At 68.5% G+C, this 111592-nt stretch carries 110 protein-coding genes and 1 tRNA gene (2 of these 111 cut by a window edge); 59 read left to right on the top strand and 52 right to left on the bottom strand.

All coding sequences use genetic code 11. The features are described from left to right. Positions 1-28, bottom strand: the 5' portion of a protein-coding gene (locus tag ACXIZN_RS34490) for a VanZ family protein (RefSeq protein WP_457959122.1). The gene continues 620 nt to the left of window position 1, outside the view; only the first 28 of its 648 coding nucleotides appear in the window; the start codon lies at positions 26-28; its stop codon lies beyond the left edge, outside the window. A 150-nt stretch (positions 29-178) separates the two neighbouring features. Between ACXIZN_RS34490 and ACXIZN_RS34495 the strand changes: the two genes are divergently transcribed. From ACXIZN_RS34495 to ACXIZN_RS34505, 3 genes are all read left to right on the top strand, one after another. After that, positions 179-655, top strand: a complete 477-nt coding sequence (locus tag ACXIZN_RS34495; RefSeq protein WP_457959123.1) for a GNAT family N-acetyltransferase — start codon at positions 179-181, stop codon at positions 653-655. 83 nt (positions 656-738) lie between these two features. Beyond that, positions 739-2433 carry a bifunctional metallophosphatase/5'-nucleotidase gene (locus tag ACXIZN_RS34500; RefSeq protein WP_457959124.1) on the top strand — a complete coding sequence of 565 codons (1695 nt, stop codon included), beginning with the start codon at positions 739-741 and terminating at the stop codon, positions 2431-2433. 82 nt (positions 2434-2515) lie between these two features. Further along, entirely contained in the window at positions 2516-2854 is a 339-nt protein-coding gene (locus tag ACXIZN_RS34505) for an MmcQ/YjbR family DNA-binding protein (RefSeq protein WP_034314411.1), read from the top strand. Here ACXIZN_RS34505 and ACXIZN_RS34510 read toward each other — a convergent pair. Both ACXIZN_RS34510 and ACXIZN_RS34515 read right to left on the bottom strand, forming a co-directional pair. After that, a complete protein-coding gene (locus ACXIZN_RS34510; protein ID WP_457959125.1) occupies positions 2851-3378 on the bottom strand; it encodes a GNAT family N-acetyltransferase in 528 nt (175 codons plus the stop codon). The two genes, ACXIZN_RS34505 and ACXIZN_RS34510, sit on opposite strands and share 4 nt — an antisense overlap. 34 nt (positions 3379-3412) lie before the next feature. Further along, positions 3413-3805, bottom strand: coding sequence for a pyridoxamine 5'-phosphate oxidase family protein (locus tag ACXIZN_RS34515; protein ID WP_457959126.1), 393 nt, complete (start codon positions 3803-3805; stop codon positions 3413-3415). A 36-nt stretch (positions 3806-3841) separates the two neighbouring features. On the opposite strand from ACXIZN_RS34515, the gene ACXIZN_RS34520 reads away from it, so the two are divergent. Both ACXIZN_RS34520 and ACXIZN_RS34525 read left to right on the top strand, forming a co-directional pair. Continuing rightward, complete coding sequence (locus tag ACXIZN_RS34520; RefSeq protein WP_126736147.1) at positions 3842-4243, top strand: DUF4279 domain-containing protein; 402 nt, start codon at positions 3842-3844, stop codon at positions 4241-4243. Positions 4244-4304: 61 nt separating this feature from the next. Beyond that, a complete protein-coding gene (locus tag ACXIZN_RS34525) occupies positions 4305-4958 on the top strand; it encodes a hypothetical protein (RefSeq protein ID WP_457959128.1) in 654 nt (217 codons plus the stop codon). Between the two features lies 1 nt (position 4959). Here ACXIZN_RS34525 and ACXIZN_RS34530 read toward each other — a convergent pair whose 3' ends face one another. Further along, entirely contained in the window at positions 4960-5460 is a 501-nt protein-coding gene (locus ACXIZN_RS34530) for an N-acetyltransferase family protein (RefSeq protein WP_457959129.1), read from the bottom strand. A 14-nt stretch (positions 5461-5474) separates the two neighbouring features. Further along, entirely contained in the window at positions 5475-5990 is a 516-nt protein-coding gene (locus ACXIZN_RS34535; protein ID WP_457959130.1) for a hypothetical protein, read from the bottom strand. A gap of 174 nt (positions 5991-6164) precedes the next feature. On the opposite strand from ACXIZN_RS34535, the gene ACXIZN_RS34540 reads away from it, so the two are divergent. Continuing rightward, positions 6165-6380 carry a hypothetical protein gene (locus ACXIZN_RS34540; protein ID WP_457959131.1) on the top strand — a complete coding sequence of 72 codons (216 nt, stop codon included), beginning with the start codon at positions 6165-6167 and terminating at the stop codon, positions 6378-6380. A gap of 93 nt (positions 6381-6473) precedes the next feature. Here the strand turns inward: ACXIZN_RS34540 and ACXIZN_RS34545 are convergent, their stop codons facing one another. Together ACXIZN_RS34545 and ACXIZN_RS34550 are read right to left on the bottom strand one after the other, a co-directional pair. Continuing rightward, positions 6474-7127: a YdcF family protein gene (locus tag ACXIZN_RS34545; protein ID WP_457959132.1), complete on the bottom strand. Its 654-nt coding sequence runs from the start codon at positions 7125-7127 to the stop codon at positions 6474-6476. Positions 7128-7198: 71 nt separating this feature from the next. Further along, positions 7199-7269, bottom strand: a tRNA-Gly gene (locus ACXIZN_RS34550). Between the two features lie 111 nt (positions 7270-7380). On the opposite strand from ACXIZN_RS34550, the gene ACXIZN_RS34555 reads away from it, so the two are divergent. Together ACXIZN_RS34555 and dcd are read left to right on the top strand one after the other, a co-directional pair. Further along, the gene (locus ACXIZN_RS34555; protein ID WP_457959133.1) at positions 7381-8586 is read left to right on the top strand and encodes an oxygenase MpaB family protein; all 1206 of its coding nucleotides are present in this window, start codon (positions 7381-7383) and stop codon (positions 8584-8586) included. A 13-nt stretch (positions 8587-8599) separates the two neighbouring features. Next, positions 8600-9181, top strand: coding sequence for a dCTP deaminase (gene dcd / locus ACXIZN_RS34560; RefSeq protein ID WP_125679521.1), 582 nt, complete (start codon positions 8600-8602; stop codon positions 9179-9181). Here the strand turns inward: dcd and ACXIZN_RS34565 are convergent. After that, positions 9178-10362, bottom strand: coding sequence for an FAD-dependent oxidoreductase (locus tag ACXIZN_RS34565; RefSeq protein ID WP_457959134.1), 1185 nt, complete (start codon positions 10360-10362; stop codon positions 9178-9180). The two genes, dcd and ACXIZN_RS34565, sit on opposite strands and share 4 nt — an antisense overlap. 73 nt (positions 10363-10435) lie before the next feature. Between ACXIZN_RS34565 and ACXIZN_RS34570 the strand changes: the two genes are divergently transcribed. Together ACXIZN_RS34570 and ACXIZN_RS34575 are read left to right on the top strand one after the other, a co-directional pair. Beyond that, positions 10436-10894: a MarR family winged helix-turn-helix transcriptional regulator gene (locus tag ACXIZN_RS34570; RefSeq protein WP_457959135.1), complete on the top strand. Its 459-nt coding sequence runs from the start codon at positions 10436-10438 to the stop codon at positions 10892-10894. Positions 10895-11015: 121 nt separating this feature from the next. Then, on the top strand, positions 11016-11708 hold the full coding sequence (locus tag ACXIZN_RS34575; protein ID WP_457960678.1) for a CAP domain-containing protein: 693 nt from the start codon (positions 11016-11018) through the stop codon (positions 11706-11708). Here the strand turns inward: ACXIZN_RS34575 and ACXIZN_RS34580 are convergent. The 3 genes from ACXIZN_RS34580 to ACXIZN_RS34590 all read right to left on the bottom strand — a co-directional run bounded on the left by ACXIZN_RS34580 (position 11702) and on the right by ACXIZN_RS34590 (position 15677). Further along, complete coding sequence (locus ACXIZN_RS34580; RefSeq protein WP_457959136.1) at positions 11702-12685, bottom strand: cation diffusion facilitator family transporter; 984 nt, start codon at positions 12683-12685, stop codon at positions 11702-11704. The two genes, ACXIZN_RS34575 and ACXIZN_RS34580, sit on opposite strands and share 7 nt — an antisense overlap. A 30-nt stretch (positions 12686-12715) precedes the next feature. Then, positions 12716-13228, bottom strand: a complete 513-nt coding sequence (locus ACXIZN_RS34585) for a DUF742 domain-containing protein (RefSeq protein ID WP_457959137.1) — start codon at positions 13226-13228, stop codon at positions 12716-12718. 154 nt (positions 13229-13382) lie between these two features. Further along, positions 13383-15677: a (Fe-S)-binding protein gene (locus ACXIZN_RS34590; protein ID WP_378343840.1), complete on the bottom strand. Its 2295-nt coding sequence runs from the start codon at positions 15675-15677 to the stop codon at positions 13383-13385. A gap of 153 nt (positions 15678-15830) precedes the next feature. Between ACXIZN_RS34590 and ACXIZN_RS34595 the strand changes: the two genes are divergently transcribed. From ACXIZN_RS34595 to ACXIZN_RS34605, 3 genes are read left to right on the top strand one after another with little or no spacing between them, the layout of a single operon-like run. Further along, on the top strand, positions 15831-16157 hold the full coding sequence (locus ACXIZN_RS34595) for a DMT family transporter (protein WP_126736129.1): 327 nt from the start codon (positions 15831-15833) through the stop codon (positions 16155-16157). Next, entirely contained in the window at positions 16158-16718 is a 561-nt protein-coding gene (locus tag ACXIZN_RS34600; RefSeq protein ID WP_126736128.1) for a TetR/AcrR family transcriptional regulator, read from the top strand. It begins immediately after the preceding gene. A gap of 22 nt (positions 16719-16740) precedes the next feature. After that, positions 16741-17175 (top strand): GNAT family N-acetyltransferase, encoded by a 435-nt coding sequence (locus ACXIZN_RS34605; protein WP_457959138.1) that lies wholly within the window; start codon positions 16741-16743, stop codon positions 17173-17175. A gap of 69 nt (positions 17176-17244) precedes the next feature. Here the strand turns inward: ACXIZN_RS34605 and ACXIZN_RS34610 are convergent, their stop codons facing one another. After that, positions 17245-17784 carry a YbhB/YbcL family Raf kinase inhibitor-like protein gene (locus ACXIZN_RS34610; RefSeq protein WP_457959139.1) on the bottom strand — a complete coding sequence of 180 codons (540 nt, stop codon included), beginning with the start codon at positions 17782-17784 and terminating at the stop codon, positions 17245-17247. 257 nt (positions 17785-18041) lie between these two features. On the opposite strand from ACXIZN_RS34610, the gene ACXIZN_RS34615 reads away from it, so the two are divergent. From ACXIZN_RS34615 to ACXIZN_RS34645, 7 genes are all read left to right on the top strand, one after another. Continuing rightward, positions 18042-18809, top strand: a complete 768-nt coding sequence (locus ACXIZN_RS34615) for a DUF4097 family beta strand repeat-containing protein (protein WP_457959140.1) — start codon at positions 18042-18044, stop codon at positions 18807-18809. Positions 18810-18835: 26 nt separating this feature from the next. Further along, entirely contained in the window at positions 18836-19507 is a 672-nt protein-coding gene (locus tag ACXIZN_RS34620) for a DUF4097 family beta strand repeat-containing protein (RefSeq protein WP_457959141.1), read from the top strand. After that, complete coding sequence (locus ACXIZN_RS34625; protein ID WP_457959142.1) at positions 19504-20910, top strand: alpha/beta fold hydrolase; 1407 nt, start codon at positions 19504-19506, stop codon at positions 20908-20910. Before ACXIZN_RS34620 ends, ACXIZN_RS34625 begins: the two co-directional genes overlap by 4 nt. A 166-nt stretch (positions 20911-21076) precedes the next feature. Next, positions 21077-22948, top strand: coding sequence for a molecular chaperone DnaK (dnaK, locus tag ACXIZN_RS34630; protein ID WP_457959143.1), 1872 nt, complete (start codon positions 21077-21079; stop codon positions 22946-22948). Beyond that, complete coding sequence (gene grpE / locus ACXIZN_RS34635) at positions 22945-23700, top strand: nucleotide exchange factor GrpE (protein ID WP_457959144.1); 756 nt, start codon at positions 22945-22947, stop codon at positions 23698-23700. The genes dnaK and grpE overlap by 4 nt, the downstream gene beginning before the upstream one ends. 33 nt (positions 23701-23733) lie before the next feature. Continuing rightward, complete coding sequence (gene dnaJ, locus ACXIZN_RS34640; protein WP_457959145.1) at positions 23734-24906, top strand: molecular chaperone DnaJ; 1173 nt, start codon at positions 23734-23736, stop codon at positions 24904-24906. A gap of 5 nt (positions 24907-24911) precedes the next feature. After that, positions 24912-25340, top strand: coding sequence for a heat shock protein transcriptional repressor HspR (locus ACXIZN_RS34645; protein ID WP_125679856.1), 429 nt, complete (start codon positions 24912-24914; stop codon positions 25338-25340). 452 nt (positions 25341-25792) lie between these two features. Here ACXIZN_RS34645 and ACXIZN_RS34650 read toward each other — a convergent pair whose 3' ends face one another. The 4 genes from ACXIZN_RS34650 to ACXIZN_RS34665 all read right to left on the bottom strand — a co-directional run bounded on the left by ACXIZN_RS34650 (position 25793) and on the right by ACXIZN_RS34665 (position 30053). Continuing rightward, positions 25793-26389 (bottom strand): DUF305 domain-containing protein, encoded by a 597-nt coding sequence (locus tag ACXIZN_RS34650; RefSeq protein ID WP_457959147.1) that lies wholly within the window; start codon positions 26387-26389, stop codon positions 25793-25795. Beyond that, the gene (locus tag ACXIZN_RS34655) at positions 26386-27138 is read right to left on the bottom strand and encodes a lytic polysaccharide monooxygenase (RefSeq protein ID WP_457959148.1); all 753 of its coding nucleotides are present in this window, start codon (positions 27136-27138) and stop codon (positions 26386-26388) included. The genes ACXIZN_RS34650 and ACXIZN_RS34655 overlap by 4 nt, the downstream gene beginning before the upstream one ends. 160 nt (positions 27139-27298) lie before the next feature. Continuing rightward, complete coding sequence (locus ACXIZN_RS34660; protein WP_457960679.1) at positions 27299-28399, bottom strand: globin domain-containing protein; 1101 nt, start codon at positions 28397-28399, stop codon at positions 27299-27301. Positions 28400-28847: 448 nt separating this feature from the next. Continuing rightward, the gene (locus ACXIZN_RS34665) at positions 28848-30053 is read right to left on the bottom strand and encodes a globin domain-containing protein (protein ID WP_185927302.1); all 1206 of its coding nucleotides are present in this window, start codon (positions 30051-30053) and stop codon (positions 28848-28850) included. Positions 30054-30323: 270 nt separating this feature from the next. Here ACXIZN_RS34665 and ACXIZN_RS34670 point away from each other — a divergent pair, with 270 nt between their 5' ends. The 4 genes from ACXIZN_RS34670 (at position 30324) to ACXIZN_RS34685 (ending at position 35908) form a co-directional block, all read left to right on the top strand. Next, complete coding sequence (locus tag ACXIZN_RS34670; protein WP_457959149.1) at positions 30324-30788, top strand: MarR family winged helix-turn-helix transcriptional regulator; 465 nt, start codon at positions 30324-30326, stop codon at positions 30786-30788. A gap of 75 nt (positions 30789-30863) precedes the next feature. Beyond that, a complete protein-coding gene (locus ACXIZN_RS34675) occupies positions 30864-32048 on the top strand; it encodes an MFS transporter (RefSeq protein WP_126736117.1) in 1185 nt (394 codons plus the stop codon). A gap of 88 nt (positions 32049-32136) precedes the next feature. After that, positions 32137-34734 carry an ATP-dependent chaperone ClpB gene (gene clpB, locus ACXIZN_RS34680; RefSeq protein WP_457959150.1) on the top strand — a complete coding sequence of 866 codons (2598 nt, stop codon included), beginning with the start codon at positions 32137-32139 and terminating at the stop codon, positions 34732-34734. A gap of 463 nt (positions 34735-35197) precedes the next feature. Further along, positions 35198-35908 carry a hypothetical protein gene (locus ACXIZN_RS34685; protein ID WP_457959151.1) on the top strand — a complete coding sequence of 237 codons (711 nt, stop codon included), beginning with the start codon at positions 35198-35200 and terminating at the stop codon, positions 35906-35908. On the opposite strand, the gene ACXIZN_RS34690 is transcribed toward ACXIZN_RS34685, so the two are convergent. Then, a complete protein-coding gene (locus ACXIZN_RS34690) occupies positions 35909-37042 on the bottom strand; it encodes a hypothetical protein (RefSeq protein WP_457959152.1) in 1134 nt (377 codons plus the stop codon). It lies immediately after the preceding gene. 120 nt (positions 37043-37162) lie between these two features. On the opposite strand from ACXIZN_RS34690, the gene ACXIZN_RS34695 reads away from it, so the two are divergent. Then, positions 37163-37930: an SDR family NAD(P)-dependent oxidoreductase gene (locus tag ACXIZN_RS34695; protein WP_457959154.1), complete on the top strand. Its 768-nt coding sequence runs from the start codon at positions 37163-37165 to the stop codon at positions 37928-37930. Here the strand turns inward: ACXIZN_RS34695 and ACXIZN_RS34700 are convergent. Then, entirely contained in the window at positions 37927-38607 is a 681-nt protein-coding gene (locus tag ACXIZN_RS34700; RefSeq protein ID WP_457959155.1) for an MgtC/SapB family protein, read from the bottom strand. The two genes, ACXIZN_RS34695 and ACXIZN_RS34700, sit on opposite strands and share 4 nt — an antisense overlap. A 60-nt stretch (positions 38608-38667) precedes the next feature. On the opposite strand from ACXIZN_RS34700, the gene ACXIZN_RS34705 reads away from it, so the two are divergent. From ACXIZN_RS34705 to ACXIZN_RS34730, 6 genes are all read left to right on the top strand, one after another. Beyond that, positions 38668-39150: a PepSY domain-containing protein gene (locus ACXIZN_RS34705; RefSeq protein ID WP_457959156.1), complete on the top strand. Its 483-nt coding sequence runs from the start codon at positions 38668-38670 to the stop codon at positions 39148-39150. Between the two features lie 71 nt (positions 39151-39221). After that, positions 39222-39980: an ABC transporter ATP-binding protein gene (locus ACXIZN_RS34710; RefSeq protein WP_457959157.1), complete on the top strand. Its 759-nt coding sequence runs from the start codon at positions 39222-39224 to the stop codon at positions 39978-39980. Next, positions 39980-42514, top strand: a complete 2535-nt coding sequence (locus ACXIZN_RS34715) for an FtsX-like permease family protein (RefSeq protein WP_457959158.1) — start codon at positions 39980-39982, stop codon at positions 42512-42514. The genes ACXIZN_RS34710 and ACXIZN_RS34715 overlap by 1 nt, the downstream gene beginning before the upstream one ends. A 46-nt stretch (positions 42515-42560) precedes the next feature. Continuing rightward, positions 42561-43124: an orotate phosphoribosyltransferase gene (gene pyrE / locus ACXIZN_RS34720; RefSeq protein WP_016338130.1), complete on the top strand. Its 564-nt coding sequence runs from the start codon at positions 42561-42563 to the stop codon at positions 43122-43124. 255 nt (positions 43125-43379) lie between these two features. After that, positions 43380-43772 (top strand): DUF2784 domain-containing protein, encoded by a 393-nt coding sequence (locus ACXIZN_RS34725; protein WP_457959159.1) that lies wholly within the window; start codon positions 43380-43382, stop codon positions 43770-43772. A 181-nt stretch (positions 43773-43953) separates the two neighbouring features. Beyond that, complete coding sequence (locus tag ACXIZN_RS34730) at positions 43954-44607, top strand: TrmH family RNA methyltransferase (protein WP_457959160.1); 654 nt, start codon at positions 43954-43956, stop codon at positions 44605-44607. 235 nt (positions 44608-44842) lie between these two features. On the opposite strand, the gene ACXIZN_RS34735 is transcribed toward ACXIZN_RS34730, so the two are convergent. Further along, positions 44843-46978, bottom strand: coding sequence for a molybdopterin-dependent oxidoreductase (locus ACXIZN_RS34735; protein ID WP_457959161.1), 2136 nt, complete (start codon positions 46976-46978; stop codon positions 44843-44845). 73 nt (positions 46979-47051) lie between these two features. Between ACXIZN_RS34735 and ACXIZN_RS34740 the strand changes: the two genes are divergently transcribed. Next, entirely contained in the window at positions 47052-48068 is a 1017-nt protein-coding gene (locus ACXIZN_RS34740; protein WP_457959162.1) for a glycoside hydrolase family 76 protein, read from the top strand. A 199-nt stretch (positions 48069-48267) separates the two neighbouring features. On the opposite strand, the gene ACXIZN_RS34745 is transcribed toward ACXIZN_RS34740, so the two are convergent. The 3 genes from ACXIZN_RS34745 to ACXIZN_RS34755 form a co-directional block, all read right to left on the bottom strand. Next, complete coding sequence (locus tag ACXIZN_RS34745; RefSeq protein WP_457959163.1) at positions 48268-48801, bottom strand: GNAT family N-acetyltransferase; 534 nt, start codon at positions 48799-48801, stop codon at positions 48268-48270. 47 nt (positions 48802-48848) lie between these two features. Then, on the bottom strand, positions 48849-49718 hold the full coding sequence (locus ACXIZN_RS34750; protein WP_034312391.1) for a LacI family DNA-binding transcriptional regulator: 870 nt from the start codon (positions 49716-49718) through the stop codon (positions 48849-48851). Positions 49719-49806: 88 nt separating this feature from the next. Next, a complete protein-coding gene (locus tag ACXIZN_RS34755) occupies positions 49807-50841 on the bottom strand; it encodes a LacI family DNA-binding transcriptional regulator (protein ID WP_192747137.1) in 1035 nt (344 codons plus the stop codon). Positions 50842-50955: 114 nt separating this feature from the next. On the opposite strand from ACXIZN_RS34755, the gene ACXIZN_RS34760 reads away from it, so the two are divergent. From ACXIZN_RS34760 to ACXIZN_RS34790, 7 genes are all read left to right on the top strand, one after another. Continuing rightward, positions 50956-51972 carry a substrate-binding domain-containing protein gene (locus tag ACXIZN_RS34760; protein ID WP_457959165.1) on the top strand — a complete coding sequence of 339 codons (1017 nt, stop codon included), beginning with the start codon at positions 50956-50958 and terminating at the stop codon, positions 51970-51972. Beyond that, entirely contained in the window at positions 51969-52958 is a 990-nt protein-coding gene (locus tag ACXIZN_RS34765) for an ABC transporter permease (protein WP_257483402.1), read from the top strand. The genes ACXIZN_RS34760 and ACXIZN_RS34765 overlap by 4 nt, the downstream gene beginning before the upstream one ends. Further along, positions 52955-53761, top strand: coding sequence for an ATP-binding cassette domain-containing protein (locus tag ACXIZN_RS34770; RefSeq protein WP_126736101.1), 807 nt, complete (start codon positions 52955-52957; stop codon positions 53759-53761). Before ACXIZN_RS34765 ends, ACXIZN_RS34770 begins: the two co-directional genes overlap by 4 nt. Before the next feature lie 5 nt (positions 53762-53766). After that, the gene (locus ACXIZN_RS34775) at positions 53767-54630 is read left to right on the top strand and encodes a PfkB family carbohydrate kinase (protein ID WP_457959166.1); all 864 of its coding nucleotides are present in this window, start codon (positions 53767-53769) and stop codon (positions 54628-54630) included. After that, positions 54627-55274 (top strand): nucleoside/nucleotide kinase family protein, encoded by a 648-nt coding sequence (locus ACXIZN_RS34780; protein WP_126736098.1) that lies wholly within the window; start codon positions 54627-54629, stop codon positions 55272-55274. Before ACXIZN_RS34775 ends, ACXIZN_RS34780 begins: the two co-directional genes overlap by 4 nt. Then, complete coding sequence (locus ACXIZN_RS34785) at positions 55271-56017, top strand: SDR family oxidoreductase (RefSeq protein WP_457959167.1); 747 nt, start codon at positions 55271-55273, stop codon at positions 56015-56017. The genes ACXIZN_RS34780 and ACXIZN_RS34785 overlap by 4 nt, the downstream gene beginning before the upstream one ends. A 184-nt stretch (positions 56018-56201) precedes the next feature. Next, positions 56202-56615, top strand: a complete 414-nt coding sequence (locus ACXIZN_RS34790; RefSeq protein ID WP_192747133.1) for a VOC family protein — start codon at positions 56202-56204, stop codon at positions 56613-56615. Here the strand turns inward: ACXIZN_RS34790 and ACXIZN_RS34795 are convergent. From ACXIZN_RS34795 to ACXIZN_RS34805, 3 genes are all read right to left on the bottom strand, one after another. Continuing rightward, positions 56612-57280 carry a DedA family protein gene (locus tag ACXIZN_RS34795; protein ID WP_034312411.1) on the bottom strand — a complete coding sequence of 223 codons (669 nt, stop codon included), beginning with the start codon at positions 57278-57280 and terminating at the stop codon, positions 56612-56614. The genes ACXIZN_RS34790 and ACXIZN_RS34795 overlap by 4 nt on opposite strands. A gap of 150 nt (positions 57281-57430) precedes the next feature. Continuing rightward, positions 57431-59692 carry an MFS transporter gene (locus ACXIZN_RS34800; protein ID WP_457959168.1) on the bottom strand — a complete coding sequence of 754 codons (2262 nt, stop codon included), beginning with the start codon at positions 59690-59692 and terminating at the stop codon, positions 57431-57433. A gap of 4 nt (positions 59693-59696) precedes the next feature. Further along, positions 59697-60215, bottom strand: coding sequence for a MarR family winged helix-turn-helix transcriptional regulator (locus ACXIZN_RS34805; RefSeq protein WP_192747131.1), 519 nt, complete (start codon positions 60213-60215; stop codon positions 59697-59699). Positions 60216-60408: 193 nt separating this feature from the next. Here ACXIZN_RS34805 and ACXIZN_RS34810 point away from each other — a divergent pair, with 193 nt between their 5' ends. Beyond that, the gene (locus ACXIZN_RS34810; protein ID WP_192747130.1) at positions 60409-60831 is read left to right on the top strand and encodes a PPOX class F420-dependent oxidoreductase; all 423 of its coding nucleotides are present in this window, start codon (positions 60409-60411) and stop codon (positions 60829-60831) included. Positions 60832-60908: 77 nt separating this feature from the next. On the opposite strand, the gene ACXIZN_RS34815 is transcribed toward ACXIZN_RS34810, so the two are convergent. Continuing rightward, entirely contained in the window at positions 60909-61436 is a 528-nt protein-coding gene (locus tag ACXIZN_RS34815; protein WP_457959169.1) for a TetR/AcrR family transcriptional regulator, read from the bottom strand. An 89-nt stretch (positions 61437-61525) separates the two neighbouring features. On the opposite strand from ACXIZN_RS34815, the gene ACXIZN_RS34820 reads away from it, so the two are divergent. Both ACXIZN_RS34820 and ACXIZN_RS34825 read left to right on the top strand, forming a co-directional pair. Then, positions 61526-63010, top strand: a complete 1485-nt coding sequence (locus ACXIZN_RS34820; RefSeq protein ID WP_457959170.1) for an MFS transporter — start codon at positions 61526-61528, stop codon at positions 63008-63010. A gap of 19 nt (positions 63011-63029) precedes the next feature. Continuing rightward, positions 63030-64418: an FAD-binding oxidoreductase gene (locus tag ACXIZN_RS34825; protein WP_126736295.1), complete on the top strand. Its 1389-nt coding sequence runs from the start codon at positions 63030-63032 to the stop codon at positions 64416-64418. 507 nt (positions 64419-64925) lie between these two features. On the opposite strand, the gene ACXIZN_RS34830 is transcribed toward ACXIZN_RS34825, so the two are convergent. The 4 genes from ACXIZN_RS34830 to ACXIZN_RS34845 all read right to left on the bottom strand — a co-directional run bounded on the left by ACXIZN_RS34830 (position 64926) and on the right by ACXIZN_RS34845 (position 67971). After that, on the bottom strand, positions 64926-65648 hold the full coding sequence (locus ACXIZN_RS34830) for a DedA family protein (protein ID WP_457959171.1): 723 nt from the start codon (positions 65646-65648) through the stop codon (positions 64926-64928). 54 nt (positions 65649-65702) lie between these two features. Further along, entirely contained in the window at positions 65703-66083 is a 381-nt protein-coding gene (locus ACXIZN_RS34835; RefSeq protein ID WP_457959172.1) for a hypothetical protein, read from the bottom strand. An 18-nt stretch (positions 66084-66101) separates the two neighbouring features. After that, entirely contained in the window at positions 66102-67304 is a 1203-nt protein-coding gene (gene nagA, locus ACXIZN_RS34840; protein ID WP_126736308.1) for an N-acetylglucosamine-6-phosphate deacetylase, read from the bottom strand. 91 nt (positions 67305-67395) lie between these two features. Beyond that, entirely contained in the window at positions 67396-67971 is a 576-nt protein-coding gene (locus ACXIZN_RS34845) for a SigE family RNA polymerase sigma factor (RefSeq protein WP_007032484.1), read from the bottom strand. 141 nt (positions 67972-68112) lie between these two features. On the opposite strand from ACXIZN_RS34845, the gene ACXIZN_RS34850 reads away from it, so the two are divergent. Beyond that, positions 68113-68397 carry a YciI family protein gene (locus tag ACXIZN_RS34850; RefSeq protein ID WP_126736292.1) on the top strand — a complete coding sequence of 95 codons (285 nt, stop codon included), beginning with the start codon at positions 68113-68115 and terminating at the stop codon, positions 68395-68397. Positions 68398-68401: 4 nt separating this feature from the next. Here the strand turns inward: ACXIZN_RS34850 and ACXIZN_RS34855 are convergent, their stop codons facing one another. The 6 genes from ACXIZN_RS34855 to ACXIZN_RS34880 all read right to left on the bottom strand — a co-directional run bounded on the left by ACXIZN_RS34855 (position 68402) and on the right by ACXIZN_RS34880 (position 74245). Continuing rightward, entirely contained in the window at positions 68402-69406 is a 1005-nt protein-coding gene (locus ACXIZN_RS34855; RefSeq protein WP_457959173.1) for a PDR/VanB family oxidoreductase, read from the bottom strand. Continuing rightward, positions 69403-70269, bottom strand: a complete 867-nt coding sequence (locus ACXIZN_RS34860) for a metal-dependent hydrolase (protein WP_457959174.1) — start codon at positions 70267-70269, stop codon at positions 69403-69405. The genes ACXIZN_RS34855 and ACXIZN_RS34860 overlap by 4 nt, the downstream gene beginning before the upstream one ends. Next, on the bottom strand, positions 70266-71735 hold the full coding sequence (locus ACXIZN_RS34865; protein WP_457959175.1) for a flavin-containing monooxygenase: 1470 nt from the start codon (positions 71733-71735) through the stop codon (positions 70266-70268). Before ACXIZN_RS34865 ends, ACXIZN_RS34860 begins: the two co-directional genes overlap by 4 nt. 81 nt (positions 71736-71816) lie before the next feature. Then, on the bottom strand, positions 71817-72290 hold the full coding sequence (locus ACXIZN_RS34870) for a pyridoxamine 5'-phosphate oxidase family protein (protein ID WP_457959176.1): 474 nt from the start codon (positions 72288-72290) through the stop codon (positions 71817-71819). A gap of 4 nt (positions 72291-72294) precedes the next feature. Next, the gene (locus ACXIZN_RS34875; protein ID WP_126736287.1) at positions 72295-73185 is read right to left on the bottom strand and encodes an SDR family oxidoreductase; all 891 of its coding nucleotides are present in this window, start codon (positions 73183-73185) and stop codon (positions 72295-72297) included. Positions 73186-73333: 148 nt separating this feature from the next. Continuing rightward, positions 73334-74245 (bottom strand): aldo/keto reductase, encoded by a 912-nt coding sequence (locus ACXIZN_RS34880; protein WP_457959177.1) that lies wholly within the window; start codon positions 74243-74245, stop codon positions 73334-73336. 50 nt (positions 74246-74295) lie between these two features. Between ACXIZN_RS34880 and ACXIZN_RS34885 the strand changes: the two genes are divergently transcribed. From ACXIZN_RS34885 to ACXIZN_RS34895, 3 genes are all read left to right on the top strand, one after another. Then, the gene (locus ACXIZN_RS34885; RefSeq protein WP_126736285.1) at positions 74296-75117 is read left to right on the top strand and encodes an LLM class F420-dependent oxidoreductase; all 822 of its coding nucleotides are present in this window, start codon (positions 74296-74298) and stop codon (positions 75115-75117) included. 83 nt (positions 75118-75200) lie between these two features. Beyond that, a complete protein-coding gene (gene fbaA, locus ACXIZN_RS34890; RefSeq protein WP_034312446.1) occupies positions 75201-76229 on the top strand; it encodes a class II fructose-bisphosphate aldolase in 1029 nt (342 codons plus the stop codon). A gap of 287 nt (positions 76230-76516) precedes the next feature. Continuing rightward, positions 76517-77722 carry an ATP-binding protein gene (locus tag ACXIZN_RS34895; RefSeq protein WP_457959178.1) on the top strand — a complete coding sequence of 402 codons (1206 nt, stop codon included), beginning with the start codon at positions 76517-76519 and terminating at the stop codon, positions 77720-77722. Between the two features lie 3 nt (positions 77723-77725). Here the strand turns inward: ACXIZN_RS34895 and ACXIZN_RS34900 are convergent, their stop codons facing one another. Beyond that, positions 77726-78943: a hypothetical protein gene (locus tag ACXIZN_RS34900; RefSeq protein WP_457959179.1), complete on the bottom strand. Its 1218-nt coding sequence runs from the start codon at positions 78941-78943 to the stop codon at positions 77726-77728. Positions 78944-79175: 232 nt separating this feature from the next. Between ACXIZN_RS34900 and ACXIZN_RS34905 the strand changes: the two genes are divergently transcribed. Continuing rightward, the gene (locus ACXIZN_RS34905) at positions 79176-79583 is read left to right on the top strand and encodes a DUF3151 domain-containing protein (RefSeq protein WP_126736282.1); all 408 of its coding nucleotides are present in this window, start codon (positions 79176-79178) and stop codon (positions 79581-79583) included. Positions 79584-80043: 460 nt separating this feature from the next. Here the strand turns inward: ACXIZN_RS34905 and ACXIZN_RS34910 are convergent, their stop codons facing one another. After that, on the bottom strand, positions 80044-81270 hold the full coding sequence (locus tag ACXIZN_RS34910; protein ID WP_457959180.1) for a lipase family protein: 1227 nt from the start codon (positions 81268-81270) through the stop codon (positions 80044-80046). Positions 81271-81404: 134 nt separating this feature from the next. Between ACXIZN_RS34910 and ACXIZN_RS34915 the strand changes: the two genes are divergently transcribed. Next, a complete protein-coding gene (locus ACXIZN_RS34915) occupies positions 81405-81986 on the top strand; it encodes a TetR/AcrR family transcriptional regulator (protein ID WP_340688523.1) in 582 nt (193 codons plus the stop codon). On the opposite strand, the gene ACXIZN_RS34920 is transcribed toward ACXIZN_RS34915, so the two are convergent. The 3 genes from ACXIZN_RS34920 to ACXIZN_RS34930 form a co-directional block, all read right to left on the bottom strand. Beyond that, on the bottom strand, positions 81983-83293 hold the full coding sequence (locus ACXIZN_RS34920; protein ID WP_457959181.1) for a GGDEF domain-containing protein: 1311 nt from the start codon (positions 83291-83293) through the stop codon (positions 81983-81985). The genes ACXIZN_RS34915 and ACXIZN_RS34920 overlap by 4 nt on opposite strands. A 202-nt stretch (positions 83294-83495) precedes the next feature. After that, a complete protein-coding gene (locus ACXIZN_RS34925) occupies positions 83496-84749 on the bottom strand; it encodes an MFS transporter (protein ID WP_457959183.1) in 1254 nt (417 codons plus the stop codon). A gap of 436 nt (positions 84750-85185) precedes the next feature. Then, positions 85186-86307 (bottom strand): LLM class flavin-dependent oxidoreductase, encoded by a 1122-nt coding sequence (locus tag ACXIZN_RS34930; RefSeq protein WP_457959184.1) that lies wholly within the window; start codon positions 86305-86307, stop codon positions 85186-85188. A gap of 122 nt (positions 86308-86429) precedes the next feature. Between ACXIZN_RS34930 and ACXIZN_RS34935 the strand changes: the two genes are divergently transcribed. After that, positions 86430-88328, top strand: coding sequence for an FAD/NAD(P)-binding protein (locus ACXIZN_RS34935; protein WP_457959185.1), 1899 nt, complete (start codon positions 86430-86432; stop codon positions 88326-88328). A 79-nt stretch (positions 88329-88407) separates the two neighbouring features. Here the strand turns inward: ACXIZN_RS34935 and ACXIZN_RS34940 are convergent, their stop codons facing one another. The 7 genes from ACXIZN_RS34940 to ACXIZN_RS34970 all read right to left on the bottom strand — a co-directional run bounded on the left by ACXIZN_RS34940 (position 88408) and on the right by ACXIZN_RS34970 (position 96118). After that, complete coding sequence (locus tag ACXIZN_RS34940; protein ID WP_457959186.1) at positions 88408-89460, bottom strand: LLM class flavin-dependent oxidoreductase; 1053 nt, start codon at positions 89458-89460, stop codon at positions 88408-88410. After that, positions 89457-91034, bottom strand: a complete 1578-nt coding sequence (locus ACXIZN_RS34945; RefSeq protein WP_457959187.1) for a dipeptide ABC transporter ATP-binding protein — start codon at positions 91032-91034, stop codon at positions 89457-89459. The genes ACXIZN_RS34940 and ACXIZN_RS34945 overlap by 4 nt, the downstream gene beginning before the upstream one ends. Beyond that, the gene (locus ACXIZN_RS34950; RefSeq protein ID WP_457959188.1) at positions 91031-91846 is read right to left on the bottom strand and encodes an ABC transporter permease; all 816 of its coding nucleotides are present in this window, start codon (positions 91844-91846) and stop codon (positions 91031-91033) included. The genes ACXIZN_RS34945 and ACXIZN_RS34950 overlap by 4 nt, the downstream gene beginning before the upstream one ends. Then, positions 91839-92789, bottom strand: coding sequence for an ABC transporter permease (locus tag ACXIZN_RS34955; protein ID WP_457959190.1), 951 nt, complete (start codon positions 92787-92789; stop codon positions 91839-91841). Before ACXIZN_RS34955 ends, ACXIZN_RS34950 begins: the two co-directional genes overlap by 8 nt. After that, complete coding sequence (locus ACXIZN_RS34960; protein WP_457959191.1) at positions 92786-94393, bottom strand: ABC transporter substrate-binding protein; 1608 nt, start codon at positions 94391-94393, stop codon at positions 92786-92788. The genes ACXIZN_RS34955 and ACXIZN_RS34960 overlap by 4 nt, the downstream gene beginning before the upstream one ends. 208 nt (positions 94394-94601) lie before the next feature. Beyond that, positions 94602-95240, bottom strand: a complete 639-nt coding sequence (locus ACXIZN_RS34965; protein ID WP_340686219.1) for a GmrSD restriction endonuclease domain-containing protein — start codon at positions 95238-95240, stop codon at positions 94602-94604. A gap of 197 nt (positions 95241-95437) precedes the next feature. After that, entirely contained in the window at positions 95438-96118 is a 681-nt protein-coding gene (locus tag ACXIZN_RS34970) for a hypothetical protein (RefSeq protein ID WP_457959192.1), read from the bottom strand. 54 nt (positions 96119-96172) lie between these two features. On the opposite strand from ACXIZN_RS34970, the gene ACXIZN_RS34975 reads away from it, so the two are divergent. Then, positions 96173-97459 (top strand): adenylosuccinate synthase, encoded by a 1287-nt coding sequence (locus ACXIZN_RS34975; RefSeq protein ID WP_457959193.1) that lies wholly within the window; start codon positions 96173-96175, stop codon positions 97457-97459. 179 nt (positions 97460-97638) lie between these two features. On the opposite strand, the gene ACXIZN_RS34980 is transcribed toward ACXIZN_RS34975, so the two are convergent. Continuing rightward, positions 97639-98133 (bottom strand): OsmC family protein, encoded by a 495-nt coding sequence (locus ACXIZN_RS34980; RefSeq protein ID WP_457959194.1) that lies wholly within the window; start codon positions 98131-98133, stop codon positions 97639-97641. 122 nt (positions 98134-98255) lie between these two features. Between ACXIZN_RS34980 and ACXIZN_RS34985 the strand changes: the two genes are divergently transcribed. Together ACXIZN_RS34985 and ACXIZN_RS34990 are read left to right on the top strand one after the other, a co-directional pair. Further along, the gene (locus ACXIZN_RS34985) at positions 98256-99191 is read left to right on the top strand and encodes an LLM class F420-dependent oxidoreductase (RefSeq protein ID WP_457959195.1); all 936 of its coding nucleotides are present in this window, start codon (positions 98256-98258) and stop codon (positions 99189-99191) included. Positions 99192-99333: 142 nt separating this feature from the next. Next, the gene (locus ACXIZN_RS34990; protein ID WP_457959196.1) at positions 99334-100554 is read left to right on the top strand and encodes an MFS transporter; all 1221 of its coding nucleotides are present in this window, start codon (positions 99334-99336) and stop codon (positions 100552-100554) included. On the opposite strand, the gene ACXIZN_RS34995 is transcribed toward ACXIZN_RS34990, so the two are convergent. Beyond that, positions 100538-102076 (bottom strand): amino acid permease, encoded by a 1539-nt coding sequence (locus ACXIZN_RS34995; protein WP_457959197.1) that lies wholly within the window; start codon positions 102074-102076, stop codon positions 100538-100540. The genes ACXIZN_RS34990 and ACXIZN_RS34995 overlap by 17 nt on opposite strands. Positions 102077-102490: 414 nt before the next feature. Beyond that, on the bottom strand, positions 102491-103609 hold the full coding sequence (locus ACXIZN_RS35000) for a glycerophosphodiester phosphodiesterase (protein WP_457959198.1): 1119 nt from the start codon (positions 103607-103609) through the stop codon (positions 102491-102493). A gap of 176 nt (positions 103610-103785) precedes the next feature. On the opposite strand from ACXIZN_RS35000, the gene purD reads away from it, so the two are divergent. The 7 genes from purD (at position 103786) to ACXIZN_RS35035 (ending at position 110227) form a co-directional block, all read left to right on the top strand. Then, positions 103786-105048: a phosphoribosylamine--glycine ligase gene (gene purD, locus ACXIZN_RS35005; protein ID WP_457959199.1), complete on the top strand. Its 1263-nt coding sequence runs from the start codon at positions 103786-103788 to the stop codon at positions 105046-105048. Positions 105049-105182: 134 nt separating this feature from the next. After that, a complete protein-coding gene (locus tag ACXIZN_RS35010; RefSeq protein WP_126736264.1) occupies positions 105183-105569 on the top strand; it encodes a PE domain-containing protein in 387 nt (128 codons plus the stop codon). Beyond that, complete coding sequence (locus ACXIZN_RS35015) at positions 105520-106161, top strand: DUF3558 domain-containing protein (protein WP_457959200.1); 642 nt, start codon at positions 105520-105522, stop codon at positions 106159-106161. The genes ACXIZN_RS35010 and ACXIZN_RS35015 overlap by 50 nt, the downstream gene beginning before the upstream one ends. 10 nt (positions 106162-106171) lie before the next feature. Next, positions 106172-107830, top strand: coding sequence for a hypothetical protein (locus ACXIZN_RS35020; RefSeq protein WP_457959201.1), 1659 nt, complete (start codon positions 106172-106174; stop codon positions 107828-107830). A 4-nt stretch (positions 107831-107834) separates the two neighbouring features. Then, positions 107835-108605 (top strand): ESX secretion-associated protein EspG, encoded by a 771-nt coding sequence (locus ACXIZN_RS35025; RefSeq protein ID WP_457959202.1) that lies wholly within the window; start codon positions 107835-107837, stop codon positions 108603-108605. A gap of 147 nt (positions 108606-108752) precedes the next feature. Next, positions 108753-109064, top strand: coding sequence for a hypothetical protein (locus ACXIZN_RS35030; RefSeq protein WP_185927309.1), 312 nt, complete (start codon positions 108753-108755; stop codon positions 109062-109064). Positions 109065-109108: 44 nt separating this feature from the next. Then, on the top strand, positions 109109-110227 hold the full coding sequence (locus ACXIZN_RS35035; protein WP_457959203.1) for a transglycosylase SLT domain-containing protein: 1119 nt from the start codon (positions 109109-109111) through the stop codon (positions 110225-110227). Between the two features lie 507 nt (positions 110228-110734). Here the strand turns inward: ACXIZN_RS35035 and ACXIZN_RS35040 are convergent. After that, positions 110735-111592, bottom strand: partial view of an FAD-dependent monooxygenase gene (locus ACXIZN_RS35040; RefSeq protein WP_457959204.1) — the 3' portion only. It continues 327 nt past the right edge of the window; 858 of the gene's 1185 nt are visible here — the last part of the coding sequence; the start codon falls outside the window, past its right edge; the stop codon is at positions 110735-110737.

Raw genomic sequence — 111592 nt, forward strand, 5'->3', positions numbered from 1 at the left:
GCAGGGCGGTGACCTGTGCGTTCGTCATGACCACGACGTTATGGATCAGGCGGGTGCGGCCACTTCGGTCGAAGGGCCGCCGCTGCCGGGGCCGGATCGGCCGAGTGGCCGACCCTGATCTTGGCCGATCGGCGATATTCGTTCCCTGATCCGCCGCCGGACGTGGGATTCTGCCCGGATGGTGCTCGTTCGACGGCTCATCCCCGCGGACCTCGACGTCTTCCGTGAGATCCGGCTGCGTGCCCTGATGGACACGCCCGAGAACTACGGCTCGATCGCCGCGGCCGAACGCGCGCAGTCCGACGAGGAGTGGCTCGCGAAGCTGGCCGGGGACGCCTGGTTCGCCGCCTTCGACGACGGGCGCGCGGTGGGTCTCGTCGCCGGGCGGGCGCGCGACGATGGCTGGATCCTCTACTCGATGTGGGTCGCGCCCGAAGCCCGCCGCCGGGGATTGGGCACCAGGCTGATGGATGAAGTGCGGTCCGCCGCCGAGGAAGACGGCGCGCGCGAGGTGTGGCTGCACGTCGCGGAGGACAACGACCACGCGCGGCGGCTGTACCTGCGGCTCGGATTCATCGCGACGGGGGAACTGGAGCCGATGCCGAACGACGTCACCCGGCGGCGTGAGCGTCTCTATCTGCCTGTCGCCATGTGACGTTTGCCTATCGTCATGCTTTCTCCCCTGGTAAAGGTCAAATCCGCAAGGCAGACTCCTCCGCCGTGCGAATCGGAGGAAGCATGAAACTCTCTACCCGGCTGGCCGTGGTCGCCGGTGCCGCGCTGACCGCGCTGACCGCGCTGGCCGCCGTCGCCGCGCCCGCGTCCGCCACGTCGGCGACCACCGACGTCCGGCTGATCACCTTCAACGACCTGCACGGCAACCTCGAACCGCCGTCCGGTTCGAGCGGCCGTGTCACGCTCCCCGACGGCAAGACCGTCAATGCGGGCGGTGCTGCCTACCTCGCGACGCACCTGAAGAAGCTTCGCGGCGAAGTGCGTAACTCGGTCGTCCTGTCGGCAGGTGACAGCATCGGCGCGTCGCCGGTGATCTCGGCGCTGTTCCACGACGAGCCGACCGTCGAACTGCTGAACCGGCTCGGGGTCGAGGCTTCCGTGGTGGGCAACCACGAATTCGACGAAGGCCTCAAGGAACTCCGCCGGATGCAGCACGGCGGCTGCCATCCGGCCGACGGCTGCCAGTTCCGCGAGTCCTTCAAGGGCGCGAACTTCCCCTTTCTCGGGTCCAATGTGTACTACGAGAACGGCTTCCCGGCGCTGCTGCCGTTCAGCATCGAGTTCTCCGGCGGCGTCCCGATCGGCGTCATCGGCGCGACGCTGAAGGATCTGCCGCAGGTCGTCACCCCGGAGGCGATCAAGGGCCTGAAGTTCGGCGAAGAGGTCCAGGCCATCGATCGCACCGCCAAGCTCCTCGACCTGTTCGGGGTCAAGGCGCAGGTCGTGCTGCTGCACCAGGGCGACAACTCGGAGACCGCCGGCCCGGACGAATGCAAGGTCAAGCCGGGCGCGGCCACCGCCATCGCGCAGCGCGTGACGTCCACAGTGGACGCCATCTTCACCGGGCACAGCCACCAGCAGTACAACTGCGTCATCAACGACCCTGCGGGCGAACCGCGCCCGGTGATCCAGGGCGCGTCGTTCGGTCGTCTGCTGTCGGTCGTCGACCTGAAGATCGACCGCCGCACGCTCGATGTCGTGCGCGGCGAAACCAAGGCGCACAACCAGATCGTCACCCGCGACGTCGATCCGGATCGCGACGTGCAGGACCTGATCGACGAGGCCAAGACGAAGGCCGCGCCGATCGCGAACAAGGCCGTCGGCACCATCACCGCGGATCTGACCGCCAAGGGCGCCCCCTCCGGGGAATCGCCGCTCGGCGACGTCATCGCGGACGCCCAGCTCGAAGCCACGAAGTCGAACGGCGCGCAGATCGCCATGACGAACCCGGGCGGTATCCGCACGGACTTCACCTACGCGTCGTCGCCCGCCGGCGAGGGCGACGGTGTCGTGACCTACGGCGAGGCGTTCGCCGTGCAGCCGTTCGCGAACATCATGCAGACGATCACGCTCACCGGGGCGGATCTGAAGAACGTGCTCGAACAGCAGTGGCAGGCCAACGGGGTCGTGCGGATCCTGCAGATCTCGAAGTCGCTGAAGTACTCGTACTCGGCGTCGGCGGCCCAGGGAGCACGCGTCTCGAACCTGACGCTCGACGGCACACCGATCGACCCGGCGGCGTCGTACCGCGTTTCGGTGAACAACTTCCTCGCCGCCGGTGGGGACGGCTTCACCGAGTTCACGAAGGGGACCAACCTGTCGGGTGGTCCGGTGGACCTGGACGCGCTGATCGCGTACTTCGGGGCGCACCCGGGTATCGCGCCGCCCCCCGCGGACCGGATCACCGTCCTGCCGTAATCGCTCCCGCGAGTGCCGTGAAAGGTCCTTTCGTCACGTTCACGGGGTGGTTTTGTCAGTGACCCAGTGCACAATGTCGGCCATGACGACCTGGCAAGAAGTCGTGGAACTGGCGGGCAGGCTGCCCGAGGTCGAGGAGTCCACTTCGTACCGCACGCCGTCGCTCAAGGTCGCGGGCAAGAGCTTCGCCCGGCTGCGCACCGAGGCCGAGGGCGGGCTGATGCTGCTGTGCGAGCACGCGGAGAAGGAGGCGCTGCTGGCCTCCGGAGACCCCGCGTACTTCACCACGCCGCATTACGACGGTTACGGCGCGATCCTCGTCGACCTGGAGAAGGTCGAGAAGACGCAGCTGCGCGAACTCATCGAGGAGGCCTGGCGGATGAAAGCACCCGCCAGGCTCACGAAAGGACTGAACGACTAGCGGAGTTCCCCTTCGAGCAGGCTCATCAGGTACTCGTCGTGCCACTGGCCGTCCCGGCCGCGGAACGACTGCCGATGCCTGCCGTCCACCTGGAACCCGAGCTTCTTGTAGACGTGGATCGCGGCCTCGTTGCCGCCCACGACCCACAGCGCGATCATGTGCAGCCGCATCACGTCGAAGCCGTAGCGGCAGAGCGTGCGCATGGCGTCGGTGCCGTAGCCGCCGCCCCAGTGGTCCTTCTCGCCGAGATAGATGTCGAGTACAGCGCGGCCGCTCTCCGGCGTGGCGTCCCGCAGGGTGCAGGTGCCGATCAACGTGCCGACGGCGAGGCTCTCGATCGCGAAGTCCACCTGGCTGAAGCTGTTCGGCTTCCGGACGGCGAAGCGTTCGCGGATCTGGGCGAGGGATTCCGGGTGGTCGGCGACCAGCCAGCGGGTGACCTCCGGGTCGTTGTGCCAGCGCCACAGCGTGTCCGCGTCCTCGGGTTCCAGCGGGCGCAAGCGGATCAGTTCACCGGTCAGCATCGTCCATCCCAAGATCGGTATCGGACTTTCCAGACTATTGGGCGACCCCCGCGAGCAGCCACCGCTTAACGGGGACTTCCAGCAGCACTCTGGCGCCGAACGGCTCGATCTCCACGCCCGCCGCCCAGCCGTCGTACTTCGCCGACAGGGCCGCGAGAACGTCTTCGCGCAGGGTTCCGCGATGGACGCGTGCCGAGCCTTCGGCGACAGCGGGCGCGTCGCCGTCTTCCAGCGCGATGCTGACACGCGGATCGTTGCCGACGTTGCGCACCTTCACGTTCCGCTCACCGCTACCGATCCAGAAGACGTCGTCGAGGTACACGAACCACACCGGCGTGACGTGCGGCGATCCGTCCGCCCGGAGCGTGCACAACCAGGCGTTGCGCTCCCGCGCGAGACGTTCGATAAGCGATTGATCACGTTTCACCTGGTCAGCCTGCCCGAAAGCTAGGGTGCCGGGCGTATGAAGGTCCACCAGTACTGCTACTTCGCCTTGAAGAGCGAAACCGTGTCCGCCCGGGAGATCACCGCGCGGCTCGGCATGGAGCCCGACGAGGTACTGGTACTGGGTTCGCGGTCCGCCGAGCACCGGTTGCCGCGGATGCACGCCTGGAAGGTGACGCACCGCGGTTCGGAACCGGTCGACGACCAGATCGAGAGCGTGATCGGCAGGCTCGCCCCGGTCCGCCCGGAGATCCGGAAGCTGGTGGACGAAGGCGCGAGCGCCGTGCTGCAAGTGGTCCGCTACTTCCATCACCGTGACGGTGGCGAGGAGTTCGGCTGGCACCTCTCGCCCGCCGTGCTCGCGTTCCTCACCGAAGCCGCCGCCGCGCTCGACGTCGACGAGTACGACCTCAGCGAATGAGCTTCCGCCGGTCGTGGTGGGATGGTGCCCTGCAGCCGGACAACCCCGTTGGGAGCCCAGCATGTCGAGCGAGAACTGGCCGTTGAGTCAGGATCCCGAGTCGCCGGTGATCATCTCCCGGTCGCTGGTGGAGGATCCGTCGAACCTCGCGTTCGTCGTCCTGGACGACGACGGTGACTGGTTCATCAGCGACGGCAACGAGTTCTCCGAGGACATGGAGATGAACAAGGACGCGTTCGGCGCGCTGCCGCTGCGAGAAGCGGTGGAGCTCATCCCCGAACTCGCCGCGCTCGCCGGCCTCCCCACCGGCATGGCCGCCGACTGGGATCCGGAGCGGCGCTCGTGGCTGCTGAGTTCGGTCGCCGACTCGGACGACGACGAGGAAGACCTCCTGGTGCGAGCCGCGCGCCTCGCCGCGTGGACGCATCCGGGCTCGCCGCTGGAGGAAGTCCACGTGAGCACCGAACTCGCCGAGATCTCCACCGACCCGGCCGCCCCGGCCCGCGCCGTGCGCCAGGTCGTCCGCGAGGCCGACGGCAGCTGGCTGCTCGTCGGCTTCCAGGTGCCGGAGAACGAGGATTTCGAGGTCGAAGCCCTCGAAATGGAGCACGCCGTCACGCTGTACCCGGACGTCGCCCTGGTGCTGAGCGCCGCGCCCGGCCAGGTGTACGACCGGCCGAGCGCCGACGCGCCTTGGGAACTCGTCGAAGGCTGACTCAGCCTTTGCTTCGGCCGAAGTCGCAGTACATGACGTGCAACCCGATGCGCCCCAGCGTCGGGTGCTCGAACGCGCCAGGCACCGTCCCGACGATCTCGAACCCGAGCCGTTCGTAGATCCGGATGCCGGCCACGTTCGATTCGGCGACCGCGTTGAACTGCATCCCCGCGAAACCCTGTTCCCTAGCCCACTCCAGGGCGTTCGCGCACAACGCGCTCCCGACCCCCTTGCCGCGCAAGCCTTTGTCCACCATGAAACTGGCCGTCGCCACATGCGACCCTGGTCCGCCGCGGTTCGGCCCCATCTTGGCCGTTCCGAGCACGCGGCCGTCCTCGACCGCGACCACCGTCCGGCCCGGCGGCGCCTCGACCCACGTCCGGCGGGCGTCGTCCTCGGTGAGGTCCAGGTCGTAGGTGTAGGTGTCCGCGGCCTGCACGACTTCGCGCACGATCGGCCAGACCTGTGCCCAGTCGTCATCGGTGAACTGCCGGATCTCCATACCTGGCACGGTAATCAATAACCCTGCCGGCGGTTCTGGCGCCACCTCCAGACAAAGCCCGACAGCAGGAGCAGGCCGGCACCGGTCAACCCCGTGCCGATCCAGATCATCGTCGAGCCGGATTCCCTTTCGGCCCGCGTTCCCGGGGGCAATCCGGCCGCGATCGCGTCGATCTTGGCCTGGACCGAACGATGGTCGAAGACACTCAGACCGCCGTCTTCCGCCAGCGTCTCCAGCCAGCGGCGAACTTCGTCGTTCTGCCCGTCGGAGAAACCGGGGAACTCGAGCGAGGCATCCCGGAGGACTCCCGGCCCCATACACCTGAGCGGCTCCCCTGTGGACGTTTCGAGGTATTGCCCTTTCGCGCCGCATTCGTCACCCGCCCTGGCGAAAACGACGGTGTACGGCCCTGGTTCGCCGCCCGTCTTCACGCCGACGATGAGGAAGACCACGCCGATGAGCAAGAGCGGGAGGATGAGTGAGCCGGCCAGCACGGTCAGCAAGGCGACCGCAGTACTGTCGCTCGACATTCTTCGCACGGTGCGGAAACTAGCCGCTCGGCGAGGGGACGAGTCCCGAAGACGGCGTGTGACGGTGCCATGGACGCTGGGCTGTGTGGATTTCGGGACATCTGACGTCCCGAAATCCACACAGTCACGATCGTATTCACTGGTCATGCGCGTGATCGCGGCTAACCTGGGCGCATGACCACTGCTGACGGCCCAGACCTGGCTGCTCTCGGCCATGAGGAGACTGGTCGCCACACCGAGGGCCTCAGCCGGCCGGCCGAGGGGTGGCCGGAAACCGAGCCGCCGCGTCGTCGCTTTCGAGCGGTCGGTGTGTTCGACGGCGAGCGTGACCTCGGACGGTGTTCCAAGCGATTGACCCGCCATGAACTCGGCCGTGGATCGACCGCTTGAAGGCTGACCTGGCGACAGGTGATTTCTCCCGCTCACCAAGCCGTGGCAACGCTTAGTACGTTACCGCCCGAGGGAGCGCCCGATCCTCGAATGTCAGAGGATGCGTTCTCTGAAGCCAGCCTGGACCAAACGAGCGTAAGCCTCGGCGACGCGCCTCGGGATGTCCTGCGGGATGGCGAAACCACGCTCTGCATAGACGGTGATCCGTTGCGTATCACCGACAAGCATGTTGATCACCCGGTCCACATCGCCGATGCTTTCGACGTAGTCATCCAGCGGCAACGGCCGGGAGGCGCAGATGATATCGACCGCCGGCCAGAGCTTCTTGCAGGTCGCGTAAGCACGCCGCTGTTGATACGGCCGAGAGATGAGAACGACCGACCCGACCTCGATACCGCGGGATTCCAGCAGCTCCCGGGTGAGCGTGACGTTCTCCCCGGTATTCCGCGCCCTGGGCTCGACCAGGATCGCATCATCCGGGACGCCCAGTTCAAGCGCGTGTTCGCGATAGTGGACGGCTTCGCCGCGTGGGAAGCGGTCAACTGTGGTCGGCGCGTTGGCGCCGGTGAAGACGATGCGCGGGAACATCCCGGCATGGAACAGTTCCGCCGCGCAGGTCGCGACGCCGAGGTCGTGGCTGCCGAGGCCGATCCCGACGTCGGCGGGCCGGAGTTCGTGGCGCATGTCGTGGTAGTCCCAGAGCGCCTGGACGTCGGCGCGAAGATCGTCCGGCAGGGTTGCGGTCATCGGGACTCCGAAGCAAAGCGAAAGCCCCAGGTCTAAAGTGGACATCCACTGACCTGGGGCTTTCGCGTGAGAGCGGATGACGGGAATCGAACCCGCGTATTCAGCTTGGGAAGCTGATGTTCTACCATTGAACTACATCCGCAGTGCGCCGCCAGCATACATGGTCCGGATCTCCCCTTGCCAAGCCCCACCCCATCCTTGACGTCGCCCTCGAAAGTGACAACACTTGTTGTCGACCTCGGAGGTGATCCGGATGGGCGAGCGGCTGCCTGATCCCGAACTGTTCCGTCAAGGCGGCTTCCGCGTCGCGTCGAGGTTGTTCATCGAGGGCGACATCAGGGGCGACGAGCGCCAGGTGGCCCGGTTGCGGCAGTTCGCGCAGCGCGAGGACCCGGCGGCCGACGTGCTGGTGCCGTTGCTGCGGCAGGGGGCGCAACCCAAGTTCGAACAGGCGCTGCGGCAAGGCATCGACAGCGTCGAGAGTCCGCCGGAGGAGCTCGAAGCCTTCTTCCGCGACGTCGAGGCGACGCCGTACTGGGTCGATCGGGATCGGTTGGAGCGTGGAGCGCGGGCGATCACGCGCGCCGGGTTGCTCGGTCTCTTCCCGCTCGGCGACGTCTCGCTGATGGGCGGCTATCTCGCGTCGCGCGCCACGAAGGCGCTCGTCGGCACCGGCGAGATCGAGTACAAGGCGGCGCGGCGGCTCGTCGAGACGGCGACGTGGTGGATCCATGTCACGACGCCGGGCGCGCTGGTGCCCGGCGGGCGCGGGTACGAGTCCGCGTTGCGGGTGCGGATCGTGCACGCGCACGTCCGCGCGGCCATGAACCGCCGCAAGGACTGGGATTACGCCGCTTGGGACAGGCCGGTCAACCAGGTCCAGACCGCGGGCACGCTCCTGCTCTTCTCGCTCGTCTACGTCTTCGGCACGCAGCTGCTCGGGCTCCGCTACAGCGCCCGCGAGCGCGCCGACATCCTCCACCTTTGGCGTTACGTCGGCTGGCTGATGGGCGTCGACGAGGAACTCCTGCCCGCCGGCGAGGACGACGCCTGGCGTCTGCTGTGGCTGCTCGCCACCACCGAATTCATCCCGGACGACGATTCCAAACGGCTCGCCGCGGCGCTGATGAAATCCCACGCCGGGATCGGCGAGGGCCGGGGCGCGCTCGGCAAGGTCCTCGCGCACGTGTCGGTCGCCGGGCACGGGGCGATCAGCAGGCTCCTGCTGGGCAAGACCAACGCCGACTTCCTGGAGCTGCCCGACGATCCGATCGCGCAGGCGGCCGTGGTCGCGGCGGCGGGCGTCAACTTCGCCGCCGAGACGGTCCGGCGGGTGGTGCCCGGCGCGACGGCGCTCCAGGAGCTGCTCGGGGCCGCCGGGCGGCGCCACTACCTGCGGCAGGTCACCAAGGTGTTCGGGCTCGACCCGACCTACGGCAGGCACATGAAGGCCGCTTGACTACGCTGATCGCGTGCTCCTCAGCGACCGTGACCTCCGTAAAGAGCTCGACGCAGGCCGTCTCGGCGTCGACCCGTTCGACCCGACCATGGTCCAGCCGTCGAGCATCGACGTGCGCCTCGACCGCTACTTCCGCGTGTTCGACAACAGCAAGTACACGCATATCGACCCGCAGCTCCAGCAGGACGAGCTGACCTCGCTGGTCGAGAAGGAGGGCGAAGACCCCTTCGTCCTCCACCCGGGCGAGTTCGTCCTCGGCTCCACCTACGAGACCGTCACGCTCGCCGACGACCTCGCCGGCCGCCTGGAGGGCAAGTCCTCCCTCGGCCGCCTCGGGCTGCTCACGCACTCCACCGCGGGCTTCATCGACCCTGGCTTCTCCGGCCACATCACCCTCGAGCTGTCGAACGTGGCGAACCTGCCGATCACGCTCTGGCCAGGGATGAAGATCGGCCAGCTCTGCATCTTCCGCCTGTCCAGCGCGGCGGAGTTCCCGTACGGCTCGAACGAGGCCGGCTCGCGCTACCAGGGTCAGCGAGGGCCGACCCCGAGCCGTGCGTACAAGAACTTCCACCGCGTCGACACCTGGCGCTAAGCCACTGGGGCTTCCCAGTCGATCCGGTGCCGCCACATGAAGGCGTTCGGATCCTCCTCCGGCTGGTTCTTGAACGCCCGCGTGAGGAAGAAGTCCCGGATCACCCGTCCGACGGGCCCGACCGCCTTGTCGTCACCGTTGCGCTTGCCGCGCTCGACGACGGCTTCGACGCGCTCGCGTCGCAGTCCCTCGTAGGTGGCGAGCGCCTGGGGAATCGAGGGCACGTCACGCAGGCATCGCGCCAGCGTGACGGCGTCCTCGATGGCCATCGCGGCGCCTTGCCCCGCCGCCGGTGACGTCGCGTGGGCGGCGTCACCGATGACGACCATCCGGTCCGTGCGCCAGGTCGGCACGCTCGGGAAGTCGTACGTCGCCCACGGCCGGTAGATCTCCCGCGTCGCGCGCACGATCTCGACGGCGGGGGTGCGGTCCACCGCCAGCTGCCGGATCAGGTCCTCTCGCCAGGTGGTCGTCACGGTGAGCTCGGCCGGCGACGGCTCACGCTTCCGGGGCACGTTCGCGAACCACCAGACGCCGCCGTCCGGGTGGACGACGTGGGCGAAGAACAGCCGCTTGCCGAACGTCATGTGCATGACGCCGGGTTCGTCGTCCAGCCGCAGGCTCTCGGCCAGTCCGCCGGTGTTCAGCAGGGGCACGTAGCGCGGTGACGGCGCCCCCGGGTCGATGATCGTCCGCACCCGCGAGCGGAGCCCGTCCGCGCCGATCAGCAGGTCGCCTTCGGCCGACGAGCCGTCCTCGAAGGTCGCGAGGACGCCTGAAGCGGTCTCGCGCGCGTCAGCCAAACGCTTGCCGTAGCGGATCTCGATGCCGCGTCCGACGGCTTCGTCGCGAAGCGCGATGTACAGGTCGGAGCGCAGCACGGTCTGGCTCACGGTGCCGTCTTCGAGCGCTCCGCCGAGCGCGAGGTCGGCCAGTTCACGGCCGTCGCCCAGCCGCATCTTGATCCGCGGTGTGTCGAATCCCAGGCTCTTGGCCAGGCCTTTCAGTCCGATCGGGGCCAGTGCGTCGAGACCGTTCACCGCGAGGGTCAGGAACGCGCCGACTCCTTCCGCGGTCCGGTCGTACGCCTCGTGGATCACCGGCTCGTGGCCCGTCTCGTGCAACGCGATCGCCGTGATCGTGCCCGCGATACCCCCGCCGGCGATCAGTACCTTCGCCATGTCGTTCACCCCATCAAATATCTTAGAAACTAATTCGTTCTATCGAACTAAAGACTCCGCTAGGCTGGCCGACGTGTCAAGCGAGCGAGCGGAGCTGATCGAGCGGGTCCTCGGCGGGTCACGCGCACTGTTGACGGAGACGGTCATGTTCCACGCGGCGATCGCCGAGCAGCGCGGCCTTTCGGCCGTCGAAAGCAAGGTGACCGACTACCTCGCCCGCTTCGGACCGCAGACGCCCAAGGCGCTGTCGCAGCTTTCGGGGCTCGCGCCCGCTTCGATCACCGCGCTCATCGACAGGCTCGAGAGCAAGCGGATCGTCGCCCGGAAGCCGCATCCCGAGGATCGGCGAAAGGTGCTCATCGAGATCGACGGGGCGATGATGGCCTCGGCCGCGCCCCTGTGGGATCACCTGGTGAAGTCGGTCCGCGAGGCCTGCGAGAACTACACGGACGCGGAACTGGAGACCGTGATCCGGTTCCTCGCCGATGCGACGGCGATCACGCACGACTCCACGGGTCGCCTCAGCCGCTGACCGGTATTACTACTTTCGGGGGTATTGCCGTAACCGGTTCGTGATAAATTTCGGCCCCGTGTCCCCCAATAGAACACGAAGCCGGTTACTGCTGGTCACGCTCAGTGTGCTGCTGGGCGGGGTGATCGCCAGCGCGAGCTACCTGATGGTGACCGATCGGTTCCAGGGCACGGCGCTGAGCAACCTCTCGTTGAGCGTGCCTGACACCAAGGGCAGGCCCGGGGACGCGCTCGCCAAGCCTCCCGCCTACTTCGGCCAGACGTCCGCCCCGGCGCCTGGTGGTCCCGCGCCCGAGCCGTCTGCCCCGCCGTCGTCCTCGGCAGCGCCGACGTCTTCCTCCGCGCCGCCCAGTTCGTCCTCCGCCGCGGCCGAGCCGCCCGCCCAGTCCTCCGAGGCCCCCAAACCCACTCCGAGCAAGGCTCCGGAGCCGCCCCGTTCGCAGGACAGCTCACTCGCCGTTCAGGTCATCGACCTGGTCAACGCCGAGCGCGCCGCCGCGGGCTGCTCGCCGGTGAGCAACGAGTCCCATCTCGCCGCCGCCGCGCAGGGCCACAGCGACGACATGTCGGCCCGCAACTACTTCTCGCACACGACACCGGAAGGCGTCACGTTCGACCAGCGCATCCGCGCCGCCGGCTACGACAAGCCCGGCGCCGAGAACATCGCCAAGGGCCAGTCGAGCGCCGCCAAGGTGATGGACGCCTGGATGAACTCCGAGGGCCACCGCGCGAACATCCTCAACTGCAAGCTGAAGAAGATCGGCGTCGGCGTCAACACCAAGGGCATGTACTGGACGCAGAACTTCGGCTACTGACCCTTGCCCCAGTCGCCGTAGCGCGCCAGCACGGCCGCGCGCAGTTCGGCGTCCGTGCGCGGTACGGGTTCGATGAACACCTCGGTGACGTCGCCGAACGTCTCCGCCAGTTCGGCCGCGATCCGGACGCAGGCGCGTTCGACCTCCGCGGCACCCAGCGCGTCGTCGAAGTCGACGCGGGCGCACACGAGCACCTGATCGGTGCCCATCAGCATGGTCTGCAGGTCGACCACGGCCTCGATCTCGGGCGTGCCCATCAGGTGGTCCCGCACCCCGCGCACCAGCCTCGGATCCGCCTGCCTGCCGATCAGCAGGCCGCGGTTGGTGCGGCCGAGCATGTAGGCGACCAGCGCGAGCAGGACACCGATCGCGATCGACGCCGCGCCGTCCCAGACATGCGAACCGGTGAGCTGGTGCAGCCCGATCCCGGCGAACGCGAGCAGCAGGCCGATCAGCGCGGCCGAGTCCTCGAACAGCACGGTCTTCGGCGCCGGGTCGTCGATCATCCGCAGATAGACCGAAACCTTCTGGCCCGATTCGGCGGCATCGCGGCGCACCTGCCGCACGGCTTGGAACCACGAGACGGATTCGAGGGCGAACGCGATCGCGAGGACGACGTAGCCGACGATCGGATCGGTCTGCTCGGTCTCCTCGCCGAAGACCGTCGAAAAGCCTTCGTAGAGCGCGAACATCGCGCCCGAGGCGAAGATCGACACCGCCGCGAGCAGCGACCAGAAGTACCGCTCCTTGCCGTAGCCGAACGGGTGGACGCGGTCGGCGGGCCGGTCCGACCGTTTCAGCGCGGTCAGCAGGAGGACTTCGGTGATCGTGTCGGCCACCGAGTGCGCGGCTTCCGACAGCATCGCGCCGGAGCCGGTGATGATCCCGGCGATCAGTTTCAGCACGGCGATGGCGAGGTTGACCCCACCCGCCAGCACCACGGTCAGGGTGCTTTCGTCACCGGATTCTTCACTCACCTTGCGTAGCGTAGTGCGAGTGCGGTGATCTCACAGGCGACGCAAACCCTGCAGGACACGTTCCATCAAGGCGAGTGCCGGATGGCCGTCGAATTCAGCCTGCGTTTCATGAACGGTGACCAAACCGAGTTCCGCCATATCACCCAAAAGGACCTTTGCAACGCCGAGTGGAACGCATAGTGACGCGGCTACTTCGGCGACGGAAGTCGGACGACGGCACAGTGATCTCACGGAATGGAATTCGACGCTGAACCCCGGCGCGTTCCACGGCGCGTCGTTCCGGACGGAAATCATCGCTTCGATCGCGAAGTTCCGTTTGGACTGTGTGCGTCCGCCCGTGCGGACGTACGGGCGGACGCGCGTGCGACGGCGTTCCTGCCGCGGCGGCCGCCGGGCGGCCGGGATGCTGGGGATGGTCGCTTCCTGGGCCATCCTGGCGAATGCCGCGGAAGAAGGGACGCGGGCGGGCGGGCGAACGGTCGGCGACCCCGGCGTCGCGAGCCGGTGTTCCTTGACCGAACGGAGTTCGTGCCGGTTGCCCATCGATTCCTCGCCCCTTTTTTCGGATCCGCTGCAGCCTATCGCCACGGTGTACCGCCGAACGGGTAACGGGACCGAATGGCCCGGACGGCATAAAACAAGAGGGAACATTCTCTCGCATTATGTGCGAGAGAATGTCCCCTCCGGTTGTGACGTTCTACTTGTCTTCCTCCGGCAGCGGGGTTCCGGTGGCCGTTTCGTCGGTGGGCACGTCGGCCTTTCCGTCGAGTTCGGCGTCCGAGACGGCGTCCAAAGAGGGCGCTCCCGCCGGGACCAGTTGCGGCTCCGGCTTCCGCTTGACGGCGGTCAGCAGCAGCTGGGCGACGTCGACGACCTCGACCTTCTCGCTGGCCTGCCCGTCGCTCTGGCGCGCGGTGACGCCGTCGGTGAGCATCACGCGGCAGAACGGGCAGCCGGTCGCGATCTTCGACGGGGCGGTGCCGAGCGCTTCGTCGACGCGCTCGACGTTGATCCGCTTGCCGATCTTCTCTTCCATCCACATCCGCGCGCCACCGGCGCCACAGCACATCGAGCGGTCGCCGTGCCGCGGCATTTCGCGCAGCTGCGCGCCCGAAGCGCCGACGAGCTCACGAGGAGCGTCGTAGACCTTGTTGTGGCGGCCCAGGTAGCACGGGTCGTGGTAGGTGACGTCCTCGGCGACCGGGGCCACCGGGGTCAGGTGCTTCTCCCGCACCAGGCGGTTGAGCAGCTGCGTGTGGTGCACGACGTCGAACTGGCCGCCCAGCTCCGGGTACTCGTTCGCGAGGGTGTTGAAACAGTGGGCACAGGTGACGACCACCTTGCGCGCCTTGCGTTCGCGGCCCTCGAACACCGAGTTGAGGATCTCGACGTTCTGCTGCGCCAGCATCTGGAAGAGGAACTCGTTGCCCGCGCGGCGGGCCGGGTCACCGGTGCAGGACTCCTCCGAGCCGAGCACCGTGTACTTGACGCCCGCGATGTGCAGCAGCTCCGCGACGGCGCGCGTGGTCTTCTTCGCGCGGTCCTCGAACGCGCCGGCACAGCCGACCCAGAAGAGGTATTCGGTGTCGCCGAGGTCGCCGTCGAACACCGGCACCTCGAAGTCCAGGTCCTCGGTCCAGGCGAGCCGGTCCTTGGCGTTCTGGCCCCACGGGTTGCCCTTGTTCTCCAGGTTCTTGAACATCCCGTTGAGCTCGCTGGGGAACGCGGACTCGATCATCACCTGGTAGCGGCGCATGTCGACGATGTGGTCGACGTGCTCGATGTCCACCGGGCACTGTTCGACGCACGCGCCGCAGGAGGTGCAGGACCACAGCACCTCGGGGTCGATGACGCCACCGTCGTCACCGATGAGGGCCTTCTGCGACTCGGCGATCGCGAGGACGTCGATACCGGCGTACATGTTGTCGCCGGACAGACCGATCTCATCGCCGGCCATGTCACGCTTGCCGCCCGCGAGCAGGTACGGCGCCTTCGCGTAGGCGTGGTCGCGAAGCTGCGTGATGAGCAGCTTCGGCGAAAGCGGCTTGCCGGTGTTCCACGCGGGGCACTGCGACTGGCAGCGGCCGCATTCGGTGCAGGTGGAGAAGTCCAGCCAGCCCTTCCAGCTGAAGTCCTCGATCTTGCCGACGCCGAAGGTGTCCTCGTCCGGGTCCGCCTCTTCGAGGTCGAGCACCTTGCCGTTGCTCATCATCGGCTTGAGCGCGCCCAGCGCGACGCCGCCGTCGTCCTCGCGCTTGAAGTAGATGTTGAAGAAGGCGCTGAACCGGTGCCAGGCGATGCCCATGGTCATCGTGCGCGCGATGACGATCAGCCAGATCGTGGCGCTCATCAGCTTGACGAACGCGAACACCGAGACCAGGTCCGGACTGGCGGGCAGCAGCTCACCGATGGGGTGCGAGACGAACGCGGCCCAGATCGGGGTTTCGTGGACGTTCAGCGCGGATTTCGCGGCGCGGACGCCGATGATGCCGATGCCCTCGATGAGCACGACGGCCTCGATGAAGTACGCCCACTTGAAGTTGGAGCCCTGGAAACGGGACTGCCGGTCGGCGCGGCGCGGGTGGTTCTTCTGGCGGACCCAGATCAGCACCAGGATGCCGACGATGGTGCCGACCCCGAGCAGCTCCATGAGCAGCTGGAACAGCGACCAGTCGTCGAGGATGGGCCAGCCCCAGGTCGGGACGAAGACCTCGCCGTAGGCCTCGAACAGGGCCAGCGACCCGATCAGGAAGCCCCACATGACCAGCCAGTGCGCCGGCCCGACGCTCTTGACCTTGTTCATCCTGGTGTGCGCGGCGAATTCCTTGATCAGGGTCTTCATGCGCGGGATGAACGGGCCGTTGCGGGTCGAGTCCGGCTGACCGAGGCGGATCACCCGCACGAAGCGGGCGATGGTCGCGAAGAACATTCCCCAGGCGACGACGCCGAGCAGGACCGAGATCCCGCCGAGCGTCAGCTGTACAGCGCCCATCGTCGGGTGCCTTTCGTCCGAGTGAAGCGTGTGGTGGTTCGGGCAGACTAATGCTTCTTACTGATGGGTAACCCACTGACCGCGCCCAAGTCCCACCGATGTGGTGTACGCCTCTCTTGGTTTTAAGACGATCGTCCAGGTAGTTTTTGTGACATGGGTGCGTACCTTCTCCTCGCTTTGGCCATCGCCGCTGAGGTAACCGCCACGGTCTCGTTGAAACTTTCCGAGGGTTTCAGCAAGGTGGGGCCGTCGATCGTCGTCGTGGCCGGGTACGCCTTCGCGTTCGTCGCGCTGGCGTACGTGCTGAAGGCGGGCGTGCCGGTGAGCGTCGCCTACGCGATCTGGGCCGCGGCCGGGGTCGCGCTGGTGGCGGCCGTCGGCATCGTCTTCTTCAAGGAGCCAGTCAACCTCTCGGTGATCGCCGGGCTGGTGCTGGTGATCGGCGGCGTCGTGCTGATCGAGGCAGGAGGCGCGCACTAAGTGAAGATCCAGGTCGACGGCCGGAAGGCCAGGGGCGAGAAGCGGCGCGAAGAGATCATCGCGGCCGCGCTGCGGGTGATCGAACGGGACGGCGTCGCCGGCGTCACCCACCGGACGGTCGCCGCCGAGGCCGGCGTGCCGACGGCGTCGACCACCTATCACTTCTCCAGCCTCGACGACCTGCTGATCGCCACCCTCATCTCGTGCGCGCGGGATATGGCGACCGAGGTCTACTGGATGATCGACCGCGCCCGCTCGCGCGGCAGCCGCGGCGCGGAAGAGGTCGCCGGGCTGCTCGCGGAGGCGCTGGGCCCGCGCCGCGGGCGGACGATGGCGGAGTACGAGCTGTACCTGCTGGCCGCGCGCAAACCCGAGCTTCGGCCCGCCGCCCGGCGCTGGCTGGACGTGCTGACCTCGATGGTCCGGCACGACGACGAGGTCGCGTTCCGGGTCTTCCTGGCCGGGATCGACGGCCTGCTCATCCAGGGCCTCATCGACGACGAACCGCCGTCCGCCGACGAGCTGCGGCCGGTGGTGGACTACCTGCTGAAACCTCGTTGACCTGCTGGGTAGCGTTCGGATCATGAGGACTGTCGGCGCTTACGAACTGGACGACGACCCGGCACGGCTGGACCTCGACGTGGTGTGGAAGCACCTGTCCACCGAGGTCTACTGGGGCAAGTGGCGAGACCGCGAACAGGTCGAGAAGGTCTTCCGGAACGCGTGGCGGGTCGTCGGCGCGTACGAAACTTCGAGCGGCAGGCTGGTCGGGTTCGCGCGGGCGTTCTCGGACACCATCGGCAGTGCTTATCTCGCGGACGTCTTCGTCGTCGGCGAGGCGCGCGGCACGGGGATCGGCAAGGAGCTGGTCCGGGAGATGATCGACAACGGGCCGGGCGCGGAGTTCCGGTGGATGCTCCACACCGCCGACGCGCACGGGCTGTACCGGCGGTTCGGCTTCGGTGACCCGCCGGACGGGCAGTACATGGAGCGGAGCCGGGCGAACGGGCAGGTCTAGACGGCCAAGTCCGTGAAGGCCTCCTTCCCTACTTTCAGGGTAGGGAAGGAGGCCTTCACGGAAGCCGGTTCAGCCCTTGTTCTCGTGCAGGGCCGTGAGCGACGCCCGGGCGATGGCGTGGCTGAAGAGGTTGAAGCCGAGGAAAGCAGGCGTAGCGTCTTCGCCGACTTCCAGCTTTTCGACGTCGACCGCGTGCACCGTGAAGATGTACCGGTGCGGCCCGTGCCCGGGCGGCGGGGCGGCGCCGAGGAACTGCTTCACGCCGCCGTCCCCCTTCAGGGTGACAGCGCCCTCCGGCAGACCGGAACCCGTCTCGTCGCCCGCGTTCGCGGCCAATGCCGTGACCGACGCGGGGATGTTGAAGACCGCCCAGTGCCAGAACCCGCTCGCCGTCGGGGCGTCGGGGTCGTAGCAGGTCACGGCGAAACTCTTGGTCCCTTCGGGGAAGCCCTCCCACGACAGTTGCGGGGAACGGTCCTCGCCGCCCGCGCCGAAGATCCCGGAAAGCTGGGGCGTCGGCAGGAAGCCGCCTTCCTCGATGTCGGTGCTGCTCAAGGTGAAGGCAGGCAGATCGGGCAGGAATTCGTACGGATCGGGTGCCTGCGGCATGCGTCCTCCTGATCGTCGAACAGATGACGGAGCCAGGCTAGGCGCTGTCCGGCGAGTCTGTTCGATGGGCTTCGGGATGCCGTCAGGGGCCGCCTGGGCGCGAAGACCGCGAACACGACTTGCCGGACAGCGCCTAGGACCCCGAGAGCCCTGGCGCGGGATCAGGGACGAATCCGGGGGTTACCCCTATGTCCAACCCGCCGCGCTGCCCTTAGCGTCGAGCTACACGAAAACCTGCTCTGGAGGGACTCAAGACCATGGCGCGCCCACTCCTCGCGATCGGAGGCATCGCGTTGATCGGCGTCGGTGCCCTCACCGGCCTCGGCTGGTGGTGGCCGTCCGACGCGGAGGCCACCTCGGAGGTGACCCAGCCGATCCGCAGCGTGCGGATCGACAACGACGAGGGCCGGGTCAAGATCCGCACCGGCGAGGGGCCGGTCCGGATCCACCAGGAGTTCCAGTACCGGTGGAGCAAGCCGGGCGACGCCTTCCGCGTGGAAGGCGACACCCTGGTCCTCGCCGGCTGCGGCACCACCTGCGAGGTTCGTTACGACGTGGTGGTCCCGGCGGGCGTCCCGGTCTCGGGCAAGCTGGATTCGGGGGCACTCGACGTCGCCGGGGTGTCCACTGTGGACGTCACGGTGGACTCCGGCGAGGTTTCCGTCGCGGATGTGCCGGGCACGGTGAAGGTGCGGTCCGACGCGGGCCGCGTCGAACTGGCGAACATCGGCCAGGCCGTCACCGTGCAGGCCGCTTCCGGAGCCATCAAGGGGGAACGGCTCGGCGGCAACGTCGAGGCCCGCACCGACAGCGGCCGCATCGAACTCGAACTGGTCAAGGGCGCCGACGTCACCGCGCAGACCGACAGTGGTTCGGTTGAGGTCACCGTCCCGGCCGGCGAGTACAACGTCACCGGCGCCTCCGGCAGTGGCAGTCGCGACATCGACGTGAACCAGTCCGGTTCGGCCCAGCACAAGCTCGATCTCAACACCGACAGCGGAAGCGTCAAGGTCAAAGCGGCCTGACGGATACATCGGGGGAACATTTTCTCATGGGGAACAAGGAGAAGCGCGTCCTCGGCGCGCTCGCTCTCGGCGCGCTGACCGCCTTCGGGATCGTCGGCTGCACAGGGGAATTCCAGCAGAAGCTGAGTGACGGCGCGCCCGTCACCGAGCAGGTCACCGCGATCCGGGTGGACGTCCCGGTCGGCGCGGTCACGCTCCGGGTCGAGGACGGCGCGCCCGTCTCGCTGCGCCGCGAAGTGACGTACAACGGCAAGAATCCGGGCAAGACGTACAGCGTCGAGAACGGCACGCTGGTCCTCGGCGGCTGCCAGCAGTGCGGCGTGGACTACGACGTCGTGGTGCCGCGCGAGCTGGCGATCTCGGGGACCATCGGCACCGGCAAGATCACGCTCGCCCGCGCGGCTTCCGTCGACCTGAAGGGTGACGTGGGTGACCTCAAGGTGCTGAGCACGTCCGGGCCCGTCAACCTGCGCACCGGCACCGGCGACATCGAGGTCGGTCTCGCGAAGCCCGGCGCCGTCACCGCGAACGCCGAGGTCGGCAAGATCGTCGTGTCCGTTCCCGACGGCGCGTACCAGGTCCGCGCGAAGGCGGAGGTCGGCAAGGTCGAGACCGGCGGCGTCCGGCAGGACCAGGCTTCGGCGAACGTCCTGGACCTCCAGTCCGGAACCGGCTCGATCACGGTGAAGCCCGCATGAAGACGCTGGCCGCGGTCACCGCGCTGACCCTGCTGCCGCTTTCCGCGCTGCCGGCGTCCGCCTCGTCCGGGATCGGCTGGAAGCCGTGCGCGACCGAGTACGCGCCGACGCTGGAATGCGCGAACCTCCCGGTGAGCGACGGTTTCTCGATCGCGCTGGCGAAACTGCCCGCGGCCGATCCCGCGCGCCGCGTCGGTTCGCTGCTGACGAATCCGGGCGGGCCGGGCGGCTCCGGCGTCACCGTGCTGAAGTACGGCGGCCGCGGTTTCGCGCTGGACAAGCCGGAAATGGCCGAAGTGCGGCAACGGTTCGACGTCATCGGGTTCGATCCGCGCGGCGTCGGCGAAAGCACGCCCGCGATCACCTGCGGACCGGATCTGCACGATCCGGCGGTCAGCCGTTTTCCGCGGAGCCACGCCGATCACGACAAGCTTCTCGCGCACAACCGCGCTTCGGGCGGCGAGTGCCTGAAGCGGACCGGACCCGGATTGTCCTCTGTGGACACTTGGCGGGCCGCGGACGACGTCGAAGCGATCCGGGTCGCCCTCGGCGAGCCGAAGGTGAACTGGCTCGGCGTCTCCTACGGTTCCGAACTGGGCGCCGTGTACGCGGAGAAGTACCCGAAGCGAGTCCGGACGATGGTGCTCGACGGCGCCGTCGACCACTCGCGGCCCACCAGGCAGGCGGTCCTCGAAGAGGCCATCGCGACCGAGGGCGCGCTGAAGGACTTCGCGCGGTGGTGCGCGACGTCGGCCGACTGCGCGCTTCGCGGCAAGGACGTCCTCGCCACCTACGACGCGTTGATGCGGACGCCCGGCGGCGTGCCGTCGAAACAGCTCGGACGGAACGTGACCGCGGAGGAGATGGCGGCCGGCGTCTACGGCAGCCTCATTCTCCCGGCGTTCTGGCCGGATCTCGCGAAGGCGATCGACGCCGCGACGGCGGGGAACGCGGACGGACTGCTGCCGTACTCCCAGCTCGACCCGTCCTACGGCGCGTATCGCGCGATCGGCTGCCACGACTTCGGCTCGCCGTTCACCTCCTACGCCGACATGCGGGCGATGCAGGGACTGGTGAAGACCCTTTCGCCGCACGGCTGGCGGTATTCGGAGTTCTGGGACATGGCGAGCGGGTGCGCCGGCTGGCCGGTGCCTTCGGCGTACCTGCCGCGACCGCAACGGGTGACGGGCGCGGCGCCGATCCTCGTGGTCGGCGGCGAACACGATCCGGCGACGCCGCTCGTCTGGGCGAAGGGGCTCGCGCGGAACATCGAGAACTCGACGTTGCTGGTAGACGCCGGGTACGGGCACACGGGGCTGCTGAACTCCGCCTGCGTGCGCACCGAAGAGGTGAAGTACCTGGTGAGCGGCGTCACACCGGCTCCCGGCACGGTCTGCCGGTAGTCCGGGAACAAGGCGGCCGCGCCGCTCGTTGAGCCGGGTACAAGGTTGAGTGAGGGTGACTCAAGTCCAGCTTGACGGAAGCCCCATCATCCCGATACAACTTGCGTTGAGCCCACTCAAGGTGGGCCGAAACGTGCAGGTCACGAACTAGCAGGAGGATCACACCATGGCGCGAGCGGTCGGCATCGACCTCGGCACGACCAACTCGGTCGTCGCTGTCCTTGAGGGCGGCGAGCCGACGGTCATCGCCAACTCGGAAGGTTCCCGCACCACCCCGTCCATCGTCGCCTTCGCCAAGAACGGCGAAGTGCTGACCGGCCAGCCGGCGAAGAACCAGGCCGTGACGAACGTCGACCGGACCATCCGGTCGGTCAAGCGGCACATCGGTACCGACTGGAAGACCGAGATCGACGGCAAGGCCTACACCTCGCAGGAGATCAGCGCCCGCGTGTTGATGAAGCTCAAGCGCGACGCCGAGGCGTACCTCGGCGAGACCATCACCGACGCGGTCATCACCGTCCCCGCCTACTTCGAGGACGCGCAGCGGCAGGCCACCAAGGAGGCCGGGCAGATCGCCGGCCTGAACGTGCTCCGCATCGTCAACGAGCCCACCGCGGCCGCGCTGGCGTACGGCCTCGACAAGGGCGAGAAGGAACAGACCATCCTGGTCTTCGACCTCGGTGGCGGTACGTTCGACGTCTCGCTGCTGGAGATCGGCGAGGGTGTCGTCGAGGTCCGCGCGACCTCCGGTGACAACCACCTCGGCGGTGACGACTGGGACGAGCGCATCGTCACCTGGCTGGTCGACAAGTTCAAGTCGTCCAACGGCATCGACCTCACCAAGGACAAGATGGCGCTCCAGCGCATCCGTGAGGCCGCCGAGAAGGCGAAGATCGAGCTGTCCAGCTCGAACTCGGCCAGCATCAACCTGCCGTACATCACGGTGGACGCGGACAAGAACCCGCTCTTCCTCGACGAGCAGCTCTCCCGCGCCGAGTTCCAGAAGATCACCTCGGACCTGCTCGAGCGCACCCGCAAGCCGTTCAACAACGTCATCCGTGACGCGGGGGTCGCCGTCGGCGACATCGACCACGTCGTGCTCGTGGGTGGTTCCACCCGCATGCCCGCCGTGTCCGAGCTGGTCAAGGAGCTGACCGGCGGCCGCGAGCCGAACAAGGGCGTCAACCCGGACGAGGTCGTCGCCGTCGGCGCGGCGCTGCAGGCCGGTGTGCTCAAGGGTGAGGTCAAGGACGTCCTCCTGCTCGACGTGACCCCGCTTTCGCTGGGCATCGAGACCAAGGGCGGCGTGTTCACCAAGCTCATCGAGCGCAACACCACGATCCCGACCAAGCGTTCGGAGATCTTCTCCACCGCGGACGACAACCAGCCCTCGGTGCAGATCCAGGTGTTCCAGGGTGAGCGCGAGATCGCGGCGCACAACAAGAAGCTCGGCATGTTCGAGCTGACCGGTCTCCCGCCCGCCCCGCGTGGCGTGCCGCAGATCGAGGTCACCTTCGACATCGACGCCAACGGCATCGTGCACGTCCTCGCGAAGGACCTCGGCACGAACAAGGAGCAGTCGATGACGATCACCGGTGGCTCCGCGCTGCCGAAGGACGACATCGAGCGCATGGTCAAGGACGCCGAGGCGCACGCCGAGGAGGACAAGCAGCGCCGCGAGGAGGCGGAGACCCGCAACCAGGCGGAGACGCTCGTCTACCAGACCGAGAAGTTCGTCAAGGACAACGAGGACAAGCTGCCCGACGAGCTCAAGGGCAAGGTGAAGTCCGCGATCGACGAGGCCAACGAGGCGCTCAAGGGCACCGACTCGGCGAAGATCCGCGAGTCCATCGAGAAGCTGAACACCGCTTCGCAGGAGCTGGGCACCGCGCTCTACGCCAACGCCACCCCGGGCGCCGAAGGTGCCCCCGGTGAAGGCGCCGCCGGTGCGGCGGGCGCGGGCGCCGGTTCGCAGGCCAAGGCGGACGACGTCGTCGACGCCGAGATCGTCGAAGAGGACGAGAAGGACAAGAAGTGACGGGACGCTACGACGAAACCGAGGGCCGGGGCCCGGAGGAACCGGTGGTCGTGCGGGACCGTAGGCGGATCGATCCGCTGACCGGTGAGGTCCGCCCGGCCGCCCCGGCCGCCGAAACCCAGGATGGCCCGAAGCACGCCGCTCCGGCCGAAGACACCGTCGAACCGGAGCCCGCGGCCCACGCGGGCCCCGGCCTCGGGGAGTCCATTGTGGACGACTCGGTGTCGGTGGCCACCGGGCTGGAGAAGGAGCTGGCGGAACGCACCGCCGACCTCCAGCGTCTCCAGGCCGAGTACGCCAACTACCGCAAGCGCGTGGACCGCGACCGCGAGCAGGTCGTCGCCGGCGCGAAGGCGTCGGTCGTCAACGATCTGCTCCCGCTGCTCGACGACCTCGAGCGCGCGGAGCAGCACGGCGATCTGACGGGCGCCTTCAAGTCGGTCGGCGAGAAGCTCGTCGGAAGCCTGCAGCGGTCGGGCCTCGAAGCGTTCGGCACCGAGGGCGAGCCCTTCGACCCGAGCGTCCACGAGGCGGTCCAGCACAGCACGTCGCCGGACGTCTCCGGCCCGACGGTCACCGTGGTCATGCGCCGTGGTTACCGCTTCGGCGAGCGCGTGCTGCGCCCGGCGATGGTCGGGGTCACCGACCACGAGCCCGGTGCCGCCCCGGCGGCGCAGGACGCTCCGGTTGACCCGCCCGTGGGTGGCGAACTGCCGCTCGAGGGCGAACTTTTCGATGAGAACAACCGCTGATCGGCGATACGGCGTGAAAGGAGGAGACGTTCGGTGAGTGCACGGGAATGGATCGGTAAGGACTTCTACCGTGAGCTGGGCGTCTCCTCCGACGCCACCGCGGACGAGATCAAGAAGGCCTACCGCAAGCTGGCCAAGGAGAACCACCCCGACGCCAACTCGGGCAACGTGGAGGCCGAGAAGAAGTTCAAGGCGGTCTCCGAGGCGTACGGCGTTCTTTCCGACACGTCCAAGCGCAAGGAGTACGACGAGGCCCGCCGCCTCTTCGGCTCCGGCGGCCCCGGCGGCTTCGGCTTCCCGGGGGCCGGCGGTGGCGGCGGTTTCGACGTCGGCGACATCTTCGGCCAGGCGGGTCAGCAGCAGGGCGGGTTCGGCGGTCTCGGCGACATCCTCGGCGGGCTCTTCGGCCGCCGCGGCGCCGCCGCCGGTGCCACCGCGAACCGGCCGCAGCGCGGCTCGGACGTGGAGACCGACGTCCGGATCGACTTCGCCGAGGCGGTCAAGGGCGCGACCCTGCCGCTGCGGCTGTCGAGCCCGGCCACCTGTTCCACCTGCGGCGGGAACGGCGCGAAGCCGGGGACCTCGCCGAGGACGTGCGCGACCTGCCAGGGCAGCGGGCTGGTCAGCCGGAGCCAGGGCGCGTTCGCGTTCTCGGAGCCGTGCCGTGACTGCCGCGGCCGCGGCACGATCATCGACGACCCCTGCCCGGAATGCGCGGGCGAGGGCATCAGCACCCGCACCCGCACCCTGACCGTGCGGATCCCGCCGGGCGTCGCCGACGACCAGCGGATCCGGCTGGCCGGCCAGGGTGAACCGGGCCGTGGCGGCGCGCAGCCGGGTGATCTGTACGTCCGCGTGCACGTCGCTCCGCACGCGGTGTTCGGGCGCAAGGACCTCGACCTGACGATCACCGTGCCGGTGTCCTTCTCGGAACTGGCCCTCGGCGGCACGATCACCGTGCCGACGCTGGAGGGCAAGGTCTCGCTGAAGGTGCCGCAAGGCACGGCGAGCGGTCGCGTGCTCCGGGTGCGCGGCAAGGGAATCGCGAAACGCGACGGTTCGCAGGGCGATCTGCTGGTCACCCTGCAGGCGGCCATCCCGGCCAAATTGGACGACAAGGCCCGTGAAGCGCTGGAGGCCTACGCGGAGGCCATGGCGGGCCACGATCCGCGACCGGAGATCACCGAACTTCTCGAAGGCAGGTGAGCACGATGTTCGGCGGGCTGCCGCACGGTGCGGACGAGGACACCCCCGTGTTCGTCATTTCGGTGGCGGCGCAGCTTTCCGGCTTGCACGCGCAGACCCTGCGGTCCTACGACCGCCAGGGTCTCGTGTCGCCGGGCCGGACCTCCGGTGGCGGACGCCGTTACTCGATGCGGGACATCGCTTTGCTGCGCGAAGTGCAGCGACTGTCCCAAGAGGACGGTGTCAACCTCGCGGGCATCAAGCGGATCATCGAGCTGGAGAACCAGGTCGACGCGCTCCGCGCGCGGATCGCCGAACTGACCGACGAGCTCACGGCGGCGTACGTCGCCGCCGAACAGACGGCCGCGGCCGTGCACGCCTCCTACCGCAAAGACCTCGTCCCGCTGCGGCAGCAGACGGCGCTCGTGGTCTGGAAGCCCAAAAAACGCACTTAGTCCTCTAAATGCGGGCCAAGCAAGGTGGCAGGTTGCGAAAGCCACCTTCGCAACCTTCAACGTTGCGAAGGTGGTTTTCGCAACACCGGCGGGCGTCAGGGGCGAGCGTCGAGCCAGGTGGTCACAGGGCCTCTGTCCCGAGGGGTCCTGCGCTATGCCGCCGACCTGCTCCCTCTCGTGAACCTCACGCCCGAGACGTGTCGCGAAAGCCACTTTCGCGACGTCTGATGTCCCGAAAGTGGCTTTCGCGACATGGCCGCCACGCGGTCGCGAGCCGAGCGGCGTCTCACGCCGCATGGGCCAGCGTCAGCGCACCACCCGCCGCCGAAAGCACCAGAACGGACCACCGGACAGAGNGCGAAAGCCACTTTCGCGACGTCTGATGTCCCGAAAGTGGCTTTCGCGACACGGTCGCTTTGCCTCTCACCCACGCATTTAGCGGACTAAATGCGTCATTGGCCGGGTACCAGGGTCCGGATCTGCTGGACCTCGCCGGTGCGCGAGTCCATGATCCGCTGGGCAAGCGCCTTGGCCTCCGGGTTCTTGCCGTCCTTCAGCTCGGTCCTCGCCAGCGCGACCCCGTTGTGCTGGTGCGCGACGAAGATGTCGGCGAAGTCGAGGCTGAATTCCGCGCCATCCTTTTTGGACAGTGCTTCGAGCAGCCCCTTGTCGGTGAGCCCGTCGCCACCGTGATGGTGGTGCGCGTGCGGGTCCGCCGAGCCCGTCTCGGGTTTGCCCCAGGCCTTCAGCCAGTTCCGCATGTCGGTGGTCTCGGTCTGCTGCGTCGCCTCGATGGCCGCCGCGAGATTCGTCAGCTCCTGCTTCTGCCCCTGCTTGGTCTTCACCAGTTTGACGATCTCCACGCCCTGGTTGTTGTGGGCGATCATCATCTGCAGGAACATCACGTCGGCGTCGTTGTACTGCGCGGACGCCGCCGCCGACTGGGGGACCGGGGAAATCGGGGCGCCGGCGTTGGTCGGTGAGCCGTCGCCGGCCCCGCAGCCCGCGAGGGCCACGAGACCGGCGACGAGAACGAGGGCCAGCTTCACTGCCGGGTCCACAGCGCGGGGGTGTTCGGCGGTTCCCAGCCTTGGATCGCCGTATGCGCCATCTGGCACCGGTAGGTGGCGCCGCCGTAGGTCACCGTGCTGCCGACCGTGTAGGACGTCCCGGCCGCCCAGGTTCCGCCGGCGGGCGGGTTGGTGGTGCTGGTGGGCGGATTGGACGTCGTGGGCGGGTTCGACGTGCTCGGCGGGTTGCTGGTCGTCGGCGGGTTGCCGCCGCCGATCTGCAGGTCGATGCAGCTGTAGAAGGCCATCGGCGTGTCCGCGATGTTCCAGATGGCCAGCACCTTCTGACGGCCGCTGAAGCCGTTGAGGCTCACCGTGTGCGAAGTCGGGTCCTTCGGCGCGGAGTTGTTCCCGCTGATGTCGGCGATCTTGGTGCCGCCGATGTAGTACTCGTAGTTCGTGGTCCGGTGGTAGGCGGTGAACTTCCAGTTGAAGGTCACGCTGTTGCCGACCGACGCGGCGGGCCAGGGCTTCGATTCGTCGTTGAGCTCGGCGAATCCGGGAAGGCCGCCGTTGCAGCTGCGGAGCCCCTTGGGACCTTCGACGCTCTGCGGTTCGTAGACGATCGCGCCGCAGCCGGAAACCTTGCCCTGGGCGCAGTTCGCCTGGCGGCTCGGCGGGGACAGCACGTAGCCGTGGGCGCTGGCCACCTGGGGGATGGCGACGATGGCGATCGGGGCGAGGATCGCACCGGCGGCGGCTGCCACGAGCTTGCGTTTGACGGTCATGCCGGCTCCTGGGGGATGGAACGACGGTGTTCCCGTGAGGGGGAGCAATGTGGTCTAGACCATAAATCCGCCGGTGACCGTGGTCAATGATTCACTGACCTACTGCTGCGTCGGGCCCAGGTGGAACAGCCGATCGGCCTAATACGAACGGCGCACCGGCTCAGTCCAGGGTGAAGGGGTCGTACTTGATCCGCGCCAGATCCGTGCCCGCGGCGAGCAGTTTCGCGATCGTCGCCCGGATCATCGACGGCGACCCGGCGACGTACACGTCGCGGTCCTTCCAGGCGCCGCGCTGGGTGACCGCCGTGGCAAGCGTGCCGCGGTCGCCGCCGGCGATGGTGCCTTCCTCGGTCACCGGGGTCACCGTCAGCCAAGGGCAGGTGACGGTCAGGCCGCGGAGCTCGTCGAGGGCGTAGAGGTCTTCCGGGCGGCGGCCGCCGAAGAACAGGTGCACCGGTGGGTTGTTCCTCCAGCGCGACATGTCGTCGAGCAGAGCGAGCAGCGGCGCGACGCCGGTGCCGCCGCCGATCATCAGCAGCGGACGGCTTTCGGTGCGCTGTACCGAAAGCGCCCCGAGCGACGGGCCGATCCGCCAGACGTCGCCGCGCCGGGTGTGGTGGACGATCGCGCGGGAGACCCACCCGCCGCGCACGGCGTGCACGTGGAACTCGATCGTCCCGTCGTCGTGCGGCGCGGTGGCGGGCGAGAAGTACCGCCACATCCGCGGCCGCTGCGGGACTTCGACGCTGACGTAACCGCCGGCGCGGTACGGGAGCGGCTGCTCGGTGCGGACCTTGATCACGGCGACGTCGCGGGAGGCGAGGCGGTGCTCGACGACGGTCGCCTTCCACCACGCGGGCCCGATCTCCTTGCCCGCGGCCTCGCGCATGTTCTTCGAAATAACGCCGTACGCGGTGACCCAGGCGTCTTCCAGTTCCGGCGTCCAGTCGTCCTTCAGGAACCTTTTGAGCGCGGCGATCAGCGCGACACCGACGGCGTCGTAATGGCGGCCGAGGACGTCGAACTTCCGGTGGTCCCGGCCGAGCTGCCCGAGGAACGTGGCCAGTTCGTCGGGCCGGTCCACCATCTGGACGACGTAGACGAGTGCGCGCAGCAAACGATTTCGCTGCGTCGCCATGTTGATCGGGAACAACGCCCTGGCGTCCGGCGAAACGGAGAAGAGCACGCCGTAGAAGTACTGGGACAACTCCTCGGCCTTCGTTTCGACGGCGGCGAAACTCTCCCTGATGAGCTTGGCCATCTCGACGGTCTTGTCCGCCGACGGCGTTTCGGTCAAGGGCGGGACGGGAATCGGTGAAGATCTCGACGGACTCGGTGGATGCTCGTATTTCACTGTTTCGGCAGTCATGGGTGAACGATTTTCTCCAGTTGGATCGGGCATATTCTCCAGACCCGATGTCATCGTGCTCGTGTTCCCCCGCGGGTTCCCGACTGTATGCCCGAACGTCGCGAAAGGATCCAAGAATGGTTGTTTCCCGCTCGAACGGAGCAAACGATATACGCGCCGTCAACCCCGTCTGGCACTAAGTAAAGGTGATCAAGCAGGCCGGATTTCCCTTGCTCACCAGTGGTTTTCGCCACGCCCGGCGCAAAGCGTGATCCGCCGATCGGGTGGGTTTTTCTCTGTGATTACGGGGTCACGTAACGGTATGCGGCCGGTGACTGATCACCATTGCGGATTCGAATTGCTAGTCGATGGTGAACGGGTCGTACGCGATCTGGTCCAGCGCACTGCCCGCGACCAGCATCCGGGACACCGTCGCACGGATCATCGCGGGCGAACCGGCGACGAGGATCCGGTGACCCGGCCAGGATCCTTGCTGGGTAACGGCTTCCGCGAGCGTGCCCTGCACGCAGCCGGGGGCCTCTTCACCGCGTTCGACCACCGGGGTCACGGTGAGCCACGGGTTCGTGGCCGCGAGGGCGCGCAACTCGTCGAGGTCGTAAAGGTCCTCACGCGACGGTCCGCCGTAGAACAACTGGACCTTCGGGTTCTCGCCCCACTGCGCGAGGTCGTCCAGGATGGCGCGCAGCGGCGCGACGCCGGTGCCACCGGCGATCATCAGGACGTCGCGGCCGTCGGTCCGGTCGACCGAAAGCCTGCCGAGCGGCGGCCCCAGCCGCCAGACGTCGCCGGGCTGGGTGTGGCTGACGATGGCGCGTGACACCCATCCGCCGTCGACGGCGCGCACGTGGAACTCGATGCCGCCGTCCTCGCGCGGCGCGTTCGCCGGCGACAGGTAGCGCCAGAGCCGTGGCCGCTGCGGTACTTCGACGCTCATGTACTGACCGGGCTGGTACGGCACCGGGAATTCGGGCTGGACGCGGACCAGGGCGAGATCCCAGGTGAGCCGCCGGTGTTCGAGCACGGTGGCCGACCACGACGCCGGGTTGACGTCGGCCGCGGCGGCCTCCTGCATCGCGCGGGCGACGATGGTGAACGCCTCCGCCCAGGCCCGCTCGACCTCGGGTGTCCAGTCCGGACCGAGGTGGTTCTTGAGCGAGGCGAGCAGCGCGGTGCCGACGGCTTCGTAATGCCGCGGGATGACGCCGAACTTGCGGTGGTCACGGCCGAGCTGGGTCAGGAACGGCACCAGGTCGTCGGGCCGGTCGACCATCTGCACGATGTGGACCAGCGCGCGGACCAGCCTGCCGCGCTGGACCTCCATGTTGATCGGGAAGAAGTCGCGGGTCGCCGGCGCGAGGGTGAACAGCATCCCGTAGAAGAACTGGGAGATCTCCGGGATGAAGGGCTCCGACTTCGCCCAGGTGTCCCGGATGAGCCGCACCATCGCGGTGACCGCGGGCGGCGCTTCGCGCGGCGCGGAGGACCGCGGGACCGGGCTGACCGCGTCGGCCGTCACGGGCTGGGAGTCGCTGATCGGGTAGCGCATGCCGGAAGACGGTTCCCCAGGTTCACGTACGAGGGACCACTGGAGAAGAATTCACGGATCATTCACCTCTCCGGTCAGTGGCTGTCGGGCCGGTCGGCTCATTCCGGCTCGTTCGCGAGACTAGCCGCCGAGAGCCCTTTTGCCCGCATCGTTGCTCCGGACGGGTGTACTCGAAACCGGTCGGCAGTGGGCGATCTCACGAGGTAAATAGTTGTCTTACGCAAGTGTCGCCGAATAAAGTTGTACTGTACAAGTAGCCGGGAGGGACCGATGAGCTCCGCCGACGACGCCAGAGTCGAACTGATGCGTGAGTTGAAGGCCGCCTCCCAGCTGCAGCACGCCTGGATAATGCAGGCCTGGCAGGACGACCCCGGCCTGCACCCGGCGGCCGCGATGCTGCTGTCGGATCTGGCGAAGCACGGCGAGGCGCGTCCTTCCGAATTGGCCAAACGACGCTTTGTGGACCTTTCGGTCATCAGTCGTCAAATCTCCCAGCTGTCCGCGGCGGGCATGGTGGACCGCCGTCCGGCGCCCGAGGACGGCCGCGCGTCGATCATCAGCGTCTCCGAGCGCGGGCGCGCGGAACTGGGCCGCAGGCGTGCCGGGTACCTGGAGTTCATGGAGCGCGCGCTCGGTGACTGGGACGACGAAAAGGTCCTCGAGCTGACCACGCGGCTGGCGGAGATGAACACCGACGTCCGCGCGGCCCTGTCCGTCCGGACCTGCGACGTTTGACGGCTGCCGTTCCTACCCGCCGGTCTTGACTGAACGGACCTTTCGTAGCGCCGTGACGCCGGTAGCGTCGTACCGGTGCGTAACCGGGTCGCGTTGCTGGTCGCCTTGGGAATCGACAACTTCGGCTCGGGCCTTTTCCTTCCGCTCGGGCTGGTCTTCGTCATCCGTGTGGTGGGTCTGCCCCTCGCCCAGGCGGGGACCGCGGTCACTCTCGGTGCGTTCGCCGGTCTGCTCGTCCCGGCCATCGCGGGTCGCCTCGTCGACCTGATCGGCCCGCGAACGGTGATGATCTGCTCCCATGTCCTGCAGGCCGCCGGAGCGAGCGCCTTCCTGCTGGCCGACGGGTTCGCCGGTGTCGTCGGCGCGACCGTCATGCTCGCGGCCGGGCAGCAGTTGTTCTACAGCTCGCAGTTCTCGCTCATCGCCGACGTCGCGGGCGAAGGGCCGAAGGACCGCCCGTTCGCCGAAGCCGCGATGGTGCGCTCCGCCGGCTTCGGGCTGGGCGGGCTCGCGGCGGCCGGGCTGCTGGTGTGGATCGGGCGCGAGGGGCTGTACGTCGCCGTGATGGTCGACGTCGCGACCTTCGTCATCGCCGCGGCCATCCTTTCGACGCTGGTCACCCCCGCCCCTCGGCACCCACGGCGCTGCTCGGGGCCCGCGCGGGTCTGGCGGAACCGCCCGTACCTGGCGCTCATCGTCTTCAGCGGCCTCTTCGCGCTCACGATGGACTTCTTCCTCATCGGGATGCCGGTGTACGTCTTCAACGCCTTGCACGGCCCCCGGTGGCTCCCCGGCGCGATCATCGCGCTGCTCACCGTCGTCACCAGTCTGGGTGGAGTCGTCGGATTGCGGCTCACCCGGAAGCTGACCCGGATCGCCGCCATGCGCGCGGGCTCGGCGTTGTTCGCGGTGTGGTGCCTGGCGTGCCTCGCGGTGGTGTTCGTGCCGAAGGTCTTCCAGCCGGTTTACCTGCTCGGGGCGACCCTCGTGCTGGCCGCGGGCGATCTCGCGTTCGGCCCGCGCTCCGGGGCGCTGGCCGAAGCCGCGGCGCCGCCGGAGGCGCGAGGCCGATACCTGGCGGCCTTCCAGTACGCGTTCACCCTCGCCGCGGTGATCGCTCCGGCCGTCGTGGCGTTGTTCTCCGTGGCAGTCTGGATCCCGTGGGTGCTCGTGGCCGCGTGCGCCTGTACGGCCGTCGTCGGCCTCGGCCGGGTGGGTCCGCGCCTGCCCGCGGAGGCCGTCTCCCCGACCGGGGGCTGAATTTTTTCAGAGTTGAGCGGAACAGACTCAACTTTCCTGACGTTGTACCTGTCGACAGATCTTCGCAAGACCTAGTACGAGGTGAGGGATGGACGCTTTCAACCCGACCACGAAGACCCAGCAGGCGATCTCGTCGGCGGCGCAGGCGGCCACGATGGCGGGCAACCCGCACGTGGCGGCCGCGCACCTGCTCGGCGCCCTGCTGGCGCAGGGTGAGGGGCTCACCGCACCGCTGCTGACCGCGGTCGGGGCCGATCCGGCGCAGGTGCACAAGGAGCTGGAGCCGCTGATCGCGGCGCTGCCGTCGGCGACGGGCGCCACCGTGTCGAGCCCGCAGTTCGACACGAACGCGGTCAAGGCGCTGACGCACGCCCAGAAGCTGGCGACCGAACTCGGCGACGAGTACGTCTCGACGGAGCATCTCCTCGTCGGCCTCGCCACCGAAGGCGGGCCGGTGGCCGAGCTGCTCAAGCGGCACGGCGCCACCCCGGACGCGCTGCGTGAGGCGTTCGCCAAGGTGCGCGGCTCCGCGCGGATCACCAGCGCGGATCCCGAAAGCACGTTCAAGGCGCTGGAGAAGTACGGCGTCGACCTGACCGAGCGCGCCCGCGCCGGCGAGCTGGACCCGGTGATCGGCCGCGACACCGAGATCCGCCGCGTGGTGCAGGTGCTCTCGCGCCGCACCAAGAACAACCCGGTGCTCATCGGCGAACCCGGTGTCGGCAAGACGGCCATCGTCGAAGGGCTCGCCCAGCGCATCGTCGCCGGTGACGTGCCGGAGTCGCTGCGCGGCAAGCGCGTGGTGGCGCTGGACCTCGGCTCGATGGTCGCGGGCGCCAAGTTCCGCGGTGAGTTCGAGGAGCGGCTGAAGGCCGTGCTCAAGGAGATCACCGACTCCGCGGGCGAGGTCGTCACGTTCATCGACGAGCTGCACACCATCGTCGGCGCGGGTGCGACCGGCGAGGGAGCGATGGACGCCGGCAACATGATCAAGCCGATGCTCGCCCGCGGTGAGCTGCGGATGGTCGGCGCGACCACGCTCGACGAGTACCGCCAGCACATCGAGAAGGACGCCGCGCTGGAGCGGCGCTTCCAGCAGGTGCTGGTCGGTGAACCGTCCACTGAGGACACCATCGGCATCCTGCGCGGGCTCAAGGAGCGGTACGAGGTGCACCACGGTGTGCGCATCACCGACGCCGCGCTGGTCGCCGCCGCGACTCTGTCCGATCGCTACATCACCGCCCGGTTCCTGCCGGACAAGGCGATCGACCTGGTCGACGAGGCCGCGTCGAAGCTCCGCATGGAGATCGACTCGCGGCCCGTCGAGATCGACGAGGTCGAGCGCGCCGTGCGGCGGATGGAGATCGAGGAGATGGCGCTGTCCAAAGAGGACGACGTCGCCTCCAAGGAGCGCCTCGCCGCGCTGCGCTCGGAACTGGCCGAGAAGCGCGAGACCCTGACGGCACTGACCGCGCGCTGGCAGAACGAAAAGGGCTCGATCGAACGCGTCCGCGAACTTCAGGAGCAGCTGGAGCAGCTGCGCGGCGAGTCCGAACGCGCCGAACGCGACGGCGACCTCGGCAAGGCCGCCGAACTCCGCTACGGCCGGATTCCCGCGCTGGAGAAGGAGTTCGAGGCCGCGACCGCGGCCAGCGAGGTCAGCCAGCAGAACGTCATGCTCAAGGAAGAGGTCAGCGCGGACGACGTCGCCGACGTGGTCAGCGCGTGGACCGGCATCCCGGCCGGACGGCTGCTGGAAGGCGAGACGGGCAAGCTGCTCCGGATGGAGGAGGAGCTCGGCAAGCGGGTCGTCGGGCAGAAGGAGGCCGTGCAGGTCGTCTCGGACGCGGTGCGCCGCACCCGGGCGGGCGTCGCCGACCCCGACCGGCCGACCGGTTCGTTCCTGTTCCTCGGCCCGACCGGTGTCGGCAAGACCGAGCTGGCGAAAGCGCTGGCCGAGTTCCTGTTCGACGACGAGCGCGCGATGCTGCGGATCGACATGAGCGAGTACGCCGAGAAGCATTCGGTGGCGCGCCTGGTCGGGGCGCCTCCGGGCTACGTCGGCTACGACCAGGGCGGCCAGCTGACCGAGTCGGTGCGCAGGCGTCCGTATTCGGTGGTGCTGCTGGACGAGGTCGAGAAGGCGCACCCGGACGTGTTCGACGTGCTGCTTCAGGTGCTCGACGACGGGCGCCTCACCGACGGCCAGGGCCGCACGGTCGACTTCCGCAACACGATCCTGGTGCTGACGTCGAACCTCGGCTCGCAGGCCATCGCCGACCCGTCGCTCGACGAGCGTCAGCGCAACGACGCGGTGATGTCGGTGGTGCAGCGGCAGTTCAAACCGGAGTTCCTGAACCGGCTGGACGACATCGTGGTCTTCCACGCGCTGGGCACCGACGAGCTGACGTCCATTGTGGACATCCAGATCGAGCGGCTCGCCACGCGGCTTTCGCGGCGCCGCCTGACGCTGGAGGTCACCGACGGGGCCCGCGAGTGGCTCGCGCTGAACGGCTTCGACCCGATCTACGGCGCGCGGCCGCTGCGGCGGCTGGTGCAGTCGGCGATCGGCGACAAGCTGGCGAAACAGCTGCTGGCCGGTGAGATCCGGGACGGCGACACGGTGCGGGTGGACATCCCGGCCCAGGAGGCGTCGGAGGCACTGACGGTCACGCGGGTGGACTGAGGCCTCGTGAGTGGTAAGGACGGTTAGAACCGTCTTTACCACTCAGCGCCTTGGTGCCCGACGAGATCCGGCGATCATGCGTGCCCAGCCGATCACCTGTGTCGCCCGCCTGAGCACGCGCGATCGCCAGACCGTAGGCACCTGGGCGAGACCCGGTTCCCTTGCCGGATAAAGCAAACGAGCCCGAGCCGCCGGTGGCCCGCCCGGGACCGCTGGGTGACGATGTCGCGAAAGCCACTTTCGGGACATCAGACGTCGCGAAAGTGGCTTTCGCGACCCGCTCGCCTGTTCTGACGGTGACGCGGGTGGACTGCCCGGCTCGTTCATGACGTTGGCGACACAGCGATTTGTCGACCTTTCACCGCGTCTTTCGTGGTCTTTCCCGGACGCGGCACCGAAAGGGGTGGCGCGACACGGCGCACGGCGGTCACATCCGGTGAGGGCAGGGGATACCCTGACCGGCGTGGGTATTCCGGCGTGGATCTGGTTCGTCATCGCCGCCGTCGCCTTGGTGGCGGGGCTGGCGCTGCTCGCGGCCGACCGGGCGAAGGAGGGCTCGCGCAATCGCGAGCGCATGCGCTGGGCCGAGCTGCGCGGCTGGCAGTTCGTCGAAGAGGACGAACGGCTGCCGCGGCAGTGGTCCAACGGCGCGATCGGGTACTTCGGTGCCCAGCTGGCGGTCAACGTCGTCGCCGGGTCGACCTTCACCTCCGACGGGCGGCGTCCGGTCTTCATCTTCGACATCGAGACCGAGGGCCAGATCCCGGCGGTCGTGGTCGCCGTGCGGTGCAACCGCGTGCACGAGGTGCCGCTGGAGATGTGGCTGTCCAGCGTGCCGTTCCAGCGCCAGGGCATGCCCGAGATGCTCGGCCCGATCGGTCAGCGCTACGCCTTCGCGGACGACTCCGAGGGTGCCCGCAAGGTGATCACGCAGGACCTCGTCGACGCGGCGGACTCGCTCGGCGGCGACGTCGGCGTGGCGTGGCTGGAGAACGAGTGGGTGCTGGCGAGCGTCGCCCCGAACGCCGGGCCCTCGCGGCTCGAGCGGCTGCTGCGCGACCTCGGCGAGATCGCCGACATCGTGGACCCGTTCGACGAGGAGTACGACAACGCCTCGACCCCCGGCCGCCACTGGCAGGCCGATGCCACCGACGACATCGAGCCCCAGGCCTGATCAGGACCGCTCGAGCTCCAGCGGGAGCGCCCCGGCGATGAAACCGGTGTGCGCCGGCCGGCCGAGCAGGGTCAGGTCGAGCGTCCCGGTCTGCGCGAGATGCCCTGCCTGAGCCGGATCGGTGGTGGGCAGGACCCCGCGAACGGTCGACGTCGAGGTGCCGCGGACGGACGCGACGTCACCGATACCGAGGTCGCCGCTGATCGTGTGTGAACCGGATCCGGTGAACCCGGCGCCGTGCTGCGCCAGATTCACGTCCTGATCGGTGGTGACCAGCCCGGTCGACGGGCCGATCGTGCCGCCGAGGGCGTGCTCCTGGCCGTAACCCGCGCCCGAGCCGACACCGAGCGGCAGGACGCCGCTGAACCGGCCGTTGCCGTGTTGCGCCGAGGTCGACCCGACGGCGGCGAGCTGGCCGACGTCGACCGCGTGTCCGGACGACCGCCCGGCCTCCAGCACGCCGCCGAGGTCACCGGAGAAACCGCCGTCGAGCGCCAGCGCCCGGTCGAGGGTGCCGCCGGTGTGCTGTTCCGTCTCGTTGATGACGCCGACGCCGGGCAGCGGGCGAACAGCGTGATAGGTCCCCTCGGCCGCGCGAAGGGCGCGGCTGTCCTCGGACACGAGGGTGGGGACGCCGGTGCGCGGGTCGAGCGCGACCTCGGTCAGGCGTGCACCGGTGCGTTCGAGTTCGGTCTCGTTCCCGGCGACGACACTGCCGTAGCGGTCGACCTTCACCGCTTCCCGCTGGCCCTGCTTGACGGCCTCGGACGTCTTCGCCGCGGCGAGCGCGCCGACCTTGTCCGGACGAGCGGTGACCCGGTCGCGGGTCTCGATGGTCTCGCTCACCGAGCGGCGGACGTCCGCGACGGCCTTCGCGTCGCCGGCTTCCTTGCTGAAGACGTTCCGTTCGGTGTTGGTCAAGAAGCCGCGAAAGACGGTCGTGTCGTCTTCGCTGGTGAAGCCGACTCCGCGATCGAGGCTGCCTTCGCGCTGGTGATCGAGAGGAAGCGGGATCGACGGGTCGGTCTGGGTGGCGAGCGCGGTGGCCGGGCCGGCGAGCAACAGCGCCAGCGGCGCCGCGCCGACCGCGACTTTGGGCAGGTAGCTCGGCTTTCGCCTGCTGTGCTTCCCCATGGGGCCGGACAATACTTCCCGGCTACGGCGGTTGCACGTCAAATCCCCACGGTGGGTGACCCTCACGCATGCCCCAGCCGAACGTGTTCCCGGAACCCGACCGAGGAGTAGGTTCCCGATATGACACAGACCGCCCTGATCACCGGCGCCACCGCCGGCATCGGCGCGCAGTTCGCGCGCAGGCTCGCCGACGAGGGATACGACCTCGTGCTCGTCGCCCGCGACGTCGACCGGCTGGAGGGCTTCGCCGCGGAACTGGTCGAGGCGCACGGCGTCGACGTCGTGGTCCTGCCCGCCGATCTGTCCGAAGTGGACGGACGGGCTCTTGTCGAGGACCGCCTGGCCGAAGCGCCCGTGGAGCTGCTGGTGAACAACGCGGGCTTCGGGCTCAACGGCGATTTCTGGACCATCCCGCCGGACGCGCTGCAGCGTCAGCTGGACGTCAACGTCACCGCCGTCCTGCGGCTGACCCGCGCGGCGCTGCCGGGGATGATCGACCGCGGCGAGGGCGCGATCATCAACGTCAGCTCGGTCGCCGGCTTCTTCAGCGGCCGCGGTTCGACGTACACGGCCAGCAAGAACTGGGTCACCTCGTTCACCGAGGGCATCGCCGCCTCGCTGCCGGACGGCATCCGCATGATGGCGCTCTGCCCCGGGTTCACCACCACCGAGTTCCACGAGCGCGCCGGACTGGACAAGCCCGGCCCGAAGGCGTTCTGGCTCGGCGTCGAACAGGTGGTGGACGAGGCGCTCGCGGATCTGCGCCGTGGCAAGGTGATCTCGGTGCCGAGCCTGCAGTACAAGGTGCTCGTCGCGGTCGGCGGGCTCCTGCCGAGGGCGGTGCTGCGCAAGCTCGGCGGCGGTTTCGGCGGCAAGGGCCGCACCTAATCGTCGTCTGCGGTTTCGATCGAGCGGACGCCGTCGGTCGCGGCGAGCACGGTGGGCGCGGCGGCGTGACCGGGCCCGGTGAGGTCGAGCGACACCGTCACCTCACCGTCGCGGTCGTCGGTGATCCGCAGGGACGTGATCGACCATCGGCGGCTCGTGCACAGCGCCAGCAGGTCGCGCAGGACACCCTGCCCGTCCACGTAACTCACGCGAAGCCTGGTCGTGCCCGTGCCGCCGGGCAGGTGCCCGGTCAGCCAGGTGAAACCGAGCACCACCACGAAATGCAGCGCCGTCACCACGACCGCCAGCAGAAGCAGGCCGGCGCCCGCCGCCATGCCGATGGCCGCGGTCTCCCACACGGCGGCGGCCGTGGTGAGCCCGTGGGTCGCGCCCTGCCTGGTGATGATCAGCCCGGCGCCGAGGAAACCGACACCGGAGACGATCTGCGCCGCGATCCGGGACGGGTCCAGGACGATCTGCCCGCTCGTGAGGATGTCGCCGAAACCGTACTTACTGACCAAAAGGATCAACGCGGACGCGGTGCCCACGATGGTCTGGGTCCGCAGTCCGGCGCTCTTGCCCCTGAGCTGCCGTTCCAGCCCGATCGCCGCCGAAAGCGCGAACGCCGTCGTCAGCTCACCGATCTGGAGCCAGCCCTGTCCGTTCGAGACCATCACCCCACAGTGCCATCGGCCTGACGACGGTTCGAGCCCGTGCCGGGCGGGTACGCGTGGATCATGAAGTCATCACGTGTTGTCATCGCGGGAGTGCTGGCGCTGGCCGCGTGTTCCACCGAACCGGCGCCCGCCCCGGTGACACCGGGGCCGGTCGCGGCCCAGCCGGTGAAGGCGATCCACACGGCGGCAGGCGCATTGCCCGACGGGCGGGTGTTCGACGTGGAGCCCGCGAACGACGGGTGGGAGATCAAGGTCGCGTCACACGGGCAGGAACACAAGGTGCGCGTGAGCCGGGACGGCGGTCAGGTCCTCGGCAAGCAGCAGGCCGCGAAGCCGAGCGACGATTTGGCGAAGGTCGGGCAGGCGGCCGTCGACGCGGTCAAGGCGCTCCAGGCCGCGCAGCAACGCCAGCCGGGCGAACTCGACGAGATGGAGGTCGACTACGCCGCCGACGGCACCCTCGTCTGGGAGGTCGGGCTCCGCGACGGCAAGGGGATCGAGCACGACCTCGACATCGACGCCAGGACCGGCGCGGTCAGGTAGGGCCCGCCCTACCAAGGAGACGCACGCTCGCCCCAGGGTGCTTCCGACCTGGGATTCCTAGTGTTTTCCCCATGAACACTGGGTGGAACGGTGACGCGGTCCGGCTCGACGGCGTCCGCAAGGAATACGGCAAGGGCGTCGTCGCTCTGGACGGGGTGACGCTGGCGTTCCCGCGCGGCGGTTTCACCGCGGTGATGGGCCCGTCGGGGTCGGGCAAGAGCACCTTCCTGCACTGCGCGGCCGGGCTGGACCGGCCGACGGCGGGGTCCGTCGTGCTCGACGGGCAGGAGCTGGCCGGGATGAGCGAGACGAAGCTGACGAAGCTGCGCCGCGACCGGGTCGGCTTCATCTTCCAGGCCTTCAACCTGCTCCCGGCGCTGACCGTCGAGCAGAACGTCACGCTCCCGCAGCAGCTCGCCGGCGCCAAGCCGGATCGCCGCGTGGTCGAGGAGATGTTGGCCCGCGTCGGGCTTTCCGGCCGTCGCAAGCACCTGCCCGGCGAACTCTCCGGCGGGCAGGCGCAGCGCGTCGCGATCGCGCGGGCGCTGGTCACCCGGCCCGCGGTGGTCTTCGCCGACGAGCCGACCGGCGCGCTCGACACCCGCACCGCCGCCGAGGTCCTGGCGCTGCTGCGCGACTCGGTCCGCAGCACCGGCCAGACGGTGATCATGGTGACCCACGACCCGATGGCCGCCTCCTACGCCGACCGCGTCATCTTCCTCGCCGACGGCCGGATCGCGGACGAACTGCACGCGCCGACCGCGGACGTCGTCGCCGAACGCATGACCCACCTGGGCGCCTGGGGCGGCTCGGTCAGGGCGGGTGCGTGATGCTGCGACTCGCCTTCCGGACCTTGCGCCTGCGCAAGGGCGGTTTCATCGGCACCTTCATCGCCGTCTTCTTCGGCGCGCTGATCGTCGCCTCCTGCGGTGGCCTGATGGAGACCGGAATCCGCAGCAACGCGGAGCCGCAGCGGCTCGCGGCCGCGCCGATCCTCGTCACCGGCGGCCAGACCTTCGCGCTGCCCAAGGAGGATCCGGCCTCCCTCGAAGCCGATGACAAGCGCAAGTTCGAGGACGCGCGGCTCCCGGAACGCGTCCGGCTCGACAACGGGCTGGTCTCCCGGCTGAGGTCCGTTCCCGGCGTCTCGAACGTCGTCGGTGAAGTAAGCTTCCCGCTCGCGGCGGGTGGGAAGCCCGGCCTCGGCCACGCTTGGGACTCCGCCGTCCTGACCCCGTACTCGCTGGCCGCGGGTGCCGCGCCAGCCGCGGGCGAGGTGGTCGTCGAATCCACGTCGGGGGCCAAGCCCGGTGACGTCGTCGAGGTCGCCGCGCGCGGCAAGACCGAATCGTTCCGCGTCGCGGGTGTGGCCGGTGCGCCGCGTTCGATCACGCAGGCCGCCGTGTTCTTCTCATCCGCCGACGCCGCCCGGCTCTCCGGGCACCCCGGCAAGGCCGACGTGATCGGTGTCTTCACCACGCCGGGCGCGGACGTCGAAGCGGTGCAGGCGAAGGTTGCCGAAGTCGCTACCGGGGCGAACGTCCTGACCGGTATCGACCGCGGTGTCGCGGAATTCCCCGAAGCCGATTCGAGCGGCTCCAACCTGATCGTCATCGCCGCGGTGTCCGGCGGGCTCTCGGTGATGGTCGCGATGTTCGTCGTCGCCAGCACGCTGAGCCTGTCCACCCAGCAGCGTTCGCGGGAACTCGCGTTGATGCGGGCGATCGGGACGACCCCGCGCCAGCTGCGGCGCATGGTGCTCGGCGAAGCGCTGGCCGTCGGCCTGCTCGCCACCGCGCTCGCCGCGGTACTCGGCCCGTTCCTCGGCGAGTGGCTGTTCGGGCAGCTCGTCGAGAACGGTGTGGTGCCCGCGGTGCTGCGGTTCTACCAGGGCTGGTTGCCCGCCGTCGTCGGCGCGGGGGCCGCGACGCTCGCGGTGTTCATCGCCGCCTTCTTCGCGGGCCGCCGCGCCGGGAAGATCCGGCCGACCGAGGCGCTCGCCGAAGCCGCGGTGACCCGCCGCTGGCTGACTCCGACGCGCGTCATCGTCGCCGCGCTCTGCTTCGGCGGCGGCACCGCGCTGGCCATCGTGACCGTCGCGGTGATGACCGGCCCGATCGCGGCCAGCACCGCCGGACCCGCGGTGATCCTCTGGGCGCTCGGCGTCGCGATGATCACCCCCGGCGTCGCGAAGGTGATGACGGCGATCCTGCAGTGGCCGATGCGCCTGCTCGGCGGGATCGACGCCCGGCTCGCGGTGCTCAACACCCGGGCGGGCATCGTCCGGGCGGCGGGCGCGGTCACCCCGATCATGCTCGCCGTCGGGATCGCGACCGCGAACATCTACCTGCAGACCACCCAGCAGGAGCTCGCGAACCAGGCCTTCACCGAAGACGTCCGCGCCGACGCCGTGATCGCCTCGGCGGCCGGCGGGCTGTCCCCGGACCTCGTCCAGCGGATCCAGGCCGTGCCCGGTGTCGCGGGAGCTTCCGAGTACGTCACCAGCAGTGTGTTCCTCGAAAACCCGTACGACTCCTCCGACGAGGGGCGCCCGGCGGTCGGCCTCACGGCCTCCGGCGCGGGCGCGACGACCGACACCAAGGTGGTCCAGGGCGACCTGAAGGCGCTGACCGGCATGACCGTCGCGCTCCCCGAGGTCTTCGCGAAGGACTTCGGCCGCGGCGTCGGCGACACCGTGGGCCTGCGGCTCGGGGACGGCACCCCGGTCGACGTCGAGGTCGTCGCGGTGACCAGCCAGCGGCCCGGGTTCGAGAGCCTGCTGCTCCCGGCCGGTCTCCTCGCCCCGCACACCACCGCCGGGCTCGCCCCGCAGATGCTGGTCCGCGCCGCTCCGGACGTCGATACGGCTGCGCTCACCGATCGGCTTCGAGAGGCGATGGCCGGGCTGCCGGTGTCCGTCAGCGACCGCGCTGCGCTCGTCGCGGCGCACGACAAGGACCAGGCCGTCGGCGCGTGGGTGAACTACCTGCTGGTCGGGATGATCATCGCGTACACGGTGATTTCGGTCGCGAACACGCTCGTGATGGCGACCGTCCGGCGGCGCCGCGAGTTCGGCCTTCAGCGGCTCACCGGCTCGACCAGGGCACAGGTGCTGCGGATGGCCGGGTTCGAAGGCGGGCTCGTCGCGCTGGTCGGGATCGTGCTCGGCACCATCGTCGCGGCCGGCTCGATCGTCCCGTTCTGCCTGGTGGCGGCCGATTCCGTGCTGCCGATGGGGTCCCCGCTGATCTACCTGACCATCATCGGGCTCGCCGCGGCGCTCGCGCTGGCGGCGACCCTGGTCCCGGCCTGGGCGGCGACGCGCGGCCAGGCCGTCGACGCGGCGACGGCCGGCAATGACTAGAGCTACCGTCGAAGGACCCGGCGGGCCGTGTGTAAGACTCTCGGCCGTGGCGTACCCCGGTGTTGATCAAGCGGCGAAACTCGAACTCGCGAGACTGGTCGGTGAACTGGCCGTCGTGCACGGCAAGGTGACCTTGTCCTCTGGCAAGGAAGCCGACTACTACATCGACCTCCGGCGGGCGACGCTGCATCACGCGGCCGCCCCGCTCATCGGGAAGCTGCTCCGCCAGCTCACGCACGACTGGGACTACGTCGCCGCCGGCGGCCTGACCCTCGGCGCGGACCCGGTGGCGCTGGCGATGCTGCACTCCGCGGCGACCGACGGCGTCGTGCTCGACGCGTTCGTCGTCCGGAAGGCCGTCAAGGAACACGGCATGCAGCGCCGGATCGAAGGCGTCGAGGTGCTGGGGCAGCGCGTGCTCGCCGTCGAGGACACCTCGACCACCGGCGGCAGCGTGCTCACCGCCGTCGAGGCGCTGCGCGAGGCCGGAGCGAACGTGGTCGGCGTCGCGACCGTCGTCGACAGGGACACCGGAGCGCGCGAGGCCATCGAGAAGGAAGGCCTCGAATACCGTTACATTCTGAACAAGGACGATCTCGGTCTGTCCTGACCGTTTGATGGTGAACCAGCGTCCGCGATCGACGTCGGCAGGGCGCCCTGCCACCGCGATAGCGGGGCCTTCGGCGGGCGGGTTCACGTGTTCGGTTGCCTTCGGGCACGTCTTTCAGCTCCGCCCACTGTTCCTGAGTAAAGCGTCCCGAACGGGGCATCCTCCGTGCGAACGGAGGATGCCCCGTTTTTTCGTGAGCGTTTCTCAATACGAGAGGGGTAACGTCCCTGGTAGGGGTGTGAAAGGGGGCTTGAGGTGGCGGGTTTCCTGGCGAACGTGACAGTCGCGGTGCACATTTTCGCGCTGTTGTTCATCGGATTCGGTGGTTTCCTCGCGTGGCGGTGGCCGAAGGTGATCTTCGTGCATGTGTTCTTCGCCGCATGGGGGGTCCTCGTCAACGTCTTCCCGTGGCCTTGCCCGCTGACGGCGGCGGAGAACTACTTCCGGCATCAGCAGGGTCTCGGCGACCTGCCCGGCGGCTTCAACGCCTACTACCTCTACGACACCGTGTTCCCGCGCTCGTCGCTGCCGGTCGTCGTCGTGATCGCGATGGCGACGGTGATCATCTCCTACATCGGCGCGTACCAGCGCTGGCGTCACCGCCACCACGACGGGGACGCACCGGCGCACCGCGTCAGTTTGGGCTGAGTGGTCACCATCGGAAGACCTCCGAGGGTCTCGACGGCCCGGCTTCCCGCTGGACGCACGGCCGTGAGACCCGAGTACGGCCCGGTACGAGGACCTCACGGCCGCACGCCCAGCGGAAACCTGGATCCGCCGAAGACCCCCGAAGGACTTCCGGTGGCAACCACTGAGTGACAATCCTCGGGTGAACTCGGAAGAAGCCGGTCCCACCGAATGGGTGGCGAAGGAAGAGGTCGGCGTCGGTCCGTGGGAGGGCGAGTGGCCCTCGGACGAACGCTACGACCCCGAACTCCTGGCCAACGGCGACCGCCGCAACGTCGTCGATCCGTACCGCTACTGGCGGCGCGAGGCCATCGTGTCCGATGTGGACAGCCGTCGGCACCCGTTCCACGTGGCGATCGAGAACTTCCAGCACGACCACAACATCGGCACCGTGGTCCGGACGGCGAACGCCTTCGCCGCCGCCGCGGTGCACATCGTCGGACGGCGGCGCTGGAACCGGCGCGGCGCCATGGTGACCGACCGCTACCAGCACCTTCTCCACCACGAGGACGTCGACGGGCTGCTGGCCTTCGCCGCGACGGAAGGTCTCGCCGTGGTCGCCGTCGACAACACCCCCGGCTCTCAGCCCGTCGAGACCGCCGAGCTGCCGCGCGAGTGCGTCCTGCTGTTCGGCCAGGAAGGGCCGGGCCTGTCGGCCGAGGCGCAGAAGACGGCGTCACTGGTCGTCTCGATCGCGCAGTTCGGCACGACCCGCTCGATCAACGCCGGTGTCGCCGCCGGGATCGTCATGCACGCCTGGGTCCGGCAGCACGCCGACCTATCCCAGGCCTGGTGACCCCCGCGTTTCGTCCTCTGGATGCGGTCCTTGCACGCGCAACTACCGCATTCAGAGGACGAAACGCGGCTAGACGGGGGTCACCTCCACCGGGATGCCGTTCAGCACGGCGTTCCCGGACGGGATGTCGAGCAGGGTCTCGTCGGCGACCAGGTTCGAGTTGACCCNCCCGCGTTTCGTCCTCTGGATGCGGTCCTTGCACGCGCAACTACCGCATTCAGAGGACGAAACGCGGCTAGACGGGGGTCACCTCCACCGGGATGCCGTTCAGCACGGCGTTCCCGGACGGGATGTCGAGCAGGGTCTCGTCGGCGACCAGGTTCGAGTTGACCCCGGCGTGCGCGGCCGCGACCTTCGTCCGCGTTCCGTCGAGGTCGTGGCCCCAGCCGTGCGGCATGCTCACCACGCCGGGCCGGACGTCGGCCGTGACCTCCACCGGCGCTTCCAGCTTCCCCGCCCGCGACGTCACCGCCGCGAGCCCGCCATCGGTCAGCCCGAGGCGGGAGGCGTCGTCCGGGTGAACCTGGACGGTGCACCGGTTCCCGCCGCGCACCAGCGGCGTCAGGTTGTGCATCCACGAGTTGTTCGAGCTCAGGTGCCGCCGTCCGATCAGCAACAGCCTGCCGTCCGGCGTCTTGTCCAGCTCCGCGCGCAGGCGGGGGACGTCCTTCGTGATCGCTTCCGGCGCCAGCTCGACCTTCCCGCTCGCGGTGGCGAGCGCCTCCGGCAGCCGTGGCTTCAGCGCGCCGAGGTCGATGCCGTGCGGGGCGGCTTCGAGGTCGGCCAGGCTCAGCCCGTACGGCCCGCCGCGCAGCATCAGGTCGATCATCCGCTCCGGTCCCGTGCGGCCTTCGGCGAGCGCCAGGTCGACGCCGGTGCGCCGCGCCGTCTCGCCCGCGACCATCGTGTCGAACGCGGCGACGTCGACGTCCGGGCCCTGGCCGGCGGCGATCCCCGCCAGCCGCAGCAGCGTCACCCACTCCTGCGGCATCTCGGTCTCCAGCGCCTGCGGTGTCCAGTTCGCGACGTTGCGGACGGCGAGCGCGTACAGCGCGACGTCGTAATGCGGCCGCTCCAGCGGTGACGGCCCGGGCAGGATGACGTCGGCGTGCCGCGTGGTCTCGTTGAGGTACACGTCGAGCGAGACCATGAAGTCCAGTTGCCGCAACGCCTCCGTGAGCCGCGCGGAGTTGGGCGTGCTCAGCGCCGGGTTGCCGCTGATGGTCACCAGCGCCCGCACCTGGCCTTCGCCGGGCGTCTCGATCTCGTCCGCGAGCGTGGCCACCGGCAGTTCGCCGAGCACCTCGGGATACCCGCGCACCCGGCTCGTCCAGCGGCCGCTGGTGAACGGCGAGGACCGGCGCGGCCGCCAGAGCGCGGGCAGCGGGAACATCACGCCGCCTTCGCGGTCGAGGTTGCCGGTCAGCGTGTTGACGACGTCGACCAGCCAGCTCGCGACGGTGCCGAACGACTGCGTCGTCGTCCCCATCCGGCCGTACACCGCGGCGCGCCCGGCGTCCGCGAGTTCGAGCGCGATGCGGCGGATCTCGGCGGCGTCGATCCCGGTCGCGGGCGCGACCGCCTCCGGGGTGAACGGTTCCGCGAGCACGCGGACCTCGTCGACACCGTCGACGTGCTCACTGGGACGGACGCGGTTCTCCGCGAACAGGACGTTGACCAGCGCGAACAGGAACAACGCGTCGGTGCCGGGCCGGATCGCGTGGTGCTCGTCGGCGAGCTGGGCGGTCCGGGTGCGGCGCGGATCGAGGACGACGATCTTGCCGCCGCGCCGCTGGATCCCGCGCAGCCTCCCGCGAGTGTCCGGGGCGGTCATCAGGCTTCCGTTGGACACCAACGGGTTCGCGCCGAGGATGAGCAGGTGCTCGGTGCGGTCCAGGTCGGCGACGGGAATGGTCTGCGGGTCGCCGAAGAGGTAGCCGGAGGAGAAGTGCTTCGGCATCTGATCGACCGTGGTCGCGGTGTAGAAGTTCCTGGTGCCCAAGGCTTTGAAGAACACGCGGCCGTAGAGCACCAGCGCCGCGTTGTGCACCGTCGGGTTGCCGGAGTAGACGGCGACGGCGTTCTTGCCGTGCTCGTCGATGATGGGCCGGAGCCGCCGGTCGATCTCGGCGAACGCCTCGTCCCAGGTGACCTCGACGAACTCGCCGTCGCGTTTCACCAGCGGCGAGGTGAGCCTGTCCGGATCATGGTGCAGTGCGCCGAGCGAAGCGCCCTTCGGGCAGATGTAGCCCTGCGAGAAGACGTCCTCGCGGTCACCCTGCACCCGGGTGACCAGGCTCTTCTCGTCGATCGTCACCTCCAGCCCACAGGTGGCTTCGCAGAGCGGGCAGGTCACGTGCGCCGTGGTCATGCAGCACCTCGCGGGTTCGGGAGTCCTCCCAACATACTGAGCGGTATGTCACCGGGCAAGGGATGATGGCGCGATGACTGCTCTCGCCGACCGGGCCGCGATCGCCGAGCGCGCGATCCGCGACCGGCATCTGCGCCGCCTGTGGGGGCTGCCCGGGACCGTGCTCGGCCGGAGCGGCTGGCCGCCGTCGGCGGGACAACGCGTCCACTGGCATTGGAACTACTGGTGGCAGGCGCATCTGCTGGACACCCTCGTCGACGCCCAGCTGCGGGACCCTTCACCGGATCGGCTGAAGCTGATCGACCGGTTCGTGGTGTCCGTGCGGCTGCGCAACTTCGGCAAGTGGATCAACGACTACTACGACGACATCGCCTGGCTCGGCCTCGCGCTGCAACGCGTCGGGCATCTCGGGCTGGACGTCCGCGGCGGGCTGGAGGCGATCAGTTCGCGGTTGCGCGAAGGCTGGACCGACGACGCGGGCGGCGGAATCTGGTGGCGCGTCGGCGACGACTTCAAGAACGCGCCCGCGAACGGCCCGGCCGCGATCTTCCACGCGCGCGAAGGCGCCGCCGAACACGCGCGTGGTCTGACCGGCTGGATGACCGAGCGGCTCGTCGACCCGGATTCCGGACTGGTGTGGGATGGTCTGCGAGTCGGCAGCGGCGAACTGGTCAAGCATATTTTCACGTACTGCCAAGGGGTTTACCTCGGCGCCTGTCTCGAACTGTCCGAAATGGACAGATTGGAGCGGACGATCCGCGCGGTCGCGGAACACGTCGCGCCGAACGGGGTGATCCGGGGGCAGGAAGGCGGCGACGGCGGTCTGTTCGCCGGGATCCTCGCCCGGTACCTGGCGCTCGCGGCGTCGCGGGGATCGAGCGGGATCGCGCGCGAACTGGTCATCCGGTCGGCTGACGCCTGCTGGTCCGGTGCCACCGAGACGCCGCACGGGCCGCTCTTCAGCGCCGACTGGGCGACTCCGGCGCCTTCGCTGTCCCTCGCGGCTGATGCCCCCGAACGCGACTTGTCCGTCCAGGTGAGCGCGTGGATGCTGCTGGAGGCCGCCGCGACCCTCGACGCCCGCATTTAGTCCTCTGAATGCGTCACCAGACGCCCTGAACGACCCGGTCCTGACCCCTGGGCTCGCCCCGCCCCCACGGCCGGGCGCGTGTCGCGAAAGCCACTTTCGGGACATCAGGCGTCGCGAAAGTGGCTTTCGCGACGTCAGCGGTGGGCGGGAGCGTGACTTGGCCGGCCGATGTCTGACCGCATCTAGAGGACTGAATGCGTCACCAGACGTCACCCGAGCGCCAGTCGCAGGTGATCTCCCCGTCCAGATCCAGGCTGACCCCCACCGGCAGCACGTGGATCGACCCGTCGTCCTCCTTCGTCGCCTCGATACCCGAAGGCGTCATGGCCGACGAAGTACCGCGCCACAGCAGCCAGCCCCGCGACGCGTAGAACTCCAGCGCCTCGTCGGACGCCGAAAGCGCGCCGAGGTCGTACGCCTTCCGCAGGACCCGCTCCAGCGCGTCCATCATCGCGGCGCCGTGCCCGCGCCGCCGGTGGTCCGACCGAACGGCGACCGCCTCGATATAACCCGTGCGGAGGACCCGTCCGTCGTGCACGAGCCGTCGCTGGACCAGTGACGCGTGCCCGATCAGCTCGCCGCTCTCCCAGACGAGCGTGTGCATGCCGCCGAGGGCGTTCTCCCAGTCGTGATCGCTGAAATCGCCGTCGAAAGCGTCGTCCAGCAGAGCGCGTGCCGCCCTCAGCACGCCTGCTTCGAGGTCGGCGGTGTGCACGGTCCACAGGTCGGTCATTCCGCCATCTTCACCCGGCGGCGGCGTTCTGACCAGCGAGTTGTGACTCAGCAGCCGCACGACTGACGGTGTATGAAGCGCGGTGCGAGCCGTACGGATTCGGGTCGTCGCTCAGGGTCGGTGATCCGGGCCAGCAGGAGTTCGACGGCCTTGCGCCCGATCTCCTCGATCGGCTGCGCCATCGTGGTGACCGCCGGGGTCACCTGTCCCGCCCATTCCATGTCGCCGTAGCCGACGATCGCGAGGTCCCGCCCGATCCGGATGCCGAGCCGGTGCGCCTCGTACTGGACGCCGATCATCATCGCCTCGCTCGCCACCACGAGCGCGGTCGGCGACGGCCAGCTGTCGAGCAGTTTCGCCGTCGCGGCGGCGGCTCCGCCCGGGGTCGACTGCCCGCAGGCGACCAGCTGCGACGTCCACCGGAGGCCGGAGCGGCCGAGGCCGAGCCGGTAGCCCAGCGCCCGCTCCTCGTAGGTGGTCATGTCCTCTTCGCCCGAGATGAAGCCGATCTTGCGGTGCCGCAGCCCGGCGAGGTGCCGCACGAGCGCGCATACGGCCTGGATGTTCTCGGAGCCGACCTGGTCGACGTCGTTGCGGCCGGCCATCCGGTCGACGAGCACCGTCGGCACGCCCATCCGGACCAGCCCGTTGATCACCGCTTCGTCGCCGGCCGCCGGGACGAGCAGGACTCCGTCGACGCGGTCCGCCCGCAGCGCGCGGATGACCGCGGCTTCTTCGGCGACGCTGTCACCGGTGTCGGCGAGGGTGATTTCGCAGCCGTGACGGCGTGCGGCGCGACGGATGGCGCGGACCAGTTCACCCGAATACGGGTTCGCGTGCATCGCCATGGCCACCCCGAACCGGTGGGTGACAGGGGTGTCCTCCCACAGGGGTAACGCCGGGGACAGTGCGGTCATCGCTCCACGCCTTCATTCGAGCTTGAATGACGGTAACGGCTGACCGAGCGTCACTCGGCGGCGAGACCGGAAAGTCTCCCAACAATCATCAATGTGAGTGAACGAGAGCGCATCCGCAGGACGCACGATGGCGGAGCGTAGGCGGAATCCGCATCGTCTGGGCCTTGCGTGCCGGATCGTTGATCCGCGCCAGCAGCAGGCGTACCGCCTGTGTGCCTATCTCCTCGATCGGCTGCGCCATCGTGGTCAGCGGCGGATCGACCAGATCGGCCCATTCGACGTCGTCGTAGACCACCACGGGCAGGTCGACGCCCGCCCGCAGGCCGCGGCGCCGAAGCTCGTGCAGCACCCCGACCATCATGGTGTCGTTGGCGACCACCAGCGCCGTCGGCGGCTCCGGCAGCGCGAGCAGCGTGCTCAGCGCGAGCGCCCCGCCTGCCTGCGAGGACTGGCCGCACGCGACCAGCTCCTCCGACCAGGTCAAACCCGAGCGGCCCAGCCCCAGCCGATAGCCGAGGATCCGCTCCTCGCTGGTGCTCAGCCCGGCGGTGCCGCTGATCATGCCGATCCGCTGATGCCCGAGCGACGCCAGATGCGCGGTCAGCGCGGACGTCGATTGGATGTTCTCCGCGCCGACCTGGTCGACGTCGGTGCGGGTGGAGAGCCGGTCGATGAGCACGGTCGGGACGTCGAGCGAGACGAGTTCGCCGATCACCGATCCGTCGCCCGGCGACGGCGTGATCAGCAGCCCGTCGACCCGGCGCGAACGCAGGGTCCGCACGGTCTCGCGCTCGGTGTCGACGGTGTCGTGCGTGTCCGCGAGCAAGACCGTGTACCCGGCCAGCGCGGCTTCGCGTTCGATCGCCTGGATCAGGGCGGCGAAGTACGGGTTCGCGACGAGGGAGATCGCGACGCCGATCGACCGGGTCCCGCCGGTCACCAGCGAGCGGGCGATGGCGTCGCCGGTGTAGCCGGTCTGCTCGATCGCGCGGAGGACCGCCAGCTTGGTGTCCTCGGCCACCGCCCTCGTCCCGTTGACCACGTGGGACACGGTGGTGATCGAGACGCCCGCCAGCTCGGCGATGTCGCGTTGGGTGGGGCGGGACGAGCGAGACGGCGGCATTACCAATCCTCGGTGAGTCAGCTGGCAAGCGTTTGCGCAAACGCTTGCGACTGAGCATAACCCTGTCTACCTTCCGGTCCATCACGGACAGCCTTGAATCGGAGGGCATCCCCCATGAGACAACGCAGTCTCGCCGCGCTCGCCTTGGCCGCCGCACTCGCGGTGACCTCGGCCGGGTGCACGGTCGAACGCCACTGGGGTGGCGGATCGAACGCGGGCGGCGGTGGCAAGGCCAAGGTCGGCCTGGTCACCAAGACCGACACCAATCCCTACTTCGTGGAGCTGAGAGCGGCCGCCAAGGCCGCCGCCGAGGCGAACGGCGCGGAGTTCAGCGCGCTCGCCGGCCAGTTCGACGGCGACAACGACGGCCAGGTACGGGCCATCGAGAACCTCATGCAGCAGGGTGCGAACACCATCCTGATCACGCCGAGTTCCTCGACCGGCGTCCTCGACGCCATCGATCGCGCCCGCAAGGCCGGGGTGCTGGTCATCGCGCTCGACACGGCGACCGAACCGGACACCGCCGTCGACGCCACCTTCGCCACGGACAACTTCGAGGCCGGACGGCAGCAGGGCGCGTACGTCAAGGCCGCGCTGGCGGGCAAGCCGCCGAAGCTGTTCATGGTGGACGGCACCGCCGGGTCCACAGTGGACACCCAGCGGCACACCGGGTTCCTCAAGGGCATCGGGCTGACCGACGCGTCGCCGGAGATCAAGGGCAAGACGCCCGCGAACGGCGACCAGAGCCTCGCGCAGCAGGGCGTGGAGAACCTGCTGCAGCGCACCACCGACATCAACGCCGTCTACACGATGAACGAGCCGATGGGCCGCGGCACGTACGCCGCGCTCCAGGCCCGCGGCCTGGTGAACCAGATCGTGATGGGCTCGATCGACGGCGGCTGCGAGGGCGTCAAGAACGTGCGCGACGGCCAGTACGCCGCCACGGTCATGCAGTTCCCCAAGAAGATGGCCGAGCAGGGCGTCCTCGCCGCCGTCGAATACGCCAAGACCGGCAAGAAGCCGAGCGGGTTCGTGAACACCGGTTCAGCGGTGATCACCGACAAGCCGATCCCCGGCGTGGAAAGCCAGGACACCAAGTGGGGCCTCGAGAACTGCTGGGGGACGAAATGACCACTGCGACCCTCAAGAGCAACGAACGGCCGTCGATCGGTGAGTTCTTCCTGCGCGCGCCCGCCGTCGGGCCCGCGCTGGCCCTGCTCGTCGCGATCGTGGTGTTCTCGCTGTCGACGGACACCTTCCTCGACCTCGACAACCTTTCCCTTGTGGTGCAACAGTCCCTGGTGATCGGCACGCTCGCCCTCGGGCAGACGCTGATCATCCTGACCGCGGGTATCGACCTGGCCAACGCGGCCGCGATGGTGCTCGCGACGCTGATCATGGCGAAACTCGTGGTCGGCGGGGTCTCCGGGATCTGGGCGCTGCTGCTGGGAATCGTGGCGACCGTGGTGATCGGCATGGTCACCGGTTCGCTGGTCACCCGGATCAAACTGCCGCCGTTCATCGTCACGCTCGGCCTGCTGACCGTGCTCACCGCGGCCGCGAAACTGTTCGCGAGCGGGCAGGCCGTCCCGGTCGCCGACGAACTGCTCAAATGGCTCGGCACCCGCCGGTACCTGTTCGGCGGCATCCCGATCACCTACGGGATGACGCTCGCTTTGCTGATGTACCTGGGACTTTGGTACGCGCTCACGCGGACGCCCTGGGGCAAGCACGTCTACGCGGTCGGCAACGCGCCGGAATCCGCGCGGCTGTCCGGGATCAAGGTCAACCGCACCATCCTTTCGGTGTACATCGTCGCCGGCGTGATCGTCGGGATCGCGGCCTGGCAGGCGCTCGGCCGCGTGCCGAACGCCGACCCGAACGCCTTCCAGCTCGGCAACCTCGACTCCATCACCGCGGTGGTGCTCGGCGGCGCGAGCCTGTTCGGCGGCCGGGGTTCGGTACTCGGCACGATGATGGGCGCGCTGGTCGTCGCGGTCCTGCGGTCCGGGCTGACCCAGCTCGGGGTGGACGCGCTCTACCAGGACGTCGCCACCGGCGCCCTGCTCATCGGCGCGGTCTGCGTCGACCGGTTCGCGAGGAGGCAGCAGTCATGACGACGCCCACGTTGTCCGCTCAAGGGCTGGTCAAACGCTACGGCCGGGTCACCGCCATCGACGGCGCCGACTTCGAGCTGTTCCCCGGCGAGGTGCTCGCCGTCGTCGGCGACAACGGCGCCGGGAAGTCGAGCCTCATCAAAGCCCTGTCGGGCGCGGTGATCCCGGACGCCGGAGAGATCAAAGTGGACGGTCAGACCGTCCACTTCAGGTCCCCTTTGGACGCCCGCCACTACGGGATCGAGACGGTGTACCAGGATCTCGCCGTCGCGCCGGCACTCGACATCGCGTCGAACATGTTCCTCGGCCGGGAAAAGCGGCGCACGGATCTCTTCGGGCAGCTGTTCCGGAAGCTGGACACCGCGGCCATGCGGGCCGACGCGCAGCGGATCCTCGACGAACTCGGCATCAACATCAAGTCGATCACGCAGCCGGTGGAGACGTTGTCCGGTGGGCAGAGGCAAGGTGTCGCGGTCGCGCGGGCGGCGGCGTTCGGCACCAAGGCGGTGATCATGGACGAGCCCACCGCCGCGCTCGGCGTCGCCGAATCCGGCAAGGTGCTCGACCTGATCAACCGCATCCGCGAACGCGGCCTGCCGGTGGTGCTGATCAGCCACAACATGCCGCACGTGTTCGACATCGCCGACCGTATCCATGTGCACCGCCTCGGCAAGCGGGTCGCGGTGGTCTCGCCGAAGACGCACACCATGAACCAGGTCGTCGGCCTGCTCACGGGTGCGCTGAAAATCGGTGAGAACGGCGAAGTCGAAGAGGTCGCGTCGGCCGTCCACACGGGACTGTAGTGAGGGTGCTGCTGGCGGGCCTGTGCACCGTCGACCAGGTTCAGCGCGTCGCCGAGATCCCGGCGCCGGGCGAGAAGGTGCGTTCGCTGTCGATGGACGTCGCCGCCGGGGGGCCGGCGACGAACGCGGCGGTGACCGTGGCCGCGCTCGGTGCCGGGGCGACGCTCCTGACGGTCGCCGGTGCGCACCCGCTGGCGGCACTCGCGCGCGCGGACCTCGAAACGCACGGCGTCGACCTGGTCGACCTCGATCCCGGACGGCCCGATCCGCCGGCGATCAGCGCCATCGTCGTCCGTGACTCCGACGGGGAACGCACCGTCGTCTCGCGCAACGCCCACGCTTCCTCGCATTTCGTCCTCTCGATGCGGTCCTTGCATGCGCAACTACCGCATTCAGAGGACGAAATGCCCGGGTGCGCGCTCCTGGACGGGCACCATCCGGAGGTGGCGCTGGAGGTCGCGCGCTGGGCGAAGGAGCGCGGGGTACCGGTGGTGCTCGACGCCGGGAGCTGGAAGCCGGTCTTCCCCGAACTGCTGCCGCTGGTCGACATCGCCGCTTGTTCCTCGCTGTACCGCGGGGACGATCCACGCGAGCATGGCGTGCCGGTGGTCATCACGACCGCCGGGCCCGATCCGGTCGGCTGGTCGACGGCGGACGGCTCCGGTGCCGTCCCCGTCCCGGTCACCCGGGCGCGTGACACGCTGGGCGCGGGCGACGTATGGCATGGGGCTTTCGCGTACGCGGTCGCCCGGGACCGAGGGGACGTCCCGGGCTGGATCGAGTTCGCCAACGAGGTGGCCGCCGAACGGGTGCGGCATGAAGGACCGAGGTCGTGGACGGCCGCGGTCGCGAAGATGGGAGAAGGATGACTGCCATGCCTCCGGTGTTCGAGGACCTGTTGAACAGGGCGCAGGCGCTGGCGAAGCCGGGACAGCGCAGCGTGCTCGGGATCGTCGGCGCCCCCGCGTCCGGCAAGACGACGCTGGCCTGGGGCCTGGCGAAGGCGCTGGGCACGAGGGCCGCGGTGGTCGGGATGGACGGCTTCCACCTGGCGCAGGTGGAACTGCAGCGGCTCGGGCGAGTGGAGCGCAAGGGCGCGCCGGACACCTTCGACGCCGCCGGATACGTGCACCTGCTGCGCAGGCTCGCCGAAGGCCGCGAGACGGTCTACGCGCCCGAGTTCCGCCGGGAGATCGAGGAGCCGATCGCCGGGGCCGTCGCGGTCACGCCGGACGTCCCGCTGGTCATCACCGAGGGCAACTACCTGCTCATGCAGGATGACCCGTGGAGCGGCGTGAAGCCGATCCTCGCCGAGTCGTGGTTCCTCGCGCCGGACGAACCCGAGCGCATCGAGCGGCTCGTCTCCCGGCACCGCCGCTACGGCCGTTCGCTGGTCGAAGCGCGTCGCCGCGCGCTCGGTTCCGACCAGCGCAACGCGGATCTGATCGCGTCCACCAGCGGCCGGGCCGACCTGGTCCTCGAGAACCTCCCGCTGGTTAACTTCGCCATATGAGTGGTGTTCTCGTCGTCACCGGCGGCAGCAAGGGCATCGGCGCGGCGGTCTGCGAGCTGGCCGCCGCGCGCGGTTACGACGTCGTCGTCAACTACGCGGGTGACGCCGAAGCGGCCGAAGACGTCGCCTCGCGCGTCCGGAAGCACGGCGTCCGGTCGATCACCCGGCGCGGTGACGTCGCGTCCGAAGAAGACGTGGTGGCCCTGTTCGACGCCGCCGTCGAGCTCGGCCCGCTCGCCGGGCTGGTCGCGAACGCGGCCATCACCGGCAACACCCCCGGCCGGTTCGACGAATACGACGTCGACGTCGTCCGTCGTGTCGTCGATGTCAACATCACGGGTGTCTTCCTGTGCGTCCGCGAGGGCATCCGCCGGATGTCCACCCGGTACGGCGGTGAGGGCGGCTCGATCGTGACGCTGTCCTCCACCGCCGCGCGGACCGGTTCGCCGGGGGAATGGGTCCACTACGCGGGCACCAAGGCCGCGGTCGAAACGATGACCTACGGCGTTGCGCAAGAAGTGGCGAAAGAATCCGTCCGGGTGAACGCCGTCGCACCAGGGATGATCCACACGGGACTGCACGCCGCGGCGGGCTTGCCCGATCGGATGGAGCGGATCGCGCCGACCATCCCGATGGGACGGGCCGGCGAACCCGGCGAAGTCGCGGAAGCCGTGCTGTGGCTGCTTTCCCCGGCCGCGTCGTACACCACCGGGACGGTGCTGACCGTCGGCGGAGGACGCTGACACCCAGGGCCACGAGGCGGTCACGAGGCGATATCGGCTCCGCGTGCGGTTCAGCCACTTTTTAACACTGTTTCCCGGCGGATATCACGATTCATGTGGGAAGTCGGCGGATCGCCTCGTGGCTCCAGGCGCCTGTGTCACCCTGGTGGCGCCCCCAAGCTCTTGATCAGGACGGTCATCCCCGATGTCCAAGCTCATGTCTGTGCACCACCTGGCACTCACCGTGACCGACGTGGACCGGAGCGTGCCCTGGTACGCCCGAGTGCTCGAACTCGAGGAGTTCACGCGTCGTGAGGACCCCGAAACGGGGCTGCGGAAGGTCGTGCTCAGGTCGCCCAGCGAGGGTTTCGCGGTGGTGCTCGTCGAGCACCAGGACACCGAGCGGCCGCGGTTCGACGAACGGCGGACAGGTCTGGACCACGTGGCGTTCAAGGTCTCTTCGCGCTCGGAGCTGGCCGAATGGGAGGCACGGCTTTCGGAATACGGCGTCGTCTACACGCCGTCGAAGGGCTCCCGGACCTTGGCGGGCTCGTCGGTCATCGTGTTCCGTGACCCCGACGGCATCCAGCTGGAGATCTGGGCCGATCCCGAGGTCTAGGCCGTGCTCTCTTCGGTCTCTTCGGCGGGCCGACGCATCTCCTGGCGGTAGCGGATCACGCCGTACGCCGTGCCCACCACGAAGAACGCGACGCTCACCCAGAGCGCGACCGTCTTCACCCACGGAAGCTGGTCCAGCAGACCGGCGCCGTAGTAGCCGAGCAGCACCAGCGTCGGCACCCAGAGCAGCCCGCCGAGCGCGGTCGCGAGCGCGAACCGGCGCGGATCCATCCGCGCGGTCCCGGCGATGAGCGGCGCGAGCGTGCGGATCCACGGGATCCAGCGCGCGGCGACGATGGCGAAGAAACCCTTGCGATCCAGGAAGGCCCTGGCGCGGTCCAGGTTGTGCCGGTTCAGCACCTTGCCGCCGCGGCGCGCGATCAGTTTCGTGCCCGTCGACCGGCCGATGTAATACCCCACCTGGTTGCCGAGGATCGCGACGAGCAGCGCGGCGGCCGACAGCAGCCACGCGTTCAGGTCGGAGCCGTGCTGCGCGAGGACGACCCCGGCCGCGAACAGCAGGGAGTCGCCGGGCAGGAAAAGGCCGATGATCAGCGCGCACTCCACGAAGATGAAGCTCAGCACGATCACCCAGACGAGCACCGGCCCGGCGGTGTCGAGCCAGCTCACGCCGATGCCCGCGGCCTCGGTGTACACCTCAGTCACGACGCGAGCCTACGTGTACTTCGCGAACCGCATGCGGCCGAACCGTGGAATCGGGGTGTCCGAAAGGTCCGGTCATGCGCCCCACCCGTGCTAGGAAAGGTCCTTTCCTTGCAAATTTCGCAAGGAAAGGACCTTTCATGGCGTTCGGGACTAGTGCTCGACAAGCTCGTCGAGCGCCTGGTCGTAGCTCAGCCGGACGTCGTGTTCGGCCTGGTCACCGCCCAGCAGCTCCACCCGGCTGGTCGCCGGCGGATACCCGCTGGCGATCACCGTGTAGGTCCCGGCGGGCAGGTCGCTGACCGTGTAGTTGCCCTCCGCGTCGGTCCTCGCCACGGCGGCGACGCCACCCGAGGAATCGAGCACGGTGATCCGCGCGTCCGGCACCACCCGGTCGCCGTCGGTGCGGGCGACCCCGCTCAGCAGGATCGTGCTGACCAGCTCGAAGTCGTGGCGCAGCACCCCGGCCCCGGTGGCGGTCAGCGTCGCCGCGACCGGCCGGAACCAGCGGCCGCTGGCGACGAGCGTGTACCGCCCGCCCACGATGCCGGCGAACGAGTAGACGCCGTTCTCGTTCGTGTGCGTCCTGGCCACCTGATTGCCGTTGTGGTCGATCAGGGTCAGCGCCGCTCCCGCGACGTTCGTGGCGTCGTCCCGGCGGACATGCCCGCTGATCTGCGCGGATCCGGCCCGGTACGCCCCGTTCCCGTTGGTCATCGCGTGCTTCCCGGCCTCGACGGGCGCGGTCACGACCGTCTTCTCCGACGCCGTCTCGACAGGCGCGTCGTCCTCTTCGAGGAGTGCTTCGCCGCCTTCGAGAGCCGAAGCCGCCGAAGGAGCCGAGCCGCCGAGAAGCGGGATCTCCTTCATGAACATCAGGACCAGCGTCGCCAGCAGCGCGACCGCGCCCGCCACGTAGAACACCGTGGTGATCGACTCGGTGAAGCCGATCAGCACCGGGGTCTTGATGGCCTCGGGCAGATTCGCGATACCGCTCGTGTTCGTGGTGAGGTCGCCCAGTGCCGCGGCGCCTTCACCGGTCGGCGCGTTGCCGCCGAACGCCTTGGTGATGTTGCCCGGCAGGACGTTGAACAGGATCGTCAGGAACACCGCGACACCCGCGGTGCCACCGATCTGCCGGAAGAACGTCGCCGAAGCGGTCGAGACGCCCATGTCGCTGCGCGGGCCCGCGTTCTGCACCGCGATGATCAGCGTCTGCATGCAGGCACCGAGGCCGAGCCCGATGATCGCGGCCGCGACCAGCGGGTGCCACAGCGCGCTGTTGTACTCGACCTGCGCGAAGAAGAACGCGCCCGCCGCGATCAGCAGCGTGCCGACCACCGGGAACACCTTGTAGCGCCCGGTCTTGCTGGTGATCTGGCCCGAGATGATCGAACCGCTCATGATGCCCGCCATCAGCGGGATCATCAGCAGGCCCGACTCGGTCGGCGAGAACTCCTGCACCACCTGCATGTACTGCGGGATCATCATGATCGCGCCGAACATCGCGACACCGACGATGACGCCGCCGATGATCGCGACCGTGAAGGTCGAGTTCTTGAACAGCCGCAACGGGATCAGCGCCGCGTCCTTCATCAGCTTCTCGATGAAGATGAAGGCGACCACACCGATGGCGCCGACGACGTAGCAGATGATCGCGCTTTGCGAACCCCAGCCCCACTTGTTGCCCTGCTCGGCGACGATCAGGAACGGGACGACGGCGACGACGAGCGCGAGCCCGCCCCACCAGTCGATCTTGTGGTCGTGGCGCTGGTGCGGCACGTTGAGCACGCGGGCGACGACGAACAGCGCGACGATCGCGATCGGCACGTTGATCAGGAACACCCAGCGCCAGCCGGCGATGTCGTAGCCGAAGACGCTGCCGAGCTTGTCGAAGTCGGCGAAGAACCCGCCGAGCACCGGGCCGAGCACGGTGGAGATCCCGAACACGGCGAGGAAGTAACCCTGGTAGCGGGCGCGTTCCCGCGGCGGCACGATGTCGCCCATGATCGTCATCGCCAGCGACATCAGCCCGCCGGCGCCGAGGCCCTGGATCGCGCGGAACGCGGCGAGCTCGTACATCGATGTCGCGAACGCCGAGGCGACCGAGCCGATCAGGAAGATCGAGATCGCGGCGATGTAGAACGGCTTGCGCCCGTAGATGTCGGACAGCTTGCCGTAGATCGGCGTGACGATCGTCGAGGTGATCAGGTAGGCCGTGGTGATCCAGGCCTGCAGATCGAACCCGTTGAGGTCGTTGGCGATCCGGACGATCGAGGTGCCGACGATGGTCTGGTCGAGCGCGGCAAGGAACATGCCCGACATCAGGCCGATCAGGATCGTGACGATCTGACGGTGACTGAGCCGGGGCCCGTCTTCTTCGACGGCTGGCGGACTTTCTACTGCGGAACTCATTGCTTCAGGCCCCCTTGGCCTTCGACGCCGACGCGGGGTCGGCGAACTGTGGAGATGTTTTTTCGATGTCGTCGTTCAGCCGGTGGAACAGCGAGTTGAGGGTCTTCCGGTCCTCGTCGGACCAGTCGCCGAGCACCTCGGCGAGCCACTGGTTCCGCTGCTTGCGGTTCTCCTCGAACACGCGCAGTCCTTCGGCGGTCGGTGCGAGCAGGCAGGCACGGCCGTCTTCGGGGTCGGCCAGGCGCTCGACCAGCCCGTGCTGGACGAGCGAGCTCGACTGCCTGCTGATGGTCGAGATCTCGGAGTGCAGGAACTCGGCGAGTTTGCTGGTCCGCTGGGGGCCGACGTGGATGAGGCAGAAAAGGATCGCGTACGCGGCCCGCTCGATACCGTCCGGTCCCTGCTTGGACACCTGGGACTTCGCCCGGTTGACCAGGCGCACGAGCCGCACGAGCTCATGCCCGAGGGTGTCGGCCAGATCGAGGTCGGCCTTCGACCTGGTGCCGGGTGTCGTGGGTGTCATGGTGGTCTCTCTCGCCGGTTGCTTGGTCACTGCAACTAGTTGCCTAGAGCAAGGATGTTCCTCCAAAGGCTCGCATCGCAAGAAGAAAGTGACGTTGTGTGTCCGATGACACTTTAGTTGCCGCATGCAAGCACATTTATTCGTGCATGTTTGTCCGGTTCGCCCTGAGCTGCACTTTTGCTTTGATGGAGGCATGACCGACTCCGCGCTCTACGCGATCCTCGCCGCCCGCAACTTCGGCACCCTCGCCACCATCAAGCGGGACGGCAGGCCGCAGCTGTCGACCGTCAACTACCTCTACGACGCGGACGCCGGCGCGATCCTGATCTCGATCACCGCCCCGCGCGCCAAGACCAAGAACCTCCAGCGCGACCCGCGGGCGACGTTCCACGTGTCGACCGAGAGCGGCGACGGCTACGTCGTCGTCGAAGGCCCGGCGGTGCTCACGCCGACCGCCGCTTCGCGCGACGACGCGACCGTCGACGCGCTCGTGGACCACTACCGGCGGGCGCGGGGCGAGCACCCGGACTGGGACGAGTTCCGCGACGCCATGGTCGCCGACCAGCGCGTTCTGCTCACCATCCCGATCGAGCGCGTCTACGGGATCCAGATGTAGATCTCCCGCGTTTCGTCCTCTGGATGCGGTAGTTGCACGCGCAAGGACCGCATTCAGAGGACTAAATGCGTGCGGGGTCAGCGCTGGATGCGGGCCTTGATCTCGTCGATCCGGTCGAGCAGGGGGCTCGCGTCTTCCCGGCCGAGCGCCGCCCGCAGGTAGAGGCCGTCGCCCACCAGGATGATCAGTTCGGCGGCCAGCGGATCGTCGACGTGCTCGCTGATCAGGTCGTGGAGCTTCTGGTTGTAGACCTGGACGACCTCGGCGACCCGCGGTTCGGTGAGCATGATCCGGATCGTCGCCATGGTCGTGCGGTGCAGCGCCTTGCGCTGGGTGACGTCGGTGATGGCGGTCCGCAGATACCAGGAGACGACGCCTTCGGGCGCCTTCCGTGCCTCTTCGAGATCCGCTTCCGACAACGTGGCGAGACGCTCCATCAGTCCTTCTACCAGGGCTTCCTTGGACCCGAAGTGGTAGAGCAGGCCACCCTTCGAGACCCCGGCGTGCGCGGCGACGGCGTCGAGGGTGACCCCGCCGGGGCCTTGCTCGATGAGGATCTCCTCGTACGAGTCGAGGATGCGTTCCTTCGCGGTGGGCTTCGCCATATCGGTTGACTATACCGTCTGGACGGTTTACCTTCGCATCAGGCGGTAACTGTACCGTCCAGACGGTTTAGTCAGAAGGAGAGTGCGCCATGGCGAGGCGCAAGCAGTGGTGGGCGTTGGCGGTACTGGTGCTTCCGGTGCTGCTGATCAGCGTGGACATGACGGTGCTCGGGTTCGCGCTGCCGTTCCTGTCCGAGGATCTGGCGCCCACCGGTGCGGAGCAGTTGTGGATCGTCGACATCTACTCGTTCATGCTGGCGGGCCTGCTGGTCCTGATGGGCACGCTCGGTGACCGCATCGGCCGTCGCAAGCTGCTGCTCATGGGCGCCGCGGCGTTCGGTGCCGCGTCGGTGCTCGCGGCCTTCTCGACCAGTGCGTTCATGCTGATCATCGCCAGGGCGCTGCTCGGTGTGGGTGGCGCGACGCTGATGCCGTCGACGCTGTCGCTGATCCGCAGCATCTTCGTCGACCCGAAACAGCGCCGGATCGCGATCGCGGTGTGGAGCGCCGGGTTCTCCGGCGGGATGGCGGTCGGGCCGGTGCTCGGCGGCTGGCTGCTGGAGCACTTCTGGTGGGGTTCGGTCTTCCTCATCAACGTCCCGGTGATGCTGGTGCTGCTGATCGTCGGACCGTTCGTGCTGCCGGAGGCGCGTGACCCGAAACCGGGCCGCTTCGACCCGCTGTCGGCGCTGCTGTCGCTGGCCGCGATGCTGCCGGTGGTCTACGGCATCAAGCTGGTCGCCGAACACGGCTTCACCTGGAAGGCCGCGGTCAGTGTCGTGATCGGGCTCGCGCTCGGTGTCGTGTTCGTCCGCAGGCAGAACAGCCTCGACGAGCCGATGCTCGACTTGAAGCTGTTCTCGAACCGGGCCTTCAGCGGCTCCGTCGTGACGAACATGCTCGGCGTGTTCGCGATGGTCGGCCTGCTGTTCCTGGTGCCGCAGTACCTGCAGCTGGTGCTCGGGCTGACTCCGGTCGTCGCCGCGCTGTGGATGCTCCCCGCGACGGTCGCCGGTGTCGCCGGCGCGCTCCTCGCGGCCTGGCTCGCGAAGCGGATCCGGGTTTCGCTGCTGGTCAGCGGTGGTCTCCTGGTCGCGGCGGTCGGCTTCCTCGCGCTGACCCAGGTGTCGTCCGGCGGCGGGCTCGCGTACGTCGTGGTGTCGTTCACGCTGCTCGGCGGTGGTGTCGCCCTGTCGGAGACGCTGACGAACGACCTGGTCATCTCGGCCGCTCCGGCCGAACGCGCCGGGGCCGCTTCGGCGATCTCCGAGACCGGGTTCGAGCTGGGTGGCGCGCTCGGCACGGCCATCCTCGGCAGTGTCGCGACCGCGGTCTACCGGTCCGGTCTGCCGGAGGGGACGGCCGAATCCGCCCGGGACACGCTCGGCGGCGCGGTCGCGACGGCGCAGCAGCTCGACCCTGCCGCGGGGCAGGCGCTCCTGGAATCGGCTCGCGAAGCCTTCACCCAGGGGGTGCACGTCACCGCCTGGGCGGGCGTGGCCGTGCTCGTCTATACAGGTATTCAGGCCTACATCCTGCTTGATCGGAAAAAAATTTCCGCAGTGCGGACGTAACGGCGCCTACGATGAGGGCATGAACAACCATGCCCTGCTCACCCGGCTCCGCGAGCATCTCGGCGACGCCGCGGTGCTCACCGACACCGACGTCACGGACGCCTACTCGCGCGACATGATGCCGCTGGCCGACAGCGGCAAACCCCTCGCGGTGGTGCTGCCGTCCGACGTGGAGGGTGTGCAGGCCGTGGTCAAGGCCTGCGCGGAGTTCAAGGTGCCGATCGTGCCCCGCGGCGCCGGCAGTGGTCTGTCCGGCGCCGCGAACGCGATCGACGGCTGTGTCGTGCTGGTGCTGACGAAACTCGACCAGATCGTCGAAATCGACGAAGGCAACCGGCTCGCCGTCGTGCAGCCCGGCGTGGTGAACCTCGATTTCCGCAACGCGGTGGAGAAGCACGGCCTGTTCTATCCGCCGGACCCGTCCAGCTACGACTGGTGCACCATCGGCGGGAACCTGTCCACCAACGCGGGTGGACTCTGCTGCGTGAAGTACGGCGTCACCACGGATTCCGTGCTGGGCTTGGAAGTCGTGCTCGCCGACGGCTCGGTGCTGAAGACCGGGCGCCGCACGGTGAAGGGTGTCGCGGGCTACGACCTCGCGCGGCTCTTCGTCGGCAGTGAGGGCACGCTCGGCGTGATCACACAGGCGACCGTCGCGCTGAAACCGTTGCCGCAGCTGCCCGCCACGCTCGTCGCCGCCTTCAACAGCACCGAAGCGGCGGGCGAGGCCGTCGCGCGGGTGGTGCGTGAAGGCCTGGTGCCGTCGCTCATGGAGATCATGGACGCGACGTCCATCAAGGCGGCAGAGGCCTACCTCAAGACCGACCTCGGCACGAGCTCGGACTGCAAAGCCTTGCTGCTCGCGCAATCCGACTCCGGCGGCGAGGTCGCCCGCCGGGAACTCGCGGTGCTGGAACAGATCTGTGTCGACTGCGGCGCGGATCTGGCGTACGCCACCGAAGACCTCGAAGAGGGCAAGATGCTGCTGCAGGCGCGGCGGGTCGTGCTCACCGCGCTGGAGATGTACGGCGTCTGGCTGACGGACGACGTCTGCGTGCCGCGCACGCGCATCGCCGAACTGATCGCCGGCTGCGAGCGGATCAGCGAAGAAGTGGGCCTGCGGATCGCCGTCGTCGGCCACGCCGGTGACGGCAACATGCACCCGACCATCGTCTACGCGCAGGATTCCGAGGAGGAGTTCGCTCGCGCGCGGATCGCCTTCGACGCGATCCTCGACGTGGCCCTGTCGCTGGGCGGGACGGTCACCGGCGAGCACGGCATCGGCCGGATCAAACGCGAGTGGCTCGCCAAGGAGATCGGCGAGGTCGGCATCCAGGTGCACCGGCAGATCAAGCGGGCACTGGACCCGGAGAACCTCTTCAACCCGGGCTCGATGTTCTCCCTCTGACCGCCGGGTTGTGGTAATCGTCCGCTACAGGGTGTGGGAAACGTCCGCTAGGCGTGAACGAGAAGCCCAACGTGGAGGCCTTCTCGTCACGGTGGTCGTGAGCGGCGATTCGGGACACACCCAGGTGAGGCACCGGGTGTCGGGTGCGAAGAAAGTCCCCTTTGCCCTGCTCGTCCTACCCGAGACCCCGGCACCGTGTCGCGAAAGCCACTTTCGGGACATCACACGTCCCGAAAGTGGCTTTCGCGACACGCCTCGATGATGAGCACGCGGCCCGGCGGACCATGGCGCTGTGAAGTTTCTCCGCTGAACGCCATGAACGGGCCGTTCCTGGCAAAGCNTTCGGGACATCACACGTCCCGAAAGTGGCTTTCGCGACACGCCTCGATGATGAGCACGCGGCCCGGCGGACCATGGCGCTGTGAAGTTTCTCCGCTGAACGCCATGAACGGGCCGTTCCTGGCAAAGCTTCGCAAGGAACGGCCCGTTCATGGCACGTCGGAAGGATCAGTCGCGGACGCGCGGGATCTGCTGCGTGATGTCCTCGGCGGTGTCGGCGACGAGACCGGTCGCGGTGTTCGCGTGCTTCTTCTCGCGCCGCGACTTCAGGTACTCGATCACGATCGGCACCACGGACACCAGCACGATCAGGATGAAGATCGCGTCCACGTTGTCGCGGATGAACGCGACGCCGCCGAGCAGGTGGCCGAGCGCGGTGATCCCGGCGGCCCACAGGATGCCGCCGATGACGGTGTAGACGAAGTACTTCTTCGGGTCCATCTTGCCGATACCGGCGATCCAGGTGATGAACGTCCGCACGAACGGCACGAACCGCGCCAGCACGACCGCCTTCGGCCCGTGCTTCTCCAGGAAGGCGTGGGTCTGGTCCACGTACTTCTGGTTGAAGAACTTCGAGTCCGGCTTGCGGAACAGCCAGGGCCCGATCTTCCAGCCGAGGCCGTAGCCGACCGCGTTGCCGATCAGCGCGGCGACGGTGACCAGGACGCACACCAGCCACAGCGGCGCCTCGATCGAGCCGTTCGCGATGAACAGGCCCGCGGTGAACAGGAGTGAGTCACCGGGCAGCACCGGGAAGATGCTGCTCTCGATGAAGATGATCAAGCAGAGGATGGTGACGACCGGTACGGTCAGTCCGCTGAGCAGGTGCTGCGGGTCCAGCCACTCCGGCAGGAGGCCCATCGTCGTCACGGTGTTCTGCGCCAGGATCACACCAAAACGGTACAGGGTGACGCTGAGTGCCCTGACCCGGCGGGAGAGCGCGGCTCAGATCAGCGTGAGCAGCCCGATCACCGAGCCTGCCGCGAGCCCCAGCAGGACGGCCAGCAACAGCACCCAGTACGCGGGCAAAGGCGGGCTGCTCGGCGAAGGTGCCGGAGGCGGCGTGGGGCGCTCCGCCAGCCTGGCCGTTTCCGCGTCCTCCAGCGCGACGCGCTCCCGTTCGAGCGAGTCGGCACTGGCGCCGGACAGCAGCCCGTACTGCAGCGGCAGCTCGTGTTCCCCGGGAGCCCCGGCGTTACTCTCGGTGTCCGTTTCGGCCGGTTTGTCCGTGGTCGTCTCGGAGACCCGCTCCGCCGAAGGGGCGAAGACGGCTTGAGCGCGCAGGGCGTCGGCCAGGAGCTTCTCCGGGTCCTTGGGCTCGCTCATCCGGGACTCCTTTCGCCGCTACCCGTCGCTGACCGACACACCGCCTTCGACCGCCCCACTCAGCGGAGCCGTGGCGCTCAATGTAGCCGCAGCGTCGTCCTTGACCCATTCGCCCTGACGAAGCACCTTGACCGGCCGGAGGTCACGGTCGAGCACGACGACGTCGGCCGCGAGCCCCGCGCGCAGCGAGCCGGTCCGGTCGGCGATACCGAGCAGTTCGGCGGGGCGCCCGGAGGTCGCGCGGACGGCGTCGAGCAGGTCGATACCCGCGCCGCGGACCAGGTTGCGGAAGGCCGCGTCCATGGTCAGCGTGCTGCCCGCCAGCGAACCGTTGCCCGCCAGGGTGGCGACACCGTCGCGGACGTCGACCTCGAGGCGGCCGAGGATGTAGCTGCCGTCGGCGGCGTCGGTGGCGGACATGGCGTCGGTGATGAGCACCGTCCGGCCCTTGCCCGCGTGGTGCGCGGCCAGCCGCAGCACGGTCGGGTGCACGTGGACGAGGTCGCAGATCAGCTCGACGGTGATGCGCTCGTCGTCGAGGAGCGCGCCGATCGGGCCGGGTTCGCGGTGGTGGAGAGGCCGCATGGCGTTGAAGAGGTGGGTCGCGACGGAGGCGCCCGCGTCGATCGCGGGGATGATCTGGTCCTCGACGCCGTCGGTGTGCCCGATGGCGGCGATGACGCCCGATTCGGCCAGTTGGCGGACCGCCTTGATCCCGCCGTGCAGTTCGGGGGCGAGGGTGACCATCCGGATGTCGCCGCGGCCCGCGCCGAGCAGCGCGTTGACCGTCGCCGTGTCCGGCTCGATCAGCGTCGCCGGATCGTGCGCCCCGCAGCGCGCCTTCGAGATGAAGGGTCCTTCAAGGTGAATTCCGGCAAGTTCACCCTCTTGGACCAGCTCACGCAGGGCCGCGATCTGGTCCCTGAGCACCGGGATGGGGTCCGAGACCAGACTGCCGAGCATGGTCGTGGTCCCGTGCCGCCGATGCGCGCGGACCGCGCGGAGCAGCTCCTCGGGGTTCGAGCTGGAAAACGATCCGCCCCCGCCGCCGTGGCAGTGGGTGTCGACGAAGCCGGGCACGACCAGGCATCCGTCGACGTCGACGCGATCGATGTCCGGGGGTGTCCCGGAACCGACTTGGACGATCTTGCCGGCGGCGATAGCCAGCCAGCCGTCGTCGAGTACACGGTCCGGGGCGACGACCCGGCCGCCCACGATCACGAAATCTCCGGCGCCTCTCACGCCCCCCAGCATATATTGGTCTGGACCAAGCATGGCGGCACAACCCAGCGGTCGAGATGAAGGCCGGGCATCAGTTCGGTGACTGCATCGCTTTCTGCAGTGCTTCGAGCGCCCGGCTGGCGGTTGACTTAACGGTACCTTTCGAAATCCCGGCGGCCTCCGAGATCTCGGCCTCACTCAGCCCACCGTAGTAACGGAGGACCAGAACCTCGCGCTGGCGAGGGGGCAGTTTGGACAAAGCGCTCACCACGGCCTGATGTTCACTCGACAGCATGGCGAGGCTTTCGGCCGAACGCGCGTTGACGGCGTGCGGTGCGACGTACTCGCGCGCGGTCTTGCGGCGGCGCAGCACACTGCGTGATCCGTTGACCACGGCGGTGCGCAGATATCCGACGGCCGCGGCGGCGTCGCGCAGGCGTCCCCAGTTGCGGTGCAGCCCGGTGAAGGCCTCCTGGACGACGTCCTCGGCGGTCGCGGGTTCGTCCACGAGCAGGATGGCCAGCCGGACGAGCCGCATCCGGTGCTGGCGGTAGAGATCCTCAAGGGTCAGCGGTGCCGCAGGCGGCGGTGGCGTGACCGGTCCGTCCATGGTGCGCAGATGGCCGAGGGTCGCCTCGACACTGCGTTCCGCATTGCCCTCGAGCATGTACCCCTACCTGTTCATTTACCCCTTTGAAGCACAACCTGTGCATGGCGCTCGATCAGCGTATCGGGTGGGGCGGGAGTCCTGCCTGATCGGATCCTGAGAAGCTGGGGGCATCCGTTCGGAGCGACCTTGGAGATGTCGATGGCCTGGTTCCTGGTGGAGATCACGTACGTGCAGGAGAAGCTGGCGGATGTGCGTCCCCGGCACCGGGAATTCCTGTCCGCCCTCGCCGACCAGGGCGTCGTCGCGCTCGGCGGCCCGCTGGGCGACGGCTCCGGCGGTATCTCGATGTACCAGGCGGCGGACGAGGCGGCGCTGCTGGAGATCATCGACAAGGATCCGTACCACCTCGAAGGTGTCGTCGCGAAGCGGACCGTGCGCGAGTTCAAGCCGGTGATCGGCTCCTGGATCCCCAAGGAAGCCTGACGATTCAGAGATCGAGGGTGACCGGCTCGCGTTCGACGCAGACCCGGACGCGGTCGCCGGTCACCGTCGGCAGTTCGCACGTCCCGCAGAACCCCTGACGGCACGAATACGCGATACCGGGCACGGTTTCGCGCAGGACGTCGAGGGTGGTCCGGTCGGCGGGGACGTCCAAGGTGACGCCGCTGCGGGCCAGTTCGACACGGAACGGCTTGCCGCCGACGATCGGCGGCGTCGAGAACCGTTCGAAGAACACCGGCCCCGAACTCCGCAGCGCGGCGTCGGTCCGGACACCGACGATCATCGGAACCGGGCCGCAGCAATAGATCGGCGCGCCTTCCGGGGCCCCTTCGAGGAGTTCCGCGCCGGAGGCGGGGATTCCGTAGTCCATGTCCGGGCGAATCCAGACGCGGTCGGAGAATCCGGACAATTCCTCCAGGAACGGCATCGAGGCCTCGTCGCGGCCGGTGTAGACCAGCCGCCAGTCCGCGCCCGCCGCGGCGGCCTGCCGCACCATCGGCAGGATCGGCGTGATCCCGATACCGCCCGCGATGAACAGATACGCCGGGCTCGCGACGAACGGGAACGCGTTGCGCGGGCCGCGTCCCGTGATCCGCGCGCCCTTCTTCAACGCGTGCACCGCCGTCGATCCCTCGCCGAGCAGACGGACGCCGACGCGGTAGGCCGAGCGGTCGTCCGGATCGCCGCACAGGGAGTACTGACGGACCAGCCCCGGCCGGGGCGAAAGGTCGATGTGCGCGCCGGGCCGCCATCGCGGCAGCGCTTCGCCGCGTTCGTGCACCAGCCGCAGGACGGCGACGCCGTCGGCTTCGCGACGGACATCGTCGACGACCAGCGGGAGGTCACGGTCGACGACGGCCACCGGCGGCCGGCGGCGGCCGCTCACCCCGCTGAGCCTGCGGTACAGCGCGACGACACCGGTCAGCGAAGCCATCGCGCGGTCGGTCCGGCCGCTGCCGTCGAGCCGCAGGGGCCGAGACGGTGTCGTCATCGGGGTTCGTCGGCGGCCAACGCGGCCGGGGAACTCGCGAGGTACGCGACGGCCTGATCGGTGTTGCCGGTTTCGGTGGGGTGGTAGGACTTCCGGAAGTACGGCCGGATCTCGCGCCGCAGTTGCTTGCCCGAAGGCAGGAGCCCGAGCTTCGCCACGCGCAGATAGGTCCGGAAACTCGTCTTGCCCGGCCGCGTCGGATCGTTCTTCATGAGGAACCTGGTGCCCCGCAAGAAAACCCAGGCGAGCACCGGCGTCACCACGAGCATGCTGCGCACGCGACGGGTATAGCGGCCGTCGAGATGCATGAACAGATCGAAGGCGACAGAGCGGTGCTCGACCTCTTCGGCGCCGTGCCAGCGCAGGAGATCCAGCATCGTCGGGTCGGCGCCGGCCTTGTCGAGCGCTTCGGCGTCGAGGATCCACTGGCCGAGGAACGCGGTGTAGTGCTCGATGGCGGCGACGATGGCGAGCCGTTCGATCAGCCATTCCTCGCGTCGTTTGGCGGAAAGGTCGCGGTCGCCGAGCAGGCGCCGGAACATCCACTCCATCTGCGCGACGTACGGCCGCACGTGGACGCCCGCCGCTTCGAGGTGTTCCGCGGCGCCGTCGTGCGCCTCGGCGTGCATGGCCTCCTGGCCGATGAAGCCGAGCACGTCCTCCTTGAGCCGCTCGTCGCGGATCAGCGGCACGGCCTGCTTGAACACCTCGACGAACCAGCGCTCGCCCTCCGGTAGCGCCAGATGCAGCACGTTGATCGTGTGCGTCGCCTGCGGTTCGCCGGGGATCCAGTGCATCGGCAGCGACGCCCAGTCGAATTCGACGTCGCGCGCGTGCAGGACGATCTGTTCGTGGTCCGTCACGACGACCTCCCGCTGAGTTCGTAGTCGCTCGGGTCGACCTTGCGGGTTTCGAGCCAGTAGCGCCAGGTGAAGCCGGGCCAGATCGTCCGGTTGACGCCCTTCGCGTCGAGGTACCAGCTCTTGCAGCCGCCCTGGGTCCACACGCCCTTGACGAGTTTGTCCTGGATCTCGCGCTGGAACTTCTCCTGCACACCGGCGCGGACGTCGAGCGCGGCGGCGCCACGCGAGTCGGCGAGCTTGATGGCGTCGACGACGTACCGTGCCTGGGACTCGATCATGAAGACGACGGAGTTGTGGCCCAGCGCGGTGTTCGGGCCGAGCAGGAAGAACAGGTTGGGGAAACCGGAGACGGTGATGCCCTTGTGCGTGTGCATCCCCTCGGTCGCCCATTCCTTGGCGAGGTCGCGGCCGTCGATGCCGGTGATGTCCAGGTATTCCAAGGCATCCGTGACCTTGAACCCGGTGCCGTAGATGATCGCGTCGACCTCGTGCTCGACGCCGTTCCCGTCGACGACACTGTGCGCCTTGACTTCGCGCACGCCGTTGGTGTTGACGTCCACATTGGACCGGTTGATCGCCGGGTAGTAGTCGTTGGAGATCAGCACCCGCTTACAACCCATGGTGTAGTCCGGGGTGACCTTCTTGCGCAGCTTCGGATCCTTGATGGCCTTGCCGATGTGGCGTTTCGCGATCACCTCGCCGGCCTTCATGATCGCGGGATGACCGTTGAACCCGACGGCGCGCACTTCGAGGAACCAGTACAGCGCGTTGCGGTAAAGCCGTTGCACGCCGGGAATCCGGCGGAACGCGGTCTTGGCCCAGCCCGGCATGGCGTGGTCCGGTTTCGGCATGATCCACGGCGGCGTGCGCTGGAACAGCGTCAGCTCGTCGACCTCGGGGGCGATCCGCGGGACGAACTGGACCGCGCTCGCGCCGGTGCCGACCACGGCGACCTTCTTGCCGCGCAGGTCGTACTCGTGGTTCCACTGAGCGGAATGCCAGGTCTGGCCCTTGAACTTCTCGATCCCGGGCAGCTGGGGCACCTGCGGGATGTGCAGGCCGCCGACGCCCGAGACCAGGAACTGCGCCTCGAACTCACCCGATTTGGTGTGCACGTGCCAGCGGCGCTCGGTCTCGTCCCAGGTCGCGCCGGTGAGCTCGACGCCGAAGCGGATCTTGCGCCGCAGCCGGTACTTGTCGGTGACGTCCTTGAGGTACTGGAAGATCTCGGGGGCGGGCGAGAACGACCGCGACCAGTCCGGGTTCTGCTCGTACGAGAACGAGTACATATGGGACTGCACGTCGCAGGCGCAGCCGGGGTACGAGTTGTCGCGCCACGTACCGCCGACTTCGTCCGCCTTCTCCAGGATCACGTAGTCCGAGATCCCGGCTTTTTCGAGCTGGATGGCCTGGCCGAGCCCGGAGAACCCGGTGCCCACGATCACGACCTTGAATCGCTCGGTCATCTGGCAATCCTCCACTTCGAGGCGTTCGTGCCCAGATGACGTTACCTCAAGTAACAGTTACTTGCTAGTACTACCTACCCGTCAGTACGTGCCGCCGAGCTTCGTGTGGTCCCAGCTCACGATCTTGGTCGGCCGGAAGATCAGCCCGATCCGCTTCGGGGCCTGCTTGCCGATGAAGCCCGACAGCTCATCGGGCACGGGGTCTCCGGGCTTCGCGTCCGCGTACCGCTGCATGAGGCTGATACCCATCTCGGTGACCGCGGCCGTGTCGGTGACGATCTCGACGTCGGCTTCGAGGGAGACCCCGCGCAACTTCTCGTAGCTCTCGCCGTCCTCGATGAGCACGGTCGCGCGGGGGTCGCGCTCCAGGTTCTTCGCCTTCTGGGATGTGCCATAAGTCCAGGTCGCGACGCCGGACTCGTGCGGGTAGTACCAGAGGGGCGCCAGATGCGGGCGGCCGTTCGGGCCGATCGTCGCGACGTTGATGACCTTCTGCTCGTCGAGGTAGGCGGCGAGTTCGTCAGGTGACATGCGGATCTGGTCGCGACGGGACATACGGTTACCCCTTTTTCGTGGCGGCCCGGCCTGCCTGACCGGTTATTGAAGATTCGTACGCGCCGCGCCGCTCGATGTCCACGAGTGCGGCGGCGTCGGCCTTCTTGATCCGGCCCTTCGCGCCGATCTCGATGATCGGCGGCAGGAACGCGCGGATCAGCTTCAGGCCGCCGACCCAGCGGGGCACGTGCACGGTGCGGGCGCGTTTGTTGACCCCGGCCTGCAGGTGGTCGAGCGCGACCGACAGCGGGTAGGTCTTGCCGAGCAGGCCGGGCATGCCGGCGCGGAGCTTGCCGAAGACGGGGTGCTGGTCGGCGCTCTCGACGAGGTCGGTGCGGATCCAGGTCGGGTGCGCGACGCCGACCTTCACGCCGAGGTGGGCGACTTCGGCGCGGAAGCTGTTGCAGAACGCCTCGACGCCCGCCTTCGCGGCGGCGTAGTTCGCCATGCCCGGCGCGTGCGTGATCGCGGCCAGTGAGGAGATCGCGAGCAGGTAGCCCTTGCGGTCGATGACATGCGGAAGGGTGACGCGGAAGGTGCGCCAGACGCCGAGCAGGTCGACCTCGATGACCTTCTCGAAGGCGGCCGGATCCACCGACCGGACGAAACCGGAGGTCGCGATACCGGCGTTCGCGATGACGATGTCGATACCGCCGAAATGCTCGACGACGCCCGCGGTGGCGCGCTCGAGGTCGTCCCAGCTGGTGACGTCGGCTTCCCAGGCGTGCGCGCTGGGGCCGATCTTGTCGGCGACCGCCTGCTGTTCCTTGGCTTCGATGCCGACCAAGGCGACCTTCGCGCCCTGCGCGGCCAGGCGCTCGGCGAGCCCCGCGCCGATGCCCCTCGCGGCGCCGGTGATCAGGACGACCTTGCCGTTCACGCTGTTCTTGGCCACGTTGCCTCCTCGTCCGAGCCCTAAGGCTTTCGGACGGTACCCCAACCTACCCGGAGTAAGCTACCCGCAAGTAAGTCCGCGTTCCGTCCTTTGGACGCGGTAGTTCGTGGTGCCGACTACCGCATCCAGAGGACGAAATGCGGGGTGATCAGCGCGAGGCGGCGCTGAGGGTGTCGACCTCGTCGGAGGTGAGGGCGAGGTCGGCGGCGGGCAGGAGGTCGTTCAGCTGCTCGACCGAGCGGGCGCTCGCGATGGGCGCGGTGACGGTCGGCTGCGCGAACAGCCAGGCGAGGGAAACGGCCGCGACCGGGACCCCGCGGGAGGCCGCGACCTCGTCGAGCGCCGCGAGCACCCGCTCGCCCCGTTCGTCCAAATAGGACGATGCGCGAGCGGCGCGCGGGCTGTCGCCGAGTTCGTCCTTCGACCGGTACTTCCCGGCGAGGAATCCCTTGGCCAGTGAGAAATACGGCAGGACCGTGAGGCCTTCGCGGGTGACCGTCGGAGCCAGGTCCTGCTCGTAGTCCCGCTCGACGAGGTTGTAGTGCGGCTGCAGTGCGGCGAACTTCGCCAGCCCCTCACGGTCCGAAATGGACAGTGCCTCGGTGAGTCGTTCCGCCGAGTAGTTCGACGCAGCGACGTAGCGGACCTTGCCCGCGCGCACGAGCGCGTCGAAGGCCCGCAGCGTCTCCTCGATCGGGGTGTCCGGGTCGTCGATGTGCGCGTAGTAGAGGTCGATGTGGTCGGTCCCGAGCCGCCGGAGCGAGTCTTCGGCCGCCGCCGTGATGTTCGCCGCCGACAGGCCTTTCCGCTCCTCCCACATACCGGTCTTGGTCGCGATGACCACGTCGTCGCGGCGGCCGCGTCTGCTCAGCCACTCGCCGATGATCGTCTCGGAACCGCCTGCCGAATAGAGGTCGGCCGTGTCGATGAAGTTGCCGCCCGCCGCCGTGTAGGCGTCGAGGACGGCGAAGGACTGCTCCTGGTCCGCGGTCCAGCCGAAGACGTTCCCGCCGAGGTTGATCCCACGGACGTCGAGGTCGGTGTTCCCGAGTTTCGCCATACTCCGAACTTAAGGGAAGACATCGCCCCTTCGCGGCGTTACCTCGGTCCATGGGAATCGAACTCGGCAGGATCGGCATCTGGCAGCACGAATCCGTCTTCACCCCGGAGATCGCCCGTGAGCTGGAGGAGCTCGGCTACGGCGCGATCTGGCTCGGTGGCTCGCCGGACGGCGACCTCGTGAAGGCGGAGGAGCTGCTCGACGCGACGAAGACGATCAAGGTCGCCACCGGCATCGTCAACATCTGGAAGGACGACGCGGCCACGGTCGCCGAGTCGTACAAGCGCATCGAGGCGAAGCACCCGGGCCGCTTCCTGCTCGGCATCGGCGCCGGGCACCGCGAGCACACCGCGGAGTTCAAGAAGCCGTACGCGGCGCTGGTCGAGTACCTCGACGCTCTCGACGCCGCCGGGGTGCCCGTCGAAGGCCGCGCGCTCGCCGCGCTCGGCCCGAAGGTGATCAAACTCGCAGGAGACCGCACGGCGGGCGCCCACCCGTACCTGATGACGCCCGAGCACACGCGCCAGGCGCGCGAAATCCTCGGGGAGGGGCCGCTGCTCGCGCCCGAACAGAAGGTCGTCCTCGAGACCGACCCGGCGAAGGCCCGCGAGATCGGGCGGGGCACCGTCAAGTTCTACCTCGGTCTCGTCAACTACACGAACTCCCTGCGGAAACTCGGTTTCACCGACGAGGACCTGGCGGGCGAGGGCAGCGACAAGCTGGTCGACGCGCTGGCCGTGCACGGCGACGCCGAGACGGTCGCCCGCGGCGTCACCGCGCATATCGAAGCCGGGGCGGACCACGTCAACATCCAGGTACTGAACCAAGACCCCCTGCCGGTCTACCGGGCGCTCGCCGCGGTCCTTCTCTGACGCGACGGCTGTAGGCACCTCCCGGCCGACCTCGTACGATGCGGCCGAGAGGTGCACCAGCCTGCTTCGAGGAGGAGTAAACGATGCCCATCGCCACCCCCGAGGTCTACGCGGAGATGCTCGACCGGGCGAAGGCGAACGAATTCGCCTACCCGGCCATCAACGTGACCTCGTCGGAGACCCTGAACGCCGCCATCCGCGGGTTCGCCGAGGCGGAGAGCGACGGGATCATCCAGTTCTCCACCGGCGGTGCCGAGTTCGCGTCCGGCCAGAAGGTCAAGGACATGGTGACCGGTTCGGTCGCGCTCGCCGAGTTCGCCCAGGTCGTCGCCGCCAAGTACGACGTGAACGTCGCGCTGCACACCGACCACTGCCCGAAGGACAAGCTCGACGGCTTCGTCCGCCCGCTGATCGAGATCTCGGCGGAGCGGGTCAAGAACGGTCAGCACCCGCTGTTCCAGAGCCACATGTGGGACGGCTCCGCGATCGACCTCGACGAGAACCTCGAGATCGCGCAGGAGCTGCTCGCCAAGGCCGCGGCCGCGAACATCATCCTCGAGGTCGAGATCGGCGTCGTCGGCGGCGAGGAAGACGGTGTCGAAGCCGAGATCAACGAGAAGCTGTACACCGCCGAGGGCGACTTCCTGAAGACGATCGACGCGCTCGGCTCCGGCGAGAACGGCCGCTACCTGCTGGCCGCGACCTTCGGCAACGTGCACGGCGTCTACAAGCCCGGCAACGTGAAGCTGCGCCCGGACGTGCTCAAGGGCGGCCAGGAGGCGGCGGCGAAGAAGCTCGGCCTCGCGGCCGGTTCGAAGCCGTTCGAGCTGGTCTTCCACGGCGGTTCCGGCTCGCTGCCGGAGGAGATCCGCGAGGCGGTGTCGTACGGCGTCGTGAAGATGAACGTCGACACCGACACGCAGTACGCCTTCACCCGGCCCATCGCGGACCACTTCTTCAAGAACTACGACGGCGTCCTGAAGATCGACGGCGAAGTCGGCAACAAGAAGGTCTACGACCCGCGTAGCTACCTGAAGGCCGCCGAGGCCGGCATGGCCGCGCGCGTCGTCGAGGCCGCTCAGTCGCTGGGCTCGGCGGGCAAGAAGCTCTGACCAGCCCGCATTTAGTCCTCTAAAAGTACGTGAAGGCCCCCTTCACTGCGCTAGACGCAGTGAAGGGGGCCTTCACGTACTCGGAGCGGGCCTCCCGGCCAGTGGTTCAAGGTCAGCAAAATGTCGGTCACTTGCACTGTGAAATGTCGGTTCACCCGATCGTGAAATGTCGGTTGAAGGTACTGTGAGATGTACACGAACCGACATATCGAGGAGCTATGGCCGAATCGGACCTGGCCCGCGCCTGCTGCGCCGTCGCCGAGGAGTACTTGTCGAGCTTCCGGGTCGTGATCCTCAACGGTCCCCGTCAGGCGGGCAAGACCACCATGCTCAAGCACCTTCACCGGCGCCACGGCGGGACCATCTTCAATCTGGACGACGAGCAGCTTCTGCAAGCGGCCATCGCCGATCCGGTCGGGTTCGCCGGCACCGGACCGGAACCCAGGCTCATCGATGAGGTGCAACGGGCGGGAGACCCGCTGATCAGAGCCATCAAAGCAGTGGTCGACGCGGACGGCGGGCCAGGACGCTACGTCCTGGCGGGGTCGACCCGGTTCCTCGCGACGCCGAGCCTGTCCGAATCCTTGGCCGGTCGGGGCGTCGTCGTCGACGTTCGGCCGTTTTCGCAAGGTGAGTTCACCGGAAACGTCGAGCGGTTCATCGATGTCGTCTTCGACGAACCCGGCCGCTTGCTCGGCCTCGCTCCTTCGAACGTCGATCGCGCCGACTACTTCGCACGCATCTGCAGAGGCGGCTTTCCCGAGCCGGCCCTTCTCGACAGTGTGCGTGCGCGCAAAGCCTGGTTCCGCGCCTATGTGCAGGCCATCGCGGAGCGCGATATCCGGGAGATGGCCAGGATCAACGAACCCAGCGCCATGACGGCCTTGTTGTCCTATCTGGCTTCCATTACGGCGCAAGAGCACAACAGCGTGAACACGTCGACCAGGACAGGCCTTCACCGCACCACGGTGAACAAGTACGTCGAATTGCTGGAAGCGGTGTTCCTGGTCCACCGGCTCCCGGCGTGGTCGCGAAATCTGACGTCCCGGGCGGTAAAACACGCCAAGCTGCACCTCACCGACACGGGACTCGCCGCTTCTTTGCTGGGCGTGTCGCCGGAATCCCTGGCCAAACCCGTGGCGCCGACCCGTGGGCCCCTTGTCGAGACTTTCATCGTCAATGAGCTGGCCAAGCAAGCGACGTGGAGCGAAGCCGAGGTTCGGCTGCACCACTGGCGAGTGAGCGGTGGCGCGGAGGTCGACGTGGTCATGGAACGGGACGACGGGCAGGTCGTCGGCGTCGAAGCGAAGGCGCGAGACACGGTGACCGCGGCGGACTTCCGCGGCCTCGCCCAGCTAAGAGACCTTCTCGGTGATCAGTTCACGCAGGGCATCGTCTTGCACACAGGAAGCCAGGGCGCCATCAGCTTCGGTGATCGGCTGATGGCGCTCCCGCTCGCTTCGTTGTGGCAGGCCGGGCATGATCCGGCTTGAGCCTCAGGCGGCCGGCAGCGTCGTCTTCTCGCGGCGCTTCTCCAGCAGCGAGTTCATCGCCCGCGTCCCCGGACCGGCGGCGGCCCACAACGCGCCGACACCGACCAGGCAGACCGCGGCCGTCCAGTAGGCCACCGGCGGCGCTGACTCCGTCTGCGCGTCACCGAGGATCCACGGCCGGAACTGCGACTGCACCCACAGCATCCCGTAGCCGAACGCCGTCACCAGCAGCGCGCCCGCGCCCGCCGTCAGGAGCGGATGACCCCGGCCGATGCGGAACGCCAGGTCGACGGCGAGGCCGACGGCCAGCAGGTAGAACGGCACGGTCGAGATCGGGAACCCCATCCCGAGCAGCAGCGGCCACATCACCAGCCGGTACGCGAGGTAGGCGGCGGCGACCGTCGTCCCGGCCCAGCGGAAGCCGGTGGTGTGCCGCGCCAGCGCGAAGATCAGCGCCATCACGCCGATACCCCACAGCGGGTAGACCCAGTCGTCGATCGGCATTGTGAAGTACTCGACGGCCACCCGGTCGACCGGGTGGCCGATCTGGTCGGCGGCGAAGTTCAGCAGCTCGGGCTCGGCCTCGGGCGCGCCGCGCTCCCAGGCGCGCAGGCCGAGGATGCCGTACTCCTGCTGACCGTTCGGGAAGAACGTGTTCTCCAGGAAGAACGCCCACAGTCCGATCAGGACCCCGGTGCGCAGGCGGCCGGGCTTGGCGTGCTTCAGCCAGCCCATGATCACGCCGGCCTGCATGATGCCCGTTCCGATGTAGAGCATCATGTGCGACGGGCTCCACGCGGTCAGGTCGAGACCGTTGACGCGGTGGTTGATGACGTCCAGCGGCGCCGCGATGAGGAACACCACGAGCCCGGCCTGCATCAGCCGCAGTGACCGCCGGTCGGCGCCCATCCCGGTGTAGCTGTGGATCGCCACCAGCACCATGATGATCACCGTGCCGACGGTGTTGATCAGGTGCGGCGGGGCGAGGTCGTCGCGCAGCCACATGAAATGCCACGACATGTCCCACGACGAGCCGACCAGTTTGAAGGCGAACGCCGCCAGCCACATCGAGTAGCAGAAGTTCAGCACCCAATCCGGCGTCGCCTGTCCCGGCGCGCCGCGGTGCCAATGGAGCTTGAAGAACAGCCTGGTCTTCGCGATCGGGCTGCGGGGGATGACACCCGGCGAAAGGTCCCCGGTCACTTCTGTCGCCTTTGTCATGCGGGCCATCCTCCCTGCTCCAGATCACGGGACGGGCATTCGGGGTCGAAAATCGGGGTTCACCCGTAGGGGTGGCGGATTTGCGGTCGGCGTGCGAAGCAGGGCAAGGTGTGCCGCCATGATGCCGAAACGACTCGTCGCGGCGATCCTCGTCGCCGCTCTGGTGCTGGCCGGTGGGGGCATTCTCGGGAGCCTGTTCTTCTAGCCACACGCGGTCGGCACAATGGCCCGTATGACGAACCTCCTCGGCCCCCAGCCGACGCATCTCCCCGAGCACACCGCCGCGCAGGCGGCGCTGGACGCCGGGACCGATCCGGCCGCCGTCGCCGCCGAGCACCCCGACTACAGCGAGGCGTGGGCCGCCCTCGCCGAGAAGGCGCTCGAAGCCGGCGAGACCGTCGCCGCGTACGCGTACGCCCGCACCGGTTACCACCGCGGCCTCGACCAGCTTCGCCGCGCGGGCTGGAAGGGACACGGTCCGGTGCCGTGGTCGCACCGCCCGAACCAGGGTTTCCTGCGTTCCCTCGCCGTCCTCGGCAAGGCCGCCGGCAAGATCGGCGAGACCGAGGAGTACGACCGCTGCAAGACCTTCCTCGCCGACTCGGACCCCGCCGCCGCGGAAGCCACCGGCCTCAAGTGACCTCGTGAGTGGTAAGGACGGCTGGAACCGTCCTTACCACTCACGAGCTAGAACCCACTCGGTAGTGCGGTTTCTGCCGGGTGGTGGGCTTGGCCGGGGGTTGCGAAAGCCACTTTCGCAACCTTCAACGTTGCGAAAGTGGCTTTCGCAACGTTGGCTGTAGCCGGGCATCGTCCTGGTGACCATGTCGCGAAAGCCACTTTCGAGACGTCTGGTGTCCCGAAAGTGGCTTTCGCGACGCCCGCTCCGGAAGCCAGTAGGTATCTGAGACACCGTTGGCTAGAACCGTCCTAGCCACTCACGAGGCCTTACTTGATGAAGCCCTTTTNGCCCCCCCCCCCCCCCCCCCCCCCACACCGGCTCCAGACCCCCACAGACCGCGCCCGGGGTCAACGGCGGCCGGAAGCCAGTAGGTATCCAAGACACCCTTGGTTCTAACCGTCCTTACCACTCACGAGCCCTAGAACAGCCCGCAGTTCCCCACGGCCGGCAGCCCCGCGAAGCGTCCCTCAAGCCAAGCGAAAGCCTCCGGGAAGGCCCGGATCGCCCCGCCGACGTGCGTCGGGACCAGCGACGTCGAGAACTGCACCTTCGCGCCCTTCGCGCACCACGAGCGCGCCATGGTCCGCCCCTGCGCGTAGGGGACGATGTCGTCGAGCGCACTGTGGACGACCAGCGTCGGCGCGCCCGGCTTCCGCGCTCCGATGAGCTGCTCGCCGACTCGCGTCTTGTACGGCTCTTCGCCGAGGTACGCGGTCAGCGGCCTGCCGTCCTTCGTCAGGTCCTTCGACTGCGTGAAGGCGTGTCCGAAGATCGCGTCCCCGGTGCACTCCTGCTTGACCTTCTCGAACGCTTCGACGCCCTTCGCGTTCAGCAGGGCCGGGATGTTCAGCTCCGGGTACGCCGCGTCCATGCTGACCAGCGTGAATCCGAGGAATCCGAAGGCGTAGTGCCCGTCGATGTTCTTGCCGACCTCGGCCAGATCGGCCGGGACGGCGCCCGCGTACGAGCCCTTCAGCTTGAGCTCGGGCGCGTACGACGGCTGGAGTTCGGCGGCCGACGCCGACGCCCCGCCGCCTTGCGAGTAGCCCGCGGTCGCGACCGGGCCGTTGTCCGGCAGGTTCGCTTCGGGCAGGCGCTGCGCCGCGCGGATCGAGTCGAGGACGGCGTTGCCCTCGGCGACGCGGTTGACGTACGTGTGGACGCCCGGGGTGCCGAGGCCCTCGTAGTCGGTGACGACGACGCCGTAGCCGCGAAGCAGCAGCCCGGCGATGAAGGGCCCTTCGTACTCCATGCCCGCCGCGAGGGCTTTCGACGGCGCGCACTGGTCGCCGACACCCTGCGTCCCGGCCGCGTAGCCGATGACCGGCCGTTCGCCCGCGCCGGTCCACGCCTTCTTCGGGGTGAGGACGGTGCCGGTCACGGCGTTGGCCTTGCCGTGGGTGTCGGTGCTGCGGTACATGATCCGCCGCACGTCGGCGTCGGCCTTGATGAGTTTCACGGGATCGACGTAGAAGGTGGACGGTTCGTGCCGGATGATGTCGCCGGGAGCACCCGCGGGCAGTGGCGACGGGGGATCGTAGAAGGACGGGGCGGCCGTGGCCTGCGGTGCCCCGAAGGTCAGCAGGGCCGCGATGGTGGCCGCTGAGACGGCGGCGGAAACACCGAGCCGGGATCCTGGACGCATGCTTGCTCCTCGTTGAGCACAAACATTTTCGACAGACGTGTCGAAAAAGAGAGTCAGTGAGGTGGCGCACAATGTCAAGCCCGGCGCCGCGAGGGAGACCCCGCAAACTCCCGATCGGCGAGCAACGCGCGCGAGTGCTGAGTTCGGCCGCCGGCGTCTTCGCGGTGCACGGCGCGCAGGCCGCGACGATCGAGCAGATCGCCCGGCGCGCGGGGGTGTCCCGCCAGGCCGTCTACGAGCAGTTCGGCGATCGCACGACGTTGTTCACGCAGGTCGTCGCGGATATCGAGGAACGGGCCTTCGAGGCGATCGGCGCGCCCGCCCTGGATCTCTCGCAGCCCGAGCTGCGGTCTTGGGCGCGCGCCAACTACGCCAACATGTTCGCCTTCGTCGCGGCGAATCCCGACGCCTTCCCGGTCCTGCGCGAGGCGGAGCGCATGGGCGACCCGGCCCTCACCCGCCTTCGCGAACGGCTCGCGGGCGTATACACCGAGGCGAGCAGGCAACGCTGGGCGCGCCACGGGGTCGACTCCGGCCGCGCGGACAAGGCCCTGGTCACGCTGTTCTTCGCGATGACCGAGGCGCTCGTCCAGGCGAGCTGGGACGGTGAGCCGCCCGACGCGGACGCGCTCATCGACCTGCTCACCGAATTCACCGTCGGCGGCGTCGTCCGCCTGCGGACCGAGGCCGCCGACGTGATGGAAAGACTGCGTTAGGCCGCGACGGCCGCCAGGGGCACTTCGGCGACCGAAGCCAGATCCGGTGACGAGACGACGCGGTTGCGGCCGTTGCGTTTCGCCGCGTAGACCGACGCGTCGGCCGAGGCCATGACCTCGTCGATGGTCCGGCCGTCCAGCGGGTACGTCGCCACGCCGACCGACGCCGTCCGCTGTTCGATGACGACGGGGTTGCCCTCGTTGTCCTGGGTCCTGATGACCATCTCACTGATCCGCTGCCGGATGCGCTCGGCGACCGCGACGGACTCGTGCTTCGACGACGAGGTCAGCAGCACGACGAACTCCTCGCCGCCGAACCGCCCGGCGAGGTCCTGCGTCCGCGTCTCGGCCTTCACCAGCGCCGCGACGCCCTTGAGCACGTCGTCGCCCGCGAGGTGGCCGTAGGTGTCGTTGATGCTCTTGAAGTGGTCGAGGTCGATCATCAGCGCGCCGAACTGGCCGTTCTCGCGCTCGGCGCGGGCGACCTCGCGGACGGCGCCCTGCTGCCAGGTCGTGGCGTTGAGCAGCTGGGTCTTCTGGTCGGTGGTCGCGAGCTCTTCCAGCTGCTTGATCAGCACCGAACGCTGCAGCAGGTACAGCGGCAGGAAGACGAGCAGCACCAGCACCGGCTGATGCGGCAGGACGGCGAGGACGAGCGCGCCGATGCACACCGTCGAAGCCTCGAGGATGTTGTCGTCCCAAGAGCCGAGGAGCGTCTGGACGGTCGCCTTCTTGGGGGCCGCGAAGTACAGGCCGGTGCCGGTGAAGACGGCGTTCATCAGGAAGAAGACGAGACTCGCGGCGCAGATCGCCGTGACCGACGCCGTGTCCGCGCCGACGACCTGGACGGACGCCCAGGCGGCGAACGCGGTCAGCGTCATGGATGTGGCGTTCGCCACAGTTCGGTGGGGATTGACCGTGTGAAGGCCTGCCCAGCTGCGGTATCCGAGGTGAAGATAGATCACGGTCACGAGAAGCGCGGTCAACTGCGGCGGAAGTAGAATCGCGCCGGGCAGGACCCAGACCGAGGTCATGTTGATATGCGGGGTGACGCTCATGCTGCGGCGCTGGCGCTCGATCCGGCGGGTCGCCTCGGTGTGCGCGATGGCGAGCCCGGCGAGCAGGAAACACAGCAGGACCTGCGAAGACGTGATGGCGATGGATGCGGCGAAGACCCCCGTCAGTGCCAGCATCGTCGCGACGGACAGCCCGGTGTAGGCGATCCAGTGCTTAGGCCGCTTCCACAGCTCCCACGCGCCTACCGTGAGAGCCGAACGATGTCCAGCACGTTCCTCCGATGTGATCATCTTTCCCCCTGACTCTTGCGTCATTCTCCGAAACCCCCTACTTACGGACAGCTTCTACCGACTTGCGGGCTGTCGACAAGCTCCCTAGGTGTGTACTTTTCTCTGAGAGGTCGAGGGAAAGGTGCCAGCGATGGCCGGTAGGGATCAGTGAACTGGGGCGCGCGCCAGACGTCCGCGCGATCGGGCCGGCGCGTGGAACACCTCAATGTTCTGCGCGCGCGGCGTCTTTTTCCTGCCACCGTTCCGGGTCGCGGCTGAGGATCCGGAACCAGCTCAACGCGAGCGGGATGGTCAGCACCAATCCCGCAAGCCCGAAGACGCCGACGGTCGACTGAGGGCCGACCTGGTCCGCCAGGATGCCGCCGATCAGGGGACTCACGCCCATCGTCGTGGTCAGTCCGGTGTTCGACAGCCCCATCACCTGTGCCCGGCTCTCGTCCGGCACGGCCAGCGTCAGCGACGCGGTCGCCTGCATCAGTGCCACCGTGCCGAAGCCGCCGCAGAGCACGAACAGCGCGATCGACGCCCACGGCCCCGGCTGCAGGAAGCACAGCAGCAGCGGGATCGCCGTCAACGCGGAAAGCGGCCCGATCAGTTTCGGTCTGACGTGCGCCGGCACCCAGCGCGAATAGATGAACGCGCCGATCACGCTGCCGATCGGATCGGCGGCCAGCAGCAGGCCGATGACCTCGGGCCCGCCGCCCGACGAGGCGACGTACGGCGCCGCGATGCCCTCGTAGACCGGCAGCAGGCCCATCAGCCAGGTGAACAGCAGCAGCGAGCGCAGCCCTGAGCTGGCGAAGACGATCTTCCCGCCAGAGCCGATCGACGCGAAGAACGACTTGCGTTTCTCGCCGGTCGCCGCGGCCGGCCGCGACTTCAGCCCGAACCGGACGAACAGCGCCGAGATCACGAAGGTGACCGCGTCCAGCGCGAGGGCGATATGGGGTTCCAGCGCGGTCAGCAGGAGACCGCCGCCGGCGAATCCGGCCAGCTGCGCCGATTGGACGGTCATGCTGCGGATCGCCATGCCGACGACGAACCGGTCGCCTTCGAGGATCTGCGGCAGCAGGGCCAGCTGGGCCGCCTTGAACGGCGGATTCAGCAGCGAGACCGCGCCGACGAGGACGCACAGCACCCAGAATGGCATCACCGGGATCGCGACCAGCGCGATCAGCAGGGCCCGTAACAGGTCGACGACCACCATCACGGTCCGCCGGGGGAACCGGTCCGCGAAGCCGGTGAGGAAGATGCCGCCGAGCAGCGACGGGGCGTAGGTCAGCGCGTAGGTGAGACCGGTCAGGGTCGCGGAGCGGGTTTCGGTGAAGACGAGGACGGAGAGGGCGACCCTGGCGAGTTGATCACCGAAGATCGAGAACAGCTCGGCGAACCAGAGCGAACGGAACTCGGCTACACCGAACACCTCTCGGTAAGTGACCCGTCCGGCCGAAGCCATGCTGCCCCCAATAGGGTCCTTATTACGCGACAAACTCGTGACCGAGAGTAACGCGGTCACGAGCTCGTCACGAAGCGTCATTCGTTCACGTAAGTGTCTCCTGACTGTTGGTGATTGGCTAGGTTCTTTCGCCGGGTTTCTGGAGTTGGAGATCTTTTTCGTGGATGAACGACCGGTCGCGAAGATGTCCCGCTGGCCGGTCCCTCGGCTCGGACCTGCGGCTTTCGGTGTTTTTGGGGTTTTCGCCGGGAAAATCCGCGCGGCGACGCGTCACCCGGCCCGGGGATGCGACGCGCCGTACGTCCTCCGGGGCGGCTGTGTTCGCAGGGGGCGCGATCGCTTTTCGACTCCGCTCCGCGACCGTGAGGTCCATCGGGCGGGATCGGCGCGGTCCGCCGAATGGCTGACCGATACGCCATTCAGTGGAGTGGCGGGCTCAGCCGTAGACCGCGAGCACTTCGCGGGCCGAAGCCGCGTCGCGTTTGGCGACCTCTTCGCGCACGATCGGGATGACGTGGCGGCCGAAGTCGATCGTGTCGCCGAGCATGTCGTAGCCGCGCGCGGAGAGGATGTCGACGCCGAGGTCGTAGTAGTCGAGCAAGGCCTGCGCGACGGTTTCGGGCGTGCCGACCAGCGCGTTGGAGTTCCCGGCGCCGCCGGTCGCGGCCGCAGTCGGGGTCCACAGTGCCCGGTCGAACCGTTCCCCTTCGGCGGCGACCGCGAGGAGCCGCTGCGAGCCGGTGTTCTCCGGGTTCGTGAGCGAATGCCGCCGGGTCAGCTGCTTGCCCCCGCTCGTCCGCTTCTTGATGGCGTCGACCGTGCGGTAGGCCTTCTCCCAGGCGAGTTCCTCGGTCGGCGCGATGATCGGGCGGAAGGCGACCTGGATCCGGGGTACGTCCGTCCGCCCGGCGGCCTTCGCCGCGGCCTTGACCGACTCGATCTGCTCGGCCGTCTGCGCGAGAGGCTCGCCCCACAGGCAGAAGATGTCCGCCTCGGCCCCGCCCGCCGCGTACGCCGCCGGAGACGAGCCGCCGAACGAGACGCCCGGGCGCGGTTGTTGCACAGGCCGGACGTCGAGGACGAAGTCGGCGAAGCGGTAGTGCTCGCCTTCGTGGTCGAAGGGCTCTTCGGACGTCCAGGCCCGCTTCACGATCTGGATGTACTCGCGCGTGCGTGAGTAGCGCTCGTCCTTGGTGAGGTAGTCGCCTTCGCGCTGCTGTTCGTGGTCGCTGCCGCCGGTGATGAAGTGGACCGTGAGCCTTCCGTCGGAAAGCTGGTCCAGCGTGGCGAACGTCTTCGCCGCGAAGGTCGGGTACGAGACGTTCGGCCGGTGCGCCAGCAGGATCTGGAGCTTGTCGAGCTTCGACGCGACGTACGCGGCCGCCTGCGCCGGATCCGGCCCGCTGGAGCCGTACGCGAACAGCACCCGGTCCCAGCCGAATTCCTCGTGCGCCCGTGCGAGTCGCAGCGTGTAGTCCTTGTCGAAGACGCCGCCCGATCGCGGACGGGTCTCCGAACCGTCGTTGGTGCCTCCGATACCCAGGAATTCGACCGGCATCGCGCGTTCCTCTCGTCCGTGTCCCCTGCTCGACGAGTACGCGCCGGTTCTCCGGCGTGGCAACGGGTTCCGCTCCTTGAGAACCCGCACACCGCCGGGAATCCCGGCGTAGCTTCGGCTTCGTGGGTACCGCAGACCTTCCCTACGTGCTCGCGGTGGTCGGCGCCGGTCCACGTGGGGTCGGCGTGCTCGAACGGCTCGGCGCCAACGCCGCCGAACTGCTCGGCGGACGGCGGCTGATGGTGCATCTCGTCGATCCCTTTCCCGCCGGGGCCGGGCGGGTCTGGCGCTACGAACAGTCGCCGTTGCTGCGCATGAACTCCATGCCCGAGGACGTCACGGTGTTCACCGACGACACCGTGCGGATCGACGGCCCGGTCAGACCGGGCCCGTCACTGATCGAGTGGGCGCGGCTGGTCCGCTCGGGCAGGCTCGACGCCGAGGTGGACGGCAGCCTGCGCGCCGAACTCGAAGCACTGCAAAGCGATCACTTCCCGACGAGGCGGCTGCAGAGCGCGTACCTCGCCTGGTTCCACCGCAAGGTACGCGCCGAACTTCCCGCCGGGATCGAGGTCGTCGAACACCGGACCCGCGCGGTGCGGCTCGAAGACGGCGAGCCGCAGTCGCTCTGGCTGGAAGGCCGCGCGGACCCCTTGAAGGTGGACGCCGTCCTGTTCACCGTGGGGCATCTTGACGCCGAACCGGACGGACGGGAGGCCGAACTCGCGGATTTCGCCGCACGTCACGGCCTCGCCTACTACCCGGCCGGTTACACCGCCGACGTCGACTATTCGGCGATCGAGCCGGGGGAAACCGTGCTGGTGCGCGGATTCGGCCTCGCGTTCGTCGATCTGATGCTGCTGCTGACCGAAGGCCGCGGTGGCCGGTTCGAGGAGCAGGCGTGCGGCGGGCTGAAGTATCACCCGTCCGGCGCCGAGCCCGTGTTGTACGTCGGGTCACGTCGCGGGGTGCCGTATCACGCGAAGATCGGCTATCGGCTGTGTGGGAAACCGTTGCGACTGCCCAAGTTCTTCGACGCCTACGCCATCGAAAAGCTGTGCGCCGTGCCCGGGCGGATCGATTTCCGCCGCGACGTCTGGCCGCTGATCTCGAAGGAGATCGCGTGGGCCTATTACAGCGAGCTGTTCACGGCTCATCCCGAGCGGGTGCGCATGGATTTCGCCGTCTTCGCCGATGCCTTCGCGGACGCCGGGCCCGGCGAGCTCGACGAGCTGGTGGCGCGCGCGGTTCCGGGCGTGGACGACCGGCTCGATCTGGAGTACCTGGACCGGCCGATGGCGGGAGCCCGGTTCGGCAGCGCCGAGGAGTACGGCAAGGAGCTGCGCGAGTACGTCGAGGCGGACTTGAGCCGGCGGGCGGACCCCGGGTACAGCGCGGATCTCGGTGCCTTCACGGCGCTCCTGTCCGTGATGGGGCAGCTTCCCGCGCTGGTGCAGACCGGACGGCTCGACGCGGTCTCTCAACTGTCCGATTTGGATGGTTGGTTCCTCGGCTTCTTCTCCTATTTCGCCAGCGGCCCGCCTCCGCGACGGCTCGAAGAACTGCTCGCGCTCCAGGAAGCCGGTCTCGTTTCCTTCCTCGGCGCCGAAACGCGGGTGTCGGCGGACGAGGAACGCCGGACCTTCGTCGCTTCCGGTGCCAGTTTTCCCGGCGAGACCGAGGCGCGCACGCTCGTCGAGGCGCGGCTGCCCGAACCGAGTATCACCAGGGCGGCCGATGTCCTTTTGCGACAGTTGCACGCCAGTGGCGCGCTCGGCGAGGAGGCCGTCGTCGACACGGTGACCGGCGACAGGCTGCTCGCCGGCCGGATCCACACCCGCGTCTCCGACGGCCGGATGCTCGACGGCCAGGGCCGTCCGCATCCGCGCCGGTTCGCGCTCGGACCGCATACGTCGGCGCGGTCGGCCGGGGCGTTCACCCGGCCGCGGACGAACGCGCTCCCGTTCCGGCAGAACGACGTCGTCGCGCGGGAGATCCTGAAGCTGGCCACGGAGGCGTAACTCGCGTGATCAGAGCCGTAACTCACGTGATTGGAGACGTATCACGCGAGTTACGCCTTCAATCACGCGAGTTACGTCTTTAATCACGCGAGTACTGGCTTTCCCAGACCCGCGAGGGCAGTTCCTTCCGCACGATCGGGACGACGTCGGAGGCGAAGAGCTCCAGGACGTCCCGCGCCTCCCCGGAGGTCAGCCCGTCGACCGACATCGCCTGCACCTCGTGCCCGAACGACGCGTGGTAGTCGCCGATCTTGTCGATCACCTGCTCCGGGCTCCCCACCAGCGCGGAACCTCCGGTGATCTTGTCCTCCAACGTGGTGAACTCGGACTTGTTGTGCTGGTACGCGGGTGTCTTCATCAACGCCTCGAAATACGGCCGGTAGCCGTCCAGCGCCTCCTGCGAGGTCTTGGCGACATACAGCCCGCCCGCGCCCGAACCGACGAGCGCGTCCGCCGGATCGTGGCCGTACTCCGCCCATCGCCGCCGGTAGTGGTCGATCAGGTCGGCGTACTTCTTCTTGGGGTGGAAGCCGTTCGCGGTGAACAGCGGATCGCCGAACTTCGCCGCCAGCTCGGTCGACTCGGTGCTCGACGCGCTCCCGTGCCAGATCCGCGGCCGCGTGTGGAACGGCCGCGGCTGGGTCGTGACGTCGGTCAGCGGCGAGCGGAACTCGCCCTCCCACGTCACTCCCTCCTCCAGGAACAGCCTGCGCAGCAGGACGAACTTCTCCGCCTGGTACTCCCACTGCCGCTCCTCTTCGAGGCCGAACAGCGGGAAGTGCCGGGGATCGTTGCCCTTCCCGATCATGAGCTCCAGCCGTCCGCCGGAAAGCTGGTCGAGCGTCGCGTAGTCCTCGGCGACGCGCACCGGGTCGAGCACGCTGATCACGGTCAGCGTGGTCAGCAGCCGGACGCGCCGGGTGCGTTCGGCCACCGCGGCCAGGATCACCGGCGGCGCCGAGGAGAGAAACGGCTCGCCGTGCCGCTCGCCGACGCCGTACGCGTCGAAGCCGAGCTCTTCGGCGAAGATCGCTTCGTCGACGACTCGGCGAAGGCGCTCGTGCTGGGTCGGTGTCGCCCCGGTTTCGGGGTCGGGATGGTTGGCGACCAGGGAGAAGAGCCCGAACTTCATCGTGTCTCCAGGGGTTTCCGGCCGGGGATGGCGGCGAGTAACTCCCGCGTGTAGTCCGCGGACGGCCGTTCGAGGACGTCCTGGGCGGGGCCGAGTTCGACCAGTTCGCCGCCGCGCAGCACGCCGACGGTGTCCGCGATCTGCCGGACCACGGCGAGATCGTGCGAGATGAACAGGTACGTCAGGCCGAGCTCGTCCTGGAGATCGGCGAGCAGCCGCAGGATCTGCGCCTGTACCGAGACGTCCAGCGCGGACACGGGTTCGTCGGCGACGATCAGTTCCGGGCGCAGCGCGAGCGCCCTCGCGATCGCCGCGCGTTGCCGTTGCCCGCCGGACAGTTCGGCGGGTTTGCGCTTCAGCACCGAAGACGGCAGGGCGACCTGGTCGACCAGCTCCGCCGCCCGCGCCCGGCGTTCCGCCTTCGTGCCGACGCCGAAGGCCCGCAGCGGCTCGGAGATGACGTCCTCGATGCTGAACTTCGGGTTCAGCGACGCGTACGGATTCTGGTACACGAGCTGGAACCGGCGCCGCAGCCGTCGCAGCTCCTCGCCGCGCAACGCGGTGATGTCCTCGCCGTCGAACTCGACGACGCCGTCGGTCGGCGTCTCCAGCCGCAGGATCATCCGCGCGGTGGTCGACTTGCCCGAACCGGACTCGCCGACCAGCGCGAGCGTCCGGCCGCGGGCGATGTCGAACGAGACGCCGTCCACGGCGCGGACGGCCCCGAAGGTCTTGCCGAGATCGCGGACCGACACCAGGACATCGGACGACGGCGGCTTCGGGTCCCGCAACGGGGTGTCGGACAGGCTCGGCGCGGCGGCGAGCAGGTCTCGCGTGTACTTCTGGGTGGGCGCCGCGAGGATCTCGCCGGTCGTCCCTTCCTCGACCACGGCCCCTTGGGACAGCACCACGATCCGCGACGCCCGGTCGGACGCGACGCCGAGGTCGTGGGTGATCAGCAGGACGGCGGTGCCCGCGTCGGCGGTGAGTTCTTCGAGATGGTCGAGGATCTGCCGTTGCACGGTGACGTCGAGCGCGCTCGTCGGCTCGTCGGCGATGATGAGTTTCGGCCGTCCGGCGAGCGCGGCGGCGATCAGCGCCCGCTGACGCAGCCCGCCGGACAACTCGTGCGGATACTGCCGTGCCCGCGTCTCCGGGTCGGCGATCCCGGCCTTGCGCAGCAGTTTCACGGCCTCGGCGCCGGCGTCGCGTTTGCCGGCGAGGCCGTGGATGAGCAGCACCTCCGCGACCTGATCACCGATCCGGTGCACGGGGTTGAGCGACACCGCCGGATCCTGGGGGACCAGCGCGATCTCGCGGCCGCGCACCGAACGCCAGGCGCGGTCGGAGAGTTTCGTGAGGTCGCGGCCGTCGAAGGTGATCTCGCCGCGGTCGATCCGCCCGCCGCGCGGCAGCAGCCCGATGGCCGCGTGCGCCGTCGTGCTCTTGCCGGAGCCGGACTCGCCGACCACGGCGACGATTTGTCCCTTGTGGACGGAGAGCGAGACGCCGTCCACGGCGGGCACGGATTTGTAGGAAACCGCGAGATCGCGGATGGTCAGCAGTTCGCTCACCGCACGTCTCCTTCGATCGCTCTGGACAGCCGGTTCGTGGACAGCACCACGGCGGCGACGGTGAGCCCGGGGAAGGTCGTCATCCACCAGGCGGTGGCGAGGAAGCCGCGGCCGCCCGCCACCAGTGAGCCCCATTCCGGCGTCGGCGGGGTGGCGCCGTAGCCGAGGAAGCTCAGCGCGCTCACCTCCAGCACCGCCGTGCCGAAGGTGAGGGTCGCGAGCGCGAGCACCGGGCCGAGCGCGTTGGGCAGCACGTGCCGTCCGAGCACCCCGGTCCAGCGCACGCCTCCCGCGCGGGCGGCCTCGACGAACACGCCACTGCGGACACGCAGCACCTCGGCGCGCATCAGCCGGGCGAACTGCGCGAGATTCGCGACCCCGACCGCGATCGCGACGTTGGTCGTGCCGAAGCCGAGCGCGGTGACCAGCGCCAGCGACAACAGGATGGACGGGATCGCCAGCAGGACGTCGACGCAGCGCATGATCGCCGAATCGAGCGCGCCGCCCCGGAACCCGGCGAGCAGGCCGAGCGCGGAACCGGCCGCGAGCGCGACGACGACGGCGATCACGGTCGCCTGCAACGAAAGCGCGGCACCGTGCACGACCCGCGCGAAGATGTCGCGCCCGGTTTCGTCGGTGCCGAAGAGATGGCCGAGCGATGGTCCCCGCATCTTCTCCGCGGGGACGCCGGCGAGCGGATCTTGCCCGGTGAAGAGGCCGGGGGCGACCGCCGCCAGCAGGGCGAACGCGAGGACGGCGATCGCGATGATCAGGCCCGGCTTCCGCCGGGTGCGCACGAGAACGTCAGGCATCGGCGGTCTCCCGGTGTCGGATCCGCGGGTCGAGCAGGGGATAGACGAGGTCGACGAGCAGGTTGATCACGACGAACACCAGCGCGGCGAGCACGATCACCGCCTGTACCACCGGGATGTCCTGCGCGGTGACCGCCGACGACGTCACGCGGCCGAGGCCGTCACGGGAGAACACGGTCTCGGTGATCACCGAACCCGCGATCAGGTTTCCCGCGACCACTCCGGCGATGGTGAGTGTCGGCACCGCCGCGTTGCGCAGTAAGTGTCCGAAGTGGACCCTCGACCGGCTCGCTCCCTTCGCCAGCGCGATCTCGGCGTACGGCTCGGCGAGCTGCGTGCGGAGGCTCTTCGCCAGCACCTGCCCGATGATCGCGCCGGTCGGGATGGCGAGCGTGATCGCGGGCAGGATCAGCGACTCGAAACCGTTCGAGCCCAGCGCGGGCAGCAGCTTGAGCTGGAAGGAGAAGAACTGGATGAGCAGCAGCCCGACCCAGAACGGCGGAAGCGAGATCCCCAGCGGCGGCAACGCGAGCAGGAGGTCGCCCAGCCAGCGGTGCCGGGTGAGGGTGCCTGCGAACGCGATTCCGCCGCCGAACAGGATCGCGAGCAGCAGGGCGAAGCCGGTCACCGCGAGCGTCGGTGGCAGCGCCGAGACGACCATGCTCGTGGCGTCGTCCCCCGTGGCGATCGAGCGGCCGAAGTCGCCCTGTACCGCCGCGACCAGCCGTTTTCCGTACTGGAGCGGCAAGGGATCGTCGAGTCCGTACTCCGCCTTCGCGGCGGCCAGTTGTTCGGGTGTCACTGAAAGACCGGCCTCACCTCCGCCGAGCTTCGCGCTGACCGCGTCACCCGGCAGGAGGTAGAGGATCACGAAGGAGACGGTGAACGCGGCCCAGAGGACGAAGACCGCCTGCAGGACCCGCCGGAGTAGATATCGCCTCACGAGCCGGACACCCAGGCGTCGAACAGCTGGAGCCGGGACGACGCTTCGAAGCCGACGCCGTGCGCGTTCGGCCCGTGCGCCAGCACCTGGGTCAGCTCGAACACCGGCGCCGAGTAACCGTGCTCGATGATCGCGCGCTGCGCCTCCTCGGCGGCGGGCTTCCTTTTCGCCGGGTCCACAGTGGACGACTGGGCGTCGAGCGGCGCGTCGACCGGGTTGTCGGCCGAGAGCTTGCTGCGGTTGTTCGCCTTGGTGGAGAACAGGTTGCGCAGGATGTCCGGATCCGCGCGGGTGGTGTTGTACCAGAGGTACTCGTAGTTCCCGCTTTGCGTGATCTGCACGCTCTCGGCCGTCGTGCGTTGCTCGATCTGGAGGTCGAAGCCGATCTTCCGCAGCTGCTGCTGGACGAGTTCGAGCACGCTCTTGTTCTGGTTGAACACCAGGGAGAAGACGACCTTCGCGGTCAGCCGCTGCCCGTTCTTGGTGCGGATGCCGTCGGGGCCGGGCAGCCAGCCCGCGCTTTCCAGCAGCGCCGTCGCGCCGGCCGGATCGTAGGCGAGCAGTGGCGAAAGGTCGGTGTAGAACGGCGTCGCCGAGCCGAGGATGCTGGTGGCCGGCTTGTAGTTCGGCGTCAGCACGGTGTTCGTGACCTCGGGCCGGTTGATGCCCTTGACCACCGCCTGGCGGACCTTCTCGTCCGTGAGCACGCCCTTGGTGACGTTGGCGTGCAGGTTGAACACGACGCCGGGATTCGGCCGGGTGGGCTCGGTGAAGCCGTTGCCGGTGAACTGCGGTTCGTCGACCGGCTGGACGTCGGTGATGGCGTCGAGCTGCGCGGACGCGAGACTTCCGGTGCGCACACCGGGTTCCGGCACGATCTTGTAAGCGATCTTGTCGAGGTACGCCTCACCCTGGTGCTTGAACAGTGACGACCCCCAGCCGTAGCCCTTCCGTTTGGCGAGAACGATCTCCTGGTTCTGCTTCAGGCTCTCGAAAACGAACGGCCCGGAGCCGATCAGGCCCTCGCCCTGGCAACGCTGGTCGGCGGTCTTCCGGTACGCGGCGGGCGCGAGGACGCCGAGCGACATCGTCGAGCTGGCCTGCAGGAACTGTGCGCTGGGAACGGAGAACTCGATCTTGACCGTCTTCGGGTCGACGACCGTCGTTCCCTTGTACACGGCCAGGTAGCCCGAGCCGAGCTGCGATTTCGGGCCGAGCGCCTTGATCGCGTCGAAGCTCGTCTTGACCGCGGCCGCGTCGACCGGGCTGCCGTCGGAGAAGGTCGCGCCGTCGCGCAGATGGAAGGTGAACGCGGTCGAATCCGCGTTGCTCTCCCACTTTTCGGCCAGCCACGGCTTGATCTCGCCGGTGGCCGGGTCCTGGTCGGTCAGCGAATCGACCAGCTGGCGGCCGACGTTCAGGGAAGCGTTGGTGCCGACCTGTTGCGGATCGATGCAGTCCGGGCTGGACGAGATCCCGAGGCGCAGCGTGCCACCGGGTTTGGGTGGCCCGGCGTCGGCGCCCGTCGAGCCGCCCGCGGAGGAGCAGGCGGTGACGACAAGTGCGGTGAGCGCGAGTAAGGATGTGGCGGCGGTACGGGACACCGGGTGGCCTCCAGCGGGGAACGGAGCGCGTTTTCTCTTGCGCTGACCCGATTCACGCTAATCACGCCCTTGAGGCCCGCCCACATACTGAGCCCGGCTCCCAGCCCGCGAAACTTCCCGGCTTTCCGCTTGACAGCCCCGAAGGTACGTGAAGGCCCCCTTCATGTACCTAGGCGCAAGGAAGGGGGCCTTCATGTACTTAGGGGTTTCAGCAGCGGTTGAGCATGTCCGTCAGCGCGGTCTTCTCCGCGGACTTGATGCTCAGCTTGTACTTGTACTTCACCGTGGTCCACATCTTCGCGTAGGTGCACCAGTAGCCGACCGTCGGCGGCTTCCAGGCGTCCGGCGACTTGTCGCCCTTCTCCTGGTTGACGTTGTCGGTGACGGCGATCAGCTGCGGCGCGCTGAGGTCGTTCGCGAACGCCTGCCGCTGCGCGGTGGTCCACGACGAGGCGCCGGTGCGCCACGCGGCGGCCAGCGGGACGACGTGGTCGATGTCCACATCGGACGCCGCACGCCAGGTGGCGCCGTCGTACGGGCTGAACCAGCTGCCGGAGACGGCGGCGCAACTGCTGTCCTGCTGGACGTTCGTCCCGTCCCGCTTCAGCACGACCTCACGGGTGTTGCAGCTGTTGCCCTGGTCGGACCAGTGCGGGAACTTGTCGCGGCTGTACCCGGTCGACGAACCGTCCGGCTTGACGGTCAGCGCGGCGAGCTGGGTCTTGGCGGTGTCGGCCGACGGGATGCCCGGGGGCGTCGCTTCGGCGACGCCGACCACGCCCGCGGAGACGATCGCCGAGACGGCGAGAACGGTGAAGGAGCGACGAACAGCAAGCGCAGTTGGCATATTGCTGCCTCCGTGTCAGGTTTGGGGACCTGGTCACCTTGCGGTACGGATATGACCCACGCAACACCATCGGATGACACTCTGCTGGCTATTCGTGAACGGAGGGTGTCACGAGCAGGTAGGACAGGGTGTCCGTCGCCGAAAAATCTTCGGAAATTCCAGCTGAAGGTTCTGAGCCGAACGGGCTAGTCGTGTCGTTACTCGAGCCCGCGGACCAGCCGGAGGTCCTCCGTGTGCCGGTACCAGGTCCACCGGCTCATGGCGCGCGGATGGGCGACACCGTCGAGGCTCGGCCGGGTGGGGATGCAGCCGAGCTGGAACGCCCGCGCGTAATGCGTCGAAGGCCGCTTGAACAGCGTCCCCTTCGTGACCCGGACCATGAGCCCAGGGCCGCTCGTGTCCGGCTCGACCTCGATCGAGCGCGCGGGCCCGCGCAGCACGGTGTGCTCGTCGCAGTAGGCCACCCCGCGGATCATCCCGATCGTCCCGCGCCCGACCAGCACCCCGCCGGTGTCGTCGCGGATCAGCGGCACCGGGTCGACTTCGCCACGCAGGGCGAGCGAGAGGGCACGCAGCGGCTGCGTCGGCAGGCTCCAGATGCGGGCGACGTCGGAATCCGGCGACGACGGCACGAAGCCGAGCGACACGCCCGAGAGCTGTTCTTTTCGTAACAGCCGCAGCGCGACGGCCGCGAGGTCCGCGTCGGTGCCCGCGACCACCAGATGATCGTGTTCCCCCAGCAAGGGGTCGATATCCGCCTTGCCGGGACGGCTCGGGACACGCACCATTTCGACGTCGTCGATCTCCGGGAGTGTGGGCTCGCCCTCGGGACAGACCACCACTATTCCGCGCACCCGAAGGCCCTCCGTTACGCTCATGCACCGGCATTTACCAGCGCCAAACCACAAGTCGCCGAACACCTGGAGTGTCACATGCCGGCCATCGTGCTGATCGGGGCCCAATGGGGGGACGAGGGCAAGGGCAAGGCCACCGACCTGCTCGGCGACCGCGTCCAGTGGATCGTGCGTTACCAAGGCGGTAACAACGCGGGCCACACCGTAGTCCTTCCCGACGGGCAGAACTTCGCCCTCCACCTCATCCCGTCCGGGATCCTCACGCCGGGCGTCACCAACGTCATCGGCAACGGCGTCGTCATCGACCCGGGCGTGCTGCTCGACGAGCTCGCCGGGCTGGAGGAACGCGACGTCGACACCAGCAAGCTGCTGATCTCCGCCGACGCGCATTTGATCATGCCGTACCACGTGGAGATCGATAAGGTCACCGAGCGTTACCTCGGCAGCCGCAAGATCGGCACCACCGGCCGCGGCATCGGCCCCTGCTACCAGGACAAGATCGCCCGCGTCGGCGTCCGCGTGCAGGACCTGCTCGACGAGAAGATCTTCCGGCAGAAGGTCGAGTCGGCACTGGAGTTCAAGAACCAGGTGCTGGTCAAGGTCTACAACCGCAAGGCGCTCGACGCGGACCAGGTCGCCGACGAGGTGCTGGCCGCGGGCGAGAAGTTCGCGCACCGCATCGCCGACACGCGGCTTCAGCTCAACCAGGCCCTCGAACGCGGCGAGACCGTGCTGCTCGAAGGCTCGCAGGGCACCCTGCTCGACGTCGACCACGGCACCTACCCGTTCGTGACGTCGTCGAACCCGACCTCCGGCGGCGCGAGCGCGGGTTCGGGTATCGGCCCCGGCAAGATCGACACCGTGCTGGGCATCCTCAAGGCCTACACCACGCGTGTCGGCTCCGGCCCGTTCCCGACGGAGCTGGACGACGAGTCCGGCGAGTACCTGCGCAAGCAGGGCGGCGAGTTCGGCGTCACCACCGGCCGCTCGCGGCGCACCGGCTGGTTCGACGCGGTCATCGCGCGCTACGCGGTGCGGGTCAACGGCATCACCGACTACTTCCTCACCAAGCTGGACGTGCTGTCCGGGCTGGAGAAGGTGCCGGTGTGCGTCGGCTACGAGGTCGACGGGTTCCGGACGTACGACATGCCGATGACGCAGACCGACGTGCACCACGCGCTGCCGATCTACGAAGAGCTGCCGGGCTGGTTCGAGGACATCTCGGGCTGCCGCACCTTCGAGGAGCTGCCTGCCAACGCGCGGGCCTACGTCGAGCGGCTCGAAGAGCTCTCGGGCGCGCGGATCTCGGCGATCGGCGTCGGGCCGGGCCGTGAGCAGACCATCGTGCGGCACGAGTTCGTCTGACCTCGTGAGTGGCTAGGACGGTTAGAACCGTCCTAGCCACTCACGACTCAGGTGAGCGAGGTCTTCACCGGCGTCGGGTTCCGGAACAGGTCCAGCACCGGGCAGTGCTCGTCCACCTGCCGCTTCAGGTCCTCGTAGGCCTNGCTAGGACGGTTAGAACCGTCCTAGCCACTCACGACTCAGGTGAGCGAGGTCTTCACCGGCGTCGGGTTCCGGAACAGGTCCAGCACCGGGCAGTGCTCGTCCACCTGCCGCTTCAGGTCCTCGTAGGCCTCCGCCCCCGCGGGCCCGCTCAGCTCGACCGAAACGCGTACATCGCCGAAGCCCGGCCGGGTCTCCGAGAACCCGAAGAACCCGTGCAGGTCGATGTCGCCGTCCACGGTCACTTTCACGCCTTCGAGCGGCACGCCGAGCTTCGCCGCCCAGAACTGGTACGTGATCACCTGGCACGAGCCCAGCGCGGCGAGCGCGTATTCGACCGGGTTCGCCGCGGTGTCGGTGCCGCCGAGCGCGGCGGGCTCGTCCACCGCGAACGAGTGATCGCGAACCCGCACGTCCACCTGCGTCGCGGTTCCGGCGTTCAAGGCGTTGGCGACGCTGAACGAGACGGCGGCGTTGCGCGGGTCGGCGTCGACGGCGGTCTTGGTTCCTTCGATGACATCGGTCAGCGACATCGGGTCACTCCAGGATCGGGGATTCGGACGCCGCCCAGGGTGGGGCAACACCGCGAACGGCGCGCGTGATCTCAGTCCGTGAACCGCGAAATATCCTTTCGACAGCACCGTTAGCGTTGAACATGACCATCGGAGTGGCACTCCCGTCCGGGGATACCGCGGACGCAGTCAACATCGTCGACGAACTCATCACGCAGACCCGGCAGGCCGCCGACGCGGGCCTGACGTCGGTCTGGTTCTCCCAGCAGATGGAGCACGACGCGATCACCGTCGCCGCCCTCGCGGGCCGCGCCGTCCCGGGGATCACCGTCGGGACCGGCGTCGTCCCGATCTACCCGCGGCATCCCTTGCTCATCACCGGTCTCGCGCAGACGGCGCAGGCCGCCACCGGGGGCCGGTTCGTCCTCGGTCTCGGAACCGGCGCGAAGAACTGGCTCGAACCGGCGTACGGCGTCGAGTACCCGGCGCCGATCAAGCACCTTCGCGAGTACCTCACGATCCTCCGGCAGGTGTTCGACGGCGGCGAAGTCGACTTCCAGGGCGAGACGGTCCAGGCGCACGCCGAGGGCTTCGCGGCTTCGCTGTCCGTCGCGGGTTCTTCGGACATCCCGGTGATCATCGCGGCGATGGGACGGCAGGCGCTGCGCGTCACCGGTGAACTCGCCGACGGCACGATCCCGTTCCTCGCCGGGCCGAAGGCCCTTTCCGGGCTGATCGTCCCGGAGATCACCAAGGCCGCCGCCGGCCGTCCGGCGCCGCGGATCATCGCGATGGCCCCGGTCGTCGTGACCGACGATCCCGACGCCGTCCGCGCCCAGGTCGACCGGCAGTACGCGTTCTTCCGTGACATCCCCTCCTACCGCGCGGTCTTCGACCACCAGGGCGTGGACTCCGCCGGTGAACTGGTGATCGCCGGTGACGAGGAGACCGTCGCGGCCGAGATCCGGCGCTACTTCGACGCCGGCGCGACCGAGGTCGTCGCGACGCAGAGCGGCATCCGGAACAGCGAAGAGCGGCTTCGCACCTGGAGCGTCCTCGGAGACCTCGCCAAGCGCTGACTCCACGTGTCGTGAAGGGGGCGTTCGGGACATTCATCGTCCTGAACGCCCCTTTCATGACTTTGGGGCGCCCAGTGGCCTTGCTCACAGCGTTCGTATTGTGCATACTCGTGCGCATTGCGAACATAGCTGGAGGTCTCCAATGTCCCCTGCCGCGGCCCGTTCGTGGGTGGTCCCACTCGCCTGGACGGCGGTCCTGCTCGACGGATTCGACCTGGTCGTCCTGGGTACGGTGCTGCCGTCGCTGCTCCGTGACCACGTCTGGGGCCTGACCCCCGGCACGGCGTCGGTGATCTCGACCTTCGGCCTGATCGGCATGATGATCGGCGCGATGGCGATCGGTACGATCACCGACGTCATCGGCCGCCGTAAGGCGCTGATCATCGCGGTCACGGCCTTCTCCGCGTTCACCGCGCTCTGCGCCATATCGCCGTCGGCGTTCGTCTTCGGCCTGCTGCGTTTCCTCGCCGGGCTGGGCCTCGGCGGCTGTCTGCCGACGGCGATCGCGCTGGTCACCGAGTACGCCCGCAAGGGAAAGGGTGGCAGCGCGACGACCACGGTGATGACCGGCTACCACGTCGGCGCGGTGCTCACGGCCCTGCTCGGTATCTGGCTGATCCAGCCGCTCGGCTGGCGGGCGATGTTCGTGGCCGGCGCGCTGCCCGCGCTCGTGCTGGTGCCGCTGATGATCAAGTACCTGCCGGAATCCGAGTCCTTCGAGCGGGCGAGGGAGACGCAGGAGAAGTCGGCGACACAGGTCGTCGGCGGGCTGTTCCGCGGCGGGCTCCTGCGCGCCACCATCGCGTTCTGGGTGACGTCGTTCATGGGGCTGCTGCTGGTCTACGGGCTCAACACGTGGCTGCCGGAGATCATGCGCCAGGCCGGGTACCCGCTGGGCGCGGCGCTCGGGCTGCTGCTCACGCTGAACCTCGGTGGTGTCGTCGGTTTGCTCGTCGCGGGCCGGGTGGCGGACAAGGTCGGTGTGCGGCCCGCGGTGATCTTCTGGTTCCTCGGCGCGGCCGTGTTCTTGGCCCTGCTGAGCGTGAAGCTGCCCGCTGTCGGCCTGTACGCGGCCGTGTTCCTCACCGGCGGTTTCGTGTTCAGCGCGCAGGTGCTCGTGTACGCCTACATCGGCAAGACGTACCCGGACGCCATGCGCGCCACCGGGATCGGCTGGGCGGCGGGGGTCGGCCGCGTCGGCGCGATCAGCGGCCCGATCCTCGGCGGCGCGCTGCTGAGCGCCGGAATCGCGTACCCGTGGGGTTTCTACGCCTTCGCCGGAGTGGGGGCGTTGGGAGCGGCCGCGGTGACCGTGGTCCGTGCCGGCCGCTCCCAGGAGAACGCCGCTACCCCAGTTCCTTGAGCTCCCTTTCCACCGCGGCGAGTTCTTCCTCGGAACCCTGCACCTTCGGGCCGGTGAACCACTTGCGTGCCGAGGCGAACCACCACACCGCCGCACCACCGAGTACGACGAGGAAGGCGATGGGCGTGTAGTTGAAGCTGTCGATGGTGACCGGTGATCCCTGCGGGAGCATGAAAAGCACGAAGATGAAGCACACCCACACGGTCGCGATGGTCCCGACGAGCTTGCCCCAGCGGCCGAGGTTCCACGGTCCTGGTTCGAAATCGTCGCCCTTGCGCACCCGCAGGAACACCGGGATCACGTAGGCCACGTACAGGCCGACGACGGCGATCGAGGTCACCGCCGCGTAGGCGGTCGCGCTCCACAAGTACGGCAGGGCGAGCAGGAGCGCGCCGCCCGCGGCCAGCCACACCGCGTTGGTCGGCGTCTGGGTGCGCTTGTTGATGCGGTGCCAGAACTTCGAACCGGGGATCGCGCCATCGCGAGCGAAGGCGTAGATCATCCGCGAGTTCGCGGTCACCGACGCCATCCCGCAGAACAACTGTGCGCCGATGCAGATCAGCAACAGGAACTTGCCGGTCGTCGCGCCGGTCGCGTCGATGAAGATCTGCGCGGGCGGCACACCGGTTTCGGAGCCGGCGGCGCCTTCGTAGTCCTGGATGGCGAAGGTGATGCCGATCAGCAGGATCCAGCCGGCGACCAGGGAGACGAGGATCGAGTTGATGATCCCGCGCGGCCCGGCCTTCGCCGCGTTCTTGGTCTCCTCGGTCATATGGGCCGAGGCGTCGTATCCGGTGAGTGTGTACTGCGCGAGCAGGAGGCCCAGTAAGAAGACGTAGACAGGCGACGCCCAGCCGGTGTTGTTCACGAACTCGCCGAAGACGAACGACGCGTCCTGATGCTTCTCCGGAACGATGATCAGCACCCCGACGATGACCAGCACGCCCGCCAGATGCCACCACACGCTGATGCTGTTCAGCAGCGCGACGATCTTGACGCCGAAGGTGTTCAGCAGCCCGTGGATCACCAGGATGATCGCCAGCAGCAGGATCGTGTTGCCCGGTGTCGCCTCGAAGCCGAACTGCAGATCGAGGAAGGCGTTGAGGAACAGCGCCGCGCCGAAGTCGATCCCCGCGGTGACGGCGATCTGCCCGATGAGGTTGAACCAGCCGGTGAACCACGACCACGCCGCGCCGTTGCGCGGGGCGAGCTTCGCCGCCCAGTAGTAGAGGCCGCCCGCGGTCGGGTAGCTGGAGCAGACCTCGGCCATGCCCAGCCCGACCAGGATGACGAACAGGCCGACCAGCGGCCAGCCCCAGATCATCGCGGCGGGCCCGCCGGTCTTCATGCCGAACCCGTAGAGGGTCAGGCAGCCGGAGAGGATCGAGATGATCGTGAAGGAGACGGCGAAGTTGGAGAAGGCCGACATCGTGCGCCGGAGTTCCTGCGCGTAGCCGAGCTGGTGGAGCCGGGCACTGTCTTCGTCGGCGGGTTCTGCGGCCTGCTTGTCAGAGACATCCATCGGGCACCCACTTCAAAGGTATGCGGACAGACCATTGAGATCCGCCGAAATTAGGCCCGCCGACCTGCGCATGTCAAGGTCCCGTCAAGACCTCGCCCTCTCTGGACGCAGGGAATAGCTCGCCCGGCGCGGCGCGAGTGTCACCGTGGGTGAGGGGTGTGTGGAGATAGGGACGTTGAACGTCTCTATTTCCACACACCCGTCACGTCTCAGGCGGTCTGGCCGCGGTGACCGGACCTGTCACGCGGGCACTGTGTGGATTTCTGGTCGTCCAACGCCCCGAAATCCACACGGTCGGCGCCCTGCGGGCCCGTATCCCCACCCTGGACCGACCGAACCAGCGCTCTCGAAATACATGAAGGCCCCCTTCACTGCGCTAGACGCAATGAAGGGGGCCTTCACGTACTGCGGAGGTCAGCGCCCCGGGAACGCCTTCACGGCCTCCAGCGCGGTGTCCGGGTGGTCCGAGAAGTACCCGTCGACACCCGCCTTGAGGAACGCCTCCTGCTCGGCGAACGTGTTGCCGTACTCGGCGAGGTTCGCCGACGAGCGCAGGCTCTGCGGGAGGAAGTTGTTCTCGTTGCGGAACGTGTACGGCCCGACCTTCAGCCCGGCCTGGTGCGCGTCGGCGACGAGCCTGGTCGGCTGCCCCAGCGCGCCGTTCACCACCGGGATGACCTGCGCCTTCTCCGGGCCCAGGTAGTCCGCGTACTTCGAGATCTCCTTCAGGCCCGCCGGCGTCACGAGGTCGGCGTACGTCCGCGGGTCACCCTTCGCGACGAAGTCGGCCGGAGCGCCGGTCGCTGAGGTCAGCTGCAGCAGCGGCACCCGCACCTGGCGCGAGAGCGCGATCAGGTTCGACACCTCGAACGACTGGATGATCACCGGCGCCTTCGGGTGGTTGAGCCCGTTGCGCTTGATCAGCTCGACCAGCTTCGGCTCGGTCGGGTTCTTGATCGACGAGAAGTAGGTCGAGTGCTTGATCTCCGGGTACGTCCCCAGTTCGCGGCGCAGTTCGCGGCCGAGCCGGCGCGTCAGGTCGAGCACCTCCTGGTAGGTGGCGATCTGGTAGCGGCCGTCGTAGATCTTGTTGTTCGGCCGCAGCTGCGGGATCCGCTCGGTCGCGCGCAGGGTCTTCAGCTCGGCGAGCGTGAAGTCCTCGGTGAACCAGCCGGTGTACGACGTGCCGTCGATGACCTTCGTCGTCTTCCGGTTCGCGAACTCGGGGTGCTTCGCGACGTCGGTGGTCCCGCCGATCTCGTTCTCGTGCCGGGCGACGAGCTGGCCGTCCTTGGTGGGCACGAGGTCGACGTCGACCCAGTCGACGCCCTGGCGGTAGGCGAGCTCATACGAGGCGAGCGTGTGCTCCGGCCGGTAGCCGGGGGCGCCGCGGTGTCCGACGATCACCGGACCATCGTGACCCTTCGCCAGCGCCGACACATCTTGGGTGCTCGGCTCGGCGGCGCCCGCCAGCCCTGTGACGCTGAGTACGGCGAGTCCGGACAGGGCGAGCACGCCCAGGCGCTTTCGCATGGTGGGGAACCTCTTTCGCTTGAACTCGGGGTACCGCGCAACCCTTGACGCAGGAGGCGTCCGCCCGGCGAAGACGGACCGGCGGAGCGCTGACCGCCGGGTGAACGCCGGATGGAACCACCCGCTCGAGGACGGCGACGTGTTCGGGGCTCACCGGCCCGGTTACCCTGTGCGTCGTGCGCGTACTGGTAATCGGGTCCGGCGCCCGTGAGCATGCACTCGTCCTCGCGGTCGCGGAAGACCCTTCCGTCACCGCGCTGGCCTGTGCCCCGGGCAACGCCGGCACCGCCGCGGTGGCCGAACAACTCGGCGTGGACGCGGCCGACCCCGAGTCCGTCTCCGCCCTGGCCAAGCAGTGGCAGGCGGATCTGGTGGTGGTCGGTCCCGAGGTCCCGCTGGTGGCCGGAGTCGCCGACGCGGTCCGGAAGGCGGGCATCGCCTGCTTCGGCCCGTCCGCGTCCGCGGCCAGGATCGAGGGCTCGAAGGCGTTCGCGAAAGACGTCATGGCGGCCGCGAAGGTGCCGACGGCGCACTGCGAGGTCGTCGACAACCCCGCCCGTCTCGACGCCGCGCTCGGCCGCTTCGGCCCCACCTGGGTGGTCAAGGACGACGGTCTCGCCGCGGGCAAGGGCGTCGTGGTCACCACGGACGTCGACGTCGCGCGCAAGCACGCCCTGATGCTGCTCGACGGCGGGCACCCGGTGCTCCTGGAGTCCTTCCTCGACGGCCCGGAGGCCTCTCTCTTCTGCTTCGTAGACGGCCGCACGGTCGTCCCGTTGCTGCCCGCGCAGGACTTCAAGCGCGTCGGCGACGGTGACGCGGGCCCGAATACCGGCGGCATGGGGGCGTACGCGCCGTTGCCGTGGGCGCCGAAGGACCTGGTCGACGACGTCGTCGCCCGTATCGTCCAGCCCGTGGTCGACGAGCTCGACAAGCGCGGCGCCACCTTCTCCGGCCTGCTCTACGCCGGTCTCGCGCTGACTTCCGAGGGCCCGCAGGTCATCGAGTTCAACTGCCGGTTCGGCGACCCGGAGACCCAGGTCGTCCTGGCGCTGCTGCGCAGCCCGCTCGGCAAGGTCCTGCACGCGACGGCGACCGGTAAGCTCGCCGAACTGCCGCCGCTGGAGTGGGACTCCGGCGCGGCGGTCACCGTCGTGCTCGCCGCGGACGGCTACCCCGGCAAGCCGAGGACCGGCGACGTCATCACCGGTGGCGAGCTCGAAGGCGTGCTCCACGCCGGCACCCGCCGTCGCGACGACGGTGCCGTGGTCTCCTCCGGCGGCCGCGTGCTGTCGGTGGTCGGCACCGGCAAGAACCTGAAGGCCGCCCGCAAGGACGCCTACGCGACGGTCGAGAAGGTCCACCTGGCCGGCTCCCACCACCGCACCGACATCGCCCTGCTCGCCGCCAAGGGAGAGATCGCCACCCCGGTCTCGTGAATTCCCGGCGGAACCACCCGGGCGACCGCTGCGTCTAACCCGGTATTTCCTGAGAAGCTTAGGCGCTCGATACATCGGCGTTGGTAGCCTCGACAGGGCGAACGGTCACCGTGCGTGTTTCCAAGGGGTGGGGAATGGCAGCATCGAGCAAGGTCCAGGACCTCACGTCGGCGGTCCCGACGCCACCGTCGGTGGCCGACATCAGAGTCGACCCGTCGAAGCTGCTCGAAGTGGCGAAGATCGTCGAAGAGCAGGTCGACGCTCTGCAGGACAAGCTCATGACGCGGCTGGACCAGCTGCGTATCGACACGCCTGCCAACGACACCGTGAGCGTGCACGCGACCAGCGTCTGGAACGAGCTCGTGGCCGACGGCGACCAGTCGTACGCCGCGCAGGTCCGCGCGTACGTGGCCGGTCTCCGTGGCCTGGTCAGCCAGCTCCGCACGGCGGCCAAGGAGTACAAGACCAGCGATGCGGACAAGGCCGCCGCGTTCGGGGACCGTGGTGTACACCGGGCGTAGGCCTCGTGTGCTGGTGACCGGCGGGGTGCTCACCCTCGTGCTGGCCGGATGCGCCACGGACACGGGCGGGCAGGCGTTCCCCGACGAACCGGCGCTGGCCTCGGTCACGCAGGGCGCCAAAGCGTCGGCGCTGCCTGCCAGGCCCGCCGAACTGAGCCTGCAGGGCGTGGATCCGTGCGCGCTGCTCACCGATCCGCAGCTCGACCAGCTCAAGATCAACAGCAAACCGCGCGCGGCCGCGGAACCGATCGACGGCCCGACCTGTGTCCTCGACGCGGACGCCGCGCAGCCCTTCCACAGCTATTACGTCCGCACGATCACCGCGGACGTCGAAGAATGGTTCACCGGCAAGCGCCGCAAGAACAGCATGACGACGGAACCGACGGCGGTCGGCGGGTTCCCCGCCATCAAGAACCACCGTGACGCCGGCACACCGGGCGATTGCGAAACGCTCGTCGGGGTCGCTCAGGGGCAGACGCTGGCGGTGCGGGCGGTCACCGTCACCGCCGGCGCGTTCACCATGCCGCAGCTGTGCGAGATGTCCGCACAGGCGGCCGATTCGGCTTTGCAGACCTTGAAAGCACGCAACTAGGGAGGGCGGCGTGAACGTTTCCGACCTCGCGGGCAGGCTCCGCGATCTTCGGTTCGACGGCTACACCGACACCGGGATCGCGACCGAGATCGAACGCTTCCGCAGCGGTGACGGCACCGGCAGCATCGGTATCGCCGTCGACGCGTTGAAATCCGTCGCGGGCGCGCTCGCCGACACCGACAAGACGCTGCGTGACGAGCTGGGCAAGCTCGGCGTGGAATGGCAGAGCGAGGCAGGCGGTGCCGCCGGTCAGGTGTTCACCGAGCAGGCGGGCTTCTCCCAGGACGCGAACTCGAAGGTCTCACACTCCGCGGAGATGATCTTCGCCCAGGGTGAGGCCTTCAACCGGACGCTGCACAAGCTCCCGGATCCGGAAGTGGTCCGGAAGGGCGCCGGCGGCCTGACCGTCGGTGACGTCCTGCTGAGCCTCATCGGGTTCGAGACCGACCACGCCAAAACCGTCAGCGCCGCGAACAACGCGCGGGCGCAGGCGCAGGAGGCGTTGAACGACTACGCGAAGACGAGCGGCGAGAACCTGCTGTCGACCGGCACGCTGGCCGACCCGCAGGCGATGAACCTGACCCAGACCACGACCGCCGCCGGAGCGGGCGGCGGTTCCGCGACGCTCGACCTGGCTGGCACGGCCACGGACCTGACCCCGGACGGCAGCGTGCGACCCGCGTCGGCCGCCGTCGAATCGAAGTACGTGCCGCCGGTCGCGCAGCCCGTCAGCAACCCGAAGGCGCCGTCCTACGACGCGCCGACCCCGGCCTACGGCGTCGCCATGGGCGGCGGGACGGCTCGAAGGACCGCTTCGGCGGCGCCCTCCCCGGGCGCGACCGCTCCCGCGGCGGCCGCCCCGACCACGCCGTCCGGCACGTCGAGGCCAGCCCCCTCCCCGGGTTCCGGCTGGGTCACGCCGAACCGGCCGTCCCCGCAACCCGAGCAGGGCAGGCCGTCGTACCCGGTCACCGGCTCGCCCACCTCGCCGCCGTTCGTCCCGCCGGGCGCGCCGAACACCCCGAACGTGCCGCCGGGTCAGTCCACCGGCAGCGCGCCGCCGAACAGCACCACGTCGGCGCAGCCGGCAGGCAAGTCGTTCGGCACCGGTCCCGGTGTCGACAGCGCTGTCGGAAAGGGCCCCGGCTCCAGCTCGGGTCCTGGTGTCTTCGGCAACGTCGGCGGTGGCGCGGGTGGCGACCAGGCGCTCGGCAAGGGCCGCTCCGTCGGCTCCGGACCGCAGGCGCCGATGGCCCCCGGCAACGAATCCGGCCGCGGTTTCCCCGCCGTCCCGAAGATCACCGGACCGGCCGCGGGTGACCTGGGTGCCGGTGCCGCGGCGCTCGGCGCCGGTGTCGCGGGCGGTGCGCTCAGTGGCGACCGGGAACGCGACCGCCGTCCCCGTCAGGAAGGCGGCGGCGTGAAGCCGACCCGCCAGCTCCCGATCGGTGAGCTTCCCGAAGAGGAGGCCATGCGGCGCTCGGAGAAGATCGGCGCGAAGCAGCCGAAGCCCGAGTCGAAGTTCATGGAGCGAGCGGCCACCCAGGACGTCGAAGAGGACGCGGAGCACATCAGGCGTTACGGCGTCGACGACAAGGACCTGTTCACCGACGAGCGGCTGGTGTCGCCGGACGTGATCGGTGACCACGGCAACTCCGAAGCGCGCTGAACCTGTGCCGAACGACAACGGCAGCCTGGTGCTGTCCGCACTCGAGTTCGAAATGCTCTGGGAAGCCGAACGGCTGCCCCGCCGTCATGCCGCACTCGACGTGCCGAGCCCCGGAACGACCCACACGGAGCGGGCGGCGCTGATCGAAGAAGCCTGGGAATCCCTGCGCGCGCGAGGTCTCGCGCGGGGACACCAGGCGTCGGGCGAGCTGGTCGACATGCTGAACCTGTTCGCGCACCCCCGGATCGCGATCGACGTCTGGGTGTGGACCGACCGCGAGATCAAGGGTCAGGCGGTGAGCGTCGGCAACCAGGCGTTGCTCGGCGTGATCGACTCCGGGCAGGTGTGGCTGATCCCCGCGAGGGAGAGCTCCCTCGCCGAAGCCGCGGTCTCGGTCGCGGGTGATCTCGGTCCTGGCGTCGGCCAGTCGATCAGCGTCCCGCACGACGTCCTCGTCCAGGCCGACGCCGCCGCCCGCGGCGACGCGAAGGCTCTGGTCACCGCGCTGGAAGACCTGGACGTGCCCCTCTGGCAGGCCCAGGAGGTGGCGGGCATGCTGCTCGGCCAGGAGGCGCGGGGACAGTTCGGTGTCGAACGCGCGGGCCGCGACGGCCGCCCCCGGCGCGCGGACAAGGTGGTCGCCTTCTACGACACGGACGCGGGGCGGTACCTGTTCCAGGTCGCGCGGAACCGGGACGGGCGGGATTGGGCGACCATCACCCCGGCCGACAACCAGTTGCTGGCGACCAGGATCCGGGAAGTCACCGATTTCTGATTCGCCCGATTATCGGCGGGGTGGAAGTTGGCGTGGATACGCGCACGGCCAACTGCGGAGGTCTTAAAGTAGGCGCGGGAACCGTCCTGATCGCCCGCGCGTCTGATCGGGCGGATACGAGTTTTTCCGTGAAGGGGATGACGAACCGTGCCTGTGTACGACCCGGATTCCATGGGGATCGCCGCCGGTCAGGTGGAGAAGCTCAAGGACGAGTTCGAGAAGACCAAAAAAGGCGTCACCGGGATGGATGACGAGAAGGAATCCCCCTTCGGCGGAGTGGACGAGCACGGCGACGCGCACGGCGCGGTCGGCAAGTTCAAACAGGGCGTCCACAACGAATTCGATTCGGCCGGTCAGCTCATGGAGGCCACGGCCTTCGTGCTGCGAAAGGCGGCGGGGTTGATCAAGGAGACCGAAGCGGTCCACGTGGACAACCTGAAGGTGCACGGGGAACTGTGACGACTCGCCAGGCCTGGGGGCCGCGGACCAAGGGGGCTTGAGCAGTGGCTTTGAACGGTGTCGGCGCCGGCACGCCGGACGGCTGGGACGGACTCGTCCAGAAGGCCGAGCAGATCGGCAAGGTCAACCTCGCCGCCATTCAGAACGCTTCGAGGCAGTTCAAGACGGCCGCCGACAACGCGGGCGACCACAGCGCGGCGTTGAAAACGTCGACGGAAGCGTTGAACGGCGGCGTCTGGGCCGGACCCGCCGCGGAGGCCTTCTTCGAGTACGTCAGGTCGATCACGAAGGCCGGAAAAAACGTCGAGGAGCAGCTCGGCAAGGTCGTCGACGACCTCGATCGCGTCCACACCGATCTCGGCAACATCAAGATGCAGGTGAAGGGTGTCTACGAAGACGCCGAAGCCGCGGTCAACAAAAGGAACACCCAGGCGGAGGCGGACAAGAACGCCGCGATCACGGCCGCCGCGCAGGCCGAGAAGGATCACAAGCCGGCGCCGAGTCCTTCGGCCGACGAGATCATCCAGAAGGCCAAGACCGACATCAACGGGATCGCCAAGGACGCCGACGGCCGGGTCAAGGGACTGCTCGACCAGGCCAACCAGATGATCCAGAAGTCCCAAGAACTGATGAAGAAGGACATCCAGGGCGGCTACTCCACCGTCCCGATGCCCGGCAAGGACGGCTCCGTCCCGAAACGCACCGGCGGTCTCCACGCCGGCGGTGGCGGTGGAGGAGGCGGCGGCGGTGGCGGTGGGGGCGGCGGCCTCGGCCCGAGCGGCGGCCCGCCCTCGACGACGCCGCCGGGCAACGTCCAGCAGTGGATCCAAGAGGCCATCAAGATCCTGCAGGCCAACGGGATCCCGGTGACCGAGGCGGATATCCAGAAGATCTGGACGATCATCGAGAAGGAGTCCGGCGGCAACCCCAACGCCATCAACAACTGGGACTCCAACGCGGCGAAGGGCACGCCGTCCAAAGGGCTGATGCAGTGCATCGACCCGACCTTCAACGCGCACAAGCTTCCCGGGCACGACGACATCTACAACCCGGTGGACAACATCATCGCGGGCGTCCGGTACACGTTCTCGCGGTACGGCGGCTTCGAAGGGCACCCGGGCCTGAAGTCCATGGCCGGTGGCGGCGGTTACCAGGGCTACTAGCGGCCTCGTGAGTGGTAAGGACGGTTAGAACGGTCCTTACCACTCACGAGCCCTGTCCCGGCCCCGGCCGATCCGCGTGACCGAATGGCCGCCACGCGTGACCCGCCGGACGACATGCGTGATCCGATGGACGACACGCGTGACTGGATGGACGCCACGCTCGCGGCCGTATCGCGTATCGCATCGCGCGTCGTCCGTCCAGTCACGTGTGTCGTCCGTCCAGTCACGTGTGTCGGCCCTCCAATCACGCGAGTCCCTGGGCGTCGTGTCGCGAAAGCCACTTTCGGGACATCAGGCGTCGCGAAAGTGGCTTTCGCGACACGCTGGGCGGCGGCCCGCGCTCAACGCCTGAGTCCCGCTTCCGCCGGGTGGTCGTGGCCTCAGGCGGAGGCGACGCGCTCCCGGACGTAGGCGATGTCCGCGNGTCGCGAAAGCCACTTTCGGGACATCAGGCGTCGCGAAAGTGGCTTTCGCGACACGCCATCGGGGCCCGACGCTCCCGAGCGGTCAGTAATCCTTGAGCACCAAGGCATTCGCCGCCTCCGTCAGCGGCCGCATGGCCGCCTTCATCACCCGGTCGCGGAACGGCAGATAAGGCAGCACCCGCATCGACTGAATCTGCTTCCACTGCCGGAACCGCGTCTGCTTCTTCTGGTTCAGCGAAGCCAGCGCCTGGTTCCGGAGGATGAACGGCCGCATTTCCCTTTCGTACGAAGCGAAAGCGGCGCGGTGGTCAGGAGAAGTGGCCAATGAGCCGGTGAGCACATAGGCGCCGACGAGCGCCAAACTGGTGCCCTGTCCCGAAAGTGGCGACGGGCCGTAGCCCGCGTCGCCGACCAGCGCGACGCGACCGTCGGTGAACCGGTCCATCCTGATCTGGGTCATGGAATCGAAGTACAGCTCGCTCGACGCCATCTCCCGGAGCAGCCGCGGGATTTCCCAGCCCTGCCCCGGGAATCGGTCCGCGATCAGCTTCCGTTGCTGCTCGACGTCATGGCGGTCGAAGGCGAGTTCCGGCGACTGGAAGCCGAGCATCGCCCGCGCCTCCGTGTTCTTTCGCGCGCTGTACAGCCCGGCCAGCTTTCCCGGGGTCATGTGGAAGACCTGCCAGCGGTCCAGATCGAGGAAGTTCGGCACGGTGAACACCGCGAGGTAGGTGTCCAGGTAATGCGAAAACTGTTTCTCCGCCCCGAAAACCAGCGATCGCACGGCCGAGTGCCGGCCGTCCGCGCCGACGACGAGGTCGAAGTCCCGCGCCTCGCCGCGAGCGAAGGTGACCCGGACACCGTCGGCCCGCTGCGCGATTCCGGTGATCCAGTCCCCGTAGACGTACTCGACACCCTCCTGGGCGACCGAGGCCAGCGT

The sequence above is a fragment of the Amycolatopsis sp. TRM77291 genome (genome assembly GCF_054166285.1).

Bases quoted from the DNA above. Each gene is read 5' to 3' on its own strand.
- ACXIZN_RS34495 (WP_457959123.1), top strand. From the start codon at position 179: ATGGTGCTCGTTCGACGGCTCATCCCCGCGGACCTCGACGTCTTCCGT.
- ACXIZN_RS34500 (WP_457959124.1), top strand. From the start codon at position 739: ATGAAACTCTCTACCCGGCTGGCCGTGGTCGCCGGTGCCGCGCTGACC.
- ACXIZN_RS34505 (WP_034314411.1), top strand. From the start codon at position 2,516: ATGACGACCTGGCAAGAAGTCGTGGAACTGGCGGGCAGGCTGCCCGAG.
- ACXIZN_RS34510 (WP_457959125.1), bottom strand. From the start codon at position 3,378: ATGCTGACCGGTGAACTGATCCGCTTGCGCCCGCTGGAACCCGAGGAC.
- ACXIZN_RS34520 (WP_126736147.1), top strand. From the start codon at position 3,842: ATGAAGGTCCACCAGTACTGCTACTTCGCCTTGAAGAGCGAAACCGTG.
- ACXIZN_RS34525 (WP_457959128.1), top strand. From the start codon at position 4,305: ATGTCGAGCGAGAACTGGCCGTTGAGTCAGGATCCCGAGTCGCCGGTG.
- ACXIZN_RS34530 (WP_457959129.1), bottom strand. From the start codon at position 5,460: ATGGAGATCCGGCAGTTCACCGATGACGACTGGGCACAGGTCTGGCCG.
- ACXIZN_RS34535 (WP_457959130.1), bottom strand. From the start codon at position 5,990: ATGTCGAGCGACAGTACTGCGGTCGCCTTGCTGACCGTGCTGGCCGGC.
- ACXIZN_RS34540 (WP_457959131.1), top strand. From the start codon at position 6,165: ATGACCACTGCTGACGGCCCAGACCTGGCTGCTCTCGGCCATGAGGAG.
- ACXIZN_RS34545 (WP_457959132.1), bottom strand. From the start codon at position 7,127: ATGACCGCAACCCTGCCGGACGATCTTCGCGCCGACGTCCAGGCGCTC.
- ACXIZN_RS34555 (WP_457959133.1), top strand. From the start codon at position 7,381: ATGGGCGAGCGGCTGCCTGATCCCGAACTGTTCCGTCAAGGCGGCTTC.
- ACXIZN_RS34565 (WP_457959134.1), bottom strand. From the start codon at position 10,362: ATGGCGAAGGTACTGATCGCCGGCGGGGGTATCGCGGGCACGATCACG.
- ACXIZN_RS34585 (WP_457959137.1), bottom strand. From the start codon at position 13,228: ATGGGCAACCGGCACGAACTCCGTTCGGTCAAGGAACACCGGCTCGCG.
- ACXIZN_RS34590 (WP_378343840.1), bottom strand. From the start codon at position 15,677: ATGGGCGCTGTACAGCTGACGCTCGGCGGGATCTCGGTCCTGCTCGGC.
- ACXIZN_RS34595 (WP_126736129.1), top strand. From the start codon at position 15,831: ATGGGTGCGTACCTTCTCCTCGCTTTGGCCATCGCCGCTGAGGTAACC.
- ACXIZN_RS34605 (WP_457959138.1), top strand. From the start codon at position 16,741: ATGAGGACTGTCGGCGCTTACGAACTGGACGACGACCCGGCACGGCTG.
- ACXIZN_RS34610 (WP_457959139.1), bottom strand. From the start codon at position 17,784: ATGCCGCAGGCACCCGATCCGTACGAATTCCTGCCCGATCTGCCTGCC.
- ACXIZN_RS34615 (WP_457959140.1), top strand. From the start codon at position 18,042: ATGGCGCGCCCACTCCTCGCGATCGGAGGCATCGCGTTGATCGGCGTC.
- ACXIZN_RS34620 (WP_457959141.1), top strand. From the start codon at position 18,836: ATGGGGAACAAGGAGAAGCGCGTCCTCGGCGCGCTCGCTCTCGGCGCG.
- ACXIZN_RS34625 (WP_457959142.1), top strand. From the start codon at position 19,504: ATGAAGACGCTGGCCGCGGTCACCGCGCTGACCCTGCTGCCGCTTTCC.
- dnaK (WP_457959143.1), top strand. From the start codon at position 21,077: ATGGCGCGAGCGGTCGGCATCGACCTCGGCACGACCAACTCGGTCGTC.
- ACXIZN_RS34645 (WP_125679856.1), top strand. From the start codon at position 24,912: ATGTTCGGCGGGCTGCCGCACGGTGCGGACGAGGACACCCCCGTGTTC.
- ACXIZN_RS34655 (WP_457959148.1), bottom strand. From the start codon at position 27,138: ATGACCGTCAAACGCAAGCTCGTGGCAGCCGCCGCCGGTGCGATCCTC.
- ACXIZN_RS34660 (WP_457960679.1), bottom strand. From the start codon at position 28,399: ATGGCCAAGCTCATCAGGGAGAGTTTCGCCGCCGTCGAAACGAAGGCC.
- ACXIZN_RS34665 (WP_185927302.1), bottom strand. From the start codon at position 30,053: ATGCGCTACCCGATCAGCGACTCCCAGCCCGTGACGGCCGACGCGGTC.
- ACXIZN_RS34670 (WP_457959149.1), top strand. From the start codon at position 30,324: ATGAGCTCCGCCGACGACGCCAGAGTCGAACTGATGCGTGAGTTGAAG.
- clpB (WP_457959150.1), top strand. From the start codon at position 32,137: ATGGACGCTTTCAACCCGACCACGAAGACCCAGCAGGCGATCTCGTCG.
- ACXIZN_RS34690 (WP_457959152.1), bottom strand. From the start codon at position 37,042: ATGGGGAAGCACAGCAGGCGAAAGCCGAGCTACCTGCCCAAAGTCGCG.
- ACXIZN_RS34695 (WP_457959154.1), top strand. From the start codon at position 37,163: ATGACACAGACCGCCCTGATCACCGGCGCCACCGCCGGCATCGGCGCG.
- ACXIZN_RS34705 (WP_457959156.1), top strand. From the start codon at position 38,668: ATGAAGTCATCACGTGTTGTCATCGCGGGAGTGCTGGCGCTGGCCGCG.
- ACXIZN_RS34710 (WP_457959157.1), top strand. From the start codon at position 39,222: ATGAACACTGGGTGGAACGGTGACGCGGTCCGGCTCGACGGCGTCCGC.
- ACXIZN_RS34715 (WP_457959158.1), top strand. From the start codon at position 39,980: ATGCTGCGACTCGCCTTCCGGACCTTGCGCCTGCGCAAGGGCGGTTTC.
- ACXIZN_RS34735 (WP_457959161.1), bottom strand. From the start codon at position 46,978: ATGACCACGGCGCACGTGACCTGCCCGCTCTGCGAAGCCACCTGTGGG.
- ACXIZN_RS34740 (WP_457959162.1), top strand. From the start codon at position 47,052: ATGACTGCTCTCGCCGACCGGGCCGCGATCGCCGAGCGCGCGATCCGC.
- ACXIZN_RS34745 (WP_457959163.1), bottom strand. From the start codon at position 48,801: ATGACCGACCTGTGGACCGTGCACACCGCCGACCTCGAAGCAGGCGTG.
- ACXIZN_RS34750 (WP_034312391.1), bottom strand. From the start codon at position 49,718: ATGACCGCACTGTCCCCGGCGTTACCCCTGTGGGAGGACACCCCTGTC.
- ACXIZN_RS34755 (WP_192747137.1), bottom strand. From the start codon at position 50,841: ATGCCGCCGTCTCGCTCGTCCCGCCCCACCCAACGCGACATCGCCGAG.
- ACXIZN_RS34760 (WP_457959165.1), top strand. From the start codon at position 50,956: ATGAGACAACGCAGTCTCGCCGCGCTCGCCTTGGCCGCCGCACTCGCG.
- ACXIZN_RS34765 (WP_257483402.1), top strand. From the start codon at position 51,969: ATGACCACTGCGACCCTCAAGAGCAACGAACGGCCGTCGATCGGTGAG.
- ACXIZN_RS34770 (WP_126736101.1), top strand. From the start codon at position 52,955: ATGACGACGCCCACGTTGTCCGCTCAAGGGCTGGTCAAACGCTACGGC.
- ACXIZN_RS34780 (WP_126736098.1), top strand. From the start codon at position 54,627: ATGACTGCCATGCCTCCGGTGTTCGAGGACCTGTTGAACAGGGCGCAG.
- ACXIZN_RS34785 (WP_457959167.1), top strand. From the start codon at position 55,271: ATGAGTGGTGTTCTCGTCGTCACCGGCGGCAGCAAGGGCATCGGCGCG.
- ACXIZN_RS34790 (WP_192747133.1), top strand. From the start codon at position 56,202: ATGTCCAAGCTCATGTCTGTGCACCACCTGGCACTCACCGTGACCGAC.
- ACXIZN_RS34800 (WP_457959168.1), bottom strand. From the start codon at position 59,692: ATGAGTTCCGCAGTAGAAAGTCCGCCAGCCGTCGAAGAAGACGGGCCC.
- ACXIZN_RS34805 (WP_192747131.1), bottom strand. From the start codon at position 60,215: ATGACACCCACGACACCCGGCACCAGGTCGAAGGCCGACCTCGATCTG.
- ACXIZN_RS34810 (WP_192747130.1), top strand. From the start codon at position 60,409: ATGACCGACTCCGCGCTCTACGCGATCCTCGCCGCCCGCAACTTCGGC.
- ACXIZN_RS34815 (WP_457959169.1), bottom strand. From the start codon at position 61,436: ATGGCGAAGCCCACCGCGAAGGAACGCATCCTCGACTCGTACGAGGAG.
- ACXIZN_RS34820 (WP_457959170.1), top strand. From the start codon at position 61,526: ATGGCGAGGCGCAAGCAGTGGTGGGCGTTGGCGGTACTGGTGCTTCCG.
- ACXIZN_RS34825 (WP_126736295.1), top strand. From the start codon at position 63,030: ATGAACAACCATGCCCTGCTCACCCGGCTCCGCGAGCATCTCGGCGAC.
- ACXIZN_RS34835 (WP_457959172.1), bottom strand. From the start codon at position 66,083: ATGAGCGAGCCCAAGGACCCGGAGAAGCTCCTGGCCGACGCCCTGCGC.
- ACXIZN_RS34845 (WP_007032484.1), bottom strand. From the start codon at position 67,971: ATGCTCGAGGGCAATGCGGAACGCAGTGTCGAGGCGACCCTCGGCCAT.
- ACXIZN_RS34850 (WP_126736292.1), top strand. From the start codon at position 68,113: ATGGCCTGGTTCCTGGTGGAGATCACGTACGTGCAGGAGAAGCTGGCG.
- ACXIZN_RS34855 (WP_457959173.1), bottom strand. From the start codon at position 69,406: ATGACGACACCGTCTCGGCCCCTGCGGCTCGACGGCAGCGGCCGGACC.
- ACXIZN_RS34865 (WP_457959175.1), bottom strand. From the start codon at position 71,735: ATGACCGAGCGATTCAAGGTCGTGATCGTGGGCACCGGGTTCTCCGGG.
- ACXIZN_RS34870 (WP_457959176.1), bottom strand. From the start codon at position 72,290: ATGTCCCGTCGCGACCAGATCCGCATGTCACCTGACGAACTCGCCGCC.
- ACXIZN_RS34880 (WP_457959177.1), bottom strand. From the start codon at position 74,245: ATGGCGAAACTCGGGAACACCGACCTCGACGTCCGTGGGATCAACCTC.
- ACXIZN_RS34885 (WP_126736285.1), top strand. From the start codon at position 74,296: ATGGGAATCGAACTCGGCAGGATCGGCATCTGGCAGCACGAATCCGTC.
- fbaA (WP_034312446.1), top strand. From the start codon at position 75,201: ATGCCCATCGCCACCCCCGAGGTCTACGCGGAGATGCTCGACCGGGCG.
- ACXIZN_RS34900 (WP_457959179.1), bottom strand. From the start codon at position 78,943: ATGACAAAGGCGACAGAAGTGACCGGGGACCTTTCGCCGGGTGTCATC.
- ACXIZN_RS34905 (WP_126736282.1), top strand. From the start codon at position 79,176: ATGACGAACCTCCTCGGCCCCCAGCCGACGCATCTCCCCGAGCACACC.
- ACXIZN_RS34910 (WP_457959180.1), bottom strand. From the start codon at position 81,270: ATGCGTCCAGGATCCCGGCTCGGTGTTTCCGCCGCCGTCTCAGCGGCC.
- ACXIZN_RS34920 (WP_457959181.1), bottom strand. From the start codon at position 83,293: ATGATCACATCGGAGGAACGTGCTGGACATCGTTCGGCTCTCACGGTA.
- ACXIZN_RS34925 (WP_457959183.1), bottom strand. From the start codon at position 84,749: ATGGCTTCGGCCGGACGGGTCACTTACCGAGAGGTGTTCGGTGTAGCC.
- ACXIZN_RS34930 (WP_457959184.1), bottom strand. From the start codon at position 86,307: ATGCCGGTCGAATTCCTGGGTATCGGAGGCACCAACGACGGTTCGGAG.
- ACXIZN_RS34940 (WP_457959186.1), bottom strand. From the start codon at position 89,460: ATGAAGTTCGGGCTCTTCTCCCTGGTCGCCAACCATCCCGACCCCGAA.
- ACXIZN_RS34950 (WP_457959188.1), bottom strand. From the start codon at position 91,846: ATGCCTGACGTTCTCGTGCGCACCCGGCGGAAGCCGGGCCTGATCATC.
- ACXIZN_RS34965 (WP_340686219.1), bottom strand. From the start codon at position 95,240: ATGCCAACTGCGCTTGCTGTTCGTCGCTCCTTCACCGTTCTCGCCGTC.
- ACXIZN_RS34970 (WP_457959192.1), bottom strand. From the start codon at position 96,118: ATGAGCGTAACGGAGGGCCTTCGGGTGCGCGGAATAGTGGTGGTCTGT.
- ACXIZN_RS34975 (WP_457959193.1), top strand. From the start codon at position 96,173: ATGCCGGCCATCGTGCTGATCGGGGCCCAATGGGGGGACGAGGGCAAG.
- ACXIZN_RS34980 (WP_457959194.1), bottom strand. From the start codon at position 98,133: ATGTCGCTGACCGATGTCATCGAAGGAACCAAGACCGCCGTCGACGCC.
- ACXIZN_RS34985 (WP_457959195.1), top strand. From the start codon at position 98,256: ATGACCATCGGAGTGGCACTCCCGTCCGGGGATACCGCGGACGCAGTC.
- ACXIZN_RS34990 (WP_457959196.1), top strand. From the start codon at position 99,334: ATGTCCCCTGCCGCGGCCCGTTCGTGGGTGGTCCCACTCGCCTGGACG.
- ACXIZN_RS34995 (WP_457959197.1), bottom strand. From the start codon at position 102,076: ATGGATGTCTCTGACAAGCAGGCCGCAGAACCCGCCGACGAAGACAGT.
- ACXIZN_RS35000 (WP_457959198.1), bottom strand. From the start codon at position 103,609: ATGCGAAAGCGCCTGGGCGTGCTCGCCCTGTCCGGACTCGCCGTACTC.
- ACXIZN_RS35010 (WP_126736264.1), top strand. From the start codon at position 105,183: ATGGCAGCATCGAGCAAGGTCCAGGACCTCACGTCGGCGGTCCCGACG.
- ACXIZN_RS35015 (WP_457959200.1), top strand. From the start codon at position 105,520: ATGCGGACAAGGCCGCCGCGTTCGGGGACCGTGGTGTACACCGGGCGT.